The following is a 115,343-nucleotide window of genomic DNA, read 5'->3' on the forward strand; positions in this document are numbered from 1 at the left end:
CCGAGCTCTGACGCTGCATTGCCCACCCGACCTGAGGTGTCGACAGGAGTCGTCGCCCAGTAGCACTCACGGTGGTCGCGGTGAGCCTCTGCAACCGGACTCCTCGGTGACAGCCGGCGCGTCAACCACGACGACGAGCGCGATCCAGACGATCGATTGCAGCGCCGGACCGCACGAGTTGGACCCAGCGTCCCTAGGCCCCGACCTGATCGAATTGCTCGGCGTCGCGATGACAGGAGCCAGCCGCGTCACCACCTGGGTTCTCGCCGTGCGCAGCGCTGAGGGTCAGCTCATGGTGAGCGGCGGATCAATGCGGCGCTGCCCGGAGAATCATCCCGTATGGGGATGGTCTGCCGGACGCGAAGTCAGGGTCAGGGCAGAGGGTCGACGTAGACGCTCGAGCTCCCGGCTCGGCCGGCCTGCGTTCGCTCCACTTTCACAATCTGGGTCTGATCGAGTCCCGCGGGAGTGTCGAGGACGTAGCTCGCAAGCACAAAGGTCTCCGAGCACCCCGCCCCCTCCGTGCCATCCTGCATCTTCGAATCGATTCGTAGATGGTCGGGTGCGACGACCTCGAGAGCGACGGGTTCGTTCAGGCACTGACCGCTTCCGCCCGTGGTCATCGTGAAGGTGGTTCCGTCTCCCAGCCACTGCACCGGCTGGCTCGAGGTCGGATTTTTGAGTCCGCCCCAGTATCCGTATCGATACACCGCGCCAGCGGGGGAGAAGGTTGGTGCCGCGATCGGTGCGCTGGCGGACGGAGCCGGTTCCGGCCATACGTCCACGTAGTCCCCGAGGAGCCACAGGCCCGCTCCGGCTGCCGCCGTCAATGCGGCGGCACGCAGGACCGCCGGGAGGCGGCTCTGGTGAGTGGACACATCTCGATTCTGCCTTCGCGAAGGGCCACGTGCGACAGCGATCTTGCGGGGCAGCCGGTCAACAACATCTCGCAGCGTTACTCGTGGCCCCGCTCGCGCTGCTCCGAAGAGCTGATTGATCAGCGTCCCGTATGCGGATTACTCAGCGGACGGCTCGGACGTCACTCCTGTGCGTGAAACGCGATGGTGAACGTCGTTCCTCCCGGCGTGAAGTCGCCAGCGAGACGGATGAGCTTGCGGTAGTCGGTCCAACCGTGGGCTCTGGTCTCGACGCGGTCTGCGGTTTCCACGAAGAGCTCGAACCGGCGTTCCTCCTTCATCGCATGCACCCACTCGAGCACCTCAGCGACCGACTCCGCACTCCTAGCTCGTCTCACGCTAGCGCTGGCCTCGAGTTGGCTGCCGTCCCGTATGGGGATCGCTCAGCGGACGGATCGGACCTCACTCTTTTGCGTACGACGCAATGGTGAACGTCGTGCCTCCTGGCGTGATGTCGCCGGCGAGACGGATGAGCTTGCGGTGGTCGATCCAACCGTGGGCTCTCGACTCGGCGTGGTCTGTGGTCTCCACGAACAGCTCGAACCGGCGCTCCTCCTTCACCTCGTGCACCCATTCGAGCACCTCCGCGACCGACTCCGCGCCGGTGATCCGCTGCGGGTCGTGGCGCGCCGATTGCTCGATGTCATCTCCGGTCCAGAAGCAGACCCAGTAGATCGACGGGTCCTCGCGCTGTGCGTCGAAGTACGACTCATCCCATTCGGCGTGCATTCGCCCTCCTCGCCGGTCCCACGCTAGCGCTGGCCGGCCGTCCCGTATGGGGATCCTCAACTGGTCGCCTGAAGCGGCGTTCCTCGCACGGCGTCGCGGTCTTCAGCGCGAGTTTTCTCGCGGCACTGTGTGACTGCGTTATTCCGCGTCGTCGCGAGCAGCGTCGCCCTGGCCGCCTGCAGGTGGTTTGTAGCTGGGCAGAGGGGTGGAGCTCGCATCGAACCCTTAAGGGCGATCGCCTCCGTGATCCGCGGTCTCGCGATCGGCTTCGATGCGCTGCCGCCGTGCCTGCTCCTCGGCCACAGCAAAATCGATGAGCCTCTTCGATCCGTACATACGGCCACCTCATTCCTTGTGGTGGCGAGCGTATCGACCGCGACTGGGGAAGGCGTCATCCCGGTTCACACGATCGCTGCCCGCTGCCCGCTGCCACCGGTTTCGCCCATGTCGCCCCGTGCCCCAGGTTGTTCACCGGCATGCATTGCGGCGTGCTCCGTAAGGGGATCGTCCACTGGATCGGCCTGGCGCCCGCTAGGGGATCGTGCACCGGACGGATTCGTTAGTGGTTCTCGCTCGCCGGTCCCTCTGTGTGAGCGAGGAAGGCGGCGGCGAGTCGAGCGACCTTCTGGCGGTATCGCTCGCCGGCTCCGATGCCTCGCGCGTCGAGCTCGTCATCGACCTCGACAAGCGGCTGCGCAGCTGCCGGTCCGTCGTGACCGATCCGGTCGTGCACCCAGGATGAGAAGGAGCGGAGATCCTAGTCGCCGGTGAGGAAAAGACGGCACGCGACGCGCAGCGCGAGAAGCGGGATCTCCTCACCGTCCCGATCCAATGGCCGCGCGCCCGCTTCGATGAGTGCCGCCGAGCTGAGGTCGAAGACATCGGCGGGAGTGGCGCTGGAGTAGAGGCACGCGAGAGCGACAAGGGACTCGCTGTCACTCCCTGCTGCCACGAGATTCGCTGCCAGAGCGATCACGTCTCGGGGCTGGACCAGCCCGAAGAGGAGAGCGGCTGTCGTTTCGCGCAGGGTCGGGATCGAAGGGTCATCGCGGTCTTCTGCATCGTCTCGCATCCGACCTCCTCCGATCAGTCGCTCACTGCCGCCCCGCGCTGCTGTCGCGGCGGCGGCGTCAAGACGTCGATCGGAACCGGTCGGTGACAGGTCGGCCCGTGGCTGAACCCGTGCTCGAGCTCGTAGACGCACTCCGAGCAGACGTGACCGCCGGCCGGTCCGGCATCCGCGAGGTGCTCCACCCAGGGGTGAGAGCACGCGCTACAGGCCTCAGCGAGCAGGGAGCGGAACCGAGCGCGGCGCGAACGGCGAGCGTCAGCTCGCGGGCGCCAACGCGGGAGGCCGAACATCCCGTGAGCGTAGCGAGCGCATCGCCAAGCCGTCGTTCGCTCCGCCTCACCTTCATCGCTTCTGGCGTCCCGTAAGGGGATCGTTCAGTGGGACTCCCGAGCGCACTGCATTCCCGCGTCGTGATGCAGGCCTGGGTTCTCTGACGTCGTGGGGACGGCGTCTCGGCTTAGGGCAAGAGGACGATCTTGCCCGTCGCACGTCCGGAGCGGCCGAGTTCGTGTGCCCGTGCGACCTCGTCGAGGGAGAAGGTGTCCGCGATGATCACGCGGACCGCGCCGACCCCGGCCAGCTCGGCGAGGCGTGCGCGCTGTGAGGAGCGGTACTCGGTGCCGGAGTCCTGTCCGGGTCCGTAGCCGATGAGTGTCACGCCGGTTCCGATGCGGCGGTCGGATCCCGTGATGGAGGCGATGCGCGCGGGGTCGGCGATCAGCTCCAGCGACACGTCGAGCGCCTCGTCGGTGCCCGCGGTGTCGATCGCGGCGTCGACTCCCTGCGGTGCCGCGGCCCGGACCCGGTCGGCCAGTCCGGGCCCGTAGGCGATGGGCGTCGCGCCGAGCTCACGGAGCAGCTCGTGGTTGCGCTCCGCGGCGGTCGCGACGACCGTCGCGCCGAGGTGGCGGGCGAGCTGGACGGCGAGGAGTCCGACGCCGCCGGAGCCGCCGTGGACGAGGACGGTGTCGCCGGCCCGGACACCGGCCGCGTGGACGGTGTGCGCCGCGGTGAGTCCGGCGAGCATGAGCCCGCCCGCCTCCGGCCAGGAGAGGCTCTCGGGTTTCGGGATCAGTGAGCTCGCGTGGACGACGACGCGATCGGCATACGCAGCGGTCACGGGGTAGACGATCACCTCGTCCCCAACGGTCACGCCGTGGACGTCGGGTCCGACCGCTGCGACGACTCCGGCGGCGTCCATGCCGAGGCTCGGCATCGCCTCCGCCAGGCCTGCGGCGTCCTTCTCGTCGTCGTCGACCTCGTGGAAGGCTCCGCTGTAGAGCTTCCAGTCGAGCGGGTTCACTCCGGCGGCCCGCACCTCGACCACCACCTCGCCGGGGCCGGGGGCGGGGGTGTCGATCTCGACGACGTCGAGGACGTCGGGACCGCCGAATGCTCGCGGGCGCACGATGCGTGCCATGGGGACCTCCTGGTCGGGGTGCTCGGCCGGATGCCGAGGAGAGGGGGAGCGGATCGCTCGTTCTCCATGGTGAAGCGCCTCGCGGTTCTCGTCGAGAGCAACATCGGTAAGAAACGGTTGCGTGCGGCACAATGTATGCATGTCGACCGAGCAGCTCGATCTGAACCTCCTGCGGGTCTTCGACGCGCTCCTCACCGCAGGCAGTGTCACCGGCGCGTCCGAGCTCCTCCATCTGTCGGTCCCGGCGACGAGCCGAGCACTCGGGCGACTGCGGCTGTCGATGCGCGATCCGATCCTCGTGCGCGCGGGTCGGAGCATGGTGCCGACGCCTTTCGCCCAGCGCGCGGCCGGCCGGGTGCGGGGCCTTCTCGAGGACGCCGACCGGCTCCACCTCGAGAGCTCCGGAGACCCGGCCACCTGGAGCCGGACGTTCACGATCCGCATCAACGACGCTCTCACCCCCGTCCTTGCTCCTCGACTCACGCGGCTCGTGGCGACGGAGGCGCCGAACATCCGGCTCCGCTTCCTGCCCCAGGACGCGAAGGACCCGGACCTGCTCCGGGCCGGCTCCCTCGACCTCGACGTGGGTGTCGCGGATCCCGGCCCGGCGGACGTCCGGACGTCGCTGTTGTTCACCGACACGTTCGTCGCGGTGGTCGCCGCCGCGTCCCGCCTGGGCGAGCAGGCACTGCTGACGGCCGAGGACCTCTGCTCCGTGCCCCACGTCTCCGCATCCCGCCGCGGGCTCGACCGCGGACCCCTCGACGACGCCCTCGACGGGGCCGGTCTCGCCCGGCGCGTGGTGGCGGTCGTGCCCAGCTACGCGGTCGGCGCACTGATGGCACTCGAGGACGACCTGCTCTGCCTCATCCCCTCCTGCCTGGCGGCTCATCTCGTCGAACGGAGAGTGCCCCTGCGCATCCACCGCGTCCCGTTCGATCTCCCGACCGTGACCGTCGAGCAGCGATGGCACCAGCGCGCGGACGCCGACCCCGCCTCGCGCTGGCTCCGATGCACCCTCACCACGGCAGCGGAAGCCGCACTCCCTGGCCTACGCGCCAGCAGTTCGGGTGGCAGATCGTAGGGTCCCCGTTTCCCGGCTCCGGGGCGTTGCCGCCGCCGAAGTGTTTTCCTCTCCAGCCGTTCCTCATACCGGAATGAAAACGGGTAGGCCGTCCTGTATGGGGATCGTTGAGGCGTTCGATCGGGTCGAACACCGCCCTGTCGGCACCAGGACTGCGGTACGTCTTCGGAGCAACTTGTGGAACGGATGGGTCGTCGCATACAGGCACGACTCGGCGAACCCCCATCATGTGTCGGTGGACCAGCCGTCCGATAGACCGTCGTCATCCGGCCACCTGAGACGGTCGCGTGCGCCACCGAATTTCTGCGGCGCGATTTGTCGCAATAGACCCGCCCGATGAAATGCCCGATGACGGGGCGCCAACTGACACGCTGAGCGCATGGCAGCTCTCGCGGGATACGCCCACGTCTCAATCGACAAGCAGGATGCGACCGCGCAGCGCGACGCACTCCGGGCGGCCGGCGTTCCATCCGATCGGATCTACGTCGATTCCGGTCTGACGGGCAGGAACCGCGAGCGTTCCGCGCTGCGGGAGGCGCTGGCTGCGTGCGACGCCGGATCGACTCTGCTCGTGACGAAGCTCGACCGGCTCGCGCGGTCGATCACAGACGCTCGGGACATCGTGGATGAGCTGACCCGCCGCGGCGTGAAGCTCAGCATCGGGGGATCGGTCCACGATCCGGAGGATCCGATCGGCCGGCTGCTGTTCAGCGTGCTCGCGATGGTCGCGGAGTTCGAGCGGGATCTGATTCGTGCCCGCACTCGTGAGGGGATGAAGATCGCGAAGGCCAAGGGGCGTCTGCGTGGCCGGCAGCCGAAGCTGTCACCGAAGATCGAGGCGCATCTGGTCGCAGAGCATCGTGCCGGGAACTACACCATTGCCGAGCTCGCGGCGGAGTTCAAGGTCGCGCGTTCGACGGTCTATCGGGCGGTGCAGCGGGCTGATGCGCGCGCCGCTGGCGCCGTCGCCCTGGCGCTGCCGACGGAGGGCGGGTGATGTCGGCGGCGGAGAGGGAACCTGCGCTGGTGCCGGGGAGGGTGGAAGTGCTGCCCGGGTGGTCTGCGCGTACACGTATTCTCAACACCGGGTGGGGAACTCTCGCCCAGGCGATCGCCTGGATCTGGATCGTCATCGGGTTCGCGGTCCTTCCTCCGGGATCGCGTCTGCCCCTTTTCGTGCCGCTGGTGCTGTTCTTCGCCGCTCTCGCTTGGTCAATGATCTGTTTAGCGATCGGCACGTCCAGGGTCACCGCTGAGAAGGAAGCCGGTTACACCAGCCTGGGGTTAGGGCGCATCCCGGTTCCCACGGTGGATTCGAGAACCGGTGTCATCCTGCGGGAGGCGGGCGAGCCGCATCTGGACTGGAAGACCGCGGCGATACTCCGGCGGCAAGCGAGGAACCGATGACCAATGCCGTGACCGTTTCTGCGATTCCTGCTCTCCGGGTTCGTTGGTTTCCGCTCGTGCTCGCGGTTGGCGCTGTTGTGGCGCAGCACTTTTTCGCTCTGGGTAGGGATGCGTCCCAGGCGGTGGTCGCTGTCATCGATGGGGCTCTAGTGGTTCTCGCGGTGGGGCTCTTCCTCTGGGCGAGGGCGTCATCCGGGCGATCCGCGCGGAGAGTGGCGGAACTTGATCCCGGGACCTCGGGGGAGGCTTTCGCGTGCGTCTACCATCAGCACCTGCGGTCGCTGGTGAGGGGCTTGGACCCGGAGGTCAGCATGGGGTCCTACCCGGTCGTTCACTTGGACGAGACCGGACTGAGCATTCTGTCGCAGTCGAACGCGCGGCCGGTCACGTTCCCGTGGTCGCGAATCGTGTCCGTCCGGCCTACTCCGCTGGCCGACCGGTTCTTCACCCGGCGGGCGATCGAGGTCGTCCTCGAGGACGGCGGATCGGTCGTGCTCGCCCCCTACGGTGACCGCTCGTTCTTCGGCATGAAGGCCGCAGATAACGCGGAGTTCAGCGCGGTTCTCGAGGCGATCAGCTCGAGGGCTGCGGCGGTTCGTCCCGCTTGACAGTCGGCGTGTGCCGGCATCGCCCCGCTGAATGACGCTTCGCGTGGTGGTTGGTCCGTTCCGGGAGCGCTGCAGAGGTCAACAGTCTCGGACGTCAGCGACGTCGTCCGAGAGTGTGAGCTTGCTGCCGAGAAGGATGACCGTTGTCAGATGCTGCCGCGAGAGTTCGTCCGCGCTTGCAGGAGGAACGCAACTGGTTCGGGTGAGCATCACGGGGGATCCTAGCGACGCGGCTACAGCGGCGCCGCTGAGTGCGTCGGCAAAGCCTTCCCCCGATGCTAGGAAGGCCTGCTGGCTCAGCGCGCTCGCTGGGAATTGGGCGTTGATCATCCTGCTTGTCTCGTATCGGTTGCTGCCGCCGAGCCGGCCGAGTGATGGGCTGATTCCGCTCGCGTCCAGGTCTCTGAGAAAGCCGGAGGAGATGGACGGCTCGAGGCCGAGCACGGTGGTGTATTCCGGGTTCAGGCGCTCGAGAGCTGTGCGGGTCGGCGCGTCGATAGAGTCGGCGCGGCCGTCGACGAGGAGAACCGGCTCTCCGCGCCGTCCGGCGATAGGGCCGGCTGACAGCGCATCGGGGAAGTTCGCGCCCGTCGCGAGAAAGACGTTCGCGTAGCTGCCCGGGGTGAAGGCGTCCGCAATGATCTGCCGTGAGGTGTCATAGCGGTCGACCCCGCCGATCCGCCTCGTATCGGGTACCAGCGCTCGAATTCGGGCGAGCACGGGATCGCTGACAGTCAGGGCGCTGCCGACCACGACCACCCGTTCAGGGTCGAGCCGAAGGATCTCGTCGCGGACGATGTCTGGGAGCGAGTCGGGGTCGGAGAGTAGCAGGGCGCCGTTGCGGGCGGCAGCTGCGGGACCGGCGCTGAGCGCATCGGCCCATTTTGCGCCGCTGGCGACGTAGAGCACGGGAATGCCGGGAGAGTAGCGGCTTCGTGTGGCGGCCACAGCGGTGGCGTAGCGGTCGGTCCCCGCGATCCTTGTGCTCTTGAAGTTCAGCGGCGGTGGTGTGAGGTCGACTCCGACAACGTCTTGCGTACCGACTATGAGCGGTGTGGCCTCGTCGGCCGTCGTTGACGCAGTCCAGAACACGTCGTCGAGGGTCGGCGTCTCGTTCCATTGGGCGCTCTCGTAGGCGCGCAGAAGGTAGCGGCCCTCGGGGAGTCCGTAGATGTCGTACTGACCGGATCTCTTCGTCGATGTCTCTGTTCGTCCCATCAGCCACGCCGACTCCGTCCCGTCCTCAAGCATCCAGGCCTCAATGGTGAATCGGCTCGCTGCCGAGGAAGGGGAAGTGATCGTGCCAGAGACGGTACTCGCCGTGAGTAGGGTGATGTCAGCGTTCGCGGTACTCGTCTTGATGGCCGTCGCTCGTCCGTCGATGGGGGTTCCGCCGTACCACGTCCCGGCATCATCGGCGTAGTAGCCAGTGGCCCGTACAAAGTAGGTGGCCGCGGCGGGCACCGTGAACGAGTACTCGTTGCCCTGATTGGACGCGATCGATTGGCCGCTCCAGCCATAGACGGACACCCAGACCGCAGGACTACCAGCGGGTACGACACCGCCATGCCCATCGGGAACGGTGATCGATCCGGCAATGGTGATCGTCCCGGTCGCTCCGCTTGACGCGGCCGGATCGGCTCCACGGACCGGCCGCAGGGGATCCGCGATAAGCCCCTGATCGCCCAGAGGAGTTGATCGCCCGTCGATGGGCAACGAGACCTGGAGGTCGACCGTGTCGAGAACAGAGGAGGGAGTCGCGTGCGCGGCGGGTGCTGCCGAGATGAGCGCACCGACTACGAGCGCAAGAGAAGCAAGGACCGCCAACGAACGGCGGGGGGTAGAACGTGGGACCATGGTCGGCTTTCCGAAGCGCGGGGAGAGCCGGAGGAACTCGGCTGTCTCAAACGCTAACTCGAGCGGATTCATACGGCCGCCCCCCATTCGACCGACGCTGGGCGGTCGACTCAGCTTGCCTCGATCGAGCGCAGCCGTGTCCGGTTGAGGGTGACGGCTACCTTTCCTGCTTCCTGGAGGAGGAATTTGTCCGGTCGGGCTGCGGCCAGGTCGTCCTCGCTGCGTCGCCGGCGTCGGCGCGTTCCTGGAGCTGAGGGCGGAGTCACTTCGTGAAAGGGACCTGCGTCTGTGCGCCTAGTCGTGGGATCGTGCACGCGACCCGTGGCGATGCTTGTAGCGCTCGTGCAGGGCTCCATTTCATCCGCCGGATTCTCCCTCGGAGCCGCCGCAGGGAAGAACAACTAGCGCCCGTCTCCCGCCCGTTCCCCGAACTCCACGAGCTTCGCGAACAGGTCCTCGATCAGCCAGCGGGTGTCGAACGTCTCGCAGACGCGGATCGTGTGCGGCCCGGAGTCGGGCAGGAGCTCGCCCTCCGCGGAGAACCGCGGCGCTCGGCGCTCCCGCCAGCGCCCGCCGGCCGGGTTCATCACGGCACCGATCGCCGGGCTGTCGCCGAGCGACCGGAAGTCCAGCGGCCCGTAGGGGATCGTCTCGTTGAACGCGATCAGCTGGTCCACGAGGTAGTCGCCGAGCGGGCTCGTCCCGCGCAGCCGCGTGCGCAGCTCCGCGTGCCCGACTCCGACTCCGGAGTACACGGGCATCGGCATCTGCCAGACGGCGATACCCGACTCGAGGACGCGGTTCGCGGCGTCGACGTCGTTGATGAGGTTGAACTCGGGACTGTACGCGGGGATCTCGTCGTAGGGCGGGCCGCCGACCCAGACGACCACGACGTCGCGGGAGGCGATCGACGGTTCGAGCAGCAGGGCGGCGGCCACGTCGGTCAGCGGCCCGAGGACGGCGATCCACACCCGGCCCTCGTCGCGCAGCGCCTCCGCGACGATCAGGCGGGCACCGTCCGATGCCTCGGCGGGCAGTGCCGACTCCGCGCCGTCGACGACGGTCACCGACGCTCCGGCGAGCCCGACGACCCGGTCGATCTCGGCCCGCGACTCCCGCATGCTCCCCGCCCGACCGAAGTGCGCGGCCACGATGCCGCGGATGTCGAGCGTCTCCGTCAGCAGCGCCTGCACGATCGCGAACTGGTCGTCGGCCTCGTTCGCGGCGTCGGTGCTGACGATCAGGCGGTGCGGGGGAGGCGGGGTCACGCCGACTCCCGCTGCACGAGGGTCGTGGCGAGGATCGGCTGGCGGTCGACGGGGCGGCCCTGCACGACGGCGACGACGGTCTCGGCGGCGACGCGGCCCATGTCCTCCAGCGGCTGTCGGATGGTGGTGAGGGTGGGGTCGGAGGTGGTCGCGACGACCACGTCGTCGAAGCCGATCACCGAGACGTCGGAGGGGACGCGGCGGCCGGAGGCGTGCAGCACGCGGATCGCGCCGTTGGCCATCAGGTCGGACGAGGCGAAGACGCCGTCGAGGTCGGGGTGGCGCTGCAGCAGGCGCGCCATGGCGGCCGAGCCGCTCTCGAGGGTGAACTCGCCGTGCACGATCGGGCTGTGGTCGAGGCCGAGCTCGGTCAGCTCGTCGCGCCAGCCGCGGATGCGGTCGCGGGCGGGCTCCATGTCGTGCGGGCCGGCGATGATGCCCAGGCGCCGGCGACCGGCGTCGGCGAGAGCGCGGGCGGCCAGCCTGCCGCCGCCGTAGTTGTCGGAGTCGATGACGATCGCGTCCTCGGCCAGCGCCACCCGCGGGCGGCCGACCCAGGCGATGGGCACGGGGGAGTCGGCCAGCGACTGCGCGAGGTGGGTGATCTCGTGCTGGAGGATCACGATCGCGCCGTCGACGGCCCGCGAGCGGAGGAAGCGGGGGATCCGGTCGCTGTCGTCGTGGTCGGCGGGCAGCAGCACGGGCTGCACCTCGCCGGCGTAGAGGCCCTTCGCGGCGCCCTTGAGCACGGAGGTGAAGAACGTCCCGGTGAGGCTGTCGAGCTCGTTGAAGGCGACGATCAGGGCGATGGCCCCGGCCCGCCCGCCGCGGAGCATCCGGGCGGCGCTGTTCGCCTCGTAGCCGAGGGACTTCGCGGCGCGCTCGACCGCGGCGGTCATCCGGACGTCGACATTGGTGCCGCCTGCGAGCACCCGGGCGGCGGTGGCGCGCGAGACGCCCGCGGCCTGGGCGACGTCCACCAGCGTGGGTCGAGTCATGCTGCTTCCTTCTGCGAGGGGAGGTTCCGGCTTCGGCGCCTCCCCGCGGAGCACGGTGGGGAGAGCGTCGAGGTGAAGACTCGCACGGGGCGGCGCGCGGCCGTCCGGAACTGCTCGATTTGCGAAACTTCCCCTTGATACTAGGCGGAGATCGTTATCTCGCGGAGATCGAATCTCGCTTGCGTCGTGCTCGCGGGCGGGTTAGGTTGGCCGCCAAGAGATCGTTCTCTGAGGCCCGCCCTCACCGAAACCCTGCGAATCCCCAACGAAGAGGAATTGTCGTGAAAAGAAGCCTGACGGCCGTAGCCGCCGCAGCAGCAGTAGTCGCGCTCACCCTGACCGGGTGCTCGTCCGGAGGGGGAGGAGGCGCCTCGGACGACCCGAACGCCGAGGCCACCTTCTGGTCCTTCACCGGCATCAACGCCAAGGACAGCGTCGACGAGTACCTCGCGAAGATGCCCGACGCGAAGATCAAGCTCTCCGAGGTCGGCAGCACGACCGAGACCGCCACCGCCCTCACCGCGGCCCTCGCCGGCGGCAAGGTGCCCGACCTGGTCATGATCCAGAACGACGACCTGCCCCAGTTCGTCGCCAACAGCTCGAACTTCCTCGACCTGCGCACCCTCGGCGGCGACGACGTCGCCTCCACCTACCTCCCGTGGGCCGCCTCCGCCGCGACCGCCGACGACGGCTCCGTCGTGGGCGTCCCGACCGACGTCGGCGGACTGGGCTTCGCCTACCGCGCCGACCTCTTCGAGCAGGCCGGCCTGCCGACCGAGCCCGACCAGGTCGCCGAGCTCTGGAAGGACTGGCCGTCCTTCATCGAGACCGGCAAGAAGTACACCGAGGCGACCGGCAAGCCGTTCGTCGACAACATCGAGACCAGCGTCTTCTTCTCGACCGTCAACCAGGTCTCGGAGAAGTACTACTCGCCCGACGGCGAGCTGGTCTACGACACCAACCCGCAGGTGAAGGACGCGTTCCAGATCGCCGTGGACACCAAGGACGCCGGCATCAGCGCCGGCATCGCCGCCTGGTCCTCGGGCTGGGCCCCGGGCCGCGCGAACGGCGCCTTCGCCGTGACGATCGCCCCCTCGTGGATCCTCGCCGGCATCAAGACCGACGCCCCCGACACCGCCGGCAACTGGCGCGTCACCAGCGTCCCCGGCATCGGCGGCAACTGGGGCGGCAGCGTCATCGCCATCCCCGCCCGCGCCGAGCACCCCGAGGCCGCCTGGCAGTACATCAAGACGATGATGTCGGCCGAGGGCCAGACCGACCACTTCAAGGCCTCGGGCACCCTGCCCGCCGCCACCGAGGCGGTCGCCAGCGAAGAGGTCCAGTCGTACACCGACCCGTTCTTCGGCGACTCGAAGATCGGCGAGGTCATGGCCACCTCCGTCGAGCAGTTCCCGTCCTTCTACAACGGACCGGACACCACTCCGATCAACGGGGCGCTCCTCAACACCCTCGTCGAGCTGGAGGCCGGCAACGTCACCTCCGACAAGGCGTGGTCGACCGCACTCGACACGGCCAAGCAGGCCATCGGCGGCTGATCGCCCCACCCACCCGAGCGGCCCGGCGCCTCGTGCGCCGGGCCCCTCCCCCCTTTCTCGACGGAGGTTCTCCCGTGTCAACGGTGACAGCAGCACCACCCCGCAAGCAGCGCAAGCAGCCCAGCGCGCCGGTCCAGAAGGCCGCGCGGATCCGCAACTCCCTCTCGGAGCGGATCGCCCCCTACGCGTACGTCGCGCCCTTCTTCATCATCTTCATCGTCTTCGGGCTCTTCCCGCTCCTGTTCACGTTCTACGTCTCGCTCTTCGACTGGAACCCGATCGGCGAGCAGACCTTCGTCGGCATCGCGAACTTCCAGCAGCTCTTCGCCGACTCCCGGTTCTGGAACGCGCTGGTCAACACCTTCGGCATCTTCATCATCTCGACGGTGCCCCAGCTGCTGTTCGCCCTCTTCCTCGCGCACCTGCTGAACCACGCCCGCCTCCGCTGGGCGAACTTCTTCCGCATGGCGCTGCTGGTGCCGTACATCACCTCCGTCGCGGCGACCGCGATCGTGTTCGCGCAGATCTTCGACAAGAACTTCGGCCTGATCAACTGGTTCCTCGGCATCTTCGGACTGCCGTCGATCAATTTCCTCGCCACGAACTACGGCTCCTGGATCGTCATCTCGACGATGGTCTTCTGGCGCTGGTTCGGCTACAACACGCTCCTCTACCTGGCGGGCCTGCAGTCGCTGCCCCGTGAGATGTTCGAGGCGGCCTCCGTCGACGGCGCGTCGAGCTGGCAGCAGTTCCGCCACCTGACGATCCCGGCGCTGCGCCCGATCATCGTCTTCACCGTGATCATGTCGACCATCGGCGGTCTGCAGATCTTCACGGAGGCGCTCCTGGTGGCCCCGGAATCGGGCCTCACCTGCGGCGCCGGCCGGCAGTGCCAGACGCTGGCGCTCTTCCTCTACGAGCAGGGCTTCGGCCAGTTCAAGTTCGGCTACGGATCCGCCATCGGCGTCGTGCTGTTCGTGATCGTGGTCCTCGTCTCCCTCCTCAACTTCTACCTCTCCACCCGCACCCGGAAGGAGGCCGTCTGATGTCGGATGTGATCGACCAGGCCGTCCCGCAGACGCTGGCCCCCACGGTCAAGAAGGCCGATCTCCCCAAGCGGCGCGGCAAGGGCGGCGGAGTCGGCTGGCCGACTTACGTCTTCCTCGTGATCGCGGTGCTCGTCTCGATCTTCCCGCTCTACTACATGTTCGTCGTCGCGTCGGTCGGAGCGACCGCTGTCACGTCGATCCCGCCGCGCCTGTACCCGGGCACGAACTTCATGGCGATCGCCGAGAAGGTGTTCGACACCGTCCCGTTCATCGCCTCGATGCTGAACAGCCTCATCGTGTCGCTGAGCATCGCCGTCATCTCGGCGATCCTCTGCGCGATGGCGGGCTTCGCCTTCGCGAAGCTGCAGTTCCCGGGCCGCAACGTGCTGTTCCTGATCGTGCTGCTGACGATGACGGTGCCGGCGCAGCTGAGCATCATCCCGCAGTACCTGATCGTCTCGGCTCTCGACTGGGTCGACACCCTCCAGGCGATCATCGTGCCGGGCCTGGCCAGCGCCTTCGGCATCTTCTGGATGCGGCAGCACATGTCCACGACGGTCAGCGACGAGCTGATCCAGGCGGCCCGCATCGACGGCGCCAACTCGTGGCAGCTGTTCTGGCGCATCGCCTTCCCGGTGGTTCGCCCCGCGGCGTTCGTCCTCGGACTGATCACCTTCACCGCGGTCTGGAACGACTTCATGTGGCCGTTCATCGTCCTCAAGTCGCCGGAGCTGTTCACGGTGCAGATCGCGCTGAAGCAGCTGCAGGCCAACCGCTCGATCGACGTCGCCCTGGCGATGGGCGGATCGTTCATGGCCACCCTCCCGCTGCTGATCGCGTTCTTCTTCGTCGGCCGCCGGATGGTGTCCGGGATCATGGACGGGGCGTTCAAGGGCTGATGCACGACGCTTCCCCAGCACTGCCCGGGACGGACGCCGCGCGTCCTCCCGGGCGGGACTGGCGGGACCGCGCTCTGCCCCCGGCCGAGCGCGCCCGCCTCCTGACCGCAGAACTCACCCTTGAGGAGAAGGCGGCGCAGCTCGGCTCCGTCTGGCTCACCGACTCCGCCGACGACTTCGCCCCGAAGCTCGACGACGGGCCCGCTGCGGGCGACGACCTCTTCACCGGGGGCCTCGGCCAGCTGACCCGCGTGTTCGGCACCGAGCCGGTGACCGTCGTGGAGGGCGTCCGCCGGCTCCGCGAGCTGCAGGAGCGCGTGGTCGCCGGCAGCCGCCTCGGCATCCCGGCCCTCGCGCACGAGGAGTGCCTGACCGGCCTCGCCGCGTACGGCGCGACCGCGTTCCCCACTCCTCTCGCCTGGGCGGCCACCTTCCACGAGGAGCTCGTGGGCGAGATGGCGGAGGCGATCGGCTCGGACATGCGCGCCCTCGGCATCCACCAGGGCCTCGCCCCCGTCGTCGACGTCGTGAAGGACTACCGCTGGGGCCGCGTCGAGGAGACCCTCGGCGAGGACCCGTACCTGGTCTCGCAGCTCGGCGCCGCCTATGTGGCGGGGCTGGAGGGGACCGGCATCGTCGCGACGCTGAAGCACTTCGCGGGGTACGCCGCCTCCCGCGGCGCTCGCAACCACGGACCCGTGAGCATGGGGCCGCGCGAGCTCGCCGACACGGTGCTGCCTCCGTTCGAGGCCGCCCTGCGGCACGGCGGCGCCCGCAGCGTGATGACCTCCTACACCGACATCGACGGCGTGCCCAGCAGTGCCAGCCGGCACCTGCTGACGACGCTGCTCCGCGACCGCTGGGGCTTCGAGGGCACGGTCGTCGCCGACTACTGGGCGGTGCCGTTCCTCCAGGCCATGCACCACGTCGCGGTCGACGCGGCCGACGCGGGGCGCCTGGCCCTGCACGCCGGGGTCGACGTCGAGCTCCCGCAGACGGCGGCGTACGGCGAGCTGCCGCGACTGATCCGCGAGGGCGTCGTCGACGAGGCCGACCTCGACCGCTCCGTCGCGAGGCACCTCCGCCACAAGTTCGAGGCGGGCCTGCTCGACGGCGGTCCGCTGGTCCCAGAGGGGGCCGAGGACGTCGACCTCGACAGCGCCCGCAACCGCGCGATCTCCTCGCGGATCGCGGAGGAGTCGGTCGTGCTGCTGCGCGACGAGGACGTCGCGGGGCTGCTGTCCTCCGGTTCGCTCGCCGTCGTGGGACCGGCCGCGAACCAGTTCCGCAGCCTGGTCGGCTGCTACGCGTTCCCCAACCACGTGCTCTCCAAGCACCCGGGCCACGACCTCGGGCTGTCGATCCCGACGGTGCTGACGGCGCTGCAGGAGGAGTTCGGCTCGTCGCGCGTGCGCTTCGCGGAGGGCGGCTCGATCACCTCCGCGTCGACCGACGGCGTGCAGGAGGCGGTGGATCTCGTCCGCGGCTCCGACGCGGCGGTCGTCGTGGTCGGCGACATCGCCGGGCTCTTCGGCGACGGCACCTCGGGCGAGGGCTGCGACGCGGCCGACCTCCGCCTCCCCGGAGCGCAGGAGCCTCTGGTGACGGCCGTACTCGAGACCGGCGTTCCCACCGTGGTGGTCGTCCTCTCGGGCCGGCCCTACGCGCTCGGGGCCTTCGGGGCTGCGCGCGGACTCGTGCAGGCGTTCTTCCCGGGAGCGGACGGGGCGGCCGCGGTCGCCGGCGTGCTCTCGGGCCGCGTGGCTCCGACCGGGCGCCTGCCCGTGCAGATCCCGCGGCTCCCGTCGGCGTCGACCACGTACCTCCAGCCGTCGCTCGGGCTCTCGAACCCCGGGATCACGGCGCTGGACGCGACTCCGCTCTACCCGTTCGGCTACGGGCTGACCCGCGGCTCCGTGTCGTACACGGAGCTGGCGACCGCTGCTGAGCTGCCGGTCGGCGGATCGCTCGACGTGGCGGTGTCGCTCCGGAACGACGGCGCCGACACGGTCGAGGTGGTGCAGCTCTACGCGGGCTACCCGACCTCGGCGATCGTGCGGCCGGTCGCGCAGCTGATCGGCTTCGCGCGCGTGCCGATGGCGGCGGGCGAGACGCTGACGGTGCACTTCCACGTCGACGCGGCCCGGCTCGCGGTGACGGGGGAGGACGGCCGGCTCGCCGTGGATCCGGGGCCGCTGCGGCTGACGGCCGGCGCCTCGGCGGCGGATGCGGCGGTGACGGCGGAGGTGTCGATCACGGGGGAGCGGCGGCACCTCGCCGAGCGGGCGCTGCGGACCCCCTGGTCGGTGGCGCGGGACTGAGCGGTCGGCGCCTCAGGGGGGAGGCGCCGGCCGCTCGCGGGGGCACGCGGGTCGGCGGTGCCGACGCGCGAGTCCGCAGAAGTCGCGGTGCTCGCGCGCGAGTCCTGCGACTTCTGCGGTGTCGACGGGACCCGCGGGTGCGACGGCCGCGTAGCACCGGAGGCGCAGAGCGCAAGGGGCCCGCGCGAGCCGGGGCCCCGGCCTAGCGTGGAAGGAGCGGCGCCGCCGGTGGCGGGCCGCGGAGAAGACCGATGCAGAGGAGAGTCATGCCCGCCCTGACCGACACGTTCACGCTGTCCAACGGAGTCGCCGTCCCGAAGATCGGGTTCGGCACCTGGCAGATCCCCGACGGCCCCGAGGCCTACGACGCGACGACCGCCGCGCTCGAGGCCGGGTACCGCCACATCGACACCGCCCGCGCCTACGGCAACGAGGCGAGCGTCGCCCGGGCCCTGCGCGACAGCGGCGTTCCGCGCGACGAGGTGTTCATCACCACCAAGCTCCCGGCCGAGGTGAAGGACTACGAGGGCGCGAAGGCGAGCTTCGAGACGACCATGGCGGCGCTCGAGCTCGACCACGTCGACCTGTACCTCATCCACGCGCCGTGGCCCTGGCAGGACATGGGCTCCGACCACCGCGAGGGGAACATCGCGGCGTGGAAGGCGATGGAGGAGATCCTCGAGGCCGGGCGCTCGCGCGCGATCGGCGTCTCGAACTTCCAGGTCGCCGATCTGGAGTCGCTGATCGCGGCCACCGACGCGGTGCCGCACGCGAACCAGATCCGCTGGTTCGTCGGCAACACCCAGGACGAGACGACCGCGTACTGCAAGGAGCACGGCATCCTCGTCGAGGGCTACTCGCCGCTCGCGACGGGCGGCCTGCTCGACAACTCCGACATCGGCGAGATCGCCGCGAAGTACGACAAGTCGGTCGCGCAGCTCTGCATCCGCTACCTGCTCGAGAAGGACGTGCTGCCGCTGCCGAAGTCGACGACGCCGTCGCGCATCGTCGAGAACGCCGACGTCGACTTCGAGATCTCGTCGGAGGACCTCGCGCACCTCGACTCGCTCGTCGACACGGAGTCCTGACCCGCACGCTCGCCCGCTCCTGACAGTCCGGAGGTCGTCGCACTCGCGCACGAGTGCGACGGCTTCCGTCTTCTCGGCGCGTCCGGCGGCTCCGCCCGCTCGCGAGTGTCCAGGAGTTGTCGCAGTCGACGTCGAGTGCGACGACTTCTGGCTTCTCGCCGGGTTCGGCGCGAGCGCGGCCTCCGCGAGTGCGCAGTAGTTGTCGTAGTCGGCCCCGAGTGCGACGACTTCTGGAGTCTCGGCGCCCTCGGCCTGCGCGGGCCCAGCATCTCCGCCGGGCGGCGACTGTGAATGCTCGGCGTGCTCCCCAGGCCGGCCGGCCGCGGTCGCATCCGGAGGCCCACCCGCGAGTACGCAGAAGTTGTCGCAGTCGGCCTCGAGTGCGATAACTTCTGGAGTTTCGGGGCGCTCGGCGCCGGAGCGACGCCCGCCCGGCGTCCGCGCGTCAGGCCAGGCGCAGTAGGCGGCCGCCGTGCGGCTCGAGGGCGAGCTCGACGGCGCCGCCGACGACCGGCAGCTCCGAGCCGCTCCAGACGTCGACGGCCGAGGTCGCGTCGGCGCAGCCCAGGTCGGCCAGGTGCGCCGAGTACGACCGAGCGGTCGACCCCAGCCAGAACACTCCGCGCCACTGCTCGTCGCCGCGCCACGCCGACCAGACCACCAAGTCGCCGTCGCGCACGATCTCGCGGCTCCCGTCGCTCTCGAGCAGTGCGAGGACGTCGCCGTTGGTCAGCAGCGCCAGGGTGTCCGCGGGCGTGTCCGGGAGGTGCCCGCCCATCATCAGCGGCGAGCGGAGCAGGCACCACAGCGTCACGAGCGTCCGCTGCTCCGCGGGAGTGAACCGCGAGAGCCGGTCCTCGCCCACGTGCGCGCGCACGCCGATCCGGCCCAGCGGCAGCATGTCGGCGTCGGCCCAGGCGCCGGGGCGCTGGTGCGGAGCCCAGCGCGCGGCCCGCTGGAACTGCTCGTGCAGGTGCGCCCAGTCGTCCCAGAAGTCGTCGGAGATCCGCCACATCTGCGCGTTCGAGCGCAGCACCTCGAGGTTCTCGAGCGAGAGCTGCTTGCCGGGGGAGAGGCTCAGCACCATCGGGCGGCCCGTCGCGTCGATGGCCTGCGAGATCGCGGCGATCTCCTCGGCCTGGATCGGCGGGTAGAGCACGTCGTCCACCTTGACGAAGTCGACGCCCCACGAGGCGAGCTGCGCCATGACGGAGTCGTAGTACTGCTGCGCTCCCGGCACGCTCATGTCGACTCCGTAGTTGTCGGGGTTCCACGGGCAGAGGTTCCCGCGGTCCGCGATGTCGGCGCAGGTCGCGTCCGAGCCGAGCACCGGGAGCCCGAGGTCGGCCGCCCGGCGGGGCACGCCGCGCATCAAGTGCACGCCGAAGCGCAGCCCGAGGGCGTGGACGCGTGCCGCGAGCGCGGTGAATCCTCCGGAGGCCGCCGACGGGAAGCGGCCGACGGCCGGCTGCGGGCGGCCCCAGTCGTCGAGCACCGGCTCCGACACCTCCTGGTAGTCGCTCGTGCCGGGGTCGGGCTCGTACCACTGGATGTCGACGACGACCGTGTCCCAGCCGTGCGGCAGGAGGTGCTCGGCGAGGTACTCGGCGTTCGCGAGCACCTCCTCCTCCGTCACCGAGGCGCCGAAGCAGTCCCAGCTGTTCCAGCCCATCGGCGGGCGGCGGGCGGCCTCCGTGCGCGCGGCGATCACGAGAGCTCCAGCGTCACGGTCGCGAAGGAGTGCGGGGGCAGCGTGACGCGCAGGCCGGTCGCCGTGGTCTCGATGCCCTCGAGGGCGACGGGGCTCACCTCGTCGGCGGCGCCGGGGCGGTTGTGCGCGTCGGGCCGGTCGGCGGTGAGGAGGCGGCCGGTCGCGCCGGTCACGGTCCCGCCGCGGAAGTCGAGGGAGACCTCGAGCGGCTCCTCCAGGTCGACGTTCGTCAGCGAGACGAGCACGCGGCCGTCCTTCGTGGAGGCGGAGGCGGAGGCGACGGGGATCTCGCGCCCGTCGACCGCGTGCGTCGGGCCGGCGACCGTGGTCGGCAGCACGGTCGCGTCGTGGTGCCCCTTGTTCATCTCGAACACGTGGTACGTCGGTGTGCGGACCATCTCGCCGCCGTCCGGGTCGGTCAGCAGCATCGCCTGCAGCACGTTCACCGTCTGGGCGATGTTCGCCATCGTCAGGCGGTCGGCGAAGCCGTGGAAGACGTCGAAGTGCCACGCCGCGACCATCGCGTCGCGGATGGTGTTCTGCTGGAAGAGGAACCCGGGGTGCGTCCCCGGCTCCACGTCCCACCAGGTGCCCCACTCGTCGAGCACCATCCCGTACTTCTTCTCGGGGTCGTGCACGTCCATCACGGCGGCGTGCGAGCGCAGCAGCTCCTCGATCCCCTGCGCGGCGACGATCGTGCTCCAGTAGGTGTCGGCGTCGAACTCGGTCGCGCTGCCCTTGGCGTGCCAGCTGCCGCCGATCGTGTAGTAGTGCACCGAGACCGACTCCCACGGCACGGAGGAGAAGGGGTGCCCCTCGATCTCGGGGATCACCTCCATCAGCGTCTGCGTCCAGTGCGTGTCGGCGCCGTCGGCTCCGGCCGCCACGCGGTAGAGGGGAGTGTCGTTGCCGCTCTGCACGAACGTCCCGAACTGCCGCGCGAGGTCGGCGTAGGCGCCGGCGCGCATGTTGCCGCCGCAGCCCCAGGTCTCGTTGCCGAGACCCCAGTAGCGGACGGTCCACGGCTCCTCGCGCCCGTGCGAGCGGCGCAGGTCGGCCATCGGCGACTTCCCGGACCCGGTCAGGTACTCGACCCAGTCGGCCATCTCCTGCACCGTGCCCGAGCCGATGTTGCCCGAGATGTAGGCGTCCGCGCCGAGCATTTCGCAGAGCGCCATGAACTCGTGGGTGCCGAAGGAGTTGTCCTCCGCGACTCCGCCCCACTGCGTGTTGATCAGGCCGGGCCGCTCCTCGCGCGGGCCGATGCCCTTGGTCCAGTGGTAGCGGTCGGCGAAGCAGCCGCCGGGCCAGCGGAGGTTGGGGATGTCGAGGGCGCGCAGGGCCTCGACGACGTCCAGGCGGATCCCGCCCTCGTTCGGGACGGGCGAGTCCTCGCCGACCCAGAAGCCGTCGTAGATGCACCGGCCGAGGTGCTCGGCGAAGTGGCCGTAGAGGTGGCGGCTGATGGTGGCGCCGGGGCGGTCGAGGTCGACGGTGACGGTGCTGAGCACGGAGGACTCCAGTGTTCTCGTGGGTGGTCGGGGTGGTCGGGTGCCGGGTGGTCGGATGCCCGGTCGGCTCGGTGCCGGACGGGCCGGCTGCCGGGGCGGTCGGCGGGGGCTGCTGCCCGGTCGCGTCAGGCGACGCGGACGAGGCGCAGCACGACCACCCGGTCGGGGTGGAACGCGAGCAGGTCCAGGCCCGCCTCGAGCAGCAGGCTGCCGGAGTAGGAGGGCGCCTCCTCCGCGCTGTCCAGCGGCTCGGTCGCCTCCAGCCAGCGCGGGCTCAGCCACCAGGGGCCGAGCGACTCGGGGCGCGCCGCCTCGACGCGGTAGCGCGCCTCGGGCAGGAGGCCCGGGAGGCGCATCCGGTGGCGGGTGTCGGCCGAGAGGACGGGCGTCATCAGCGTGTAGAGCGCCTCCGAGCCGTCGGTCGCGACCACTCCGCGGAGGGTCGGCGAGTCGGGGTCGAAGTCCCCGTCGCCGACCACGCGGCCGGTCGCGATCAGCTCCCGGTGCTCGCGGTACGCGGCGATCCAGCCGGCCAGCACCGCGGAGTCGCCCTCGCTCAGCTCGCGCAGGTCCCACTCCACGCCGAAGTGGCCGAGGAACGCGGTGGCGCAGCGGGTGTGCAGGTCGCTGGTGCGGCCGGTGACGGAGGAGACCTCCGAGGCGACGTGCGAGCCCAGCATCTCCGGCGGCACCAGCAGGCCGGTCCAGCGGAGCATCCGGGTGCGGTCCAGCGGGTCGTGGTTGTCGGAGGTGTGCACGCGGTCGGTGCGCTCGAGGATCCCGAGGTCGACCCGTCCGCCGCCCGAGGCGCAGCTCTCGATCTCGAGCGCGGGGTGGCGGGCGCGCAGTTCGTCCATCAGCCGGTAGACCGCGAGGGTCTGCTCGTGCACGGCGGGCGCTCCGGAGGCGGGGTGGCCCGCGTCGATCAGGTCGCGGTTGTGGTCCCACTTCAGGTAGGCCACGTCGAGGTCGCGGATCAGGGTGTCGAGGGCCTCGAGGATGTGCGCGAAGGCGTCGGGGTTCGTGAGGTCGAGCACCTGCTGGAAGCGCCAGCGGGAGGGGAGCTCGGAGGCGCGGGCCCGCAGGATCCAGTCGGGGTGGGCACGCGCGAGCTCGGAGTCCTCGTTGATCATCTCAGGCTCGACCCAGAGGCCGAACTCCATCCCGAGGTCGCGCACGTGGTCGGCGAGCGGGGAGAGCCCGTCGGGCCACTTCCCGGGGTCGGTCGTCCAGTCGCCGAGGCCGGCGCGGTCGTCCGAGCGGCCGAGGAACCAGCCGTCGTCGAGCACGTACCGCTCGACGCCGAGGGCGGCCGCGCGGTCGGCGAGCTCGCTCAGCGTCGCGAGGTCCTGGTCGAAGTAGACCGCCTCCCACACGTTGAGCGTGACGGGGCGCGGGCGGAGGGAGGAGCGCGAGCGGGCGCGGAGGAACGCGTGGTAGCGCGCGGCCGCGTCGTCGAGCCCGGTGCCGACGCTGCCGTAGATCCACGGGGAGCTGTAGCTCTCGCCGGTCGCCAGGCGGACCTCGCCGGGGAGCAGCAGCTCGCCGCCCCGGAACGCGAGGTGGGCGTCGGTCCGCTCGACGGCGTGCTCGTGGTTGCCGCCGATGCCGACGTGGCAGAGCCAGACCCGGCCGGAGCGGGCGTCGAAGCCGGGAGTGCCGACCGCCACGACCGTGGTCGCGTCGAGCCCGGTGCGCCCGCGGCGGGAGGATCGGGAGTGGGTGCCCATGACGACGGGGTGGCGCTGCGGGATCTTCTCGGTGCCCCAGCGGCCGGTGAAGTCCAGGATATCCCGGGCCTCGGTCGGGATCCGCAGCGCGGGGTCGACGCCGATCACCTCGAGGACGCCGGAGGCGGTGTTGCGGACGGTCGCGCGGGTCCGGAGCAGTCCGGCGGGCGAGAGATCGATCTCTAGAACGACCTCGATCCCGGCCTCGTCGTCGCGCGCCTCCACGGAGATCAGCGCGCTGCCGCACTGCACGACGGCCCCCTCCGGGACCTCCCGCCCGTCGACCGAGACGCCGGCGACGACGAGGCGGGGCGACCATCCGGCGCCTCCGCGGTGCACCCGCAGGCCCGGGAGACCCGACCAGCCGAAGGAGTGCTCGGGGAGGACCGAGGGCTCGTAGGGCACGTCGGAATCCCCGTCAATCCCTGTGCGGACAGGGGTTCCGGCGTATTCCATCAGATCGTCGTCGCTCGCCCGGAGCAGCGGGCCCCAGTGGGCGAGCACGGGCAGCGCACCTCCCGTCTGGGTGAGGAGGACGGAGACGTCAGCGGCGACGGCATGGATCACCCGGGGCGGATTCATAACGACATTCCTACCGTCTCCCCCGGGCTGAGTACAGTGAGAGATCGATCTCGATCAACGACGAGGAGCTCCTGAATGCCGACCCTTCCCACCCTGCAGGGCACCCGCCTCGAGCGCGGCCTCCTCGACGCCCGGCGCCGCCTCAACCGCGCCTACCTCGTCTCGCTCGAGGACGACGCCCTGCTGCAGAACTTCCTCCTCGAGGCCGGCATCGGCGACCAGGACTGGCACCTGAAGCCCTCCCTCGGCACCCCGGAGTCGCGCGGGGCGGCACGGCACTGGGGCTGGGAGACGCCGGGCGGCGCGCTGCGCGGGCACTTCCTCGGGCACTGGCTCTCGGCCGCCGCGCGCGAGACCGCGGTCACCGGGGATCCGCTCCTCGGCGTGAAGCTGCAGGCGGTGCTCGACGGGCTGGAGCGCTGCCAGGAGGAGAACGGGGACGGCTGGATCTGGGCGATCCCGCCCCGCTTCCTCCGCCGCCTGGCCGAGGGGAAGCCGATCTGGGCGCCGCAGTACGCGATGCACAAGCTGCTGATGGGCCTCGTCGACGTGCACCGCGACCTCGGCGACGAGCGGGCGCTCCGCCTGGCGCGGAACGCGACCGCGCCCCTCCTGGAGTGGGTGCGCGGCTTCGACGACGACGCCTTCCAGCGGATCATGGAGGTCGAGACGGGCGGGATGCTCGAGGTCTGGGCCGACCTGCTCGCGATCACCGGCGACCCGGTCTACTCCGAGCTGCTGGAGCGCTACTACCGCCGCTCTCTCTTCGACGGGCTGCTCGAGGGGCGCGACGTGCTGACCAACATGCACGCCAACACCACGATCCCGGAGGTGCTGGGCGCCGCGCGTGCCTACGAGGTCACCGGCGACGAGCGCTGGCGGCGGATCGTGGAGGAGTACTGGCGCCAGGCGGTCACCGCCCGCGGCACCTTCTGCACCGGCGGGCAGACCTCGGGCGAGATCTGGACGCCGCCGTTCGAGTTCGCCGCCCGCCGCGGCGAGAAGACGCAGGAGCACTGCACCGTCTACAACATGATCCGGCTGGCCGACGTGCTGCTGCGCTGGACGGGGGAGCTCGCGTACGCCGACTACATCGAGCGCAATCTGGTCAACGGCCTCCTCGCCCAGCAGCACCCGCGCACCGGGATGGTCGCGTACTTCCTGCCGCTCGAGGGCGGCGCGGTGAAGAACTGGGGCACGCCGACCGAGGACTTCTGGTGCTGCCACGGGACGCTCGTGCAGGCGCACACCCGCCACTCCGACCTGGTCTTCTACCCGGACGAGCAGGGGGTGACCATCGCGCAGCACGTCGACGCGAGCACGCGCGTGCTCGGTGACTCCGGCGAGACGGCTGTGCGGGTCGAGGTGCTCGACAACGCGGGGTACGTGGGCCCGGACGCGAACGCAGGGGCGGCGGGCGACACGCGCCGGCCCACCGCGACCCGCGTGCGCGTCGAGGTGTCGGGTGCCGCGCTGCGCGTGCGTGTGCGGATCCCCGCGTGGATCGCGGACGAGCCGCACGTGGCCGGCGACACCGAGCGGGTGAGCCGCGGCGAGGACGTCCTGGTGATCGAGCACTCCGGCGGAGAGACGAGCGTCGACGTCGCGTTCCCGTTCGAGGTGCGCGTCGTGCCGATCCCGGACGAGCCGGGCACGGTGGCCTTCGTCGAGGGCGCGACGGTGCTCGCCGGCCTGGTCGACCACGAGGTCGCCCTCCGCGGCTCCCTCGACGACGCCGCCTCCCTCCTCGCGCCGGACAACGAGCGGCAGTGGACGCAGTGGCTGCGGGGGTACCGCACGGTCGGGCAGTCCGCGTCGATCCGCTTCCGCCCCGTGCACGAGATCGGGGACGAGCGGTTCTCCGTGTACTTCCCGGTCCTTCCGGACCCGACCCCGCCGGTCCGCGAGGGCCGGAGCCGATGAACAGGAGCCCCATGACCCAGCTCGGCCGATCCGCGTGACCCGCGCCGCCGCCGCCCGCACCGTCCCCTCGGCGCGCATCCTCCTCCCGATCTTCGCGATGCTGGTCGGCTTCGGGCCGCTCACCATCGATCTCGTCCTCCCGTTCCTGCCCTCGCTCGGCGCCGACCTCGAGATCTCGGCCGCTTCCGCGCAGCTCGTCGTCACCGGCGCCACCTTCGGCTTCGCGGCCGGCCAGCTCTTCTCCGGACCCCTCAGCGACGCGGTCGGCCGGCGCTGGCCGCTCGGGATCTCGGCGGGCCTGCACATCGCGGCGAGCCTGGTCGCGGCGAGCACCACCGAGACCGCGGTGCTGATGCCCGCGCGGTTCGTGCAGGGAGCGGCCTGCACCGCGGCCGGAGTGGTGGTCGTCGCCATCGTGCGCGACCTCTACAGCGGCAAGCGGCTGGTGACGATGCTCGCGAACCTGGCGGTCATCACGAGCGTGTTCCCGATCCTGGTGCCCTCGCTCGGCGCGCAGCTGACGAAGGTGCTCGACTGGCGCGGCTCCTTCCTGGTCGTCGCGGTCTGGGGAGCCGTCGCGACCGCGATCGCGCTGCTCGTGCTGCCCGAGACGCTCCCGCCCGAGAAGCGGCACCAGGGCGGACTCGTGCCCTCGCTCCGCAACTCCTTCGGACTGCTGCGCCGGCCGCGGATCCTGGCGCTCGCCGCAGCGTCGGCCGCCGGCTGGTCGGTGGGCTTCGGCTACCTGGCGACGGCGCCGTACCTCTACACGAACGTGTTCCGGGTGAACGCGGACGGCTACGGGCTGCTGTTCCTCGCCACGTCGCTCATCACGATCGCCGTCGGCCAGACGACGGGTCGGGTGCTCATCCCGCGCTTCGGCGCCCGCTGGGCGATGACCGCCTCCGCGATCGTGACCGCCCTGGGCTCGGTCGTGCTGATCGTGCTGTCGCTCTCGGGCGACCAGCCGCTCCTCGTCATCGTGGGAGCCCTGACCTTCGCGCTCGCCGGCCGCTCGCTGGGCGCGCCCGCCGTGCAGTTCCTGTCGCTGCAGGGGCCGTCGCGGGAGGCGGCCAGCGTCACGGCGATCCTCGGCACGGTGAGCTTCACCGCGGCCGGGCTGGTGATGCCCGTGATGGGCGGATTCGCGGAGGTGTCGCTGGTGCCGTTCGCGATCCTCATCATGGTGGCGGCGGTGATCGAGGGCGTGGTGGCGCTGCTGTTCCGGTCGCGGCGCTTCGCCGCCGACGGCGAGGCGGACGGGCGCTCGGAGGCGGATGTGCGCTCGGATGCGGACGGGCGCTCGGATGCGGACGGGCGCGGGGAGGCGGGGGCGGACGGGCGCGACGCGGCGGACGGGCGCGACGCGGCGGACGGGCGCGACGCGGCGGACGGGCGCGACGCGGCGGACGGGCGCGGTGAGGCGGTGGCGCCGGGGTCGCGTGTGGTCGCGGGCTCCGTTGCTGCCGAAGAATCGGCTCCGGCTCCGGCTGCGGCTCGGGGTGCTGGTGCTGGTGCGAGCGCGGCCGCGGGCTCGGTTCCGCATCCGCAGACCGAGCCCGACGTGGCCCGGGGGTCCTGAGCCCGCCGCCCGGCACCGAGCGCGCAGCCCCCATCTCCGCGACTGCTCACGAGTTGTCGCACTCGACGCCGAGTGCGACGACTTCTGCGCTCTCGCGGCCGCCCGCTGTGCGCCGGCGGCTCCGGCGGTCGCGACTGTCCAGGAGTTGTCGCAGTGGGCGGCGAGTGCGACAACTCCTGGATAGTCGCAGGGGCGGGGAGGGCGCGGAGAGGGCGCGGACGGCGCGGCTCCGGCGAGCCCGCACGCGCGGGAGCTCAGCCGGCGGCCCACTCCAGCTCGAGGCGCACCGGCTCGAGGCCGAAGCGCACGCGCCCGTCGGGCACCGCGGAGCCGTCGACGCGCAGCACGATCGCGCGACCGGCCGCGACGTGCGTCCCCTCCGCCGGAGCCAGCCACTCCGCCCCGGCGACCCGCCGGACGGTCGCGACGGCGCGCCCCGGCTCCCACGAGAGCTCGTCCACGACCAGCCCGCCCCGGGCGCGCAGCCCGGTCACGGAGCCGCGCGGCCAGGCCGCGGGCAGCGCCGGCAGCACGGTCAGCGAGTCGGCCGTCGATCGGAGCAGCATCGCCGCGACCAGGCCCGGCAGCCCGCCGCTCGCGTCGAGGTTGAAGATGCGGCCCGCGTCGTGGCGGGTCGTCAGAGCCGGCGACCAGTGGTCGACCGCCAGCCACTCCGCGCACACCAGCGCCGACTCCGCATCGCCGAGGGCCGCCGCGGCGACGCCGACCTGCACGAGTCCGAAGGCCATCTCCATCCGGCCGGGCGGGGCGGTGGGGGCCTCGGCCCGCCACGCGATCTTCGCCCGCACGGTCGCCAGCGCCGCGGCGCGCAGGCGCTCGCCGCCCGCGACCGCCGCATCGGGCTCGTACCAGAGCGGGTACAGCTGCGAGGCGTGCCGGTGCGCGATCTCCTCGCCCCAGCGCGGATCGATCCACTCGGCGAGCGTGCCGTCCTCGGCCACGCGGTAGCCGGGCAGGTCGGCCACCACCTGCGACCAGCGGGCGTCGAGAGAGTCATCGCCGCGGGCGCGTCCGAGCAGCGCGGTCGCCCGGGCCGCGTCGCGGAGGACCGCCACGTCCATCGTCGCGTCGACCGCCGTCGGCACCCGCTCCCCGCCGGGGGTGTTCTCGGGGGAGTAGGAGGGGACGATGCGGCGCACCCCGTCGACGACGACGGTCGCGGTCTCGGCGAAGCGCAGCACGCCCTCGGCCAGCTCCCAGAGCCGGTCGTCGACGATCGAGCGGTCGCCGGTCGCGGCGACCACGTCGGCGGCGAGGCGCAGCACCCAGCCGCCGCACCCCGTCCAGAAGAGGTGCGGGTAGTGCTCCGAGAAGTGGTCGGCGCGGCCGTGGGTCGACATCCGCGACGGGAGGAGCATCCCCTCGGCGCCGTAGACGAGGCGCGCGTTGTCGCGGTAGTCGTCGAGGTGCGGGAGGACCAGCTCGAGCAGCGAGAGCGCCAGCTCGGGGGTTCCGGTCGGGATCATCGCCGCCATCGCGCCGTTCTGCACGTTGCCGTTCAGCGTGTAGTCGGCCGACCACGCCGGCCGCCAGGTGCCCTGCCAGACGCCCTGCAGCGTCGGCGGCAGCTCGCCTGTGGACGCGACGATGTTGGCCCGGCCGCTCAGCCAGGCCAGCTCGACCACGCGGCGGCGCGCGCCCGCGTCCCCGGAACGGGCGGCGTCCCACAGGTCCTCGGTGAGCTCGGCGTCGGAGGCGCCGTCGAGGTCGAGCGCGGAGGCGCCGACCAGCCGGCCGTGCCCCTCGCGCTGGGCGTCGCGCAGCTCCTCCCACGAGAGGTCGGCGGAGGCGTCGGGAGCCGCGCCGATCGCGACGTCCAGCCGCAGCACGCGGGCGACTCCGGCGGAGAGCTCCACGTCCGAGACGGCGGCGCCCCCTGCCACGCGCCACGTCGCTCCGCTCGTCACCCGCGTCACGGCGCGGATCGCGGTCGGGCCCTCGCCCGCCTCGGCGGTGAGCACCCCGGAGGCGCCGCCCTCGACGCGCGCCGAGACCACGGCCGACGCGTCGGGCACGCCGGTGTCGAAGGAGGTCACCTCGCCGGCTCCGAGCGCGAGCTCGACGGTGACGACGGTGTCCGCGGAGGACTCCAGGGCCAGTCGAACGCCCGCGCCGCCGTGCGGGGCGAGCAGGCGCACGGCGTGGCGGCCGCCCTCCTCGTCGGTCCACTCCACCGCGGCCTCGCCGCCGAGCGGATCGATCAGGCGGACCGTGGAGGCGACCCCGCCGGGGGTGCGCAGCGAGACGGTCGCGCAGAGGCCGAGCGGGTCGGTCCAGATCAGGCCGCCGTCGTACCCGCTGTCGAGGGCGGCGCGGGCGAGCAGGGCCGTGGCGGTGTCGGAGTCGCCGGCCAGCAGGGCGACTCGCAGCTCGTCGCGGACGCCGGCGAGGTCGGGCGCGTCCGGGCGCGGATTGACCGGGAGGAACCAGCGCTCGTGCGCGAGCGGGACGGTCAGGGAGTCGGCGGGGCCGTGAGCGACGGCGCCGACGCGGCCGCTGCCGACGATCAGGCCGTCCTCCCACGTCGGGGCGGGAGTGGCGGTGGCGAGGGCGGCGCGCGACGATGCGCGGTCGATCGATCGGATGATCGTTCCTTCCGTCAGGTGCTCCTGATATGTTGCGTGGAACTTCAAATTAGCCGCCAGGGCACCCGGAGGGCCAACCCGGGCGGCGACTCGAGTGAGGACACCGCGATGACGCGACCGATCACCCTGTTCACCGGCCAGTGGGCCGACCTCCCGTTCGAGGAGGTGGCGCGCCTCGCGGGGGAATGGGGCTACGACGGCCTCGAGATCGCGTGCTGGGGCGACCACATCGACGTGGCGCGCTGGGATGACGCGGAGTACGTCCAGAGCCGGAAGGACGTGCTCGCCGCGAACGGCCTGCAGGTGTTCGCGATCTCGAACCACCTCACCGGTCAGGCGGTCTGCGACGACCCGATCGACGAGCGCCACCGCGACATCCTCAGCGACCGCGTCTGGGGCGACGGCGACCCCGAGGGCGTCCGGCAGCGCGCCGCCCAGGACCTCAAGGACACCGCCCGCTTCGCCGCCGCGCTCGGCGTGACGCAGGTCAACGGCTTCTCCGGCTCCTCGATCTGGAAGGGCGTGGCCATGTTCCCGCCCGCCTCCGACGAGTGGATCGCCGCCGGCTACCAGGACTTCGCCGACCGCTGGAACCCGATCCTCGACGTCTTCGAGGAGGTCGGCGTCCGCTACGCGCTCGAGGTGCACCCGAGCGAGATCGCCTACGACTACTGGACCGCCAAGCGCACCCTCGAGGCGATCGGGCACCGCGCTTCGTTCGGCTTCAACTTCGACCCGTCGCACTTCGTCTGGCAGCAGCTGGACAGCGTCGCGTTCGTGCTGGACTTCGCCGACCACATCTTCCACGTGCACGTGAAGGAGTCGGTCACCAACCTCGACGGCCGCAACGGCGTCCTCGGCTCGCACCTGCCGTGGGCGAACCCGCGCCGCGGCTGGACCTTCGTCTCGACCGGGCACGGCGCGGTCCCGTGGGAGCCGGTGTTCCGCGCCCTCAACGCGATCGGCTACACCGGCCCGACCAGTGTCGAGTGGGAGGACGCGGGCATGGACCGCCTCGACGGCGCCCCCGAAGCCCTGGCGTTCGTCCGGAAGCTCAACGCGATCACGCCGCCGGCCGACGCCTTCGACGCGGCGTTCTCGACCTCGCGCGACTGACCGGCCGCCGGCATGCCGGCACCACGCCGGCCGGGAGCCCCGACCGCCCGTGAGGGCCGTCCGGCGCTCCCGGCCTTCGTCGTGCAGCGAACGCGTCCGCAACCGAGGCCGGGACGCCGGATCGGGCGCCGAACGGGCGGGAGAGGGCGATTTGCCCTCGGTTGCCGACGCCGTCCGGTTCAGTCTCGGCGGCGGCCCCCCGCGCCGGCCCGGCGGGATGCCCCGGGAACGACGGACGGCCGGCCCCCGCAGGGAGCCGGCCGTCCGTCCTCGCAGGATCTACAGGCCCTGGGAGAGGCGGTAGTACGCCGCGTTCGAGCGGATGTCGGACTCGAAGCCGCGGAGGGTGGTCGACTCGTCGATCACGAGGAGCTCGACGCCGGCGATGCGGGCGAAGTCCTCCCACGCCTCCAGGCCGATCTGCGTGGTCATCACCGTGTGGTGCGCGGCACCGGCGGTGATCCACGCCGCGGCGCTGGTGCCGAAGTCCGGGGCGGGCTGCCAGACGGCGCGGCCGACGGGCAGGTGCGGCAGCGTCTGCGGAGGCTCGACGGTCCGGACCTTGTTGGCGACCAGGCGGAAGCGCTCGCGGACGTCGCTCAGTGCGACGACGACCGCGTCCCCCGCGTCGGCGGTGAAGACCAGGCGCACCGGGTCCTCGCGGCCGCCGATGCCCAGCGGGTGGATCTCGAGCGACGCGCGCTTCGAGGACAGGGACGGCGAGACCTCGAGCATGTGCGCGCCGAGGATGAGCTCCTCGCCGGGCGTCATGTCGTAGGTGTAGTCCTCCATCAGGCTGGTGCCGCCGGGGAGGCCGGCGCCCATGACGGCGGCGATGCGGATGAGGACGGCCGTCTTCCAGTCGCCCTCACCGCCGAAGCCGTAGCCGTCGGCCATGAGGCGCTGCACGGCGAGGCCGGGGAGCTGGCGGAGCCCGCCGAGGTCCTCGAAGCTGTCGGTGAACGCCTCGAAGCCGCCCTCCTCCAGGAACGAGCGCAGGCCGATCTCGACCGCGGCGCCGTAGCGGAGCGACTCGTGGCGCTCGCCGCCGGGGAGCAGCTCGGGGACCACGTCGTAGCTCTCGAGGTACTCGGCGACGAGCGCGTCGATCTGCTCGGAGGTGGCGGCGTCGACGCGCTCGACGAGCTCGTTCACGCCCCAGGTGTTGACGCTGACGCCGAGGCGGATCTCGGCCTCGGTCTTGTCGCCCTCGGTGACGGCGACGTTGCGCATGTTGTCGCCGAAGCGCGCGACCTTCATGCTCTGCGAGGCGGACCAGCCGGCGGCCGCGCGCGACCAGATGCCGATGGCCTCGGTGACGCGGGCGTCGCTCGCGTGGCCGACGACGGTCTTCCGGGGCACGCTCATCCGGCTGAGGATGTAGCCGTGCTCGCGGTCGCCGTGCGCGGCCTGGTTGAGGTTCATGAAGTCGAAGTCGATGTCCTGCCACGGCAGGGCGACGTTCGCCTGGGTGTGGAAGTGCAGCAGCGGCTTGGCGAGTGCGTCGAAGCCGTGGATCCACATCTTCGAGGGGCTGAAGGTGTGCATCCAGGTGATGACGCCCACGACGGAGTCGTCGGAGTTCGCCTCGATCATCGTGCGGCGGATGGCGTCGGAGCTCTTCAGCACCGGCTTCCACTCGACGGTCACCGGGATCGCGCTCGCCTCGTTGAGCTGCGCCACGACGGCCTGCGACTGCTCGGCGACCTGGCGGAGGGTGTCCTCGCCGTAGAGGTCCTGGCTGCCGGTCAGGAACCAGACGGTGCGGGTGGCGAGGTCGGGGATGATGCTCTGGTACACGCTCATGCGATGGCTCCGGTGGGGTTCTGTCCGTAGACGTTCTGGTAGCGGTCGAACAGGGCGTCGATCGACTCCTGCGGGATGGGGACGAGCTCGCCGCCCTGGCGCGCGAGGTGCACGGTGCGGGCGACGTCCTCGGCCATGACGGCCGCCTTGACGGCGTCCTTCGCGTCCTTGCCGATGGTGAAGACGCCGTGGTTCTGCATCAGGACCGCGCGCGAGCGGTGCCCGCTGAGGGTCGCGACGATGCCGCGGCCGATGGAGTCGTCGCCGATGATCGCGAACGGGCCGATGGGGATCTCCCCGCCGAACTCGTCGGCCATCGCGGTGATGACGCAGGGGATCGACTCGGCGCGGGCCGCCCACGCGGTCGCGTAGGTGGAGTGCGTGTGCACGACTCCGCCGACCTCGGGCATCTCGCGGTACACGTAGGCGTGGGCCGCGGTGTCGCTGGAGGGGCTGCGGTCGCTGCCGGGGGTGCCGGGGACGACGTTGCCGTCGAGGTCGCAGAGGATCATGTTCTCGGGCGCGAGGTCGTCGTAGGAGACGCCGCTGGGCTTGATCACGAAGAGGTCGGCGCCGGGCACGCGGCCCGAGATGTTGCCGCCGGTCCAGATCACGAGGCCGTAGCGGACGAGCTCGGAGTGCAGCCGCGCGACGTCCTCGCGGACGCGGGCGATCGCCTCCTCGACGGCGGGGGTCTGAGTGGTCATGCGGTGGCTCCCTGGTTCTGCGGGTCGGTGAGGGTCTCGACGGCGGTCTGCTCGACGGCGAGGCCGGCGCGGTAGCGCTCGAGGTAGGCGGAGAAGCCGGCGACGTCGTCCGCGTCGGGGGCGACGGTCTCGAAGCCGGAGTCGCCGAAGACCTGGCCGGTCAGGTACGCGTCGAGCGCGACTCCGCTCTGCAGGCGGTAGGCGGCGAGCACGGCCATGCCCCACGGGCCGCCCTCGGAGGCGGTCGCGGCGACCGAGACGGGGGCGTCGAGCGCGCCGGCGAGGAAGCGCTGGGCGACTCCGGCGGTGCGGAACATGCCTCCATGCGCGAACATCTCGTCGATCCGGACGCCCTCGCCGGCGAGGACGCGCATGCCCAGCGCCAGGGTCCCGAACACGCCGTAGAGCTGCGCGCGCATGAAGTTGGCGAGGGTGAGGCGCGAGTCGGGGGTGCGCACGACGAGCGGGCGGCCCTCGACCAGGCCCGCGATCGGCTCGCCCGCGAGGTGGTTGTAGGCGAGCAGTCCGCCCGCGTCGGCCTCGCCCTCGAGCGCCTCGGCGAAGAGGGTGCCGTAGACGGCGTCGCTGTCGGAGGGACCGCCGGACGCGGCGGCGAACCGCGAGAACAGGCCGACCCAGCCGGCGAGCTCGCTGGCCCCGTTGTTGCAGTGGACCATCGCGACGAGGTCGCCGGCGGGGGTCGCGACGAGATCGAGCTCGTGGTGCACGCTCTCCAGCGGGCCCTCGAGGACGACCATGGCGAAGATGCTGGTGCCGGCGCTGACGTTGCCGGTGCGCGGGGCGACGGAGTTGGTCGCCACCATGCCCGTGCCGGCGTCGCCCTCGGGCGGGCAGGCGGGGGCGCCGGGCCGGAGGGAGCCGGTGGGGTCGAGCAGGAGCGCGCCCTCGGCGGTGAGCGAGCCGGCGTCGGCGCCCGCGGGGAGCACGGCGGGCAGCAGCTCGCGCAGGGGCTTCACGGCGCCGGCCGCGCGCTCGTCGTAGAGGTCGACGACGCGCTGGTCGTAGTCGCGGGTCGCCGGGTCGGTCGGGACCATGCCGGAGGCGTCGCCGACTCCGAGGACCTTCTCGCCGGTGAGGCGCCAGTGCACGTAGCCGGCGAGGGTGGTGAGGAAGTCGATCCGCTCGACGTGCGGCTCGGAGTCGAGGACCGCCTGGTGCAGGTGCGCGAGCGACCAGCGCAGCGGGATGTTGGCGCCGAACAGCTCGGTGAGCTCGGCCGACGCGGGCCCGGTGCTGGTGTTGCGCCAGGTGCGGAAGGGGACGAGCAGCTCGCCCTCCGCGTCGAAGGGGAGGTAGCCGTGCATCATCGCCGAGACGCCGAGCGCTCCGACGGAGGAGAGCTGCACGCCGTGGCGCGACGAGGCGTCGGCGACGAGGTCCGCGTAGGCGGCCTGGAGGCCCGCGTGGACGGCGTCGAGGGAGTAGGTCCAGCGGCGGTCGACGAACTGGTTCTCCCACTCGTGGCTGCCGACCGCGAGGACCACGGACGGGTCGGCCGCGTCGACCAGGCACGCCTTGATCCGGGTGGAGCCGAGCTCGATGCCGAGGGCGGTGGCGCCGCTCGCGATCACGTCGGCGGGGGTGGGCCTGCGCTGGTCCATCATGCTCCTCGCTCGGGCGATGTGACCGTTCACAAAGCCCCGGGTCAGCGTAGGCGAAACGGCTCGGGGTCGGCAAGCGAGGGGCCTGCCGTCGAGGGGACGCTCGGTCCTGCCCGCAACCCCCTTCCGCTCGACGCCCCGCCGCGGTGCGCTGGGGCATGCGCGAAATGAAGTTCGTCGGACTCGTCACCCGTCTCGAGAACGCCTCCTCCCTCGATCCGCTGGTCGCCCGGGTGCGGACCGCGGTGAACGCGGTCGTCCGCCCCCAGCCGGTGCGAGACGTGCTGCACGGCGTCCCGGTCGGCCACCCCGTCCATCCGCTGCTCGTCCTGGTCCCCGCCGGTGCCTGGCTCTCGGCGGCGGTGCTCGACCTGCTGCCCGGGAACGAGCGCGCCGCGCGGACCCTCGTCGGCGTCGGCGTGATCAGCGTCCTGCCGACCGCCGCCTCCGGCTTCACCGACTGGTCGGAGCTGCACGAGCAGCAGACCCGCGTCGGGCTGGTGCATTCGGCGGCCAACGTGGTCGCGACGGGCCTCTACGCCGCGTCGTGGCTGCAGCGCCGCCGCGGGCGCACCACGAGCGGCAAGGTGCTCGGGATGCTCGGCCTCGCCGTCGTCTCTGGCGGCGGCTACCTCGGCGGCCACCTCAGCTACCGGCAGGCGGCGGGAGCGAACCACGCCGAGGACGTCCCGCACCGCTTCCCGTCGGGCTGGCAGGAGCTCGGCGCCCTGGCGGACCTGCCGGAGCGCACCCCGGTGAGGAAGGAGGTCGCGGGCCTTCCCCTGCTCGCCTTCCGGCGGGGGGCTCGTGTCGACGTCCTCTCCAACACGTGCAGCCACCTGTCCGCGCCCCTCGACGAGGGCGAGCTCGCGGAGGACGCCGCCGGCGAGGCCTGCATCGCCTGCCCGTGGCACGGCAGCGCCTTCTCCCTCGAGACCGGCGACGTGCTGCGCGGACCGGCCACCTCCCCGCAGCCGCGGTTCGAGACGCGGGTGCGCGACGGCCGCGTGGAGGTGCTGCTGCCGAACGCCGGGTGAGGCGGGGGCTGCCGGGCGATCAGGCCCGAGCGGTCGAGGCCCGCTCCACCAGCACCGGCGGCACCGGGCGGTCGACGGCGGGCTTCTCGCCGCGCAGCTCCGCGAGCACGACGCCGATCGTGCGGCGCCCGACCTCCGCGAAGTCCTGGCGGATGGTCGTCAGCGGCGGCTGGTAGTGCGCGGCCTCGGGGACGTCGTCGAAGCCTACGACGCTGAGGTCCTCGGGCACGCGCAGTCCCCGCTCGGTGCAGGCGTGCAGGAGTCCGAGCGCCATCTGGTCGTTGCCGGCGAAGACCGCGGTCGGCAGGGGAGTGGCGTCGAGGAGCCGGAGGCCGGCGCGGTAGCCGGACTCGGCGCTCCAGTCGCCCTCGACGACGGCGATGGGCGCGAGGCCGGCCGCGCCCATCCCGGCGCCGAAGCCCTCGAGCCGGGCCTGCGCCTCCACCCAGTGCTGCGGACCGGCGAGGTGCGCGATGCGGGTGTGGCCGAGGCCGACGAGGTGCTCGGTCGCGAGCCGCGCCCCGGCCGCCTGGTCGACGAGGAGCAGGGAGTCGGCTCCGCGGTCCGTCGCGCCGAGGGTCACCGAGGGGACGCCGATCGCGAGGCTCTCGATCGCCTCCAGCGCGCGCTCCTGCGGGGCGAGGACCACGATCGCCTCCACCGACTCCCGCTGCAGATGGGCGAGGCCGTCGGCCAGCGACTCCGCGTCCGGCGCCGCGTTCACCACCGGGACCCGGTAGCCCGCGTCGCGCGCCGCCTGCTCGATCGCGGCCATCGCGGTGGCGGTGCCGTAGAAGCTGTGGCTCTCGGCGGCGAGGATCCCGATCAGGCCGGAGCGGCTGGTCGCCAGGGCGCGGGCGGCGGCGCTGGGGCGGAAGCCGAGGTCCTCGATCGCGGCGAGCACGCGCTCCCGGGTGCGCGGCCGCAGCTGGGGGCTGTCGTTGAGCACCCGCGAGACCGTCTGGTACGACACCCCGGCCCGCACCGCGACGTCGCGGATGGTCGGCGCGCGGTCGAGGGGCATGGCCACACCGTAGCGGTGCGTGCGCCCCCGTCCCCCTCCCGCGAGATGCCACTTCGGTACGCGTTCGTCGGCGTGTCGCGTACCGAAGTGGCATCTCGCGGGCGGGTGGCCGGGCCGGGTCAGGGGCCGCCGAGCCAGTGGTCGATGCGGTGGTGGTCGGGCGTGAAGCCGTGGTCGACGCCCCAGAGGACGGCCTGCGTGCGGCTGGTCGCGCCGATCTTGCCGTAGACGCTGCGGATGTAGGACTTCACCGTGTTGGGGCTGAGGTAGGTGAGCGCGGCGACGTCGGCGTTGCTCTTGCCCTGCGTGATCAGCGCGAGGATCTCCGACTCCCGGTCGGTGATGCCCTCGTGGCGGCCCGGCCAGTCGAGGCCCGGCGCGCTGCCCGCCCGCCGCGGAGGATCGCTGACGACCACCTCGCCCGCGGCCACCCGCTCGAGCGCGGCCACCAGCTCCCGCGCCGGCAGGGTCTTGGAGAGGTAGCCGTGGACGCCCTGCTCGAGGGCGTCCGCGATGAGCGTCGGGGCGAAGTTCCAGGTGTAGACGACCACGTGCTCGGCCCGCTCGTTGCGCACCAGCTCCGCGATCTCGTGGTGGTCCGACTCCGGCTGGGCGAACGAGTCGTAGAGGACGACGTCGATCCGGTCGGAGAGAGCGGCGTTCGCGTCGATCTCGGCGACGACCACCCGGTCGCGGTAGTGGTCGAACATGTGCGCGAGGCCCGTGAGGACGACGTCGTAGTCGTCGACGAGCGCGACGGTGAGGGGCGCACGGCGGGTCATGGTCGGACGCTACCGCACGGCTCGTCGGGGCGAGCACACCCCCAGGGGTGTACCGGCGCCTCCTCCGGGGTGGTTGCGTAGCCACCGGTCCCGCAACCGCGGAACCGACCAGCGGGCCCCCGCCCGCACAACGGAAGGACGACCGCCATGCTCGGTCTCATCATCAGCCTCATCGTCGTCGGACTCATCGCGGGAGCGCTGGCCCGGCTCATCGTCCCCGGGAAGCAGAGCATCAGCATCGGCATGACCATCGTGCTCGGCATCGTCGGCTCGTTCGTCGGCGGCTTCCTCGGCTTCCTGATCTTCCAGCACGACCCGATGGACGGCTTCTTCCAGCCCGCCGGCATCATCGGCTCGATCATCGGAGCGATCATCGTCCTGCTCGTCTACACGCGCTTCGCCGGCCGCTCCGCCGCGCGCCGCTGACCCGCACCGCACGGCCGACAGCAGTCTCTGCCGTCCCGCGCTCCGCGGGCGTGCAGTCACCACGCTGACCGGCGGCCCCGGCCCGGCTCCCTCCACGGGCCGGGCCGTCGTGCTGTCCGCGGGTGCCGGTCGTCCGGCCGGTCCGGTCCGACGCGCCTCGTCCGCTGACCCCCGCGCCTCGTCCGCGGACCCCGCGCCTCGTCCGCGGACCCCGCGCCTCGACCGCGACCGCGACCGTCGGACCTCGCGCCTCCGGGTGACTCCGGCGCCGCGGCACCCGTCGCCGCCCAGCCGCTGCGCACCGGCGTGCGGGATGCTCGAGCGATGCCGCTCGTCGTCCCCGATGCCCTCGTCCCGCTCGCGCTCCGGCTCGCCCGCGCGAACCGCACCTTCGTCAGCGCGGAGGGAGCCCGCCGCCGCATCCGGGAGCGCGCGCTGCGTCCCGCCTCCTACGGACCGCCGCCCCGCCTCCGGCCCGGCGTGCGCGTCGACGTGGAGCAGGTCGGCTCCTGGCCGGTCTACACGATCCGCCCGCGGGTGATCCGCGGCGGCGTCGTCTACGTCCACGGCGGCGGCTGGGTGAACGAGATCGCGCCCCAGCACTGGTGGCTCGCCGCCCGCATCGCCGACGAGGCCTCGGTCGCGGTCACCCTGCCGATCTACCCGCTCGTGCCGTTCGGCACCGCGCTCGAGGCGCGCGACGGCGTCCGCGCCCTGGCGCTGCGGAGTCTGGAGCGGCACGGCGCGACCTGTCTGGCCGGCGATTCGGCGGGCGGCCAGATCGCCCTCTCGACGGCCCTCGCCCTGCGCGACGACGGGGTGGTCCTGCCTCGCACGACCCTCGTCTCGCCGGCGCTCGACCTCTCCTGGAGCAATCCGCGGATCCCCGAGGTGCAGCCGACCGATCCGTGGCTCGGCACCCCGGGCGCTCGCGTCCTCGCCGAGAGCTGGCGCGGCTCCCTCGACCTGCTCGATCCCGTGGTCAGCCCGCTGTTCGGCGACCTGGCGGGCCTCGGGCCGCTCACCGTCTTCACCGGCACTCGCGACGTCCTCAACCCGGACGCGCATGCTCTGGCCGAGCGGGCGGCGGCGGTCGGCGTCCCGTTCGAGCTGCACGAGGCCGTCGGTCAGGTGCACGTCTACCCGCTCGTGCCCACGCGCGCCGGGCGCGAGGCGCAGCACGACCTGGTCGAGGGGTTCCGCGCGGCGGTCTGACGAGGAGCCCGCCCAGGCGTCCGGCGGGCTCCTCTCAGTCCGTCTTGCGGACGGCCATCGGTGCCTCCGCCCGCTCGTCCACGACGTCGAGGCGCGCCAGCGCGTTCGCCGTCCCCCGGCGGCCCCGGGTCGCGATCAGGCCGATCACGGCGGCCGCCCCGAGGAGGAACGCGAGCAGCCCCCAGAACCCGCCCTCGACGGCGAGCAGCGTCGACCAGCCGCCCGAGCCCGCCGACCAGCGCACGAGCCGCTGCCAGGCGACCGGCCGCGGCTCGGGGCGAAGGCGCACCACCGTCTCGCCGAGGGTCCGCCCCGAGCGCAGCACGATCACCAGCTGGAGCAGCGGGGCCGCGAACGGCAGGACTCCGAGAACCACGTCCGCGGGGCTCGACCGCGTGTCCACCCCCGCGAGCACGAGGCCGACCCCGGTGATCGAGACGAGCGCGCCCGTGATGAGGCTCAGGGCGAGCGCGTCGCAGAGCATGCCGAACGCGCGGCGGCGGATCGTGACCGGGCGCGCCAGCTCCGGCACCGCGCCCTCGGTCCGGCGGGTGAAGACGAGGAGGACGGGGGAGAGGAGCGCGCCGAGCAGGGCGCCGACGGTGTTCGCCAGCAGGTCGTCGACGTCGAAGAGCCGGTAGGCGCACGGGTAGAGGAACCAGTCGCCCGTGAGCTGCGTGACCTCGATGAGGAGCGAGACGGCGAAGCCGACGACGGTGCCGCCGATCAGCCCGGCGACGAGGCGCCCGCGCAGAGCGAGATGGCGGACGAGCATCCCGAGGGGGACGAAGAAGACCACGTTCAGGAGCACCTGCGCGGACGCGGGATTCGTCAGCAACGCGCGGGGCCCGTCGATCCCGCCCTCCTTCGCGATGTCGCCGACGAAGGCGAACAGGCGCAGCTGCGGACCCGATCCGGCACGGCAGGCGGCGGCGACCGTCGCCTCGTCCGGCAGGGGGAGGAGCGTGTAGGTGACGAGGGCGAGCGCGTAGACCACGGCGGCGAAGGCCAGCACCGCGTTGCCGACTCCGAGGACGCCGCGCCGCCGGTACTGCAGGGCGGCCCAGGGCACGAGGCCGACGACGGCGATCGCGGATCCGAACACCAGGGCGAGCACGGCGGAGGTCATGCGTCGACAGTAGGAGAGCGGGCATCGATCCACCTCGGCTGGCGCGTCAGGCACGTCCGCCAGCGCGATTCGTCCCTCCCCAGCAGGGGATCCCGTCACCCGTCCACAGATCCGCGCGACCACCGTCAGCGGGCCCGACGCCCTGCTAGCGTTTCCTGGGTCGCGTCCAAGAAACGCGAACGCCCCCGACCCCTCCACGAAAGACGTCATGCCGCTGCGCCCCCGCCTCCTCGCCCTCCCCGCCGCCGTCGCGGCCGCCGCGTTCCTGCTGAGCGGCTGCACCGCCGAGGCTCCGAGCGCCTCCACCACCCCCGTCGACGGCGGCACGCTCACCTACGCGTCCGGCGACGCCGAGCCCACCTGCCTCGATCCGCACGTCGGCGGCAACTACCCGCAGGCGCTCCTCGCGACGCAGGTGCTCGAGTCGCTCGTCTCGCGCGACGCCGACGGCGCCATCACGCCGTGGCTGGCCGAGTCGTGGACCGTCTCGGACGATGCGCTCAGCTACGACTTCACGCTGCGCGAGGGCGTGACCTTCACCGACGGCACCGCGCTCGACGCGGAGGCGGTCGCCGCGAACATCGCGCACCTGCAGGACCCGGCGACCAAGTCCTCGACCGGCTACCTCGCCGTGGCGAAGGTCGCCTCCGTCACCGCCGTGTCGCCGACCGTCGCTCGCTTCACCCTCACCGCGCCCGACAGCGCGCTGCTCGAGTCGCTCGCGCAGCCGTGGACCGCGATCGAGTCGCCCGCCGGCATCGCCCGCGGCGAGGAGGCCAACTGCGAGGCGCCCGTCGGCACCGGCCCCTTCACCGTCTCGGAGTGGGTCAAGCAGGACCACGTGACCCTCACCCGCAACGAGGCGTACGACGCGTCGACCGGCCCGACGGGCGACGGCCACGAGGGCCCCGCGCACCTGGCGAGCATCACCTGGCGCTTCATCCCCGACTCCGCCACCCGCTACGCGGCGCTGCAGTCGGGCGAGGTCGACGTGCTCGACAACGCCCAGCCCGACACCCTGAAGGCCGCTACCGGAGCCTCCGACCTCGTCGAGCTCGACGCTCCGCGTCCCGGCTCGGTCAACCGCCTCGAGCTCAACTCCGGCCAGGCGCCGTTCGACGACGAGTCCGTCCGCGAGGCGTTCGTCCGCGGCGTCGGCGTGAACGACGCGATCGACTCCCTCTTCTTCGGCACCGCCGAGCGCTCCTACTCCCCGCTGTCGAGCCGCGAGGCGACCGCGTACTCCGACCCGTCGCTCTTCGAGGACGCCGGATCCGACTCCGAGACGGCCGCCGCGGAGGAGCTGCTCGAGAAGGCCGGCTGGGTGGACTCGGACGGCGACGGCGTCCGCGAGAAGGACGGCACGCCGCTCGTGCTGCGCTTCCCCGTCAGCACCAACCAGTCGATCCCGGCCGAGCAGTCGCTGTTCGAGCAGATCCAGGCCTCGGCGAAGACCCTCGGCTTCGACGTGCGGATCAGCCTGCTCGACCTGTCGAGCTGGTACACCGCGCTCGCGTCGAACGAGTACGAGCTGGTGAGCGCCCCGTACACGAAGGTCGGGCCCGACGTGCTGCGGATCCTCTACTCCTCCTCCGGCATCACCCCGGCGCCGAGCGGCTACTTCGCCAACCACGCGCAGATCGCCGACCCCGCGCTCGACTCGCTGCTCGAGCAGGCCAGTGCCACGACCGACGAGGACGCCCGCGCCGACCTGTACGAGCAGGCGCAGCGGATCGTCCTCGAGGGCTACTGGATCCTGCCGCTCTACGACCAGCAGAACCACTACCTGCACCGATCGGCCGTCCAGGGCCTCGTCGCCCTCGACACGGTGTCGACCCCCTGGTTCGCGGACGCCTGGGTCTGACCCGGCCGAGGAGCGCCGCCTGCGCTGCTCGATGAGCAGTCACCTGCTGGTCGAGCAGCCGCCGTCGGCGGCGTGTCGAGACTTCGCACTCCGAAGCGTGCGGACCTCGATGAAGCCCCCGAACCGGCGCACCCCACCGCGCCGACCCGAGAGAGGACGTCCGCCCGCATGATCCGCCGCGTGCTCCTCCGCCTCGGGGGCGCCCTCGTGGTGCTCTGGGCCGTCGCGACCGCCGTCTTCGTCCTCATCCGCCTCGTCCCCGGCGATCCGGCGCAGGCGATCCTCGGCGGCCCGGGCTCGCAGGCGTCGCCCGAGGCGCTCGCCGCGGTGCGGGAGCAGTACGGACTCGACCAGCCCCTCCTCGTGCAGTACCTGGTGCAGCTCGGCAGGCTCGCGCGCGGCGACCTCGGCGCCTCCTACTCCCTCCGCACCCCGGTCGCGCAGATCCTCGGCGAGCAGCTGCCCGGCACCCTCCTGCTCGCCGTGCTCGCGCTGACCGCCGCGTGGATTCTCGCGCTCGCGACGGCCCTCTGGTCGACCCGGGGCGGCCGGCTCGCCGCCGCGATCGGGTCCGGCCTCGAGCTCACGGCGGCCGCGCTCCCGCACTTCTGGCTGGCGACCGTCCTGATCGCCGTCTTCGCGACCGCGCTGCGCTGGCTGCCCCCGGTGAGCACTGGAGCCCCCGCCGGACTCGTCCTGCCGACGCTCACCCTCGCGATCCCGCTGGCGGGCTTCCTCGGCCAGGTGATGCGCCGCTCCCTCCTCGACGCGCTGGAGTCGCCGTTCGTGCTCGCCGCTCGGGCGCGCGGCGAGGGCGAGCTCGGCGTCCGCACCCGCCACGCGCTGCGTCACGCGGTGCTGCCGGGGGTCTCGCTCTCGGGCTGGGCGTTCGGCTACCTGATCGGCGGGGCCGTGGTGGTCGAGACGATCTTCGCGCGACCGGGGCTCGGCCGGACGCTGCTCGCGGCGGTGACCGTCCGCGACGTGCCGGTGGTGACGGGAGTCGTGCTGGTCACGGCGCTGGCGTACATCGTCGTGACCCTCGCCACCGATCTGCTGACGCGCGTGATCGACCCGCGTCTGGCCCGGCGGGAGTCGGTCGCGTGAGCGAGCTCGAGCTGCGCGCCGCCCGCCCGCTCCGCCGGGGTGCGTCCCGCCTCCGCGCCGGCGAGGTGCTGGCCGCGGTCTTCGTGGTGCTGCTCCTGCTCGCCGCCGTCGCGCCCGGGCTGCTCGCCCCCTCCGATCCGCTCGCCGTCGCCCCGCGCGACGCCTTCGCGCCACCGGGCGCCGCGCACCTGCTCGGCACCGACGAGTCCGGCCGCGACGTGCTCAGCCGCCTCATCGCGGGGGCGGGCGCGTCCCTCCTGATCGGCGCCAGCGCCACCGCGATCGGCCTCGTCCTGGGCGCGGTGCTCGGGGTGGTCGCAGCGTTCGGAGGCCGCGTCGTCGACGGCGTGATCGGCCGCGTGCTCGAGGTGCTCTTCGCCTTCCCCGCGCTCCTGCTCGCGCTGCTCGTGATCGTGGTCACGGGCCCCGGAGTCGTCCCCGCCACGATCGCGGTCGGCCTCTCGACCGCACCCGGGTACGCCCGCATCCTGCGCACCCGGCTGCTCGGCATCCGCGACTCCGGCTACGTCGAGGCGGCGCGCGTCCTGGGGCACGGGCCCGTCCGCATCCTCGTGCGGCACGTCCTCCCCAACACCTTCGGGCCGCTCGCTGTGCTGGCGACCCTCGGCGTCGGCCAGGCGATCGTCTGGGCCTCGGCCCTCAGCTACCTGGGTCTGGGCGCCGAGCCGCCCGCGCCGGAGTGGGGCGCGATGCTCTCGGCGGGCCGCACCTACCTCGCGAGCGCGTGGTGGCTGACCGTGTTCCCGGGACTGGCGATCGTGCTGACCACGATCGCGACGACGGTCCTCGGCGGGCGTCTGCGGGGCGCGCGGTGAGCGCGGTCGTCGTCGAGGGTCTCCGGGTCGCCTTCGACGGCGTCGAGGTGGTGCACGGGATCTCGTTCCGCGTGGAGCCGGGGGAGTGCGTCGCGATCGTCGGCGAGTCGGGGTCGGGGAAGAGCGTCACCGCGCGAGCGCTGCTGGGGCTGAGCGGAGGCGCCGTGACCGGGAGCGTCCGCGTCGGCGGGACCGAAGTGGTCGGCGCCGGCGAGCGGGAGCTGCGGCGGCTGCGCGGCGGATCCGTCGGCTTCGTCCCGCAGGACGCGCTGCTGTCGCTCGACCCGCTGCGCCCGATCGGCCGCGAGATCGGCGACGTGCTCCGCCTCCACGGCCGCCTGCCCGCGGCCGAACGCGCGCAGCGGACGGTCGAGGCACTGGCGAGCGTCGGGATGCCGGAGCCGGCCGAGCGGATGCGCGAGCGCTCCGGCGACCTCTCCGGCGGGCTCCGCCAGCGCGCCCTCCTCGCGGCGGCCGTGGCGCTCGATCCGCCGCTGCTCGTCGCCGACGAGCCGACCACCGCGCTCGACGTCACCGTGCAGGCCCGCGTGCTCGAGCTCTTCGCCGAGCAGAAGGCGCGCGGCCGGGCGCTCGTCCTGGTCTCGCACGACCTCGCCGTGGTGGCGGGCCTCGCCGACCGCATCCTCGTGCTCGCCGACGGCCGCGTGGTGGAGGAGGGGACCGCGGCCGAGGTGCTGCGCGCGCCCCGGAGCCCCGAGGCCCGCGCACTCGTGGCCGCTGTCCCCGCCGGGCGCCCGCGCGGCTCCCGGCTGACGGACCCCTCGGCCCCGATCCTCCCGCCGGCGGCCGCAGGGGAGACGGTGCTCGCCGCGCGCGGCCTGTCGGCCCGGTTCCCGCTTGCCGGCGGAGGCGTGCGCACCGCCGTCGACGGCGTCGACCTCGAGCTGCGGCGCGGCGAGACCCTCGGCCTGGTCGGCGAGTCCGGCTCCGGCAAGAGCACGGTCGCCCGCCTCCTGCTCGCGCTGCGCCGCCCCGATGCCGGCACCGTCGAGCTGTCCGGCGAGCCGTGGTCCGCCGCGACGGAGCGCTCCCGCCGACCCCGCCGCCCGCGGATCGGCGCCGTCTACCAGGACAGCCTCTCCTCGTTCGACCCGCGCTGGAGTGTCGGGCGGCTCCTCCGCGACGCCGGCGCCGCCTCCGTGCCCGAGCTGCTCGAGAGCGTGGGGCTCGACCCCGCCCTGGAGCGGCGCTCGCCGCGCACCCTCTCGGGCGGCCAGCGCCAGCGCGTCTCGATCGCCAGAGCCCTCGCCACCCGCCCCGACGTGCTGATCTGCGACGAGCCCGTCTCGGCCCTCGACGTGTCGGTGCAGGCCCAGATCCTCGACCTCCTCGACGACCTGCAGCGCCGTCACGGCCTCGCGCTGCTCCTGATCTCGCACGACCTCGGCGTGATCGCCCACATGAGCGACCGCATCGCGGTGATGCGCGAGGGCCGGATCGTCGAGACGGGCCCCGCCGCGTCGCTCCTGGCCGCGCCGCAGGAGGACTACACCCGCCGACTGCTCGCCGCGGCCCCGCGGCTCGACCGCGGCTGATCGCGGCCACCGACGGCACGACGTCGGCCGCGAGCACTCGGCCTCGCCTGACAGCCGAGGCCACCCCTTCTCAACCGACGTCGTGCGAGCCTCCAGCGCCCCGGACACGGACCTCGTCCAGCATCCCGGCCGGCTGGGCTCCGGTCGAGCCGCTGAGCAGCCCGCCGCCGAGCCCCGCCCGGGGAGGACCCGTCCGTCCGGCCTCCGCTGCGCGACCCGTCAGTCGGCACGCGGGGGCGGCACGCTCAGGATCCGGTCGTCGGCGTTCCCGGGCGACCCGCGTCCGCCCGTGTTGCTGGTCACGAACCACAGGTCTCCGCTCGGAGCCGCCACCGCGTCCCGCAGCCTGCCGTACTCGCCTCGCACGTAGTCGGTGGACGTCGACGGGTCCGCGACGGGCACCGCGCGCAGCACCTCCCCGCGGAGGTTCGCCAGGTAGAGCACCTCGTCCACCACCGCCATCCCGCTCGGACTCGCCTCATCGGGCGTCCACTGCTGCACGGGGTCGGCGAAGCCCTCCTCGCCCGCGGCGCCCTCGACGACCGGCCAGCCGTAGTTCGCACCGGGCTCGATGATGTTGAGCTCGTCCCAGGTGTCCTGCCCGAACTCGCTCGCGAAGAGCGTGCCGTCGGCGGACCAGGCGAGGCCCTGCGGGTTGCGGTGGCCGAGGCTGTAGACGAGGGATCCGGGCGTCGGGTTGTCGGCGGGCGCCTCGCCGTCGAGGGTCATCCGGAGGATCTTGCCGGAGAGCGACTCCGGATCCTGCGCCGCCTCGCGCCGGCCGGCATCGCCCACGGTCGCGTAGAGCAGGCCGTCCGGTCCGATCGCGATTCGGCCGCCGTCATGGGTGCGCGCGGCCGGGATCCGGTCGAGGATCGTCCGCGCGGGCCCGAGGCCGAGCGAGCCCGCGGAGCCGGTGAGGTCGAAGCGCTGGAGCCGGTTGCCGTCCGGCCCGGTCGAGTAGGCGATGAGCACCCCGCCCGCTGCCGCGAGTCCGAGGAGTCCGCTCTCGCCCTCCGCGACCACGTCGTCGACGACGCCGATCACGCGGGTCGTGCCGTCCTCGGCCAGCTCGAGGATCCGGCCGCTGTCGCGCTCGCTGACGAGCGGGACGCCGTCGGCGAAAGCCACCGACCAGGGCGCCTCCAGCCCCTCGGCGACGGCGCGCGGCGCGTCGGCTCCCGAGGGCAGCGGTGCGCTCGGCGGCGCGGCCGAGCAGGAGGCGAGCAGCGCGCCGAGCGCGAGGGCGGCGGCCGCGAGGCCGGTGCGGTTCGTCATCGGCTGAGCTCCTGTCTCGACGGTGGATCGAGCCTCGCACCGGACCCTTCGAGGCCTCTCAGGGAAGGGGGCGGGCGGTCCCACCCGCGAATCCGCCGCACCTCCACCACGTGTCGGACCTCCGGCGTAGCGTTGCCGAGGTGATGCGCCCGACGCCCCAGACCCTCGGCCAGCTCCGTGCCTCCGGGCACGTGCAGAAGAGCCTCCGCACCGAGATCCGCGACAACCTGCTCGACGCCCTGCGCGAGGGCCGCGACCCCTGGCCGGGCCTGCACGGCTTCGCCGAGACCGTGATCCCGCAGGTCGAGCGCGCCGTCCTCGCCGGCCACGACATCGTCCTGCTGGGCGAGCGCGGCCAGGGCAAGACCCGCCTCCTGCGCACCCTCGTCGGCCTGCTCGACGAGTGGACGCCCGTGATCGAGGGATCCGAGCTCGGCGAGCACCCCTACGAGCCGATCACCACGGAGAGCCGCCGCCGCGCGCAGGAGCTGGGCGAGGACCTGCCCGTCGCGTGGAAGCCGCGCGAGGAGCGCTACGTCGAGAAGCTGGCCACCCCCGACACCAGCGTCGCCGACCTCATCGGCGACGTCGACCCGATGAAGGTGGCCGAGGGTCGCAGCCTGGGCGACCCGGAGACGATCCACTTCGGTCTCATCCCGCGCAGCCACCGCGGCATCGTCGCGATCAACGAGCTGCCGGACCTGGCCGAGCGGATCCAGGTCGCCATGCTCAACGTGATGGAGGAGCGCGACATCCAGATCCGCGGCTACGTCCTCCGCCTCCCGCTCGACGTCCTCGTCGTCGCGAGCGCGAACCCGGAGGACTACACGAACCGCGGCCGGATCATCACGCCGCTGAAGGACCGCTTCGGCGCCGAGATCCGCACTCACTACCCGACCGCCCTCGTCGACGAGGTCGCCGTCATCCGGCAGGAGGCGGACCTCGTCGCGACCGTGCCCGACGCGCTCATCGAGATCCTCGCCCGCTTCACGCGCGCCCTGCGCGAGTCGAGCTCCGTCGACCAGCGCAGCGGCGTCAGCGCACGCTTCGCCATCGCCGGCGCCGAGACCATCGCCGCCGCCGCCCTGCACCGCGCCACCCGCCGCGGCGAGGAGGAGGCGGTGGCCCGCCCCATCGACCTCGAGACCGCCGTCGACGTGCTCGGCGGCAAGATCGAGTTCGAGTCGGGCGAGGAGGGCCGCGAGGACGAGATCCTCGACCACCTGCTCCGACAGGCCACCGCCGAGACCGTCCGCGCCCACCTGCGCGGCGTCGACCTCGGGCCGCTCGTCGAGGCGGTCGAGAACGGCGCGATGATCACGACCGGCGAGCAGGTGACCGCCCGCGAGTTCCTGGCCGGCCTGCCGTTGCTGGGCGAGGCCCGCGTCTACGACGAGGTCGCCGAGCGCCTCGACGCCGTGGGGGAGGGGCGCCGCGCCGGAGCCGTCGAGCTCGCTCTCGAGGGCCTCTACCTCTCGCGCAAGCTGAGCAAGGAGACGGGCGGGGGCGAGGCCGTCTATGGCTGATGCTCCGCGCGGCAACCGGCGGCTGAAGCGCGACGCGCGCTACGCGAAGTACGACGGCGGACCCGATCCGCTCGCCCCTCCGGTCGACCTGAAGGAGGCCCTCGACGCGATCGGCGAGGACGTGATGGGCGGCACCTCTCCCGAGCGCGCCCTGCGCGAGTTCCTTCGGCGCGGCACGCGCGACCGCGAGGGCCTGGACGACCTGGCCGCCCGCGTCGCCGAGCGCCGTCGCGAGCTCACGCAGAAGAACAACCTCGACGGCACCCTCCGGGAGATCCGCGAGCTGCTCGACAAGGCCGTCCTCGCCGAGCGCAAGCAGCTCGCCCGCGACACGCAGATGGACGACGGCGACCGGGCGCTCGCCGAGATCCAGCTCGACAGCCTCCCGCCCTCGCCGGCCGCGGCCGTCTCGGAGCTGAGCGACTACCGCTGGCAGAGCCCTGAGGCGCGCGCCGACTTCGAGCGGATCCGCGAGCTCCTGGGCCGCGAGATGCTCGACCAGCGGTTCGAGGGGATGAAGCAGGCGCTCGAGAACGCGAGCGATGAGGACCGGGCCGCGATCGATGCGATGCTCCGCGACCTCACCGAGCTGCTCGAGGCGCACGCGCGCGGCGAGGACACTCCGGAGCAGTTCGACGCGTTCATGGAGCAGCACGGCGAGTACTTCCCCGAGGGCCCGGAGTCGGTGGACGAGCTGATCGATGCGCTCGCCGCCCGCGCGGCCGCGGCTCAGCGGATGCGCAACTCGATGACCGCCGAGCAGCGGGCCGAGCTCGACGCCCTCGCCCAGCAGGCCTTCGGCACTCCCGAGCTGATGCAGTCCCTCGGCCGCCTCGACGAGACCCTGCGCGGGCTCCGTCCCGGCGAGGACTGGGGCGGCTCCGAGCGGATGGACGGCGAGCAGGGGCTCGGCCTCGGCGACGGGACGGGCGTGTTCCAGGAGCTGGCCGACCTCGACGCCCTCGCTGACCAGCTCGCGCAGACGGACCGCTCCTCCCTCGACGACCTCGACCTCGACCTGCTGGCGAAGCGCCTGGGCGAGGACGCCTCCGTCGACGCGCAGACGCTGAAGCGCCTGGAGCGGGCCCTGCGCGACTCCGGCACGCTGCGCCGCAACTCCGACGGCCGCCTCGCGCTCAGCCCCAAGGCCATGCGCCAACTCGGCAAGGCGCTCCTGCGCGACATCGCCGAGACCGTCTCCGGCCGCCAGGGCGCCCGCGACGTCCGCCGCGCGGGCGCGGCGGGCGAGCGCTCCGGAGCGACGCGCGCGTGGGAGTTCGGCGACACCGAGGCCTGGGACATCCCCCGCACGGTCACCAACGCCCTCACCCGCACCGCCGGCGAGGGCCGCCCGGTCGGCTCGGGAGTGCGCATCCGGATCGACGACGTCGAGGTGCAGGAGACGGAGGCGCGCACGCAGGCCTGCGTCGCGCTCCTCGTCGACACGTCGTTCTCGATGGCGATGGACGGCCGCTGGGTGCCGATGAAGCGCACCGCGCTCGCCCTGCACACCCTGATCAGCAGCCGGTTCCGCGGGGACGCGCTGCAGCTCGTCGCCTTCGGCCGGCGTGCCGAGGTGATGGACGTCGAGCAGCTGGTGGGCCTGGACGCGGAGTGGGACAAGGGCACGAACCTGCACCACGCGCTGCTGCTGGCCAACCGGCACTTCCGCAAGCACCCGAACGCGCAGCCGGTGCTGCTCATCGTCACCGACGGCGAGCCGACCGCGCACCTCGAGCCCGACGGCGGCGTCTTCTTCGACTATCCGCCGGACCCGCTGACCGTCGCCGTCTCGGTCCGCGAGCTCGACGCGTCGCTCCGACTGGGCGCGCACACCACGTTCTTCCGGCTGGGCGACGACCCCGGCCTCGCGCGCTTCATCGACTCGCTCGCCCGCCGGGTCGGCGGCTCGGTGGTGAACCCGGAGGCGGAGGACCTGGGCGCGGCCGTCGTCTCGTCGTACCTCGGCGCTCGCGGCGCGGGTCCGGGCGGCGGCGGGTCGCCGGGCGAGGAGCTGTTCGGCCGAGGCTGGAGCTTCTGAGCCGTTCAGGATGCAGGAGGAATCCGCTTCCGCGCCTCAGGATCAGCGGATCTCCGCCGCTCCGGAGGCGTTCGTCCTGAGTTCTGAACGCGCCCGGCTCAGAACAGCGGCCAGGGCACCGCGGGCATCCCGCCCCGCGGGCCCGGGAAGCGGCCGGAGGAGCCGAGCCGCTCGCAGCGCTTCGCGAACGCGGCGACCTCGTCCTCGGTGAGCAGCTCCGAGAGAGCCTCGCCGAGCGGTCCGTCGATCTGCGCGCGCAGGAGCGCCAGCGCCGCCAGCTCCTCCTCGAGCAGCGGTTCGCCGATCCAGCCCCAGAGGACCGTGCGCAGCTTGTGCTCGGAGTGGAAGGTGAGGCCGTGGTCGACGCCGTAGCGGTGGCCGTCGGGCAGCGCGAGCACGTGCCCGCCCTTCCGGTCCGCGTTGTTGGCGACCACGTCGAACACGGCCATCCGGCGCAGCGCCGTCGAGTCCTCGTGCACGAGCGAGATGTCGCGGTCCTCCTCGTCGCTGCCGTCGAGGACGTGCCGCCATCCGTCCGGCACGGTGTCGGCGGGCACCAGGTCGACCGCGTCCTGGTCCGGATCGATGTCCTGCCAGAGCTGCACCATGCCCGGCCCGAGCGGACCGTCGCGGAGCCAGGTGCGCGGCACCACGTTCCAGCCGAGCGCCTCCGAGACCAGGTACGCGGCGACCTCGCGGCCCGCGAGCACGCCGTCCGGGAAGTCCCACAGCGGCTTCTCGCCCGAGATCGGCTTGTAGACGACGGACGTCTCGCCGAGCTGCGCGAGGAACGTCGCGTTCGAGGCGATCGTGATCCGGCCGGCCAGCTCCAGCTCGCCGTCGAGCCCGCCCGGGTCGCTCATGCGAGCGGGCAGTCGTGCCCGTCGGGATCCATCGGCTCGCCGCAGCGGGGGCAGAGCGGGCGCCCGGCGCCGACGACCTCGAGGGTGCGCTTCGCGAAGGCGCGCGCCGTCCCGACCGGGATCTTCACCTGCAGCATCTCGGTCGGCTCGGGCTCCTCCTCGGAGTCGTCCTCCGCCTCGGTCAGCGGGTAGGCCTCGATCACGATCTGCGCGGTGGACGGGTCCCAGCCGAGGCTGAGCCCGCCGACGCGGAACTCGGGCTCCACGGGCTGGTCGAGCGGATCGTTGTCGACGAGCTCCGGGGGAGTGCCGGCGGGGACGCTGACCGGGTTGCCCTGGGCGGTCATCAGCTGGTCGAGGATCTCGTCGATCTTCTCGGCGAGGAGGGCCGACTGCTGCTTCTCGAGGCCGACGCTGACCACGCGGGGCCCGGTCTTGGCCTGGAGGTAGAAGGAGCGCGAGCCGGGTGAGCCGACGGTCCCCACGACGACGCGATCGGGCCAGTCGAATCCGTGCACGATCGGAGGCATGCCCCCAGTCTACGAGCGCCCGCCTCCGCAGTGGCTGCGCGCGGCGGGCTCCCCGTTCGGGGAGCCCGCCCGCTCGTGCTGAGGGGCGCGTCGAGATCCGTCACCACCGGAGAGGAGGGGTCTCGATGCGCCGCTGCGCGGCTGGTCGACCAGCAAGGTCCGATCGTGCTGATCGAGCAGCCCCGGAGGGGCGTATCGAGATCCACCCCCACCGGACTCGAGGGCCTCGACGTGTCGGTGCGCGGACCCCGCCCGCTGATCGAGCAGCCTCCGAAGCCCCCTACTCGTGCCCCGCACCGCCCCCCACGGCGGCGTCCGCCACGGGGGCCGCCTTCCGCAGCCAGCTCAGGTCCCCGGCGTCCGTGTTCATCGCGACGACCTCGGGCCGCCCCGCACCGTAGCGGATGATCGACACCGACGCCGGTCCGACGCTGAGCCTCTGGAACAGGTCGAGGTGCATGCCGAGCGCGTCCGCGAGGATCGCCTTGATCGTGTCGCCGTGGCTGACGGCCGCCCACACTGCGCCGTCCCCGTGCTCCTCCGCCATCGCCGCGTCGTGCCGGCGGATCGCCGACACGGCCCGCGCCTGCATCGCGAGCATCCCCTCGCCGCCGGGGAAGACCACCGCGGAGGGCTGGTTCTGCACCGTCGCCCAGAGCGGCTCCGTCGCGAGGTCCCGCAGCGAGCGACCCGACCAATCGCCGTAGTCGCACTCGGTGATGCCCTTGTCGATCACGGTCGCCGGTGATCCCGTCTGCCGGTCGAGGACGAAGCGCGTGGTCTGCCGGCACCGCTCGAGCGGGCTCGACACCACGGCCGCGAGCTCGACCGCCGCGAGCCGCTCACCGGTGCGCGCCGCCTGCGCCCGTCCGACGTCGTCGAGCCGCACTCCGGCGGTGCGTCCGGCGAGGATCCCCGCGGTGTTCGCGGTGGTGCGTCCGTGCCGGACGAGGAGGAGCGTGGGCATGGGGCCAGCGTAGGCGGCCGTGCTCCCGCCCCGCCCGGCTGCCGAGGCCGCGGTGGCGCGCCGATCCCGCCCGTCCCGCCGCGCCGCCGGGCCAGAAGGCGCTGCAGCGATCCCGCCCCGTTCCAGCGCAGCGCCGGGCCGCCCGGGCCGCGCCGACGGGTTCCGCGCGACTCCACCGCTGGACGGATGCCCCGGCCGCAGCGCCTCCCTAGGCTGGAGGAGCGGCCGCCCACCGCGGCCCGGAAGGGACACACATGGACGGGACGACGCCCCCCGGCATTCCCCAGGACGGCACGGACACCGAGCTCGCCGCTGCTGAGCGCACCGCTGCCGACGGCACGACTGCAGAGCTCGCCGACTCCGCGCGCACCGACTCCGCGACCCCCGCGTGGGCCGCCCCCGAGGCCTCCGGCCGCCACGGCGAGGTCGCCCTGCGGATCCGCGGCCTCCGCAAGCGCTTCGGCGACAAGGAGGCCGTGAAGGACATCGACCTCGACGTCCCCGCCGGCTCCTTCTTCGGGCTCGTCGGTCCCAACGGCGCGGGCAAGACGACGACCCTCTCGATGGCCACGGCCCTGCTCCGCCCCGACAGCGGCGTCGTCACGATCCACGAGGTCGACGTCTGGAAGGACACCCTCGAGGCGAAGCGCCTGATCGGCGTCCTCGCCGACGGGGTCAAGCTGTTCGACCGCCTCACCGGTCTCCAGCTCGTCACCTACTACGGCCTGCTCTGCGGGCTCGAGCGACCCACCGTGGTCGAGCGGACGAACGACCTCCTCGCGCTGCTCGGCCTCGACCCGGCCGACCGCACCCTCGTCGTGGACTACTCCGCGGGCATGACCAAGAAGATCGCGCTCGCCTGCGCTCTCGTGCGCGCCCCGCGCCTCCTGGTGCTCGACGAGCCGTTCGAGTCGGTCGACCCCGTCTCGGCGGCGAACATCCGCGACATCCTGACCGGCTTCGTCGCGTCGGGCGGCACGGTCATCGTCTCGTCGCACTCCATGGACCTCGTCGAGCGGATGTGCGACCGCGTCGCCGTCATCGCCGACGGCCGCGTGCTCGCCTCCGGCACCCTCGAGGAGGTCCGCGCCGGCTCCAGCCTCGAGGAGCGCTTCGTCGAGCTGGTCGGCGGCCGCACCCACCAGGAGGGACCGGCATGGTTGCGCATCTCCTGAGGCTGCGGCTGCTCCTGCTCCGCAACTCCCTGACGCGGAACGTGTGGCAGCTGATCGGCGTGATCCTCGGCGGCCTCTACGCGATCGCGGTGCTCGGCCTGGTCGCGGCCGGGCTGGTCGCGCTCGGAGGCACGGACCCGGCGTTCGCGAACGTCGCGATCGTCCTCGGCGGCTCCGCTCTGATCCTGGGCTGGGTGCTCGGGCCGATCTTCCTGTCCGGCTCCGACCAGAGCCTCGACCTGCCCACCCTCGCGACATTCCCGATCCCGCTGCGGACCCTTCTGCTCGGGCTCGCCGCCGCGGGCCTCGCGGGCATCCCCGGCGTCGTGACCACGCTCGGCGCGCTCGCCTCCGCCGCCGCATGGTGGAGCCGGCCGATCGGCATCCTGCCCGGCCTCGTCGCCGCGGTGATCGGGGTCGCCACCTGCGTGGTCGCGTCCCGCCTGATCGGCGCGCTCACCACGGGCCTGGGCTCGAGCCGCCGCTACCGCGAGGTGATCGGCGGCGTCGTGCTCGTCGTCGTCATCCTGCTCGGACCGCTCTTCTTCGGCCTGACGAACGTGATCCGCGACGGCCTGGACGTCCTGCCCGTGATCGCGGGCGCCCTCGGCTGGTCGCCGCTCGGCGCGATCTGGGCCGTCCCCGGATCCGTCGTCGCCGGCGACTGGGTCGCGGCGATCGCGCGCCTGCTGATCGGGCTCGCGACGCTGGCCGTCCTCGTCTGGGCCTGGGCCCGGGCGCTGCGCCACGCCCTCGCGGAGCCCGCCGCGTCCGGCGCGCACTCCGCCTCCGGCTCCGCGGGCCTGGGCCTGTTCGCGCGCTTCCCCGGCACCCCGACCGGCGCCGTCGCTGCGCGCGCTCTGGGCTACTGGTGGCGCGACCCGCGCTACAGCCGCGGGCTCCTCGTCATCCCGGCGGTCGTCGTCCTCGCGGTCTTCTACTCCGCGATCGGCAGCGGCGGCGACACCTTCGTGCTGCTCTCCGCCGTGCTCGTCGGCCTGATCTTCGGTGTGACCCTCTGCGCCGACGTGTCGTACGACGGCACCGCCTGGGCGGCGCACGTCAGCTCCGGAGTGACGGGGTCGGCCGACCGCGCCGGTCGCGTCATCGCCGCCGCGATCATCGGCATCCCGGCCGTGGTCGTCGTGGCCGTGGGCACCGCGCTGTACGCGGGACGTGCCGACGCGATCCCGGCCGTCCTGGGCATGGCGCTGGCCCTCGTGCTCAGCGGGTTCGGAGTGTCGAGCGTCGCCTCGTCGCTCGTCGTCTACCCCGTGCCCGCGCCGGGGGACAGCCCGCTGAAGACGCCGCCGGGCTCCGGGATGATCTCGAGCGTCGTGATGCTGGGGAGCATGGCGGCGACGGGCCTGCTGGCGCTCCCGTCGATCGTCCTCGGCGCGATCTCGCTCATCGGCGGCGATCCGGCCTTCGGCCTGATCGGACTGGCGGCCGCCCTCGTGCTGGGCACCGTCTTCGCGCTGGTCGGCATCCGCGTCGGCGGCCGGATCGTCGACCGCCGAGCGCCGGAGCTGTTCGCCGCCCTCGTGACGATCGGCTGATGCGGGAGCCGGGCGCGGGCCGGCGGTGCCCGCCTGCTCCCCGCCCCGCCCCCCGAGTGCGCGAAAATCGTCGCACTCGACCGCGAGTGCGACAACTCCTGCACATTCGCGGGAGCGCCCGAGCGCTCGACCAGCGAGTGCGCGAAAGTCGTCGCAGTCGAGCGCCAGTGCGACAACTCCTGCACACTCGCGGGAGTGCTCGTTCGCCCGAGCGGCGGCGAGCATCCAGTAGTCGTCGCAGTCGAGCTCGAAAGTGGTGACTTCTGCGTACTCGCGGAAGCACCCGTGCACCAGTGCGTCGAGTATCCAAGAGTTGTCGCAGTCGAGCACGAGTGCGACAACTCCTGCGTACTCGCGAGGGCGACGAGTCCTGCACACTCACGGCGGTCAGCGAGGACCACGCGTGCACGCCGGTGAGCCCGCGCACACGAAGGACCGAGGCCACCCGACGAGCCGCGGCAGAATGTGGACATGCGCAGCCTCGAAGTCCTCCTCGATCCCGAGTCGGAGGCTCGCGTCCGCAGCCAGTGGGAGGCGCTCGAGGCGGCCGGCATCCCGAGCCTCGCGCTGCACACGTCCGCCAGCAACCGTCCGCACCTCACCCTGGTCGCCGGGCCCGAGCTGACCGCCCCGGAGCCGGGCGCGCTCGGTCCGGTGCCGGCGACGGCCGACCTGGGCGCCGTCCTCCTCTTCCCGCACGCCGGGCGCTTCGTCCTCGCCTGGGGAGTGGTCCGCTCGCCCGCCCTCGACGCACTGCACGCCCGGGCGACCCGTCTCGTGCCGGGCGGCGTCGGCACCTCGCTGCCGGACGCCTGGACGCCGCACATCAGCGTCTCGCGCCGCCTCCGCGCCGAGCAGCTCGGCGACGCCGTCCCCCTCCTCGGCGAGCCGTTCACCGTCGGACTCGCGGGCGTCCGCTTCTGGGACGGCGACTCCCGCACCCTCACCGACCTCTGAGCCGGGCGCCGGAGAAGCCCCCATCGCGCCCCGCAGCCGCCTCCCCCGCCCCCCTTCCTCCAGCCCTTCTCCACAGTTCCGCGGACCCCGGGGGCGGCGTCGGAGGCGGCGGGTAGAGTTCCCCGGGTGACAGAGCCCACCGCGACAGCCCTCCCCGCCCCGCCGCTCGCCGACCCCTCGGCGGATTCCCGCGGCGGCGTCGGGAGCGACGCGGCGAGCGGCACCCCGGGATTTGGATCCTCCGAGGCGCAGGCGATCCTCGAGAAGGTCTTCGGCTACGGCTCCTTCCGCGGCGAGCAGCAGGCCATCGTCGAGCAGGTCATCGGAGGCGGCGACGCCGTCGTCCTGATGCCCACCGGCGGCGGCAAGTCGCTCTGCTACCAGATCCCCGCCATCGTGCGCCCCGGCACCGGCGTGGTCGTGTCCCCGCTCATCGCGCTGATGCAGGACCAGGTCGACGCCCTCCGCGCGAACGGCGTCCGCGCCGAGTTCCTCAACTCCACCCAGGACGCCGGCGAGCGCAGCCGCGTCGAGCGCGCCTACCTCGACGGCGAGCTCGACCTGCTCTACGTCGCCCCGGAGCGGCTGGGCAACGAGGGCACGAAGCAGTTCCTCGCCCGCGGCCGGATCGCCCTCTTCGCGATCGACGAGGCCCACTGCGTCAGCCAGTGGGGCCACGACTTCCGCCCCGACTACCTCGCCCTCGGCGAGCTCGCCGAGCGCTGGCCCGACGTCCCGCGCATCGCCCTCACCGCCACCGCCACCGAGGCGACCCACCGCGAGATCACCTCGCGCCTGCACCTCGGCGCCGCCCGCCACTTCGTCTCGAGCTTCGACCGCCCGAACATCCAGTACCGGATCGTCAACAAGGTCGAGCCGCGCAAGCAGCTGATCGACTTCCTGCGGCGCGAGCACGCGCACGACGCGGGCATCGTCTACGCCCTCTCGCGCAAGAGCGTCGAGGCGACGGCCGAGGCGCTCCGCTCGGCGGGCTTCGACGCCGTCGCGTACCACGCGGGCCTCGACTCGCGGGTGCGCGCCGCCGCCCAGTCCCGGTTCCTCCGCGAGGAGGGCGTCATCGTCTGCGCGACGATCGCCTTCGGCATGGGGATCGACAAGCCGGACGTGCGGTTCGTCGCGCACATCGACCTGCCCAAGTCCGTCGAGGGCTACTACCAGGAGACGGGTCGCGCCGGCCGCGACGGGCTGCCCTCGACCGCTTGGCTCGCCTACGGCCTGCAGGACGTGGTCCAGCAGCGCCGGATGATCGACGAGTCGCCGGGAGACCTGGCGCACCGCCGCCGGATGTCCGCGCACCTCGACGCGATGCTCGCGCTCTCCGAGACGGTCCAGTGCCGCCGGGTGAACCTGCTCGCCTACTTCGGCCAGGAGAGCACCGCCTGCGGCAACTGCGACACCTGCCTCGAGCCGCCCGCCTCCTGGGACGGCACCGTCGCGGCGCAGAAGTTCCTGTCGACGGTCGTCCGCCTCAAGCGCGAGCGCAACCAGCAGTTCGGCGCCGGTCACATCATCGACGTCCTCCGCGGCAAGACCACGCCGCGCACCACCCAGCACCAGCACGACGGGCTGGCCACCTGGGGTATCGGCGCCGACCTCAGCGACACCCAGTGGCGCGGAGTCGCCCGCCAGCTCCTCGCCCAGGGCCTGCTCGGCGTGAACGACGACGGCTTCGGCACGCTCGTGCTCACGCCCGCGTCCGGCTCCGTCCTCAGCGGCGAGCGGAAGGTCGAGCTGCGGCAGGAGCCGGAGAAGCCGGCCCGCTCCAGCGGATCTTCCCGCTCCGGGCGCTCCACCGTCGCCGAGCTGTCGGGCGAGGCTCAGCCGCTGTTCGAGCGGCTCCGGGAGTGGCGCGCCGCGCAGGCCCGCGCGCAGGCGGTCCCGGCCTACATCGTCTTCAACGACGCGACCCTCCGCGAGATCGCGACCGCCGAGCCGGCGACGATGGACGCGCTCAGCATCATCGGCGGCGTCGGCCAGAAGAAGCTGCTCACCTACGGAGAGGCCGTGCTCGCCGTCGTCGCGGGGGAGAGCCCCGAGATCGCCGTCCCGGAGCCGGGTGAGGAGGCTCCCGCTCCCCGCCGCGCGCCGGCCGCCCGCGGCGGGTCCTCCCGCTCGGGAGGGGCGAAGCCCTCGTTCGGCCGCGAGTCGGCCGGTCCGCCGGTGTCCGCCGCGCAGCCGCCGGAGGACGACTGGGTGCCGCCGGACGAGCCCGACTGGGAGCCCGGCTGGGACAGCTACTGATCCCACGCGGGTCGACGGTCTGAGCCCCCGCAGGTGGTCGGCTCGAGCCCCTCGCGGGTGGTCGGCTCGACCCCACGCAGCCCGACCGCCTGAGCCCTCGCGGAGGGGCGTCCCGAGCCGTCGCGGGTCAGCTTCCCGAGCCGACCCCCGCCAGCCAGGCGCCGAGAAGGGTGCAGGAGAAGGACAGCGCGAGCCCGACGACGGGCACCCAGAACGCGAGTCGGCGCCGCACGAGCCGCACGACCGCCACGATCAGCGCGGCGAGGAACGGCAGCCACACTCCGAATCCCGCGAGGAGCACGCCCGCCTCGATCCAGCCGGGACGGCAGACGTTCGAGCCCATGCAGGCATCGCCCGCGAGCCCGAAGAACAGCCCGACGAACGACAGTCCGAGGGTCGCCGCGGCGGCGGCGAGGATCAGCACGATCGTCAGCGCGAGGTCCCAGATCCGCCGCGGCGGTCGGAGAGGTCCCGCCTGCGCGACGGCCTCCTGCGGCACGCTGCCCGCCTGCGCCGCCCTGCCCTCCTGCTGCGGCCGCGGCTCCGGAGGCACGGCGACCTCCTGCGGCAGGGCCTGCGGCGCGCGCAGTGGCGGCCGGGGCGGCGGGGGCGGAGGAAGCGGCGGCTCACTCATGCCCCGAGCCTAGCCACGCTCCAGGCCGCATCCGCGTCCGGGCTCCGCTTCCCCCGGCTCCGCCTTCGCCGCATCCGGAACCGGACGGAGCGCGTCGCGGCCCGGCCCGCCCGCCTGGTCGGTTCCGACAACGCGCTTCCGCCTCCGCCCGGCGCCGTTTGTGCCCGGGCGACGGAACGTTTCCGCCGCGCCGCCGTGCGACCTACCGTGCGAGGACCGCCTCCGCTGCCGCGCCCGTCGGCGCACGACGCACCGGGAGCGGCCCGAACCGCAGACGGTCGAAGGGACACGAACACCATGGTCAGCACCGCTCCCCACCCCCGCTCCGCCGCCGACGCCGCCGACCGGGCGGCCACTGGGCGCACGCGGGCCCGGCGCTCCCGCTCGGGCTCCATCGCGCCCACGCCGCCGGTCGACTCCCTCGGCTCCGAGGTCGACGCGCGCCTGGACGAGGACGGCGCTCCCGCCGTCGACGTCGCCGCCCTCGGCGAGACTCTGCTCGGCGCCTGGCGCGAGCAGCGTCTCGCGAGCCGCGCCCTGACCGCCCGCCCCGAGCTGCACCGCACCGACGGCCTCCCCATGAAGGAGCATCGCCTCCGTGTCTCGGAGCAGATGCACGTGCTCGCGGCCGAGGGCGGCGTGCACCGCGCCTTCCCGGTCGACCTCGGCGGCGAGGCCGACCACGGCGGGAACATCGCCGGCTTCGAGGAGCTGGTCACGGCCGACCCGTCGCTGCAGATCAAGTCCGGCGTGCAGTGGGGGCTCTTCGGCGCCGCGGTCCTGCACCTGGGCACCCGCCCGCACCACGAGAAGTGGCTGCCGGGCATCATGAGCCTCGAGATCCCGGGCGCCTTCGCGATGACCGAGACCGGCCACGGCTCCGACGTCGCGTCGATCGCCACGACCGCCACCTACGAGGACGGCGAGTTCGTGCTGAGGACCCCGTTCCGCGCGGCCTGGAAGGACTACCTCGGCAACGCGGCGGTCGACGGGCGCGCGGCGGTCGTCTTCGCACAGCTGGTCACCCGCGGCGTGAACCACGGGGTCCACGCCTTCTTCGTCCCGATCCGCGACGAGCAGGGCGCGTTCCTGCCCGGGGTCGGCGGGGAGGACGACGGCCTCAAGGGCGGGCTGAACGGGATCGACAACGGCCGCCTCCACTTCGACGGCGTCCGCGTCCCGCGCGAGAACCTGCTGAACCGCTACGGCGACGTCGCCGCCGACGGCACCTACTCCTCGCCGATCGCGAGCCCGGGCCGCCGCTTCTTCACGATGCTCGGCACGCTCGTGCAGGGCCGGGTCTCGCTCGACGGAGCCTCGGTCGCCGCCGCGAAGATCGCGCTGACGGTCGCCGTCACCTACGGCGACCAGCGCCGCCAGTTCACCGGCGGCGGCGAGCGGGAGGAGGTGCTGCTCGACTACCAGCGGCACCAGCGCCGCCTCCTGCCGCGCCTGGCCACCACCTACGCCGCCGCCTTCGCGCACGAGAAGCTGCTGACGGCGTTCGACGAGGTCTTCTCCGGCGCGAACGACACCGAGCAGTCGCGGCAGGACCTCGAGACCCTCGCCGCCGGGCTCAAGGCGCTGTCGACCTGGCACGCTCTCGACACGCTGCAGGAGGCGCGCGAGGCCTGCGGAGGCGCAGGCTTCCTCGCGGAGAACCGGCTCACGCAGCTGCGCGCCGACCTCGACGTCTACGCGACCTTCGAGGGCGACAACACCGTCCTCCTCCAGCTGGTCGCGAAGCGGCTGCTGACCGACGTCGGACGCCGCTTCAAGGGCGCCCAGCCCGCGGAGCTGGCGCGGTACGCCGCCTCGCAGGTCGCGGGGGCGACCGTCGACAACTCCGGTCTGCGCCGTCTGGCCCAGGTCGTCGCCGACCGCGGATCGACGGCCCGCTCGGTCGGCCAGCTGCGGGAGGACCAGCGCGAGCTGCTCACCGGCCGCGTCGAGAGCATGGTCGCGGGGATCGCCTCAGGGCTGCGCCCGGCGTCGAAGCTGCCCTCGGACGAGGCAGCCCGCCTGTTCAACGCGCACCAGAGCGAGCTCATCGAGGCGGCCCGCGCGCACGCCGAGCTGCTGCAGTGGGAGGCGTTCACGGAGGCGCTCGCCGGCGTCGAGGACGCGGGCACGCGCACCGTCCTCACCTGGCTCCGCGACCTGTTCGGCCTGGGCCTGATCGAGAAGCACCTCGACTGGTACCTCATCCACGGGCGCCTGTCGTCGCAGCGCGCGGTCGCGGTGACGTCGTACATCGACCGCCTGCTCGCCCGCATCCGTCCGCACGCCGCCGACCTGGTCGCGGCGTTCGGCTACGGGCCCGAGCACGTACGCGCGGCGATCGCGACCGGCGCCGAGGCGGAGCGCCAGGAGGAGGCTCACGCCTGGTACGAGGCCGCCCGCGCCTCCGGCACCCTCCCCACCCCCGAGAAGCGCCGCTGACCCCTTCCTCCGCGAGATGCCACTTCGGTACGCGACACGCCGCGCGAGGCGTACCGAAGTGGCATCTCGCGGAGAGGGGACGGGCGGAGCGCGTCAGGACGCGAGGAACGCCAGCGCCTGGTCGCGCTCGGCGCGCAGCTCGAGCACGGACTCGTCGATCCGCGCGCGGGAGTGCGCGTCGATCTCGAGCCCCTCGATGATCCGCCACTCGCCGTCGACGGAGCGGACCGGGAACGACGAGATCAGCCCCTCCTCCACCCCGTAGGAGCCGTCCGACTCGACGGCGGCCGAGGTCCACTCGGTGCCGTCGACCCAGTCGCGCACGTGGTCGATCGCGGCGGAGGCGGCGGACGCGGCCGACGAAGCGCCCCGCACCTCGATGATCTCGGCACCGCGCTTCGCGACCCGCGGCTCGAACTCCGTGTGCAGCCATTCGGCGTCGACCAGCTCGGGCACCGGACGTCCGTCGACAGTGGCGTGGGTCGCGTCGGGGTACTGCGAGGCGGAGTGGTTGCCCCAGATCGCGACGCCCTCGATCGCGTCGACGGGGGCGTCGAGCTTCGCGGCGAGCTGCGCGAGCGCCCGGTTGTGGTCGAGGCGCGTCATCGCGGTGAAGCGGCCGGCGGGGATGTCCGGGGCGCTGCGCCGCGCGATCCAGGCGTTGGTGTTGGCCGGGTTGCCGACGACCAGCACGCGGATGTCGGAGGCGGCGTGCGCGTTCAGCGCGGCGCCCTGCGGCCCGAAGATCCCCGCGTTCGCGGCGAGCAGGTCGGCGCGCTCCATGCCCGCGCTGCGCGGCCGGGCGCCCACGAGGAGGGCGACGCTCGCGCCGTCGAACGCGGCGGCCGGATCGTCCGTCGCCTCGATCCCGCGGAGGAGGGGGAAGGCGCCGTCCTGCAGCTCGAGCGCCGTGCCCGCGGCCGCGCGGAGGCCGGAGGGGATCTCGAGGAGGTTCAGGCGGACGGGGACGTCCGGCCCGAGGAGCTGACCCGAGGCGATGCGGAACAGGAGCGCGTAGCCGATGGCGCCCCCCGCTCCCGTGACCGTGACCGTGACCGGAGTGCGCTGCTGGTTCATGCGCCGAGCGTATTCCCGCCGGCTGGGGGCGGGGGAGGAGTCAGCCGGGTCCCGAGCCCTCGGCCGGAGGCGCCGTCGACCCGCGGAGCACGAGCTTGTTGCGCAGCCGCACGTGCGGCTCGGCCACGCTCCCGCCGTCGATGAGCGTCAGGAGAGCCCGGGCGGCCGCGCGCCCGACCCGGTGCAGCGGCTGCCGCACCGTCGTGAGGGCGGGGACCACCCGGGAGGCGTCGGGCACGTCGTCGTAGCCCACGACGGACAGCTGCCCGGGCACCGAGAGGCCCAGCGCCCGGGCCGCCTCGATCACGGCGATGGCGGAGGCGTCGTTCGCGGCGAAGACCGCCGTCGGCCGGTCGGGCAGCAGCAGCAGCTCGTGGGCGGCGACGAGGGAGGGGTCGTGCCGGTAGTAGCCGACCCGCACGAGCGCGGGGTCGTAGCTGAGACCGGCGTCCGCGAGCGCCCGCTGGTACCCCGCGCCGCGCCGGTGCGACGACTCCAGATCGGGGCGGCCCGCGACGAAGCCGATGCGGCGGTGGCCGAGCCCGATCAGGTGGCTCGTCGCCAGCTGCGCCCCGCCGAAGTCGTCGGTCGCCACCGAGTGCAGCTCGGTCTGAGCGGTCAGCGGATCCACGACCACGAGCGGCAGGTCCGACGAGGTGATCACGCCGGAGGGCGTCACCAGGATCGCCCCCTCCACGCGCGCCTCGGCGAGGCGCCGCAGGGACTCGTGCTCCCAGCCCGCCCGGCCCCGGCGGCTCCCCCCGCTGCCGGCGAGGAGGTCGAACCGCGTCCCCCGGAGCGCTGTCGCCACTCCCTGCAGCACCTCCGTGCCGAACGGCTCGAAGTCACCCAGGAGCACGCCGATGACGCCCGGGCGCTCCGCGCACTCCGTCGTCACGACCTCCTGCTCGGCCTCCGCCGTCGTCGCTCCTGCGGACATCCTCGTCCCCTCCCGCCGTCCCCGTCCGGCCGTGGCGGAACGCGGTGATCGCCTCGCTGCGCTGCTCCGGACGGATGGGAACACGTCCTTGCAATCGGGAATGTTCCCGGTAACATTGCCCGCAAGACTAGCTGAGGGAAAGCTCAGCAGTCGAGAGAGACGAGTGTCGGGCAGCCTTTCTCCCCTCAGTGCTGAGGGGGTCGAGAGCTGGAGTTCGCGTGGCCACGCTGTGGAAGCCGCCGCGCACGAGCCGTCCGCCACTCTCCGCGCGTCCTGCGCACCAGGCGCGGCCGAACGCCCCTCGGGCGGCGCCGTGCTCCGTCCTCTCGCGGCCTCGGGCCGCGCCACCACTCCGCGCCGTCCGGCGCTCGACCTGATCGGCGACGCTGCCGATCGAGTGAGGAACACCATGTCCACGCGACGCACCCCCCGACCCCTCTGGCTCGTCCGCTCGGGCGCCGCTCTCGCCGGCTGCCTGCTCCTGTCCGGAGTCGCCGCCGCGGCGGCGGCCGCCGACACCGAGTTCGGCTCCGACGCGGTCGACGTGAAGGTCAGCATCGCCGAGCTGGAGCAGCCCGGCCTCCTCTCGATGTCGGTCGACGGCACCGAGTCGACGCTGACCGAGCAGGGATCGACCCCGACCGTCCGCACCTTCACGGGTCAGCTGCCCGAGGTCACGGTGACCGACACCCGCACCGCCGACGAGATCGCGGACGACGCCGGCTGGTACGTCCTGGGCTCGGCGAGCGCCTTCACCGGCGACGCGGACCAGGAGGACATCACCGCCGACCACCTCGGCTGGACTCCCACGCTGCTCGACGGCGGCGACTCCGGCCTTGTGGCCGAGGGCGACCAGGTCGACACGGTCCTCGACGAGGGCGACGACGCCGTGGGCCTCCTCGACCAGGAGCTCCTCGCGCTGTCGCTCGACTCCCAGGAGACCGCGACCGACGGCTCCTGGACCGTCTCCGCGGACCTCACTCTCAAGACCGAGGCCGACGTCGAGCCCGGCGACTACTCCTCCGTCCTGACCCTCTCGCTGTTCGAATGACCCGGCTGCGCGCAGTCGCCTCGACGGCGATCGGCGCCCTCCTCGCCACCGGCCTGCTCGCCTCCGCCGCTCCGGCGACGGCCGCGGACGCCTGGTCGCCGAAGGCGTCGTACACCTCGACCGACAAGGGCGACGGCACCTACTCCGTGCCCCTGCTCAATGCGGATGTCCCCGACGTCAGCGTCGAGCGCGTTCCCGCGTCCGAGAACGACGAGGGCCGCGACATCTACTACATGATCAGCACCACGATGCACCTGAGCCCGGGCGCCCCGATCATGAAGTCCTACGATCTCGTCAACTGGGAGATCGTCAACTACGTCTTCGACCGGCTCGAGATCGGCGACCGCTTCTCGCTCCGCAACGGGCAGAACTCCTACGGCAACGGCCAGTGGGCCTCGTCGCTGCGGTACCACGACGGCCGCTACTACGCGGTCTTCAACACGAACAACCTCGGCGGCTCCTACCTCTACTCGACGGACGACATCGAGGACGGAGTCTGGACCCGCACGGCCCTCGGCCGCGCCTTCCACGACCCGTCGCTCTTCTTCGACGACGCGGACGGCGGCACGCCCTACATCTTCTACGGCTCCGGCTCGACCAGCGCCGTGAAGCTCAGTGAGGACCTGACGACCGTCGTCGCCGAGTACCCGAACATCCTCCGCACCTCCGACTACCCGGGAGCCGGCTACCTCGGCGGGCTGTTCGAGGGCGCGCAGGTGCAGTACATCGACGGGCAGTACTACATCGTCATCATCACCTGGCCCTCGGGCCAGGGCCGCCAGGTGGCGCTGTTCCGCTCCTCCGAGCTGCTGGGCCGCTACGCGACCGCCGACGGCAGCAACCCCTACGAGGGCAAGGGCGTGCTGAACTCCAGCGGGTTCGCCCAGGGGAGTCTCGTGCCGATCGCGAAGGAGGACGGCTCGACCGCCTGGCACGGGATGTTCTTCCGCGACAGCTTCCCGACCGGCCGCATCCCCGGGCTCATCCCGGCGACGTGGAAGGACGGCTGGCCGACCTTCGGGACGAACGGCTCGGTGCCGGTGGGCGGGAGCTTCCCGAAGCCGATCCGCCTCAGCCCCGAGGAGGAGCTGTTCGAGCGGCAGAAGAGCATCGTCGTCTCGGACGACTTCGACAACGACGCCCCGGCGAAGGCCTACCAGGACGAGTCGTGGACGATCCCGCCCGCGCCCGCCTACGACCCGTCGCTGCTCGGCGTGCAGCTGCTCCAGAACCCGGGAGCGGAGTCGGGGACGGCGCCGTGGGCCGGCCAGTTCGGCGCGACGCTGTCGGCGGACACGACGGACCCGGCGTCCGGGACCTCCGCACTCCGCGTGGGCACCCGCACGCTCAACGGCTCCGGCCCGAGCCAGGTGCTCGCGAACAAGCTGCAGCGCGGCGTGACGTACACCGTGTCCGCGAAGGTGAAGTACACGACCGGCCCCGCGTCGGTCCGCTTCAACCTCTGCGCCGACTTCGGCGCAGGACCCGTGACGATGGCGTCCGCCGCCGTCACGCAGGGGCAGTGGACGACGATCACGGGGACCTACACGGTGCCCGAGACCGCGAACATCGGCAGCGTGAAGTTCGCCGTCGAGACGCCGTGGGGCAACCCGCAGCCGGCGTCCTCGAGCACCGAGTACCTGCTCGACGACGTCTCGCTCGTCGGCGCCGCCCCCACGGTGGAGCGCCCGACGGTCGCCGAGATCGAGCCCAACGGCTCGAACCTCGCCCTCCCGTGGCAGTGGAACCACGCCCCCGACAACCGCTACTGGTCGCTGACCGAGCGCGAGGGCTGGCTCCGCCTCACCAACGGGAAGGTGCTCAGCGGAACGGCCGCGCACACGCGCCTCTCGGGCTCGCCCGAGATGACCTACCTGGAGGAGGCGCGCAACACGCTCTCCCAGCGGATCGTGGCGCCGAAGCAGTCGGCGGAGGCGGCGTTCGACGTCTCCGGGATGAAGGACGGCGACGTCGCCGGGCTCGCGGCCTACAACCGCGGCTTCTCCTACGTCGCGGTCAAGCGAGTGGACGGCGTGAACACCGTCGGCGTCGTGAACCGCAGCCAGCCGTTCGCGACCACGTTCGACCAGGCGGCCGTCGAGTCCTTCCTCCCCGGCACCACCGCCGCTCTCGGCGACGCCTCGCAGGTGCGCCTCAAGGCCGACCTCGAGCTCTCGGCCCCGGCGGGGCAGCTCTGGACGACCTTCTCGTACAGCCTCGACGGGACGAGCTGGACGAAGCTCGGCAGCCGCGTCGGCCCGCAGACCCTCGACGGACAGCTCACGCACTTCATGGGCCACCGCCTCGGGCTGTTCAGCTACGCGACGAAGACCGCCGGCGGCCACGTCGACGTCGACGAGTTCCTCCTGAGCGACACCCTCTCCTCCGAGGGGAAGGCGCTCGACCGCTCGCAGCTCGACGCGGCGATCGCCCACGCGGCGACCCTCCGCTCCGGAGACTACCCGGCCGACGCCTGGTCCGACCTCCAGTCGGTCCTCGCGAAGGCGCAGGCGGTCGGCACCGCGGGATCGCAGAACCAGATCGACGCTCCGGAGCGCGCGCTCAGCTACCAGCTGGCCCGCCTCGGCACGCTGAAGGAGGCGTCGCTCGAGGTGACCGCCGCCGCCGCGACCCGCTGCATCGCCGGGAAGGTCGTCGTGACCGTGCGGGCGACCAACGCCGACGACGTGCCCGTCGCCCTCCGGATGGAGAGCGCCTCCGGCACGAAGACGGTCGCCGCGCTCGCACCCGGCGCCACGACGAGCCACGCCTTCACCACGCGGGCGGCCTCGGTCCCCGCCGCCGAGGTGGTCGTGACCGCGACAGCCACCCTCGACGGCGAGCCGGTGACGACCACGGTGAGAGCGCCCCACCCGGCCGCGTCCTGCGGCTGAGCACTCCGGGGGCGGCCCGCGCGGCCGCCCCCGCCCCCGAACGCGTCAGCGGCACCCGTCGCCGACGATCTCCTGCACGACACGATCAAGGAGGATCCGTGAGATCACCACATCGAGAAGCCGCTCCGAAGGGGCGGTTGCGGCTGAGGCTGCTGGCCACGGCCGCGCTGACCGCGCTCCTGGTGGCACCGTTCGCCGCCCAGACCTCGTCCGCCGCTGAGACGGAGCTCATCGTCAACGGCGGGTTCGAGAGCGGCATCAGCAGCTGGTTCGTGAACAACGGCAACGCCGCCGACGCCGGGACCATCGCGACGACCACCGACGCGCGCACCGGCACCGCCGCCGCGCTCGTCAGCGGCCGGACGACGACCGGCGCCGGCGCCATGCAGGACCTCAGCGGCAAGGTCACCGCCGGTCAGACCTACCAGGTCAAGGCGCAGATCAAGTACGAGAACGCCGCGAGCCCGGCGACCAAGCAGTTCTTCGCCACCATGCACTACGGCGGAGGCACCTACACGAACCTCGCGAGCGTCACCGCCACGAAGGGCCAGTGGGCGACCATCAACGGGTCGTTCACCATCCCCGCCGGGCAGAGCGTCGCCACCGCGCGCCTCTTCTTCGAGACGCCGTGGACCGCGACTCCGTCGGCCGCACCCGAGACGCACCTGATGGACTACAAGCTCGACGACGTCTCGCTGGTCGGAGCGGCACCCGCCGCGCCCGCCTCGCGGACCATCGAGGTCGTGGGCAAGATCCCGGGCGACCACAACCCGCTCATGGGCTGGAAGTTCGGCGCCGACGGCTTCGGCTTCGTCGAGAACGGCCGCGTGTACATGTACATGACGAACGACACCCAGGGCTACGCTCCGAACCCCGCCACGGGCGTCTCGGCGGGCATCGACTACGGCAAGATCAACCAGATCACCGTGATCTCCTCGGACGACCTCGTCAACTGGACCGACCACGGTGAGATCCAGGTCGCCGGCTCCACCGGAGTCGCGCCCTTCACCGGCAACTCGTGGGCTCCCGGCATGGCGAAGAAGACCGTGAACGGCGTCGACAAGTACTTCCTCTACTACGCCAACGGCGGTGGCTCCAGCAACGTGATCACCGGCGACTCGCCGGTGGGCCCGTGGACCAGCCAGCGCACCTCCACGCTCATCAACGCGTCCACCCCGGGCGCCGAGGCGGTCGCGTGGAAGTTCGACCCGGCACCGCTCATCGACGACGACGGCCAGGGCTACCTGTTCTTCGGAGGCGGACCCGCCTCGACCGCGCTCCCCGCGGCCGAGCGCTTCAACAACCCGAAGAACATCCGCGTCATCGAGCTCGGCGACGACATGATCTCGACTGAGGGCACCTCCGCCGTCGTGGACGCGCCCGTCGCGTTCGAGGCGGCCCAGGTGTTCAAGCGCCAGGACAAGTACTACCTCTCGTACTCGTCGCACTTCGGCGGCAACGACTTCGGCGGCAACCAGACCCGCGAGCCCGGCTACCCGGGCGGCGGCGAGATCGGCTACATGATCTCGGACGACCCGATGTCGTGGCCCAAGGAGGCCTACGCCGGCGTGATGTTCCCGAACCAGAGCCGCTTCTTCGGAGCCGGCACCGGCGGCAACAACCACCAGTCGGTCTTCGAGATGGGCGGGAAGTACTACTTCACCTACCACGCGCCGACGCTCAACAAGCGCATCAACGGCGACACCACCCAGGGGTACCGCAGCCCCCACATCCAGGAGCTGCAGTTCAACGCCGACGGGACGGTGAAGCAGGTGGTGGGCGACTACAAGGGCGTCGATCAGGTCAAGGACTTCGACGGCTACCGCACCTTCCCCGCCGAGACCATCGGCTGGAGCAAGGGGATCGCGACCGCTCCGATCGGCACCCCCGCCGCGGGCGCGACGCAGAACCTCGTGCTGAAGGACCTCGACAACGGCGACTGGACCGCGCTGTCCGCCGTCGACTTCGGGGACACCGGAGCTGCGACGTTCACGGCGAAGGCCAAGGCCCTGCAGGCCGGCGGCTCCATCACCGTCCGCCTCGACTCCGAGACCGGGCCCGTCGCGGGCACCGTCGCGGTGAACGGGACGACCGGCGAGTGGACCGACGTCAGCGCCGCGCTGACCGGAGCGACCGGAGTGCACGACGTGTACTTCAGCTACTCCGGACCGACCGGCGACCTGTTCGAGCTCGACACCTTCGCCTTCACCGAGGGCGAGGCCGCTCCGGCTCTCGACATCACGGCGTCCGCCGCGACCCGCTGCATCGCGGGCAAGGCGATCGTCACCGTCCAGGCCACCAACGGCTCCGACGTCCCGGTCGGCGTGACCTTCACGTCGACGTCCGGCACGAAGTCGTTCACCTCGGTGGCGGCCGGCAAGACCGTGTCGCACGCCTTCACCACCCGTCAGGCGAACCTGCCCGCCGGTGCGGTGACCGTCGACGCCACGGCGACGATGAACGGCGCCCCCGTCGAGACGGAGGTGAGCGCTCCGTACGCGGCGCGCCCGTGCTCGTAGCGCACGGCTGAACCACCGGGGAGCGCCCCCGGCCCTGCGGGGCCGGGGGCGCTCCTGCGCGATGGGGGATCTCGATGCGCCCTCTGCGAGGGCTGCTCGATCAGCATGTCCGGCCGCGCAGCGGCGTCTCGAGACCCGCGCTCGATCAGCGGGTGCCGGCCAGGCGCATCGTGCCGCCGGCCTGGGCGGCGAAGGCGCGGGCGGTCGCCGCGATGGTGCGCTGCATGACCCGCGCCGCGGCGGTCGGCGCGAGGTCCGCCGGGCGCGCGAGGCTGATCGTCCGGGTCAGCGTCGGCTTCTCGAGCGTCGGCTCCTCGATGCGGATCGAGCGCAGGCCCGGGCGCCCCTGCAGCACCATCGCCGGGACGACCGCGACGCCCAGGCCCCGCTCGGCGAAGCGCAGCACCGCGTCCATCTCGGCGCCCTCCAGCACCACGTCCGGCTCGAGGCCCGCCGCGGAGAACGCGGCGTCGGTCGTCCGGCGCAGGTCGTAGCTGGAGTTGAACACGATCTGCGGGAGACGGGCGACCGCCGCCAGGTCGAGCGCGCCGGTCGCGGCCAGGGGAGGCTCCGCGGCGGAGGAGACCACCACGAGCTCCTCGACGAGCAGCGGGGTCACCGTGAAGGCGCCGGGAGCGGCCGCGGTCGAGGTCGTCACCAGCGCCAGGTCGAGCTCGCCGCGGGCCAGCCGGTCGAAGAGGCTCCGCGACCCGTCCTCGGCGAGGTGCAGCTCCACGGCGGGATGCGCCGCGTGGAAGGCGTGCAGCACCTCCGCGACGAGGCTGATGCACAGCGTCGGCGTCGCGCCGAACCGGACCCGGCCGCGCTCGAGCCCGGCCAGCTCCGCCAGCTCGCGGCGCACGGATCCGGCGTCGGCGAGCATGCGCCGCGCGAGGGGGAGCAGCAGCTCGCCGGCCGGCGTGAGGGTGCTGCCGGAGCGCGCCCGGTGGAAGAGCTCGGAGCCGAGGTCCTGCTCCAGAGCGGCGATCCGGCGGCTCAGCGAGGGCTGCGCCAGGTGCAGCGCCTCGGCGGCGCGGGTGAAGCTGCCGAGGCGGGCGACCTCGACGAATCCGGTGAGCTGCTCGAGATCCATATCGATACCCTACGTGCATGGGGATGCCCAGGATTATGCATTGGAGTAATCGAAGCGCGGTGCCTAGCGTGGAGGCATGACCACTTCAGAGACCACCGCACCGGAGCGTCGGATCTCCACCTCCGTCCTCGTCATCGGCACCGGCGGATCGGGCCTGCGCGCCGCGATCGAGCTCGCCGAGGCGGGAGTCGACGTCCTCGCACTCGGCAAGCGCTCGAAGTCGGACGCGCACACCTCCCTCGCCGCCGGCGGCATCAACGCCGCCCTCGCCACGATGGACCCCGACGACAGCTGGCAGCAGCACGCGGCCGACACCATCACCGAGTCCTACCAGCTCGCCAACCCTCACACGGTCGAGATCGTCACCTCCAACGCCGCCCGCGGCATCCAGGACCTCGAGCGCTACGGCATGCCGTTCGCCCGCGAGGACGACGGCCGCATCTCGCAGCGCTTCTTCGGCGCGCACACCTACCGCCGGACCGCCTTCGCGGGCGACTACACCGGCCTCGAGATCCAGCGCACGCTCGTCAACCGCGCGGCCCAGCTCGAGATCCCGATCCTGGACACCGTCTACGTCACGCGCATCCTCGTCAACGAGGACGGAGCCGTGTTCGGCGCCTACGGCTTCGACCTCGTCGACGGCACCCGCTACCTGATCCACGCCGACGCGGTGATCCTCGCCGCGGGCGGGCACAACCGCATCTGGCGCCGCACCTCCTCCCGCCGGGACGAGAACACGGGCGACTCGTTCCGCCTGGCCGTCGAGGCCGGCGGCCGCCTGCGCGACCCCGAGCTGGTCCAGTTCCACCCGTCGGGCATCATCGAGCCCGAGAACGCGGCGGGCACGCTGATCTCCGAAGCCGCGCGGGGAGAGGGCGGCATCCTCCGCAACGGCCTCGGCGAGCGCTTCATGGGCAAGTACGACGCTGAGCGCCTCGAGCTCTCGACCCGCGACCGCGTCGCCCTCGCCTGCTACACCGAGATCAAGGAGGGCCGCGGCACGCCCAACGGCGGAGTCTGGCTCGACGTCTCGCACCTCCCGCGCGAGACAATCATGACCCGGCTGCCGCGCGTCTACCAGACGATGCTCGAGCTGCAGATGCTCGACATCACGAAGGACCCGATCGAGATCGCTCCCACCGCGCACTACTCGATGGGCGGGGTCTGGGTGCGCTCGGACGACCACAGCACCGACGTCCCCGGCCTCTACGCGATCGGCGAGGCCTCCAGCGGACTGCACGGCGCGAACCGCCTCGGCGGCAACTCGCTGATCGAGCTGCTGGTGTTCGGCCGGATCGTCGGGCAGGCGGCGGCGGAGTACTCCGCCTCGCTGACGGCTCAGACCCGCTCGGCGGCGTCCGTCCAGGTCGCGCGCGACGAGATCGCCGGCCTGCTCGCGGCCGACGGCACCGAGAACGTCCGCGCCTTGCAGCGCGCGATCCGCAACACGATGACCGAGCACGCCGGAGTCGTCCGCGACGAGGAGGGCCTGCTCGCCGGGCTCGCGGAGCTGGACGCGATCGAGGCGCGCATCGCCGACATCGGCGTGCACCCGGACATCGCCGGCTTCCAGGACCTCGCCCACGCCTTCGACCTCAAGTCGGCCGCGATGGCCGCGCGGGCCACCCTCGAGGCCGCCCTCGAGCGCCGGGAGAGCCGCGGCTGCCACAACCGCAGCGACTACCCGGACATCGACCCGGCCCTCCGGGTGAACCTCGTCTGGTCGCCCTCCACGGGGATCACCCGCGAGGAGATCCCCGCGGTGCCGGAGGAGATCCAGGTGCTCATCAGCGGCGAGGTCGCCACCGCGGGCAAGCTGCTCGAGTAGCCGGACGGAGGACGCCGGCCCGGTGAGCGGGCCGGCGTCCCGTCGATCGCCGGCCGGCGCGCTCGCCTCGCCGAGCGCGCCCCGGTCGAGAGCTCGCGATGCGGCGGTCCTTCCTCGCCGGACGTGCACGCTCCCCTCTCGACTCGCCGACGGCGCGGTCCTACAGTGGCTGCGACGGCCCTCGACTCCCGCCACGGGACCGACGGCGCCGTCGCGAGCGGAGGAAGCCGTGTCCTCGACCGCCCCCGCGCCCGGAGCCGCCACCGACGCGCCGTCGAGGCTCCGCGACTTCCACCAGATCCTCCTCAACACCGCTGTCGCGAACGTGACGACGAGCTTCCTCTGGTTCGCGCTCACGTTCTGGGTGTACCTCGAGACGCGCTCCGTCCTGGCGACCGGCATCATCGGCGGCGCCTACATGCTGCTCGTCGCGGTCTTCGCGATGGCCTTCGGCACGATCGTGGACCGGCACCGCAAGTTCCGCGTGATGGTGTTCGCCGGTGCGGTCACACTGGTGTCGTTCGGCGTCGCGGGCGGCCTCTTCCTGGCGTTGCCCGAGGCGGCCCTCCTGGACTTCCGCGCCCCCTGGTTCTGGGTGTTCTCGGGCACGATCCTCTTCGGCGCCGTCATCGAGAACATGCGCAACATCGCCCTGTCCACGACGGTGACCCTGCTCGTCCCGGTGGAGGGGCACGCCCGCGCGAACGGCCTCGTCGGCACAGTGCAGGGCCTCGCCTTCGTGGTCACGAGCGTCTTCAGCGGCCTCGCGATCGGCCTGCTCGGCATGGGGTGGACGCTGGTGATCGCGATCGGCCTCTCCGCCGCAGCGCTCCTCCACCTCCTCTTCCTCCGCATCCCGGAGGACCGGCCCGCGCCCACGGGCGAGAGGGCGCCGCTGATCGATCTCCGCGGCAGCATCACCGCGGTGCGGGCGGCGACCGGGCTGTTCGCGCTCATCGTCTTCTCGACGTTCAACAACCTGATCGGCGGCGTCTACATGGCGCTGATGGACCCGTACGGCCTCGAGCTGTTCCCGGTCGAGCTGTGGGGCGTGGTGCTCGGAGTGACGGCGACCGGCTTCGTCATCGGCGGTCTGCTCGTGGCGAGATTCGGCCTCGGGAGGAACCCGATCCGGACGATGCTGCTGCTCGTGATGGCGATGGGCCTGATCGGCGCTGTCTTCACTCTCCGCGACTGGTGGTGGCTCTACGCCGGCGGCATCTGGATCTACATGACCCTGATCCCGGCGGTCGAGGCCGCCGAGCAGACGGTGATCCAGAAGGTCGTCCCCTTCGAGACCCAGGGGCGCGTCTTCGGCTTCGCGGCGGCGTTCGAGTCCGCCGCCGCTCCGATCACGTCGTTCCTCATCGCCCCGATCGCCGAGTTCGCGCTCATCCCGTACATGGAGTCGCCTGCCGGGCGCTCGACGTTCGGCGGGCTGCTCGGGGACGGCATCGGCCGGGGGATCGCGCTGGTGTTCCTCGTCGGCGGAGTGATCATGATCATCGCGGCCGGCGCGGCGATGCTCACCCGCTCCTACCGTGTGATGTCGGCGCAGTACCTGCGGGAGGCCGCGGCGGCGGACGGAGAGGCGGAGCCGGGCGCTGCGTCCGCGGCCGGTCCGTCCGTGGGCGGCGCGGTGGACTCCGGAGCCGCCGAGGACGAAGCCGCCGAGGCCCCCGCCCCCGCCGAGAGCGCCGCCGACCGCCGCCTCTGAGCCCGGCGCCCGGTCAGTGCCCGCGCGCGATCCACTCCTCGCGGTGCGGTGCCTCCGCTCCGATCGTCGTCGAGTCGCCGTGGCCGGTCCGGACGACCGTCTCGGCGGGCAGCGTCAGCAGGCGCTCCGTGATCGAGTCGATGATCGTCGGGAAGTCGCTGTAGGAGCGGCCGGTGGCTCCCGGTCCGCCCTGGAAGAGCGTGTCGCCGGTGAAGACGGTGCCCAGAGCCTCGGCCACGAAGCAGACGGCGCCGGGGGTGTGGCCCGGGGTGTGCCGCACTTCGAGCTCGACGCCGGCGACGGGCACGACCTGCCCGTCGACCAGGCCGCCGCTCGGGGCCGTGCCGGGGTGCACGGCGTCCCAGAGCATCCGGTCGCCCTCGTGGAGCAGCACCGGTGCGCCGGTCGCCGCGCGGACGCCCTCGACCGCGTCGAGGTGGTCGTCGTGCCCGTGGGTCAGCAGCACGGCGAGGAGCCGGCGCTCGCCGACGGCCGCGAGGATCGCCTCCGCGTCGTGGGCCGCGTCGATGACGACGCACTCGGAGTCGTCGCCGACGATCCAGACGTTGTTGTCGACGTCCCAGGTGCCGCCGTCGAGGCTGAAGGTGCCGCTCGTGACGAGCTGCTCGATCCGCGCGCCCATCAGAGGACCACCACCGAGCGGAGCACGTCGCCGCCGGCCATCGTGGCGAAGGCCTCCTCGATGTCCTCGATCCCGATCCGCTCGCTCACGAACTCGTCCAGGGGCAGGCGGCCCTGGAGGTAGAGGCCGGTCAGCATCGGGAAGTCGCGCTCGGGCAGGCAGTCGCCGTACCAGCTCGACTTCAGCGAGCCGCCGCGGCCGAAGACGTCGAGCAGGGGGATCTCGAGGGTCATCTCGGGAGTCGGCACTCCGACCAGCACCACGGTCCCGGCGAGGTCGCGGGCGTAGAACGCCTGGCGCCAGGTCTCGGGGCGGCCCACGGCGTCGATGACGACGTCCGCTCCGAAGCCGTTCGTCAGCGCCTGCACCGCCGCGACGACGCCCGCCTCGTCGAGGCCGCTGGAGTCGATGACGTGCGTGGCCCCGAGCTTCTCGGCCGCGACCAGCTTCTTGGGGTCCCGGTCGATCGCGATGACCGTGCCGGCGCCCGCGAGAGCGGCACCCACCACGGCCGCCGTTCCGACTCCTCCGCAGCCGATGACCGCGACGGAGTCGCCGCGCGTCACGTTCCCGGTGTTCATCGCCGCGCCGAGGCCGGCCATGATCCCGCAGCCGAGCAGGCCCACCGCGGCGGGGTCCGCCTCCGGATCGACCTTCGTGCACTGCTTGGCGTGCACCAGGGTCTTCTCGGCGAAGGCTCCGATCCCGAGGGCGGGGCTGAGCTCGGTGCCGTCCTCCAGGGTCATCCGCTGCGTCGCGTTGAACGTGTCGAAGCAGTACCAGGGCTCGGCCCGGGTGCAAGCCCGGCACTCGCCGCAGACCGCGCGCCAGTTGAGGACCACGAAGTCGCCGACCGCGACGTGGGTGACACCCTCGCCGATCGCGCTGACCCGTCCGGCCGCCTCGTGCCCGAGGAGGAAGGGGAAGTCGTCGCTGATCCCGCCCTCGCGGTAGTGGAAGTCGGTGTGGCAGACACCGCAGGTCTCGATGTCGACCACGGCCTCGCCCGGGCCCGGGTCGGGGACGACGATGTCGACGAGCTCCACGGGAGCGCCCTTCGACCGGGCGATGACGCCGCGCACAGTGGTGGGCATGGGGGCTCCTTCGACGGGGGCGTGCAGGTCCGGTCCACAGTAACGACCGGCGGATGCGGGTGCGCCGGGTGGACGCGGGCGCCCCCGCCTTCTCCGGAGCCGGGCCGCCCGCCTCGCGGACCGCGACCCTGACAGTCGGTAGGGTGCGGGCCATGCGCACTCTGTACCCCGAGATCGAGCCCCACGACTCCGGCATGCTCGACGTCGGCGACGGCCACTCGCTCTACTGGGAGGTCTCGGGCAACCCCGAGGGCAAGCCCGTCGTGTTCCTGCACGGCGGCCCCGGAGCCGGCACCTCGCCCGCCCACCGCCGGCTGTTCGACCCCGAGAAGTACCGCATCGTGCTGTTCGACCAGCGGATGTGCGGCCGCTCCACCCCGCACGCCGGCGAGCCGGAGGCCGACCTCTCGACCAACACCACCTGGTACCTCGTCGCCGACATCGAGCGCCTCCGCGAGCACCTCGGCGTCGAGCGCTGGCTCGTGCTCGGCGGCTCCTGGGGCTCGACCCTCGCCCTCGCCTACGCCGAGACCCACCCCGAGCGGGTGAGCGAGATCGTCCTCCGCGGCATCTTCACCCTCCGCCGCGCCGAGCTCGAGTGGTTCTACGAGGGCGGCGCCGCCGCGGTCTACCCGGACCTCTGGGAGGGCTACACCTCCGTCGTCCCGGCCGGCGAGCGCGGCAGCCTCATCGAGGCGTACTACCGCCTCCTCCACGACGCGGACCCCGCCGTGCACGGCCCCGCCGGCGTCGCCTGGACCACCTGGGAGGCGTCGACCATCACCCTCCTGCAGAAGCCGGAGCTGATCGCGGACTGGTCCGATCCCGTCTTCGCGCTCGCCTTCGCCCGCATCGAGAACCACTTCTTCGTGCATAAGGGCTGGCTGGAGGAGGGGCAGCTGATCCGCGACGCCGGCGTCCTCCGCGACATCCCGGCCGTCATCGTGCAGGGCCGCTACGACATGTGCACCCCGGCCTTCACCGCCTGGGACCTGCACCGGGCCTGGCCCGAGGCCGACTTCCGGATGATCGCCGACGCGGGCCACGCCTTCGACGAGCCGGGCATCCTCGACGCGCTGGTCGAGGCGACGGACCGCTTCGCATCCTGACGGGTCGGCCGGTCCGAGCCTCCCGGCAGGGTGCGCGGGCGTCCGCGCCTGAGCGTCCCGCGCCCGGTGCCGTCGTGCCCCGGGCGCGGGTCTACCCTGATCAGATGCGCGCGGACGACGCCTCCGGGATGGAGGACTGGCCCACCGGCCGGCTGCTCTCCACCGCCTCCCGGATGGTCGAGCACGCCTGGCACGGCGCCCTCGCCGAGATCGGCCTCACCCACGCCGGCCTGATCGTGCTGCACCTCCTGCAGGCGGGCCCCGTCGCGCAGAAGGAGCTGGCCGCCGCGGCCCACGTCGAGGTGCAGACCATGTCGCGGACCATCGAGCGCCTCGAGCGCGAGGGCCACGTCTCGCGCACCACGGATCCGTCCGACCGCCGCCGGCAGCTGGTCGCGCTCACCGGTGCGGGCAGCGAGGCCTGGCGCCGCGCGCACCGGCTCGAGGTCGACATGTTCCCGGGCTCCCTCGAGCACGGCCCCCTGCGCGAGGCGCTGCTCGAGATCATCCGCTCGGCCAGCGAGTCCCGCTGGGGCTGACCGCAAGCCCGAGCGGAGCCCTTCCGCGGAGCGCTAGCTTCGTCGGCATGACCTTCAACGACGACTCCCAGCTCAGCGGCGGCAAGGTCCGCCGCCGCGGCCGCACCACCGGCATCGCCGTCGGCGGTGGCGCGGTGGGCGTGGTCGTGCTCGCGCTGCTCTCGCAGCTGCTCGGCGTGAACCTCTCGGGCCTCGGCGACGTGTTCGGCGGAGGCGGCTCCTCGCCGGAGGGCGTCACCTCCACCGCGGTGGCCTGCGACAGCGGCGCCGACGCCAACACGCAGGTCGACTGCCGGCTCGAGGGCGCGGCCGAGTCGCTCGACCGCTACTGGGGCGAGCAGACGGCGACGCTCGGAGTCGCCTACACGACCCCGACCGGCGTCGACCTCTTCGAGGATCAGACCACCACCGGCTGCGGGAGCGCGACCGCCGCGGTCGGCCCGTTCTACTGCCCGCCGGACCGGACGATCTACCTCGACACCGACTTCTTCGACGAGCTGCGCACCCGGTTCGACACCTCGGGCGGATCGCTCGCGCAGATGTACATCCTCGCCCACGAGTGGGGCCACCACATCCAGAACCTGACCGGCGCGATGGAGTCGGCCGACCGCTCCGGCACCGGCCCCGAGTCGGACTCCGTGCGCCTCGAGCTGCAGGCCGACTGCTTCGCCGGCGCCTGGGTGGGCGACGCCTCGACGGTGCCCGACGAGACCGGCACGCCCTACCTCAAGCCGGTGACGGCGCAGGAGTACCAGGACGCGCTCGGCGCCGCGGCCGCCGTCGGGGACGACCGCATCCAGGAGCAGGCCACCGGAACCGTCGATCCGGAGGGATGGACGCACGGCTCGGCGGAGCAGCGCCAGCGCTGGTTCCAGGCCGGCTTCGAGGGCGACGCCACCAGCTGCGATACCTTCGCCGCCGCGCAGCTCTGACCCGGCGCCGCGGCGCACCCGCGCGCTCCGCAGGCCTCTGGCGTGCGATCTGCAGGACTCCGTGCGTTTGCAGACCTCTGGCGTGACATCTGCAGACCTCCGTGCGATCTGCAGGCTTCCGTGCGATCTGCAGGCCTCCCAAGTGCGATCTGCAGGACTCGGTGCGATCTGCAGGCCTTCGGCGTTCGATCTGCAGGTCTCGGTCTGATCTGCAGGCTTCCGGTGTCCGATCTGCAGGATCCCGCGCGATTCGCAGGACCCGGTGCCGTCTGCAGGTTTCCGAGGTGCGGTCTGCAGGACTTCCGAGTGAAAGAGCGCTCTCCTCCATGAGGACCGTCGGCGACAGCTCTGATCCCCTGCAGATCGCACGTCGTCCTGCAGATCGCACGTCGTCCTGCAGATCGCACGTCGTCCTGCAGATCGCACAGCCCCTCCCGGGTCACGTCACGGAGTCGGCCGGCTCCTCCATGTACCACTCGGTGAACGAGCGCGCCCGCCCGTCGGGTGCGAAGCGGATCACCCAGAGGTTCAGGTAGGTGCGGTCGCCCGGGTAGACAGTGCGCGCCTCCACCACCGCGGTCTCCTCCGTCAGCGCTACCAGCCCCCACGCGAACGTCGGGTCGGCGGGCTCCTCCTCCGCCAGCCACCACTCGACGATCGCGTCGCGCGGAGTGATCGCGTCGCGGTGCGGCGCCGTGAAGTACTCGGCGTCCTCGGTGAACAGCGCCGCCACGTCGGCCGCGTCGTCCGTGGCCCAGGCCTTCTCGTAGCCGGTGATCCAGCTCTCGATGTCGATCATCCGCCCATCCTCGTCCTGCCCGACGCGCGCGGGAAGGAGCCGGAGGGAACAAAGCGGCGGCCCGCGCTGTTGAGCCCCGAGCCGGTGGAAAGCAGAGCCGAGCGATACGATCACGCCGACGACGGCCCGCCCGCCGCCGCGGTCCGGGTGCGCGTCCGCCGCCGACACGAAGGACCGCCGTGCCCGACTCCGACAGACGCTCCCTGACCCGCTCGCCGGACCCGCGCCTCATCACCGCCGTCCTCGCCTTCGCGGGGATGAGCGCCTCCTTCATGCAGACGCTGGTCGTCCCGATCCAGTCCGAGCTGCCGACGCTGCTCGGCGCCGACCGCACCGAGACCGCGTGGGTGATCACCGCGACGCTGCTGAGCGCCTGCATCCTCACCCCGGTCTCGGGCCGCCTCGGCGACCTCTACGGCAAGCGGCGGATGGCCGTGGCCGCGCTGGTCGTGCTCGTGATCGGCTCGATCGTGTGCGCCTTCGCGGGCGACGTCTGGACGCTGGTCGTGGGTCGGGCCCTCCAGGGCGCGGTGATGGGCGTCATCCCGCTCGGCATCTCGATCCTCCGCGACACCCTTCACCGCGACCGGCTCCCCGGCGCGATCGCCCTGGTCAGCGCGACCCTCGGCATCGGCGGCGCGCTCGGCCTGCCGCTCAGCGCGCTCATCGCGCAGAACACCGACTGGCACGTCCTGTTCTGGATGTCCGCGGGCCTCGGCGTCCTCGACATCGTCCTCGTCCTGCTGGTCGTCCCCGTGTCGACGCTGCGCTCGCCCGGCACGTTCGACGTGGTCGGCACGATCGGCCTCGCCCTCGGACTGAGCGGCGTGCTGATCGCGGTCTCGCGCGGCAACGACTCCGGCTGGACCAGCCCCGCGATCCTCGGCTCCGGCCTCGGCGGCATCGCCGTTCTGCTCCTCTGGGGCTGGTACGAGCTGCGGCAGGAGAGCCCGCTCGTCGACCTCCGGGTGGCCGCCCGCCCCGCCGTGCTCTTCACCAACCTCGCCTCGGTGGCCGTCGGCTTCGCGTTCTTCGGCGCCCAGATCACCCTCCCGCAGCGCCTCGAGCTGCCGGCCGCGTCGGGCGTCGGCTTCGGCCTGAGCCTGATCGTGGCGAGCCTGGTGCTCGCGCCCTCGGGCCTGGCGATGATGGCGACGTCCCCGCTCGCCGCCCGCCTCTCGGCGCAGTCCGGGCCCCGGCTCGTGCTGATCGCCGGGTCCGCGCTGATCGCGGTCTCGTACCTGCTGATCCTCCCGTTCGGCCGCGAGGTGTGGCAGATCCTGGTGATCAACGCCTTGATCGGCGTCGGCCTGGGCCTCGCCTACGCCGCGATGCCGACGCTCATCATGCACGCCGTCCCCGCCTCCGAGACCGCCGCGGCGAACGGGCTGAACTCGCTGATGCGCACCCTCGGGACCACGCTCTCCTCCGCCGTGACCGCGGGCGTGCTCGCGCAGCTGACCGTGTCGGTCGGCGACGTGCAGCTGCCGAGCTCTCAGGGCTTCGAGACCACGTTCGTGATCGGCGCGATCGGAGCACTGGTCGCCGTCGCCCTCGGCCTGCTCATCCCGCGGGCGCCCCGCCCGGAGGCGCGACCCGCCCTGCCCTGACCGGACCGCACGCCCTCGGCCGCGAGTGCTCCTCGCTGAGGAGCTCCGCTCGAGGCCGGCGCCGTGCCGCCCTCTACTCGTCCTCGAGCAGCATCCGCTCGATCTGCAGCTCGCGCAGCCGCGTCGAGGTCTGCAGGTTCTCGCGTGCGGCGAGCACGAGGCGGCACAGGAGCACCAGCAGCACGATCGCGAGCACCGCGACCGCCGTCACGACGACTCCGTACAGCGCGGTCAGGACTCCCCAGGTCTGGATCATCCCTCGACGCTACGGAGCCGCGCCCGCCACCGCGTCCCCCGCCCGGCGGAGAGCGCGGAGCCGGGCGGGCCGGGCGGTCCGGCCCTTGCACGGGCGGACGCGCAGAGCCCGGCCCGCCGACGCTCAGCCCGCGAACGCCCCCCGGTACGCCCGCGCCGGGTGCGTCGCCGGCAGCTCGTCCGTGCCGAACAGCTTGCGGCGGAGCGTCCCCTCGGCGTACTCGGTCTGAGCGAGGCCCCGCTCCTGGAGCACCGGCATCACCCGGTCGACGAACTCCTCGTAGCTGCCGGGCAGGATCCAGTTGACGACGTTGATCCCGTCGATCCCCGCGTCGCGCCAGCCCGCCAGGTGGTTCGCGATCTGCTCCGGAGTGCCGACGACCCGTCCGCGCAGCTTCGCCGAGAGCCGGGCCAGATCGCGGACGGTCGGCTCGCGGTCGGGGGAGGCGTCGCGGATCCACTGCAGGTGGCTCTGGCCGGCGTAGGTCTCGATCGCCGAGAGCGGCAGGTCGGGGTCGAGCTTCTCGCCCGTCGCCGGGTCGAAGCCGAGGTTCGAGTGCACGAGGAACGCGTCTGAGGAGAGGTACTCGTCGATCTCCCGTTCCGCGCGGCGCGCCTCCTCCTCCGTGTCGCCGGTGATGAAGGAGAGGCCCAGGTAGAAGGAGGGAGCGCCCGCTCCGCGCCCGGCCGCTGCGGCGAGGGCCCGCGTGTCCTCGATCAGCTCGCGGGTCTTCTCCGGCGACCCCGAGAAGACGAACTGCGCCTCCGCGTTCCGCGCGGCGAAGCGCCGTCCCGCGGGGGAGGAGCCGGCCTGGAAGAGCACGGGGGTGCGCTGCGGCGACGGAGCCGAGAGGTGCGGCCCCTGCACGCGGTAGCGCTTCCCGACGTGGTCGATGCGGTGGATGCGCGCCGGGTCGGCGAAGGAGCCGCTCTTGTCGCGCAGGAGCGCGCCGTCGTCCCACGAGCCCTCCCACAGCTTGTAGACCACGTCGAGGTACTCCTGCGCCCAGGCGTAGCGCTCGTCGTGCTCCTCGAGCCGGTCGTACCCGAAGTTGCGGGCCGCGCCGTCGAGTGCGCTGGTGACGATGTTCCAGGCGATCCGCCCCTTCGAGAGGTGGTCGAGGGTCGAGACCTTGCGGGCGAAGTCGAACGGATGCGACTGCAGCACCGAGCTCGTGAACGCGAAGCCGAGGTGCTCGGTGCTCACAGCCAGGGCCGAGAGCAGCACGGACGGGTCGTTGCTGGGCAGCTGCAGGCCCTCGCGGGCGTTGACGTCCCAGTCGCCGTCGGCCGGGCCGTAGAGCCCCGCCACGTCGGCGAAGAACATCGCGTCGAAGCGGCCGCGCTCCAGCGTCCGGGCGAGGCCGATCCAGAGCTGCACGTCGTCGAACTCGTGCTGCCGGGCGTCGGGGTGGCGCCAGAGGCCGTGCTGGATGTGGGAGGCGGTGTTCATGACGAACGCGCAGAAGCGCAGCGGGCGGGGCTCGGTGATCACGCTCCCAGGCTAGGCCGGGCGCCTCCCACCGGTCTCGAACGACTCCGCGCGTAGGGTGTCCGACTGTGGAATCCCGCATCCCCGAACCCGCGCACGCCGTCCCTCCGCTGACGGACGCCGTCGCCGAGGCGCTCGACGCCACCACCGTCGCCGAGATCCGCGCCCTGCGCGACGACTTCGCGCGCTTCATGCTCCAGTACAAGTTCGGGATGGACGAGATCGTCACGAAGGTGTCGATCCTGCAGGAGGAGTTCCGCGAGCTGCAGGAGTACAACCCGATCGAGCACGTCACGAGCCGGCTCAAGTCGGCCGACAGCCTGATCGAGAAGATCGAGCGCAAGGGCTGCGAGACGACCTTCGAGGGCATCGCCGACGCGATCACCGACATCGCCGGCGTCCGGATCACCTGCAGCTTCGTCTCGGACGTCTACCGCGTCTTCGACCTGCTCACCTCGCAGTCCGACGTGACGGTGCTCGAGGTGAAGGACTACATCGCCCAGCCGAAGGAGAACGGCTACAAGAGCCTGCACGCCATCGTCGAAGTGCCGGTGTTCCTCTCCGGCGGATCGGTCGACGTCTGCGTGGAGGTGCAGTTCCGGACCATCGCGATGGACTTCTGGGCGAGCCTCGAGCACAAGATCTACTACAAGTACGACCGCCAGGTCCCGCAGGAGCTCCTCGACGGCCTCGCCGACGCGGCCCGCACCGCCGCCACCCTCGACGCCGACATGGAGCGCCTCCACCGTCAGGTCCGCGGCGAGCTGCCGGGAGCGCGCACCTACGACGTCTGATTCGCCGCCGGGTCTCGATAGGCCGCTGCGCGGCTACTCGACCACCGGAGTCGTCGTCCTCGCTGATCGAGCAGCCCGCGCAGCGGGCGTCTCGAGATCCGCTCTACGGAGTCAGCAGCGGCAGCAGCGCCAGCAGCAGCACCGCGGAGCCGTTCAGCGTCGCGTGCGAGACGATCGCCGCTCCGAGCCGCCCGGTGATCGTCGCGATCCAGCCGTGCGCTAGTCCCGCGGTGACCGTCGTCACGCCGAGCGTCACGATCGTCGCCGGGTTCACCATCTGGTGCCCGTGCAGCAGAGCGAAGACCGCGGTGGACGCCAGGATGCTGAACACCATCGCCCAGATCCGCCGGCCGCGGGTGGGCGGCGCCGACTCCGCGGTGCCCCGCAGCATCCGGTTCCGCACCGCGCGCATCACGACGCCGCGGCAGAGGACCTCCTCGACCAGCGGCGCGACGACGACGGGGATGAGGACCGAGCTCAGCACGAACCACAGCGGGTCGGGGTCGATGTCGAGGTTCCCCTGCGCGTCCTGGAGGAGCGGAGCGAAGGCGGCGAGAACGAACAGGATCACGACGCGCACCGCGATGCCGAGCCCGATCCCGATGGGCACGTCGATCCAGCGGAACCGCAGCCCGAAGTCGGCCGCCATCGTGCCCAGCCCGCGGAGCCGCGACGCGGCGAACGGCACGATCAGCGCGACGAGGTAGCTCGCGAGCGCTCCCGTGAAGGCGAGGCCGGCGGAGTAGGGGAGCACGCCGAATCCGAACAGCAGGATGAGCACGGCCAGCGGCAGGACGATCCCGACGATCGTGAGGACGGCGGTCGGCAGGCCCCAGCGGACCCGCGGATCGGGCAGGTAGAGGAGGGAGGAGTAGGGCGCGTGGACGGAGGGGCGGGGCTCGGCCGGCCACGAGGGCGCCGTAGCGGAGTCGGGCGCGAGCGTCGCGGGATCGGGCGGCGGGAAGGCGTCGGGTCGCATGGCCGGGCCAGCCTACGCAGACCACCTGGACGGGATCCGGGCCGCACGCGCTGCTCGGCGCGGGCCCGGACAGCGGGACGCACGGGGGATCGCAGCGTGCACGGCGGGTCGCAGCGTGCAGGGCGGATCGGAGCGCGCGCGGCCGCGACGGCTCCGGGTACGAAGAAACCCCCGCCATGTAGAAGCTAGGCGAGGGTTTCCGTGGCTCCGACGGGCGTCGATCCCGTGACCTCACGATTTTCAGTCGTGCGCTCTACCAACTGAGCTACAGAGCCGTTGCGACGTGACGTCGCTGGAGAGGTGATCTCCTGAAAAAGGCCCTTCCTCTCGGAAGGGCCCCTTTGCGACCCTGACGGGACTTGAACCCGCGACCTCCGCCGTGACAGGGCGGCACGCTAACCAACTGCGCTACAGGGCCTCGTTGCGAAGACAAGCATACTGCCTTCGAGGCTGTTCTATTTCCACGCCCCGACTCTCTCGAGCCGGTGCACTTGCCGGTGGTGCTGGTACTTCTGGTGGTGCTGGCAGTACGGACCCATCCGTGACCCCAACGGGATTCGAACCCGTGCTGCCGCCGTGAAAGGGCGGTGTCCTAGGCCACTAAACGATGGGGCCGGAGACTCGCGGGGCGACCCTGCGGCCGACCCCCCATGACTACCGACACGCAAGCATAGGGGGCTGCGGCGCAGGATGCAAAATCGACGGTTCCGCGGGCCGCGTGCACCCCGTCCGGGGTTGACCCGGGTCTAGGAGATCGGGCAGGGCCGCGGTTAGGGTGGGGCGGAATCGCTCTTCCCACCCACCTGCGCGCCGGAGCCGCACCGCCGCGGGAGGGAGGGTCCCCCAATCCCCGAGGTCCCATGCCCCACTCCCTGCGCCGTCCGCGTCCCGCCCGCCTCCCCGGCGCGCCGAGACTCGGGCGACTCCGCGGTGCGGCCCTGGCCTCCGCCGTCGTCGCGCTCGTCGCCGGCCTGCTCGTCGCCACTCCCGCCCAGGCGGTCGAGTACCCGAGCTGGGCCGACGTCGAGGCGGCGAAGGGCGACACCGCCGCCGCCGCCGCTCAGGTCGACCGGATCACCTCGCTGATCGGCGATCTGCAGAGCGAGGTCGCCTCCGCCCAGCAGCTCGCGCAGCAGCGCGGCGACGAGCACTTCGCCGCTCAGCAGGCGTTCGACGAGGCCTCGGACCAGTCGAAGAAGCTCGAGGACCGGGCGGACGCCAGCGCCGAGGAGGCCGACAAGGCCTCGCAGCAGGCGGGCCTGCTCGCCGCGCAGCTCTACCGCAGCACCGGCACCGACCTGTCCGTCAACATCTTCCTCGACCAGAAGGCCGGCCAGGCCGACCAGCTGCTCTCGAGGATCGGGAGCATGACCAAGCTCGTCGAGCGCTCCTCCGCGATCTACGAGCAGGCCAGCACCGCCCGCAACACCGCGTCCTCCCTCGCCGACCAGGCCGAGGTCGCGCAGGCCGAGCGCGAGCGCCTCCGCATCGCCGCCGAGCAGAAGCTCGCCGAGGCGACCGCGGCCCAGGAGGCGTCCGAGGCCGCGCTCGCCGAGCAGCAGGAGCAGAGCGTCGTGCTCGAGCAGCAGCTCGCCGCGCTCCGCGACACCGAGTCGAAGACCGTGGCCGACTACGAGGCCGGCGTCGCCGCCCGCGAGGCCGAGCGCCTCCGCAGGCTCGCCGAGGAGGAGGCCGCCCGTCAGGCCGCCGCCCAGGCCGAGGCCGCGCGCCGCGAGGCCGCCCGGGCCGCAGCCGCGTCCAGCGGCGGTGGCGGCGGGTACGTCGCCCCCTCAGGCGGCGGCGGCTCCAGTGCCGTCAGCGACTCCGGCTGGGTCCGCCCCGCCGGGGGCCGCATCACCGGCACCTTCGGTCCGCGCGACAGCATCTCGACCGGCGGAGGATCCTCCGGCTCGTACCACCGCGGCACCGACCTCGCGGGCGGCTGCGGCATCCCGATCTTCGCGGCGCACAGCGGGACCGTCTCCTACGCGGGCCCCAACGGCACCTACGGCAACTGGGTGCTGATCGACCACGGCAGCGGCATCAGCACCGGCTACGCGCACATCATGTCCGGCGGGATCTACGTCCGCGTCGGTCAGCAGGTCCAGGCGGGCGAGCAGATCGCCGCCGTCGGCTCGACCGGCGCCTCCACCGGCTGCCACCTGCACTTCGAGACCCGCGTCAACGGCTCCGCCGTGGACGCCCAACCGTTCATGGCACAACGAGGAGTCACCCTTGGCTGACGCACAGACGACCGCACGCACCTTCACCCCGGCACCCCGGGAGCGCGCCTGGAAGGGCCGCCTCCCGCTCGCCCTCTCCGCCGCCTTCGCGGTCACGGCGGTCACCGCGTCCCTCGGCATCACGCCGGCCCTCGCCGATGACGCGAAGTACCCCTCGTGGGACGACGTGCAGAACGCCAAGAAGGACGAGGCGAGCAAGCAGGCCGAGATCGACTCGATCACCGGCCTCATCGCGAGCCTGCAGACCGCGGTCGACGAGAAGTCGATCACCGCGATGAAGAAGGCCGAGGCCTGGCGCCAGGCCAAGGAGGCGCTCGACGCCGCTGCGGAGGCCGTCGCCGACCTCGAGGAGAAGGCGACCACCGCCTCCGCCAAGGCGCAGACCTCGAAGATGCGCGCCGGTCTGCTCGCCGCGCACCTCTCGCGTGCTGCCGGCGGCGACCTCTCCGCCAGCCTCGTCGCCAAGGGCGAGGACGCGGGCGATCTGCTCTACCAGCTCGGCGCGATGTCGCAGCTCTCGGAGCAGTCGCAGAAGGTCTACGCCGACGCCCTCGCCGACAAGCAGAACGCCGAGTCGCTCGGCGACCAGGCCGACCGCGCCGTCACCGAGCACCAGGCGCTCTCGGACGAGGCCGACGCCGCCCGCAGGGACGCCGACGCCGCCGCCGAGTCCGCCCGCGCGTCGCTCTCGGCGCAGGAGGAGAAGTCGCAGGAGCTGGTCGCCCAGCTCGCGCTGCTGAAGGACTCCTCGGTCGAGGTCGAGACCCAGTACCTCGCGGGCGAGCAGAAGCGCCAGGCCGACGAGGCCGCTGCTCAGGCGCAGGCCGAGGCGGAGGCCGCCGCGCAGGCGCAGTCCACCGCCCGCTCCGCCCAGCAGCAGTCCTCGGCGCAGGCCGGCACCGCCGCCCCGTCGCGCCAGACCGCCTCCCTCCCGCAGCCCGCCGCTCCGCAGCCCGCGCAGCAGCAGCCCGCTCCGGCTCCGGCCCAGCCCGCTGCTCAGCCGGTCGCCCAGCCGGCGGCTCAGCCGCTCCCGCAGCCGGTGACCGCTCCCGTCCTGGTGCCGACCAGCGGCGCCGTCGAGAACGCGATCTCGTACGCGATGGCGCAGCTCGGCGAGGAGTACGTCCTCGGCGGCATGGGCCCGGACCAGTGGGACTGCTCGGGCCTCACCAAGGCCTCCTACGCGTCCTCGGGCATCTACATCGGCACCCACTCGGCGACCAACCAGTACAACACCATGGCCGGCGCCGGCAAGCTCGTCCCCTACAGCCAGCGCCAGCGCGGCGACCTGATCTTCTGGGGCGGCGGCGGGGACTACTACCACGTGGCCATCTACCTCGGGAACAACCAGATCATCGAGGCCGCCGACTACGGCAAGCCCGTGCGCATCTGGAACACCTGGGGCACGCCGGCCGGCATGGTCGGCCGCCCGGCCGCCTGAGCCGCGGCCGCTCCGCGCAACGAGAGAACCCCCTCCTGTCGAGTCGACGGGAGGGGGTTCCTTCGTTGGTGCGAGGGGTCAGTGACCCTCTTCGGCCAGCTTCTTGATGCCGTCCTGGACGATCTGCTCAGCCTCGGCGGCGTCGCCCCACGCGTCGACCTTGACCCACTTGCCGGGCTCGAGGTCCTTGTAGCGCTCGAAGAAGTGCTTGATCTCGTTCTTCGTGTGCTCCGGGACGTCGCCGATGTCCTGGATGTGCTGCCAGCGCGGGTCCTTCGCGGGGACCACGATCACCTTGGCGTCGGAGCCGGCCTCGTCGCTCATGTTGAGCACGCCGACCGGGCGGACGGAGACGCCCACGCCCGGGAAGACGGGGTACTCGAGCAGCACCAGCGCGTCGACGGGGTCGCCGTCGAGGCCGAGGGTGTTCTCGAAGTACCCGTAGTCCGTCGGGTAGACGAAGGAGGTGAAGAGCACACGGTCGAGGTAGACGCGACCGGTCTCGTGGTCGACCTCGTACTTGTTGCGGCTCCCCTTGGGGATCTCGACGACGACGTCGTATGCGGCCATGCTCTCTCCTTGAGTCGGTGGCGCCGTGAGCGGCGCATCGGCGGACGGATCGGCCTCCGGAACGCTCGCGCGGGTGCGCGCGCGGGAGGGGCGGATCGCTGGCATTACGTTACTTGATGTGCCCGATCGCCCCCGCCTGACCCCCGCCGTCGCCGATCTGCGGCGGGCGGTGCGCGAGAGCCTCGACGAGCTCGACTCGGGAGCGCTCGTGCTGGTCGCGCTGAGCGGGGGAGCGGACTCGCTCGCGCTCGCGGCGGCGGTCGCCTTCGAGGCGCCGCGGGGCGGGAGGCGGGCCGGTGCGGTGATCGTCGACCACGGGCTGCAGGAGGCGTCGGCCGAGGTCGCGCGGCGGGCGGCGGAGCAGGCGCACGGGCTGGGGCTCGCGCCGGTGCTGCGCGAGGTGGTGACGGTGTCCGCCGAGGGCGGTCCGGAGGCGGCCGCCCGCACCGCGCGCTACCACGCCTTCGACGACGCGCTGACCGCGACGGGCGCCGCCGCGATCCTCCTGGGCCACACCCTCGACGACCAGGCCGAGACGGTGCTGCTGGGGCTGGCCCGCGGAGCCGGTGCCGCCTCGCTGCACGGGATGGCGCCGGTCAGCGGACCGCTGCGGCGGCCGCTCCTGGGCCTGCGCCGCGAGACGACCCGCCTCGCCTGCGCCGATCAGGGGCTCGTGCCGTGGGACGACCCGCACAACGACGACCCCCGCTACTCGCGGGTCCGGGTGCGGAACCGCGTGCTGCCGGTGCTGGAGGACGAGCTCGGGCCGGGAGTGGCGCAGGCTCTGGCGCGCACGGCCGAGCAGCTGCGGGAGGACGGGGACGCGCTCGACGCGCTCGCCCTCGACTGGGCGCTGGAGCTGGTGGGGCAGGACGAGGCGGGGCACGTCACGGTCGACGCGCGCGGGCTCGCCGCGGACCCGCCGGCGCTGCGGCAGCGGATCATCCGCCTGGTCGTGGCGAACGAGTTCGGAGTGGCGCTCTCGCGGTCGCAGACGCTGGCGGTCGCCGCGCTGGTCACCGACTGGCACGGCCAGAAGGGCGTCGACCTTCCCGGCGTCCTCGCCACCCGCCGCGGCACCACCCTCGTCTTCGCGCCCGCGGCCCCCTGACCCGCCCGTCCCCTCTCCGCGAGATGCCACTTGGGTACGCGACACGCCGACGAACGCGTACCCAAGTGGCATCTCGCGGAGGGGAGACGGGGGCCGGTCACCCGTAGAGTGGCCGGGTGGAAGCAGCCGACATCGCCGACGACATCACCGAGGTCCTCTACACCGAGGCCGAGATCCACGAGCGGATCCGCGACCTGGCCCGCGCGATCGAGCGCGACTACGCGGGCGAGAACCTGCTCATCGTCGGGGTGCTGCGCGGCGCCGTGATGGTGATGGCCGATCTGGCCCGCGAGCTCAAGCTCGACATCGTCATGGACTGGATGGCCGTCTCGTCCTACGGGAGCGGCACCAAGTCCTCGGGCGTGGTGCGGATCCTGAAGGACCTCGACTCCGACATCACGAACCGCAAGGTGCTGATCGTCGAGGACATCATCGACTCCGGCCTCACGCTCTCGTGGCTGCAGGGCAACCTGCGCAGCCGCGGCGCCGAGTCGGTCGAGATCTGCGCGTTGTTCCGCAAGCCCGCGGCCGCCAAGGTCGAGGTCGACGTGGCCTACGTCGGCTTCGACATCCCGAACGAGTTCGTGATCGGCTACGGACTCGACTACGCCGAGCGCTACCGCAACCTCCGCGATGTCGCCGTCCTCGCCCCGCACGTCTACGAGTAGCGCAGCCGACACCGCCCAGGAGAGCCTCGAGCGGCTCTTCGCGGTGCCGCTGCTGGGCTACCACATGAGCTACCCGACCTCGCTGCGGGCCGACCTCGAGTTCAACTACTGGTGGCTCGCGCACGCGATCGACGCGGCCGTCGACGCCTTCGAGCGGACGGGCGACGAGGCGCACCTGGAGCGGGCCCGGCGCCTCCACCGCGCGATCCGCCTCCGCAACGGCGGGCGCCTGGTCAACGGCTACTTCGACGACATGATGTGGCTCGGCGGCGCGCTCGCCCGTCTCGGGGAGGCCTCGGGCGACTCGCGCTTCCTCGACCGGGCCGACCGCCTCTGGCGCTTCGCCGTCGCGAAGGGCTGGAACCTCCGCCACGGGGCGAGCCTCGCCTGGCGCCGTCGGCAGCTGGACTACAAGAACGCGCCCGCCAACGGTCCGTTCGCGATCCTCGGCGCGCGCCTGGAGCGGCTGCGGCCCGACGGTCGGGAGGAGCTCTCGCGCGCAGCCCTCGACTGGATGCACGTGCGCCTCCGCGACGACGACACCGGCTTCGTCGCCGACGGCATCGGCCGCCAGGGCGGCTCCGCCCGCGACGACTGGGCCTTCAGCTACAACCACGCCGTCTACATCGGCGCGGCGCTCGCCCTGCACCGCCTGCGGCCCGACCCCCGTCTGGTCGCCCACGCCTCCCGCACGGCCGAGGACCTGCTCGACCGGCTCGCCCCCGACGGCGTCTTCGTCGACCAGGGATCGGGGGACGGCGCCCTGTTCGGCGGCATCGCCTACCGGCACCTCGTCGACCTCGCCACGACGAGCGGAGTCGCGCCCGCGGTGGCCGCGCGCCTCCGCGGCTTCGTCGCCGGCAGCGTCGCCGCGCTGCAGAGCTCGAGCGTGCGCGGCGGGGTGCTCCTGGCAGGGCCCCGCTGGGACGCGCCCCCGTCGCTGCCCGCCACGCTCTCGGCCGAGATCGGCGCCGTGCTCGCCCTGGAGGCGTCAGCGCGACTGGACCGGTCGCCGGTGCCATCAGACTGACGGGGTGAAGGCACCCGAGAAGCGCACCGTCGCCGTCGTGATCAACCCGAGCAAGTTCGACGACGTCGGCGCCGCGGAGGACCTGGTCGCGACGATCGCGCGCCGCCACGGCTGGAACGAGCCGCTCTGGTTCGAGACCAGCCCGGGCGACTCCGGTGCCGCCGCGGCCCGCGCCGCGCTCGAGGCGGCCCCCGACCTGGTCTGCTCGATGGGCGGCGACGGCACCGTGCGCGCGGTCGCCACGGCGCTGCGCGGGACCGGCGTCCCCTACGGCCTGCTGCCCAGCGGCACCGGTAACCTCCTCGCGCGGAACCTCGGGATCCCCCTCGGCTCCCTGCCCGAGGCGGTCGAGATCGCCCTGCTCGGGCAGGACCGCGCCATCGACGTGGGCACGGTCGCGTTCGACGACGGCGAGGAGCGGGTGTTCATGGTGATGGGCGGGGTGGGCCTGGACGCCGAGATCATGGACAAGACGGACGAGGAGCTGAAGAAGCGGGTGGGCTGGGGCGCCTACTTCGCGGCGGGGGCGCCGGCGATGTTCAAGGCCGGATTCGAGGTGACGCTCACGATCGACGGCGTGGAGGAGTCTCCGCAGCGCTGCTTCATGGTGCTGGCCTGCAACTGCAGCTCCGTGGTGGCCAACATCGAGCTGGCCGCCGGCGCGGTGCTCGACGACGGCGACCTGGAGCTGGTGCTGCTGCGGCGGCGCTTCGGCCTCGCGCTGGACGTCGCGACCGGCAACCGCAACGGGCTCGCCTCGCTCCGGCAGTGGCCCGGCCGCGAGTTCTCGTTCGAGCTCGATCAGCCGGTGCTCGCCGAGCTGGACGGCGACCCGGTCGGCCGCACCCGCTCCGGGCGCTTCGGCGTCGATCCGGGCGCCCTGCTCGTGCGCCTGCCGGTGCCGACGCCCCGGAGCCCGGGGCTGACTCCGCACGACTCCGTGATCGTCGACACGTCGGCCATCGCGACGCTGCTGCCGGAGCCGCCCGCCTCCTGACGCTTGCGCGCTCTTCTTTACGGTTGTAAGTTATCTGACGGACGTAAAGAAGGCGCTTGCCGCGCCGGGAAGAAGGACCCCGTGACCGATCCGCGGCTCACCCGCTCGCGCGAGCTCCTGCTCGCCGCGATCACGACGGCCCTCGACCGCCCGGGCGACGACCAGCCCTCCATCACCGAGCTCTGCGGCGCGGCCGGGGTCAGCCGGCCCACGTTCTACCAGCACTTCGGCGACGTCCCGTCCCTGATCGAGGCCGCCGCGGTGGAGCGGATGCACGCGTTGTTCGGCGACGTCGCTCCCGGCACTGCTCCCGCCGACTGGGAGGGCGCGGTTCCCCGCATCGTCCGCGGGCTCCTCGAGGGCCTGCTCGTGCACGCCGACTTCTACCGCCGCGTGCTGAGCGGAGGGACGGCCCGCGCCGTGCAGGAGTCGGTCGTCGCGTTCCTCGCGCAGCGGCTCCTCGCCTTCTCGCCCCTCGCCGAGCGCGGATCGGGCGGCGGCGACCACGCCCGCGTCGAGCGCTTCGCCGTCCTCCTCGCCGCCGGCACCACCTGGCTGGTCGTCGGCTGGCTCCTCGACGGCGACGCCCGCCGTCCCGTGGCCTCGGCGTCCGCCGACATCGCCGAGCTCCTCGTCACCGGAGTCGCCTCGCCGCGGCTCGCCGCCCTGCACTCCACGAAGTAGAAGGACCATGACCACCTCTCCGCTCCGCCGCGCCCTGCGCGCCGTGAACCCGCGCCTCGTCGTCGTCTTCGCCGCGATCGCGCTCATCCCGCTGATCTACGCGGGACTGCTGACCTCGGCCAACCTCGATCCCACGCACCACCTCGACACGGTGCCCGCAGCGGTCGTCAACGAGGACACCGGCGGGACCGCCTCGGACGGCTCCGCGCTCGCCCTCGGCGACGACCTGACCGAGCAGCTCACCACCGACACGTCCGGCTCGGACTTCGCCTGGACGGCGACCGGTGCCGACGAGGCGTCCCGCGAGCTCGCCTCCGGCGACGTCCTCGCCGTCCTGACGGTGCCGGCCGGCTTCTCGGCCGACGTCGCCTCGGTCGGCGGCGACGATCCCGCCGCGGCCGTGCAGGCGAAGCTGTCCATCCAGACGAACGACGCGGCCAACCTGATCGTCGGCAACATCGCCTCCACCATCGGCACCACCGTGACGAAGACGCTGGAGGAGAAGATCGGGGCGACCTACCTCGAGAACGTCTACCTCGGCTTCACCGACGTGCACTCGAGCCTCGAGCAGGCGGCGGACGGCGCCGCGCAGCTGGCGGACGGCGCCGGCACCGCCGCATCCGGCTCCTCCGAGCTGGTCGTCGGGCTCACGCAGCTGCAGGACGGCACTGCGCAGCTGGCGACCGGCGCCGACTCCCTCCGCTCGGGCGCGGGGAGCGCGGCGTCCGGAGCGTCCGACCTCTCGTCGGGACTCCAGCGGATCGCGAGCGGGACCGGGCAGCTGCCCGACCAGGCGGCGGCGCTCGACACCGGTGCCCGCACGGTCGCCGACGGCGCGCAGCAGCTCGACGGCGGAGCGGCGTCGCTCGCCTCGGGCGCCGCCGACCTCGCGGCGGGGACGTCGACCCTGAAGGGCGGCGCGGCCTCGGCGGCGTCCGGCGCAGAGGCGCTGGCCACCGGGTCCGCCTCGCTCTCCGACGGAGCGGGGAAGGCTCTCGCCGGAGCCCAGCAGCTCGCGACCGGCGCGGGGGCGCTCGCGACCGCGACTCCGGGACTCGCCTCCGGAGCGACCGGTGTCGACTCCGGCCTCGCGTCCCTGCTCTCGCGGTACGACTCGCTCTCGGACGCCCAGCGCGTGGCCGAGCTGACCGCTCTCGAGAAGGGTGCGGCCGCTCTCGCGGGCGGAGCCGCCTCGGCGGACGCGGGCGCGCAGACGCTCGCCTCCGGTGCGACCGCGCTCGTCGGCCACGACGGCAGCGGGCTGACGGCGCTCGCCGCCGGTGCCGCCACGGTCTCGGGTGGAGCCTCCGACCTCGCGACCGGCACCGCCGCCCTGGCCACCGGCGCGTCCTCCGCCGCCGACGGCGCCCAGCAGCTCCAGACCGGTGCGCAGGCCCTCGCCCAGGGAGCGGCGACCCTCGACGGCGGAGCGGCGCAGGTCGCCGGCGGAGTGGACACCCTCGCCGGCGCGGTCGGCCCGCTCACCAGCGGCATCGCCTCCGCAGCCGCCGGCGCCTCCGACCTCGCCTCCGGAACGGCCGCCCTCGCGACGGGCGCCTCGGACCTCGCGGACGGCGCCGAGACCGCCGCGACCGGCTCGGCCGACGCGGCCACCGGTTCGCAGAACCTCGCCGACGGGATCGACTCGCTCGCCTCCGGATCGCGCACCCTCGACACGAAGCTCTCGGACGGCGCAAACGATGTGCCCACCTACACCGGCGAGCAGGCCCAGGAGCTCAGCACCGTCGCGGCCGCACCGGTCGGGATCGACGCCGAGCGGATGAACCGCGTGCCGTCCTACGGCTACGGCCTCGCCCCCTACTTCATGGCGCTCGCGCTCTGGGTCGGCGCGCTGGCCTTCTACCTCATGAGCGCCCCGCTCAGCTCCCGCCTCCTCGCCGCGCGCCGGCCCGCCTGGGTCATCGCGCTGCGCAGCTACCTGCCCGGTGCGCTGATGGCGGTCGCCCAGGGCGTGCTGGCCGCACTCGTCATCCGCTTCGGGGTGGGCGTCGAGGCCTCGAACCTGCCCGGGCTGATCGGGATCGCCGTGCTCACGAGCCTCACCTTCGTGGCGATCAACCAGGCACTGATCGCGCTGCTGGACGCCCCGGGCCGATTCCTGGCGCTGCTGATGATCGTGCTGCAGCTGTCCTCGGCCGGGGGCACCTACCCGGTCGAGACCGCGCCCGCCTTCTTCCAGGCGATCCACGGCGTGCTGCCGCTGACCTGGACGGTGGAGGCGTTCCGCTCGCTGATCGCCGGCGGGAGCATCGGAGTCGCGCACGCGGTCCTGGTGCTCGTGCTCTGGCTGGTCGGGGCGCTCGTCGTGACCGTGCTCGCCGCCGCCCGCCGCCGCCGCGGCCTCGAGCCCGCCCTCCGCGACCCGGAGCCCCTCCTCGAGTCGGCCTGACCCGGACGGGCCGGGGCCGGTCCGTCCGCCCGTCCGCCTCTGATGCCCCTCCTCCTCGCGAGACCGCAGGAGTTGTCGCACTCGCCCTCGACTACGACAACTCCTGCGTTCTCGCGGCGCGCCCCGCCCGCGACGCCTGCTCTCTCCTCCCGAGTACGCAGTAGTCGTCGCTGTCGCCCTCGAGCGCGACAACTCCTTCGTAGTCGCGGCGCATCCCGCCTCGGAAGGGCCGGCCACCCGAGCGCCTCGACGCGTCCGCTCTGCAGAGTGGCCCTCGACGGGACCCGCCCCGCCGGACACACCGCGCCGAGACCTGGCCGCAAGCGACGATGCGTCCCGGTCCCTTCCGCCCCGCCCGAAACCTCAGGAGTTGTCGCACTCGAGCTCGAGTGCGACAACTCCTGCGTTCTCGTGGCGCGCCCCCCGGCCCGCGGTAGTCGCCCTCACCCGCAAGGCAGAGGACGCGGACCGGGAAACGCGTGCCAGCGTTTCCCGGCAGTCCGACAGGACCCGCTCTGCGGAACGCACCACCTCGAAGAGCCGACCGCGCGCGGGGGATGCGGCCCGCCGCATCTCCGCCGGACGGTGCCGACGCGTGCCAGCGTTTCCTGGCAGTCCGACAGGACCCGCTCTGCGGAACGCACCACCTCGAAGAGCCGACCGCGCGCGGGGATGCGGCCCGCCGCATCTCCGCCGGACGTTGCCGACGCGTGCCAGCGTTTCCCGGCAGTCCGACAGGACCCGCTCTGCGGAACGCACCACCTCGAAGAGCCGACCGCGCGCGGGGGATGCGGCCCGCCGCATCCCCCGCCAGACCACACAGCCCGCAGCCGTTCGGCCCACGGCGAACGCGTGGGCGGCGCTCAGAGTGCGGGAGGTAGCCTGGCAGGCACAATCTCCTCGTCAGAAAGGCGCCGGGTGTCGCACCCGCAACAAGCATGAACGTGAAGCGCATCTTCCGGGGTCCCATCCTCTACGTCGTCCTGGCGATCGTCGCGGTGTGGATCGGCTCCTCGCTGATCACCATGTCCGGCTTCCGGCCGGTCACGACGCAGGAGGGCCTCGACCTCCTGAAGGACGGCAAGGTCGACTCGGCGAAGATCGTGGACGGCGAGCAGCGCGTCGACCTCACGCTCAAGCAGGCCGACGGAGACAACGGCACGCAGGTGCAGTTCTACTACGTGGCCCCTCGCGGCGCGGAGGTCGTCGACGCGGTGTCCGCGGCCGACCTCGGCAGCACCGGCTACAACGACGAGGTCCCGCAGACCAACTGGTTCCTCTCGGCCCTCGGCTTCCTGCTCCCCATCCTCCTGATCGGCGCGTTCTTCTGGCTGATGCTCTCGGGCATGCAGGGCGGCGGCAACCGCGTCATGCAGTTCGGCAAGTCGAAGGCGAAGCTCGTCTCGAAGGAGTCGCCCAAGGTCACGTTCGGCGACGTCGCCGGCGCCGACGAGGCGATCGAGGAGCTGCACGAGATCAAGGAGTTCCTCAAGGAGCCCGCGAAGTTCCAGGCCGTCGGCGCCCGCATCCCGAAGGGCGTCCTGCTCTACGGCCCTCCCGGCACCGGCAAGACCCTGCTGGCGCGCGCGGTCGCGGGAGAGGCGGGCGTCCCCTTCTACTCGATCTCCGGATCGGACTTCGTCGAGATGTTCGTCGGCGTCGGCGCGAGCCGCGTCCGCGACCTGTTCCAGCAGGCCAAGGAGAACTCACCGGCGATCATCTTCGTCGACGAGATCGACGCGGTCGGCCGTCACCGCGGCGCCGGCATGGGCGGCGGTCACGACGAGCGCGAGCAGACCCTCAACCAGCTGCTGGTCGAGATGGACGGCTTCGACGTCAAGACCAACGTCATCCTGATCGCGGCGACCAACCGCCCCGACATCCTCGACCCCGCGCTGCTGCGCCCGGGCCGCTTCGACCGCCAGATCGGCGTCGACGCCCCCGACCTGCTCGGCCGCAAGCGGATCCTCGAGGTCCACGGCCGCGGCAAGCCGCTCGCAGGGGGAGTCGACCTCGAGGTCGTCGCCCGCAAGACCCCGGGCTTCACCGGAGCCGACCTGGCCAACGTCCTCAACGAGGCCGCGCTGCTCACTGCCCGCTCGAACGCGCAGCTGATCGACAACCGTGCGCTCGACGAGGCCATCGACCGCGTCATCGCGGGGCCGCAGCGCCGCACGCGGGTCATGCGCGACAAGGAGAAGCTGATCACCGCCTACCACGAGGGCGGACACGCTCTGGCGGCGGCGGCGATGCGCCACACCGACCCGGTGACCAAGGTCACGATCCTGCCGCGCGGCCGCGCCCTCGGCTACACGATGGTGCTCCCGCTCGAGGACAAGTACTCCACCACCCGGAACGAGCTCCTCGACCAGCTCACCTACGCCATGGGCGGCCGCGTCGCGGAGGAGATCGTCTTCCACGACCCCACCACGGGAGCGTCGAACGACATCGAGAAGGCGACCTCCATCGCCCGCAAGATGGTCACCGACTACGGCATGTCCGCCAATGTCGGAGCGGTCAAGCTCGGCCAGTCGTCGGGTGAGATGTTCCTCGGCCGCGACATGGGCCACCAGCGCGACTACTCCGAGCAGATCGCCGAGACGGTCGACGCCGAGACGCGCCAGCTCATCGAGCAGGCGCACGACGAGGCGTGGCAGGTCATCAACGACAACCGCGACATCCTCGACCGCCTCGCGATGGAGCTGCTCGAGAAGGAGACGCTCGACCACGACCAGCTGGCCGAGATCTTCAAGGACGTCCGCCGCATCGACGAGCGCCCGCAGTGGCTCTCGAGCGACAAGCGCCCCCTGTCCGATCTGCCGCCCATCGCGGTTCCGGTCGCCAAGGCGCCGATCGACTCCGGTGTGACCGACGGAGGGGTCTCCTCCGCCGGCGCGGACGAGGTCGCTCCGAAGCGCCCGCCGCTGATCAAGCCGCGCCCCGCGACGGCGTAGCGCGCGCGTGCCCGTCGACAAGGCGCGCATCGAGGCGGCCGTCGCCGAGATCCTCGCGGCCATCGGGGACGACCCGGGCCGCGAGGGACTCCTCGACACGCCGCGGCGGTTCGCCGAGGCGTACGAGGAGTTCTTCGGCGGGTTCGACGACGACGCCGCGTCCCAGCTGACCGAGACGTTCGCGGTGGTCGAGGGCGGCCAGGAGTCGCCGCTCGACCAGACGGTGATCGTGCGCGACCTCGCCTTCCGCTCCGTCTGCGAGCACCACCTCCTGCCGTTCCTCGGCGTCGCGCACATCGCCTACCGGCCGCGCGAGCGGGTCGTCGGCCTCGGCCGGCTGCCGCGCGTGATCGAGACGGTCGCGTCGCGCCCGCAGATCCAGGAGCGGATGACCGAGCAGATCGCCGACGCGCTCGAGCAGGGCCTGGCTCCCGAGGGAGTGCTCGTCGTGGTCGACGCCGAGCACGGCTGCGTGCGGATGCGCGGGCCGCGCCAGACCGCGAGCTCGACCGTCACGGTCGCCGCGCGCGGCTCCCTCGCCGACCCGGCCGCCCGCGCTGAAATCATCGCGCTGATCGGCGCCGCGCGGGGGGAGTGACGTGGCCACCACCGTCGCCGACCTCACGCCGACCGGCCGCGCCGCGCTCCTCGGGATCCTCAACGTCACTCCGGACTCCTTCAGCGACGGCGGGCGCTGGCTGTCCGTCGACGACGCCGTCCGCCACGGTCTCGAGCTGACCCGGCCCGCCGGGGACGGACCCGCCTCGTTCGGCGCGGACCTGGTCGACGTCGGCGGGGAGAGCACCCGCCCCGGTGCGGCGCGCGTCGACTCAGCCGCCGAGCAGGGCCGCGTGCTGCCCGTCGTCCGCGCCCTCGCCGCCGAGGGAGTGCGCGTCAGCATCGACACGATGAGCGCCGCCACAGCCGAGGCCGCTCTGGACGCGGGCGCCGTGGTCGTCAACGACGTCTCCGGCGGCCTCGCCGATCCGCGGATGCTGCCGCTCGTCGCCGAGCGCGGCGCCGTCTACATCGCGATGCACTGGCGCGGGCACAGCGCGGGCATGACCGCTCTCGCCTCCTACGGCGACGTGGTGGCGGACGTCCGCGGCGAGCTCGAGCGCCGCGTCGACGCCGTCCGCGAGGCCGGGATCCGGGACGACCGCCTCCTGCTCGACCCGGGCCTCGGCTTCGCGAAGGTCGGCGCGCACGACTGGGCGCTGCTGGCCGGTCTCGACGCGATCGTCTCGCTGGGCTTCCCGGTCCTCGTCGGCCACTCGCGCAAGCGGTTCCTCGCTCCGTTCGCCCCCGCCGGCGCCGCGGCCGCCGAGCGCGACGAGGTCTCCGCCATGCTGAGCCTCGTCGCCGCCGAGCACGGCGCCTGGGGCGTCCGCGTCCACGACGTCCGCTCGTCCGCCCGTGCCCTGGCCCTCGCCGCCCGACTCCAGGAGGAGACCCCGTGATCGCGATCGACCCCGCCGCCCTCGCCGTGCGCGACTCCATCACCCTCACCGGGCTGCGCGTGCGCGCGCACCACGGCGTCTTCGACTTCGAGCGCGAGAACGGCCAGGACTTCGTGATCGACGCGACGGTCTGGCTCGACACCGCGCGCGCGGCCGAGGGCGACGCGCTGGCCGAGACCGTGCACTACGGCGAGCTCGCGATCGCCCTGGCCGACGCGGTGACCCGCGACCCGGTCGACCTCATCGAGACCCTGGCCGAGCGCCTCGCCCGGGTGGCCCTGGGCTTCGCCGCCGCCGACGTCGTCCGCATCACCGTCCACAAGCCGGACGCGCCGATCCCGCTGCCGTTCGAGGACGTCGCCGTGCAGATCACGAGGACCCGCTCGTGAGGCCGCGGCAGGAGCGCGTCCGCCCGGTGCGCCACGTCGTGCTCGCGCTCGGCAGCAACCTCGGGGACCGCCTCGCGCACCTCGAGGAGGCGCTGCGGGCCCTCGCCATGACGCCGGGCCTGCGCATCGAGGCGGTGTCCAAGGTCGTCGAGTCGCCCGCGTGGAAGCCCGAGGGCGTCGACGAGGACGCGCCCGGGTACCTCAACGCGGTCGTGACCGGCTCGACCGTCCTCGAGCCCGACGACCTGCTCGCGGCGACGGCGGCGATCGAAACGGCCGGCGGCCGGATCCGCGGCGAGGGCGAGGAGCGCTGGGGTGACCGGACCCTCGACATCGATGTGATCGCGGTCGGCGGCGTGCTCCGCGACGACGCGCACCTGACCCTCCCGCATCCGCGCGCGGCCGAGCGGGCCTTCGTGCTCGAGCCGTGGCTCGACGCCGAGCCGGCGGCGGTCCTGCCCGGAGCCGGACCCGTGGCCGAGCTGCGCGCGCGGGCGACCGACCACGTGACCGATCACCCGGCCGGACTGACCTGGCCGGGGCGCGAGTCCGCCCGCGGCAGTGCCGCCGACTCCGAGAGCAGGACCCCGTGAGGCGCACCCGCATCAGCACCCTGCTCGGACTCGGCCTCGCCGGGGCCGTCGCCGGCTTCCTCCTCGACCTCGCCATCGCCGCCGCGGGCCGCCCCGTGCTGATCCCGCCGCTGACGGTGCCGCTCACGCTGATCGTCGTCGCCGCCCTCGTGCTCGGGTTCGCGATCCCGATCCACCGGGCGACGAAGGGCACGCTGCGCCGGCCCATCGATCCGTTCCGGGCGATGCGCGTCGTGGTGCTCGCGAAGGCGTCCAGCCACGTCGGCGCTCTGCTGCTCGGTGCGTCCGGCGGCATCCTGGTGTACCTGCTGAGCCGTGCGATCACTTCGCTAGGCTCCGTGTGGCAGGACGTCGCGACCATCGTGGGAGCGCTCGTGCTGCTGGTGGCCGGCCTGGTCGCCGAGCACCTGTGCACCATCCCGCCGAGCGACGACGACGACAGCGCCGTCGGCGAGGTGAACCACGCCTGACGCCGACGCCCGGACCGCCGCGGGCAGTGAGGACGACGCCATGCCCGCCGAGCCCGAGGACGCGTCGCCGACGACCCGCCGCGACGCGAGGGGACGTCGGCGGGACCGCCTCGACGTCACGGGGGAGTGGCGCCGCGTCTCGCCCAAGTACGTCGCCGTCGAGATCGTGTCGGCCGTCGTGTCGAGCGTGCTCCTGCTCGCCGTGCCCGTGGTGCTGATGCTGATCGGCCTGCCGTGGGGCTGGATCCCGATGGCCGCCGCGGCCGCCCTCGCGGTGACCCTCCTGATCGTCGCCCCGCGCCGTGCGCGCGCCTACGGCTACCTCCTGCGCCAGGACGACCTGCTCTTCCGCCGCGGCATCATGTTCCAGCGCTTCGTGTCGGTGCCCTACGGGCGGATGCAGCTCATCGACGTCAACCGCGGGCCGCTCGCCCGGGCGCTCGGCCTCGCCGACCTCCGCTTCGTCACCGCCGCCGCGGCGACCGGCGTCAGCATTCCGGGCCTGGCCGAGCAGGACGCGGAGGAGCTCCGCGACCGCCTCGTCGAGCTCGCCGAGTCGCGCCGGGCCGGCCTGTGACCGAGCTCCGCGCCGTCGAGACGGACCTCGCCGACGGGGAGTGGCACCGCCTCCATCCCGCGACCCCCGTCCTCAAGGGCGGGATCGGCCTCCTGGTCGTCCTCGGCATCGTGATCACGAACCTCCGCGAGCGCCTGGTCGAGCTGTTCCTGCCCGGGCCCGAGGGCTTCGAGAGCGGTGACCCGGTCGACGAGCTGCTGCGCCGCGGGCTCGTCGGCTGGGCGCTGCTCGCGGTGGCGGTGGGCCTGGCGGTCGCCGTCTTCGCGTTCTGGCTGTCCTGGCGGATGCACACGTTCCGCATCACGGACGAGGTCGTCGAGGTGCGCTCCGGCGTGCTCTTCCGGACGAACCGCCGGGCGCGGCTGGACCGCATCCAGGGCATCGCGGTGCAGCGTCCGCTGTTCGCCCGGCTGTTCGGTGCCGCGAAGCTCGAGGTGAGCGTGGCCGGGCAGGACGCGAACGTCCAGCTGTCCTACCTCGGCTCGCGGCTGGTGGACGCGCTGCGCCGCGACATCCTGCGGCTCGCTTCCGGGGTGCGCGAGCGGGAGGCGACGGCCGACGGCGCGGCGCCGGCGGGCGGGTTCCTGGCGCGTCGGCTGGAGGAGTTCGGCGAGCCGCAGGACGACGCGCCGCCCGAGTCGGTCGTCTCGATCCCGCCCGGCCGGCTCCTCGGCTCGCTCGTCTTCAGCGGTTTCACGCTCTTCCTGGCCGCCTCGGCCGTCGCCGTGGTGTTCGTCGCCGTCTACGGCTCGCCGTATGTGCTCTTCGCGATCCTCCCGGGCCTGATCGGCTCGGGCAGCTACTACGTCCGCCAGTTCGTGCGCTCGCTCCGGTACTCGATCGCGGCGACGCCCGACGGCGTGCGCGTCGGCTACGGCGTGCTCTCGACCAGCAGCGACACGATCCCGCCCGGCCGGATCCACGCCGTCGAGATCACGCAGCCGCTGCTCTGGCGCCCCTTCGGCTGGTGGCAGGTGCGGATCGACCGCGCCGGCCACGCGGCCTCCCGCGGGGCGAACGGCGAGCCGAACACCACGATCCTGCCCGTCGGCGACCTCGCCGCGGTCGAGCGCGTCCTCGGGCTGCTGCTGCCCGGACCGGCCGAGGGAGCGGAGTCGACCCCGGTCGGCGACGCGCTCCGCCACCGCGACGCGGCCGGCTTCACCCGGGCGCCGCGCTCGGCGGTGTGGCTCCGCCCCTTCTCGTTCCGGAGGACCGGGTACCGCCTGACGGACGAGGTCGCGATCCTGCGCAGCGGAGCGGTCTGGCGGCGGGTCGCCGTCGTGCCCCTGGCGCGGATGCAGAGCGTCGGGGTCCAGCAGGGACCGCTCCAGCGCCTGCTCGGCCTGGCCTCGGCGCGCGTGCACACGGTGGCCGGCCCCGTCACTCCGCTTGTGCCGGTGATGAGCGCGGCCGACGGACTCGCCTTCTTCGAGAGCCTCGCGACGGCCGGAGTGCGGGCCGCCGACCGCGACGCGAGCCACCAGTGGGGGCGGCGCGCGGCCGCACCCGCCCTGCCCGACTGGCCCGCTCCGGAGGGAGAACCGCATGCCTGAGAACCGCCGCGACGGACGCCTGGGCGTCGGCGTGATCGGTGCCGGACGGGTGGGCCCGGTGCTCGGCGCAGCGCTCGCCGGGGCGGGCCACGCCGTGATCGGGATCGCCACCACCAGCGAGAGCGGCCGCGAGCGCGCCGACGCTCTTCTCCCGGGCGTCCCGGTGCTCGCGATCCCCGAGCTGGTCGAACGCAGCGAGCTGGTGATCGTCGCCGTGCCCGGGGCCGAGATCGCCGCCCTGGTCGCGGGGCTCGCCGCGACCGGAGCGTGGCAGCCCGGCCAGCTGGTGCTGCACACGGCGCCCGAGCACGGCTACGGGGTGCTCGCTCCGGCGCTCGCCTCCGGGGTCATCCCCCTCGCCGTCCACCCGGCGATGGCCTTCAGCGGCACCAGCCTCGACCTGGCGCGCCTCGCCGAGACCTACTTCGCCGTGTCGGCGCCCGGCCCGGTGCTGCCGATCGCGCAGGCGCTCGTGGTCGAGATGGGCGGGGAGCCGGTGACCGTGGCGGAGGCGGATCGCGCCGCCTACGCGGAGGCCGTCTCGACCGCCACCACGTTCTCGACCGCGATCGTCGACCAGGCGGCGGGCCTGCTGGCGGGCATCGGCGTCGAGAAGCCGGGCTTCTTCCTCTCCAGCCTCGTCCGCTCCTCCGTCGACGACGCCCTGCGCCGCGCGGCGGGCTGACGGGGCGGCGGCGGGGCGCGGCGAGACACCGCTCCGCGGCCGGGACACCGCTCGGGAGGCGGTGCCTCGCGGAGGAGCGCGGCGTCTCGCCGGCGGCGACCCCGGCGGCCGCGGGCCCGCCGGTAGCATCGACGGGTGATCAGCACCGTCCACCGCATCGGCGACCTCCGCGAGCGGCTGCAGGAGGCGCGGCGGGCCGGTCGGCGCATCGCGCTCGTGCCGACGATGGGCGCCCTGCACGCCGGGCACCTCGCCCTCGTCGAGCGGGCGCGCGAGCTGGCCGACGTCGTCGTCGTGTCGGTGTTCGTGAACCCGCTGCAGTTCGGCCCGACCGAGGACCTGGACCGCTACCCGCGCGACCTCGAGGGCGACACCGCCCTGCTCGACGCGGCCGGGGCCGATCTCCTCTTCGCCCCGGGAGTCGCCGAGATGTACCCCGACGGGCCCTCCTCCACGCGGGTCGTCGCGGGCGAGGTCGGCGGCCTCTACGAGGGGCGCGCGCGACCGGGCCACTTCGACGGGATGCTCACCGTCGTCGCCAAGCTCCTGAGCATCGCGCAGCCGGACGTCGCGGTCTTCGGGCAGAAGGACGCGCAGCAGCTGTTCCTCGTGCGCCGCATGGTCCGCGACCTCGACCTGCCCGTCGCGATCGAGGGCGTCGGCATCGTGCGGGAGGAGGACGGGCTCGCCCGCTCCAGCCGCAACCGCTACCTCGACGAGGAGCAGCGCCGCGCGGGCCTCGTGCTGCCGCGCCTCCTCGCGGCCGCCGCGGGAGCCGCCGACCGCGGTGCCGCCGCGGCGATCGAGGCCGCCGAGGCCGTCGCGCACGCCGAGCCGCTCGTTAAGCTGGACTACCTCGTCGTCGTGGACCCCGCGACGCTCCTCCCGGTCGACGCCGACCACCGCGGCCCGGCACTCGTGCTCGTCGCCGCGATCGTCGGCACCACCCGCCTCCTCGACAACGCCCCGATCCTGCTCGCCTGATCGCGGCCGTCCGCCCCGAACCGAAAGCACCGCGACCCGCCATGGCCGACACCCCCGACGCCCCCGAGACCACGACCCTCGCCGCCGAGCAGGCCGACTCCGAGCAGGCCGCCGCCGAGCGCGCCGCCCAGCAGGAGGCCTCCGAGCAGAAGGCCGTCCGCCTGGCCAAGCGCGAGCGCCTGCTCGAGCTCGCGGGCGACGACCTCGGTGCCGGCGCGTACCCGGTCGCGGTCGGAGTCACGGACACCATCGCGGCCGTCCGCGCCCGCCACGAGGGCATCGAGCCGGACGTGAGGACCGGCGAGCGCGTCGGCCTCGCGGGCCGCGTGGTGTTCCAGCGCAACACGGGCAAGCTCTGCTTCGCGACGCTGCAGGCCGGCGACGGCGAGCGGATCCAGGCCATGGTCTCGCTCGGCGACGTGGGCGATGAGTCGCTGGCGGCGTGGAAGGAGCTCGTCGACCTGGGCGACCACCTCTTCGTCGAGGGCGAGGTGATCTCGAGCAAGCGCGGCGAGCTGAGCGTGTGGGTGTCGGAGTGGACGATCGCCGCGAAGGCGATCCTGCCGCTGCCGAACCTGCACAACGAGCTCGGCGACGAGACCCGGATGCGCCAGCGCTACCTCGACCTGATCGTGCGGCCCCAGGCTCGCGAGACGGTCGTCACCCGCGCCCGGGTGAACGCCTCCCTCCGCGACACCTTCGCCTCGCACGAGTTCCTCGAGGTCGAGACCCCGATGCTGCAGGTGATGCACGGCGGCGCGTCCGCCCGCCCCTTCGCCACGCACTCGAACGCCTTCGACACCGAGCTCTACCTGCGCATCGCGCCCGAGCTGTACCTCAAGCGCGCCGTCGTCGGCGGCATCGACCGGGTCTTCGAGATCAACCGGAACTTCCGCAACGAGGGCGCCGACTCCACCCACTCGCCCGAGTTCGCGATGCTCGAGGCGTACCAGGCGTACGGCGACTACACCTCGATCGCCGACCTCACCCAGGAGCTGATCCAGAACGCGGCGCAGGCCGTCGCGGGCTCGCACGTGGTCACCTGGGCCGACGGCACCGAGTTCGACCTCGGCGGCGAGTGGGACCGCATCTCGATGTACGAGAGCCTGTCGCTCGCGGCCGGCATCGCGATCACTCCGGAGACGGAGCTCGCCGAGCTCGAGACCCTCGCCGCGCGCGAGGGCGTGGAGGTCCACGTCCCCACGCACGGCAAGTACGTCGAGGAGCTGTGGGAGCACTTCGTGAAGGGCGGCCTGACCCGTCCGACCTTCGTGATGGACTTCCCCGTCGACACCTCGCCGCTCGTGCGCGCGCACCGCAGCATCCCGGGCGTCGTCGAGAAGTGGGACCTCTACGTCCGCGGCTTCGAGCTGGCCACCGGCTACTCCGAGCTGGTCGACCCGGTCGTGCAGCGCGAGCGCTTCGTCGAGCAGGCCCGCCAGGCCGCCGCGGGCGACGACGAGGCGATGCGCCTGGACGAGGACTTCCTCCGCGCCCTCGAGCACGGCATGCCCCCCACCGGCGGCATGGGCATGGGCATCGACCGCCTCCTGATGGCGATCACCGGCCTCGGGATCCGCGAGACGATCCTGTTCCCGCTCGTCAAGTAGGGTCGCAGGAACCGCACGGCGAGGGGGAGACATGGTCAGGGCATCGAGCATCGTCGCGGCCGTCGCGGCGGGCGTCCTCACGATCGCGCAGTTCGGAGTGGGGACCGCGGTCGCCACGAGCGTCCTCACCTCCTCCGGCGACGTCGGCACCGCGCTGGCCGACCGGCGGGCTGCCGAGGCGTTCACGCCCGACCCCACGATCGCCGGGTTCGCGGAGCGGACCGCCATGTCCGACCGCGGCCGCGCCCTCTACTACGCGTCGGGCCCGTCGGTCGAGCCGACCGCCGGCTTCAACGACCTCTGCGGCTACGGCGCCTCCGACGACATCGTCCTCGGCTGCTACACCGGCACCAGCATCTACATCTCGGACGTCGCCAACCCCGACCTCGACGGGATCCGCGACGTCACGGCGGCCCACGAGATGCTGCACGCCGCGTGGGTCCGGCTCGACGCGGAGGAGCAGGCCGAGCTGGGCGACGAGCTCGAGGCGGCCTACGAGACCCTCCCGCAGGACGGCACGATCGCCGAGCGCCTCGAGCTCTACCGCACCGGCGGCCTCGGCGAGCGTGTCAACGAGCTGCACTCGATCCTCGGGACCGAGGTGGCCGACCTGCCGCCCGCGCTCGAGGCGCACTACGCCGAGTTCTTCGACGACCGCTCCGTCGTCGTGGGGCTGAACGCCCGCTACGAGGCGGTCTTCACCGATCTCGAGAACCGGATCGAGGACCTGGTCTCCCGGATCGAGACGATGTACGCCGACCTCACGGCGCGGGTGGACGCGAACAACGCCGAGTACGACGCACTCAACGTCGAGATCGACGACTTCAACTCCCGCGCCGACAGCGGCGACTTCGGATCGACCGCCGAGTTCGAGGCGGAGCGCGCCGATCTGCTCGCCCGCAGCCAGGCCGTCGACGCCACCCGGGCCGCCATCGACGCGGACATCGCCGTGTACGACGGCCTGCGCTCGGAGCTGGAGGGCCTCAACTCCGACGCCGCGGCGCTGAACAAGTCGGTCGAGAGCCAGTAGCGGCAGCGCCCGGGAAGGCCGCTGGGCGCACGGGCCGCCGGGCTCACGGCTCCCGCGCCGGTGCCGCGGGTAGGATCGCCGCATGGACTGGGAGCTGTGGAACCAGGGGCTGTGGGCCCTCGTGCCGACGATCACGGTCGGAGCCATCTTCTGGTTCGTGATGCGCGCCCTCATCCGCTCGGACCGCAACGAGCGCCGCGCGTACGACCGCATCGAGGCCCGCGAGCGCGAGCGCCGCGGCCTGCCTCCCCGCGACGCCTCCTGACCACCGCCGCCGCGCGGGTGCCTCCCGCGCCCGGTGAGCGGCTCTGCACGACGAACGAGGAGGCGCGGTGCCCGCTCCCGACTGGGGGGTGATCCTCCCGATCGCGGCCGTCGTCGTCGAGCTCGTGGTCCGCGTGATCGCCGTGATCGTCGTGCCGCGGAACCGTCGTCCGACCACCGGCCTCGCCTGGCTGATGGCGATCTTCCTGATCCCGTACGTCGGTATCCTGCTGTTCCTCTTCATCGGGAGCTACCGGCTGCCGCGCAAGCGCCGCCGGAAGCAGCAGGAGATCAACCGGTTCATCCTGGAATCGACTGACGGCATCGACCGGGTCGCCCGGGAGCACCCGTGGCCGCAGTGGCTGGAGTCGGTCGTCACACTCAACCGCAACCTCGGCGCGATGCCGCTGGTCGGCGGGAACGACGCGCGGCTCCAGGGCGACTACGAGCAGACCATCCGCGCGATGGCCGCCGAGATCGACCGCGCCCGCCGGTACGTGCACTGCGAGTTCTACATCCTCGCCGCCGACTCGACCACGGCGCCCTTCTTCGACGCGCTCGACCGCGCGGTGGCCCGCGGGGTGCGGGTGCGGATCCTCCTCGACCACATCGCGTCGATCCGCGTGCCCGGCTACTACAGCGGCACGCACCGCCGGCTGCGCGCCCTCGAGCGGGCGGGTGCGACGTGGTCGTACATGCTCCCCGTGCGGCCCTGGCGCGGGCAGTACCAGCGGCCGGACCTGCGCAACCACCGCAAGCTGCTGATCGTCGACGGCAACGCGGCGTTCATGGGCTCGCAGAACGTCGTCGACTCCAGCTACAACAAGCGCGGCAACATCCGCCGCGGCCTGCACTGGCACGACCTGATGGTGCGCCTCGAGGGGCCGGTGGTGCAGGGCATCAACGCCATCTTCATCACCGACTGGTACAGCGAGACCGACGAGCTGCTGCTGCGGGAGTCGGAGCCGATGGAGGCGCTGCAGCAGCGCGACACGATCGACTGCCAGGTGGTGCCGAGCGGGCCGGGGTTCGAGGGCGAGAACAACCTGCGGCTGTTCCTGACGCTGCTCTACTCGGCGCAGAAGTCGATCATCATCACCAGCCCGTACTTCGTGCCCGACGAGGCGATGCTCTACGCGATCACCACTGCGACCCGCCGGGGCGTGCACGTGGAGCTGTTCGTCTCCGAGATCGGCGACCAGGCCGTGGTCTACCACGCCCAGCGCTCCTACTACGAGACGCTGCTGACGGCGGGCGTGCGCATCTGGATGTACCGCAAGCCCACGATCCTGCACGCGAAGCACTTCACGATCGACGACGACGTCGCGGTGATCGGCTCCAGCAACATGGACATGCGCTCCTTCACGCTCAATCTCGAGGTCTCGCTGATGGTGCGCGGGTCGGAGTTCGTCGAGGATCTGCGCCAGGTGCAGCAGGACTACCGCGAGCACTCCCGCGAGCTGACCCTGCGCGAATGGCGGCAGCAGCCGCTCCGCTCGACTCTGCTCGACAACCTGGCGCGGCTCACCTCGGCGCTCCAGTAGCGCGACTCCCGACCGCTGCCCTCGCGGGACGGCGGAGGATGCGATGCCCCGGCTCGTGACGCAAGGGCCTGTGCGCGGGACCGAGCAGGCGTAGCGTCGGAGCGTCCTCAGCACCATCCGGTTCCGCCTGCCCGGCGCCGGGTTCGAGAAGGGAACGGACATGACGGCATCCCGTACGACGCGCATCCTCATCCTCGGCGGCGGCTACGTCGGCCTGTACACGGCCTGGGGTCTCGAGAAGAGGCGGGGGGAGGCGCCGATCGACGTCACCGTCGTCGAGCCGAACCCCTACATGACCTACCAGCCGCTGCTGCCCGAGGTCGCCGGCGGGCACGTCCAGCCGCGCCACGTCACGGTGCCGCTGGTCTCCGCGCTCAAGCGCACCCGCGTGATCCGCGGCGCGATCACCGGCGTGAGCCTCGCCGAGCGCAGCGCCACGGTCGCCGCGATGGACGGCTCCACCCGGACGATCGAGTTCGACCAGGTCGTCTTCGCGCTCGGAGCCGTCACCCGCACCTTCCCCACGCCGGGCCTCGCCGAGCACGGCATCGGCTTCAAGACGGTGGAGGAGGCGGCGCACCTGCGCGACCGCGTCATCGAGAACATCGCGAAGGCGGCGCTCACCACCGATCCCGCCGAGCGCCGGCGCCTGCTGACCTTCGTCTTCGTCGGCGGCGGCTACACGGGCGTCGAGGCGCTGAGCGAGCTGCTCGACCTCAGCCGCAGGACCCTCGCCGCGCAGCCCTCGCTCTCGATGGGCGACGTCACCTGGCACCTCGTCGAGGCGCTGGACCGGGTCGCCCCCGAGGTCGGTCCCGAGCTCTCGAAGTGGACGCTCGACCACCTCCGCTCGCGCGGCGTGCACGTGCACCTGAAGACGACGATGCCCTCCTGCGAGGACGGCGTCGTGGAGCTCTCCTCGGGCGAGCGCATCCCGACGGCCACGATCGTGTGGACCGCCGGCGTGAAGCCGAACCCGATCCTCGACACGACCGACGCCCCCCGCGGGCCGAAGGGCCACGTCATGGCGGATGCGCGCCTGCGGGTCATCCGCGAGGACGGCGAGCCGGTGGGCGGCGCCTGGGCGGCCGGAGACGGCGCGCAGGTGCCCGACCTCACCAGCGAGAAGCAGCCCGCCTACTACCCGCCGAACGCGCAGAACGCCGTCCGGCAGGCCAAGCTCCTGGCGCGCAACATCATCGCCGATCTCACCGGCGGCATCGTGGAGGAGTACCGCCACGCCTCCGTCGGGACCGTCGCCGAGTACGGGATCGGCAAGGGCGCGGGCCTGATCAAGGGCGTGAAGCTGCGCGGCCTCCCCGCCTGGCTCGCGCACCGCGCCTACCACGGAGCGGCGATGCCGACCCTGGACCGAAAGTGGCGGATCATCACGGGCTGGCTCGTCGACGCCGTCACTCCGCGCGACCTCTCGCCGATGAGCGCGCTGCAGGATCCGCGCCGCGCCTTCCGCGAGACGGCCGAGGCCACTGACCGCGAGGCCGCGGCGAAGGCCGCCGCGAAGAAGGAGTCGGACGCGTCCTGACGCCCTGGTGAGAGGGCGGGAGTCGCGGTGGTCGAACGGGATCACCGCGACGTCCGCGCTCCAAAGGCGGCGGGCTCCGGCTCGGAGTGCTGCCGACCCGACGGCTCCGGCTCAGGCCCTCCGGCGCCGGACCCGGCGGCGCCGGCTCCGGCTCAGGCCCGGCGGCGCGGCTTGAGGCGCACGGTCGGCAGCACGGGCGCGGGGAGCGCGCGCCCGCCGTATCCGTCGACGGTGCCGAACGGGCCCGTCGGATCCGCGCCGGCGATCACGTCGGACTGCCAGCGCTCGCGGGCGGCCGCCACGTCGTCGTGGCTGCGGCCGACGAAGTTCCACCACATCACCAGCTCCTCGGCGAACGGCTCGCCGCCGAGCAGCACCACGCGCCCGCCCGCGTCCCCGGCGGTCAGCACCAGGTGCGAGCGGCCGGGCGCCAGGTAGGCGAGGTCCGAGCGCGGGACGTCCGCGCCCTCGACCGCCACGGGGCCGGCGTCGACGAGCACGCCGTACTCCCACGACTCCTCGACCGGCAGCTCGACCCGGGCACCCGGCTCGAGGTCGATCTGCGCGGCGACCAGCGGAGTGAAGGTGCTCGCGGGCACCGACGCGCCCAGCATCCCTCCGACGAAGACGCGCACCAGCGCGCCGGGCAGCTGCACGGGCACGCCGCGGTGGTGCTCGAAGAACGGATCGACGAGCCGCGCCTCCTCGGGCAGCGCGACCCACAGCTGCACCCCGTGCAGGACGGGTGCGCCTCCGGTCGAGACCTCGGAGTGCGAGATGCCTCGCCCCGCCGTCATCAGGTTGAGCTCGCCCGGGCGCACCACAGCGAGGCTGCCGACGCTGTCGCGGTGCTCGATCTCGCCCTCGAAGAGCCAGCTCACGGTCTGCAGGCCGGTGTGCGGGTGCGGCGGGACGTCCATCCCCGCCTCCTCGCCGAGCCGGACCGGTCCGTAGTGGTCGGCGAAGCACCACGCGCCGATCGTCGAGCGCGAGCGCTGGGGGAGGGTGCGGCGCACCTCGATCGCGCGGGGACCGCCGAGCGGGACGAGCCGCGCCTCCAGGATCTCGACCGCGCCGGGCTCGCGAGGGACCGGCTCCGCGGCGACGGGGAGCTCGTCGGGATGCTCCTCCAGGTTGCTCATGCGGGAAGTGTATGCCTTCGCATGGACCGGTGGACGAGAGCGCCGCCCGCACCCCTCCGGATCGCGTGCACGCCCAGGGCGAACAGGCCTCTGCAGCGGGGGGAGCGCTGGCTACAGTCGATCTATCGGAGCCCACCCCTGCGGGTTCTGTAGGGAGTGACAGCATGTTCGAGAGATTCACCGATCGCGCGCGGCGCGTCGTCGTCCTGGCCCAGGAAGAGGCCAAGATGCTCAATCACAACTACATCGGCACGGAGCACATCCTGCTCGGCCTGATCCACGAGGGCGAGGGAGTGGCCGCGAAGGCGCTCGAGTCCCTCGGGATCTCGCTCGACGCTGTGCGCGAGCAGGTGCAGGACATCATCGGCCAGGGGCAGCAGCAGCCGACCGGCCACATCCCCTTCACGCCTCGGGCGAAGAAGGTCCTCGAGCTGTCCCTGCGCGAGGCGCTGCAGCTCGGCCACAACTACATCGGGACCGAGCACATCCTGCTCGGCCTCATCCGCGAGGGCGAGGGCGTCGCCGCTCAGGTGCTGGTCAAGCTCGGTGCCGACCTGAACCGCGTGCGCCAGCAGGTCATCCAGCTGCTCTCCGGCTACCAGGGCAAGGAGCAGGTCGCCGTGGGCGGTGAGCAGCAGCAGCCTCAGGGGGGATCGCAGATCCTCGACCAGTTCGGACGCAACCTCACCCAGGCGGCGCGCGACAACAAGCTCGACCCGGTGATCGGGCGCGAGAAGGAGATCGAGCGGGTCATGCAGATCCTCTCCCGCCGCTCCAAGAACAACCCCGTCCTTATCGGTGAGCCCGGCGTCGGCAAGACCGCCGTCGTCGAGGGCCTCGCCCAGGCGATCGTGCGCGGCGACGTGCCCGAGACGCTGAAGGACAAGCAGCTCTACACGCTCGACCTCGGCTCGCTCATCGCCGGGTCCCGCTACCGCGGTGACTTCGAGGAGCGGCTGAAGAAGGTCACGAAGGAGATCCGCACCCGCGGCGACATCATCACCTTCATCGACGAGATCCACACCCTCGTCGGCGCAGGGGCCGCTGAGGGCGCGATCGACGCCGCCTCGATCCTCAAGCCGCTGCTCGCCCGCGGCGAGCTGCAGACCATCGGCGCGACCACGCTCGACGAGTACCGCAAGCACTTCGAGAAGGACGCCGCCCTCGAGCGCCGCTTCCAGCCGATCCAGGTCGCGGAACCGTCGCTGCCCCACACCATCAACATCCTCAAGGGCCTGCGCGACCGCTACGAGGCGCACCACAAGGTGTCCATCACCGACGGCGCGATCGTCTCGGCGGCCAACCTGGCCGACCGCTACATCAGCGACCGCTTCCTCCCCGACAAGGCGATCGACCTGATCGACGAGGCCGGCGCCCGCCTGCGCCTCTCGATCCTCTCGGCGCCGCCGGAGCTGCGCGACTTCGACGACCGCATCGCCGTGGTCCGCTCCGCGAAGGAGGCCGCGATCGAGGACCAGGACTTCGAGAAGGCCGCGTCGCTCCGCGACGAGGAGAAGCAGCTGCTCGGCGAGCGCCTGCGCCTCGAGAAGCAGTGGAAGTCGGGCGACGTCAAGGCCACCGGCGTGGTCGACGAGGGCCTGATCGCCGAGGTCCTCGCCCAGGCGACGGGCATCCCGGTCTTCA

Annotated in this window: 96 protein-coding genes and 3 tRNA genes (2 of these 99 only partly in view); 62 read left to right on the top strand and 37 right to left on the bottom strand. The window is 72.6% G+C overall.

Annotated features, from left to right (window positions below):
• Positions 1-11, top strand: the end of a protein-coding gene (locus GSU45_RS02555) for an MFS transporter (RefSeq protein ID WP_159912445.1). It extends 1,462 nt beyond the left edge of the window; the window shows 11 of its 1,473 coding nt (coding positions 1,463-1,473); its start codon lies off the left edge, out of view; its stop codon occupies positions 9-11.
• Positions 12-371: 360 nt separating this feature from the next.
• Here GSU45_RS02555 and GSU45_RS02560 read toward each other — a convergent pair whose 3' ends face one another.
• The 3 genes from GSU45_RS02560 to GSU45_RS02570 form a co-directional block, all read right to left on the bottom strand.
• On the bottom strand, positions 372-878 hold the full coding sequence (locus tag GSU45_RS02560; RefSeq protein WP_159912447.1) for a hypothetical protein: 507 nt from the start codon (positions 876-878) through the stop codon (positions 372-374).
• A 161-nt stretch (positions 879-1,039) separates the two neighbouring features.
• Positions 1,040-1,198: a hypothetical protein gene (locus GSU45_RS02565; protein WP_159912449.1), complete on the bottom strand. Its 159-nt coding sequence runs from the start codon at positions 1,196-1,198 to the stop codon at positions 1,040-1,042.
• 121 nt (positions 1,199-1,319) lie between these two features.
• The gene (locus GSU45_RS02570; protein ID WP_159912451.1) at positions 1,320-1,646 is read right to left on the bottom strand and encodes a hypothetical protein; all 327 of its coding nucleotides are present in this window, start codon (positions 1,644-1,646) and stop codon (positions 1,320-1,322) included.
• A 562-nt stretch (positions 1,647-2,208) separates the two neighbouring features.
• On the opposite strand from GSU45_RS02570, the gene GSU45_RS02575 reads away from it, so the two are divergent.
• Positions 2,209-2,388 (top strand): hypothetical protein, encoded by a 180-nt coding sequence (locus GSU45_RS02575; RefSeq protein ID WP_159912453.1) that lies wholly within the window; start codon positions 2,209-2,211, stop codon positions 2,386-2,388.
• Between the two features lie 15 nt (positions 2,389-2,403).
• Here GSU45_RS02575 and GSU45_RS02580 read toward each other — a convergent pair whose 3' ends face one another.
• Positions 2,404-2,718: a hypothetical protein gene (locus tag GSU45_RS02580; RefSeq protein WP_159912455.1), complete on the bottom strand. Its 315-nt coding sequence runs from the start codon at positions 2,716-2,718 to the stop codon at positions 2,404-2,406.
• Positions 2,719-3,175: 457 nt separating this feature from the next.
• Positions 3,176-4,138 carry an NADP-dependent oxidoreductase gene (locus tag GSU45_RS02585; protein WP_159912457.1) on the bottom strand — a complete coding sequence of 321 codons (963 nt, stop codon included), beginning with the start codon at positions 4,136-4,138 and terminating at the stop codon, positions 3,176-3,178.
• A gap of 139 nt (positions 4,139-4,277) precedes the next feature.
• On the opposite strand from GSU45_RS02585, the gene GSU45_RS02590 reads away from it, so the two are divergent.
• The 4 genes from GSU45_RS02590 to GSU45_RS02605 all read left to right on the top strand — a co-directional run bounded on the left by GSU45_RS02590 (position 4,278) and on the right by GSU45_RS02605 (position 7,237).
• Positions 4,278-5,222: a LysR family transcriptional regulator gene (locus GSU45_RS02590; RefSeq protein ID WP_159912459.1), complete on the top strand. Its 945-nt coding sequence runs from the start codon at positions 4,278-4,280 to the stop codon at positions 5,220-5,222.
• A 379-nt stretch (positions 5,223-5,601) separates the two neighbouring features.
• Positions 5,602-6,219, top strand: a complete 618-nt coding sequence (locus GSU45_RS02595; protein ID WP_159912461.1) for a recombinase family protein — start codon at positions 5,602-5,604, stop codon at positions 6,217-6,219.
• A complete protein-coding gene (locus GSU45_RS02600; RefSeq protein ID WP_159912463.1) occupies positions 6,219-6,629 on the top strand; it encodes a hypothetical protein in 411 nt (136 codons plus the stop codon). Before GSU45_RS02595 ends, GSU45_RS02600 begins: the two co-directional genes overlap by 1 nt.
• Complete coding sequence (locus GSU45_RS02605; protein ID WP_159912465.1) at positions 6,626-7,237, top strand: hypothetical protein; 612 nt, start codon at positions 6,626-6,628, stop codon at positions 7,235-7,237. The genes GSU45_RS02600 and GSU45_RS02605 overlap by 4 nt, the downstream gene beginning before the upstream one ends.
• A gap of 78 nt (positions 7,238-7,315) precedes the next feature.
• Here the strand turns inward: GSU45_RS02605 and GSU45_RS02610 are convergent, their stop codons facing one another.
• The 3 genes from GSU45_RS02610 to GSU45_RS02620 form a co-directional block, all read right to left on the bottom strand.
• On the bottom strand, positions 7,316-9,166 hold the full coding sequence (locus GSU45_RS02610) for a cell wall-binding repeat-containing protein (protein WP_159912467.1): 1,851 nt from the start codon (positions 9,164-9,166) through the stop codon (positions 7,316-7,318).
• A gap of 329 nt (positions 9,167-9,495) precedes the next feature.
• Entirely contained in the window at positions 9,496-10,362 is an 867-nt protein-coding gene (locus tag GSU45_RS02615; protein WP_159912469.1) for a nucleoside hydrolase, read from the bottom strand.
• A complete protein-coding gene (locus GSU45_RS02620) occupies positions 10,359-11,360 on the bottom strand; it encodes a LacI family DNA-binding transcriptional regulator (protein WP_159912471.1) in 1,002 nt (333 codons plus the stop codon). Before GSU45_RS02620 ends, GSU45_RS02615 begins: the two co-directional genes overlap by 4 nt.
• Positions 11,361-11,641: 281 nt before the next feature.
• On the opposite strand from GSU45_RS02620, the gene GSU45_RS02625 reads away from it, so the two are divergent.
• The 5 genes from GSU45_RS02625 (at position 11,642) to GSU45_RS02645 (ending at position 18,273) form a co-directional block, all read left to right on the top strand.
• A complete protein-coding gene (locus GSU45_RS02625) occupies positions 11,642-12,916 on the top strand; it encodes an extracellular solute-binding protein (protein WP_159912473.1) in 1,275 nt (424 codons plus the stop codon).
• An 83-nt stretch (positions 12,917-12,999) separates the two neighbouring features.
• The gene (locus GSU45_RS02630; RefSeq protein ID WP_104224677.1) at positions 13,000-13,962 is read left to right on the top strand and encodes a sugar ABC transporter permease; all 963 of its coding nucleotides are present in this window, start codon (positions 13,000-13,002) and stop codon (positions 13,960-13,962) included.
• Positions 13,962-14,864 (top strand): carbohydrate ABC transporter permease, encoded by a 903-nt coding sequence (locus tag GSU45_RS02635; RefSeq protein ID WP_159912475.1) that lies wholly within the window; start codon positions 13,962-13,964, stop codon positions 14,862-14,864. The genes GSU45_RS02630 and GSU45_RS02635 overlap by 1 nt, the downstream gene beginning before the upstream one ends.
• Entirely contained in the window at positions 14,864-17,185 is a 2,322-nt protein-coding gene (locus GSU45_RS02640) for a glycoside hydrolase family 3 N-terminal domain-containing protein (protein WP_159912477.1), read from the top strand. Before GSU45_RS02635 ends, GSU45_RS02640 begins: the two co-directional genes overlap by 1 nt.
• A 266-nt stretch (positions 17,186-17,451) precedes the next feature.
• A complete protein-coding gene (locus tag GSU45_RS02645; protein ID WP_159912479.1) occupies positions 17,452-18,273 on the top strand; it encodes an aldo/keto reductase in 822 nt (273 codons plus the stop codon).
• 445 nt (positions 18,274-18,718) lie between these two features.
• On the opposite strand, the gene GSU45_RS02650 is transcribed toward GSU45_RS02645, so the two are convergent.
• The 3 genes from GSU45_RS02650 to GSU45_RS02660 all read right to left on the bottom strand — a co-directional run bounded on the left by GSU45_RS02650 (position 18,719) and on the right by GSU45_RS02660 (position 23,807).
• Positions 18,719-19,984: a glycoside hydrolase family 27 protein gene (locus tag GSU45_RS02650; protein WP_244248190.1), complete on the bottom strand. Its 1,266-nt coding sequence runs from the start codon at positions 19,982-19,984 to the stop codon at positions 18,719-18,721.
• A complete protein-coding gene (locus GSU45_RS02655) occupies positions 19,981-21,495 on the bottom strand; it encodes an alpha-L-arabinofuranosidase C-terminal domain-containing protein (protein WP_208543481.1) in 1,515 nt (504 codons plus the stop codon). The genes GSU45_RS02650 and GSU45_RS02655 overlap by 4 nt, the downstream gene beginning before the upstream one ends.
• Before the next feature lie 125 nt (positions 21,496-21,620).
• On the bottom strand, positions 21,621-23,807 hold the full coding sequence (locus GSU45_RS02660; protein ID WP_159912481.1) for an alpha-galactosidase: 2,187 nt from the start codon (positions 23,805-23,807) through the stop codon (positions 21,621-21,623).
• 75 nt (positions 23,808-23,882) lie between these two features.
• Here GSU45_RS02660 and GSU45_RS02665 point away from each other — a divergent pair, with 75 nt between their 5' ends.
• Positions 23,883-25,730: a beta-L-arabinofuranosidase domain-containing protein gene (locus GSU45_RS02665; RefSeq protein WP_159912483.1), complete on the top strand. Its 1,848-nt coding sequence runs from the start codon at positions 23,883-23,885 to the stop codon at positions 25,728-25,730.
• A gap of 34 nt (positions 25,731-25,764) precedes the next feature.
• On the top strand, positions 25,765-27,312 hold the full coding sequence (locus GSU45_RS02670; protein WP_159912485.1) for an MFS transporter: 1,548 nt from the start codon (positions 25,765-25,767) through the stop codon (positions 27,310-27,312).
• Between the two features lie 254 nt (positions 27,313-27,566).
• On the opposite strand, the gene GSU45_RS02675 is transcribed toward GSU45_RS02670, so the two are convergent.
• Positions 27,567-29,966: a glycoside hydrolase family 95-like protein gene (locus GSU45_RS02675; protein WP_159912487.1), complete on the bottom strand. Its 2,400-nt coding sequence runs from the start codon at positions 29,964-29,966 to the stop codon at positions 27,567-27,569.
• 60 nt (positions 29,967-30,026) lie between these two features.
• Between GSU45_RS02675 and GSU45_RS02680 the strand changes: the two genes are divergently transcribed.
• Positions 30,027-31,034 (top strand): sugar phosphate isomerase/epimerase family protein, encoded by a 1,008-nt coding sequence (locus tag GSU45_RS02680; protein ID WP_159912489.1) that lies wholly within the window; start codon positions 30,027-30,029, stop codon positions 31,032-31,034.
• A gap of 279 nt (positions 31,035-31,313) precedes the next feature.
• Here the strand turns inward: GSU45_RS02680 and araA are convergent, their stop codons facing one another.
• Genes araA through GSU45_RS02695 form a run of 3 tightly spaced genes read right to left on the bottom strand, consistent with a single transcriptional unit; the run spans position 31,314 to position 35,169 of the window.
• Positions 31,314-32,840, bottom strand: a complete 1,527-nt coding sequence (gene araA, locus GSU45_RS02685) for an L-arabinose isomerase (protein WP_159912491.1) — start codon at positions 32,838-32,840, stop codon at positions 31,314-31,316.
• Entirely contained in the window at positions 32,837-33,547 is a 711-nt protein-coding gene (locus GSU45_RS02690; RefSeq protein WP_104224687.1) for an L-ribulose-5-phosphate 4-epimerase, read from the bottom strand. The genes araA and GSU45_RS02690 overlap by 4 nt, the downstream gene beginning before the upstream one ends.
• Complete coding sequence (locus GSU45_RS02695) at positions 33,544-35,169, bottom strand: FGGY-family carbohydrate kinase (RefSeq protein ID WP_159912493.1); 1,626 nt, start codon at positions 35,167-35,169, stop codon at positions 33,544-33,546. Before GSU45_RS02695 ends, GSU45_RS02690 begins: the two co-directional genes overlap by 4 nt.
• A 158-nt stretch (positions 35,170-35,327) precedes the next feature.
• Here GSU45_RS02695 and GSU45_RS02700 point away from each other — a divergent pair, with 158 nt between their 5' ends.
• Positions 35,328-36,206 (top strand): Rieske 2Fe-2S domain-containing protein, encoded by an 879-nt coding sequence (locus GSU45_RS02700; RefSeq protein ID WP_159912495.1) that lies wholly within the window; start codon positions 35,328-35,330, stop codon positions 36,204-36,206.
• Positions 36,207-36,225: 19 nt separating this feature from the next.
• On the opposite strand, the gene GSU45_RS02705 is transcribed toward GSU45_RS02700, so the two are convergent.
• Together GSU45_RS02705 and GSU45_RS02710 are read right to left on the bottom strand one after the other, a co-directional pair.
• Positions 36,226-37,230 carry a LacI family DNA-binding transcriptional regulator gene (locus GSU45_RS02705; protein ID WP_159912497.1) on the bottom strand — a complete coding sequence of 335 codons (1,005 nt, stop codon included), beginning with the start codon at positions 37,228-37,230 and terminating at the stop codon, positions 36,226-36,228.
• Positions 37,231-37,349: 119 nt separating this feature from the next.
• Positions 37,350-38,012 (bottom strand): response regulator transcription factor, encoded by a 663-nt coding sequence (locus GSU45_RS02710; protein WP_159912499.1) that lies wholly within the window; start codon positions 38,010-38,012, stop codon positions 37,350-37,352.
• A 147-nt stretch (positions 38,013-38,159) separates the two neighbouring features.
• On the opposite strand from GSU45_RS02710, the gene GSU45_RS02715 reads away from it, so the two are divergent.
• Complete coding sequence (locus GSU45_RS02715) at positions 38,160-38,438, top strand: GlsB/YeaQ/YmgE family stress response membrane protein (RefSeq protein ID WP_104225042.1); 279 nt, start codon at positions 38,160-38,162, stop codon at positions 38,436-38,438.
• A gap of 324 nt (positions 38,439-38,762) precedes the next feature.
• On the top strand, positions 38,763-39,653 hold the full coding sequence (locus GSU45_RS02720) for an alpha/beta hydrolase fold domain-containing protein (RefSeq protein ID WP_159912501.1): 891 nt from the start codon (positions 38,763-38,765) through the stop codon (positions 39,651-39,653).
• A gap of 34 nt (positions 39,654-39,687) precedes the next feature.
• On the opposite strand, the gene GSU45_RS02725 is transcribed toward GSU45_RS02720, so the two are convergent.
• The gene (locus GSU45_RS02725) at positions 39,688-40,782 is read right to left on the bottom strand and encodes a VanZ family protein (protein WP_159912503.1); all 1,095 of its coding nucleotides are present in this window, start codon (positions 40,780-40,782) and stop codon (positions 39,688-39,690) included.
• A 208-nt stretch (positions 40,783-40,990) separates the two neighbouring features.
• Between GSU45_RS02725 and GSU45_RS02730 the strand changes: the two genes are divergently transcribed.
• The 4 genes from GSU45_RS02730 to GSU45_RS02745 all read left to right on the top strand — a co-directional run bounded on the left by GSU45_RS02730 (position 40,991) and on the right by GSU45_RS02745 (position 46,145).
• Entirely contained in the window at positions 40,991-42,646 is a 1,656-nt protein-coding gene (locus GSU45_RS02730) for an ABC transporter substrate-binding protein (protein ID WP_159912505.1), read from the top strand.
• A 168-nt stretch (positions 42,647-42,814) separates the two neighbouring features.
• The gene (locus GSU45_RS02735; RefSeq protein WP_159912507.1) at positions 42,815-43,753 is read left to right on the top strand and encodes an ABC transporter permease; all 939 of its coding nucleotides are present in this window, start codon (positions 42,815-42,817) and stop codon (positions 43,751-43,753) included.
• On the top strand, positions 43,750-44,589 hold the full coding sequence (locus GSU45_RS02740; RefSeq protein WP_159912509.1) for an ABC transporter permease: 840 nt from the start codon (positions 43,750-43,752) through the stop codon (positions 44,587-44,589). The genes GSU45_RS02735 and GSU45_RS02740 overlap by 4 nt, the downstream gene beginning before the upstream one ends.
• Positions 44,586-46,145, top strand: coding sequence for an ABC transporter ATP-binding protein (locus GSU45_RS02745; protein WP_159912511.1), 1,560 nt, complete (start codon positions 44,586-44,588; stop codon positions 46,143-46,145). Before GSU45_RS02740 ends, GSU45_RS02745 begins: the two co-directional genes overlap by 4 nt.
• 219 nt (positions 46,146-46,364) lie before the next feature.
• On the opposite strand, the gene GSU45_RS02750 is transcribed toward GSU45_RS02745, so the two are convergent.
• Entirely contained in the window at positions 46,365-47,423 is a 1,059-nt protein-coding gene (locus GSU45_RS02750) for a PQQ-dependent sugar dehydrogenase (RefSeq protein WP_159912513.1), read from the bottom strand.
• Between the two features lie 143 nt (positions 47,424-47,566).
• Between GSU45_RS02750 and GSU45_RS02755 the strand changes: the two genes are divergently transcribed.
• Together GSU45_RS02755 and GSU45_RS02760 are read left to right on the top strand one after the other, a co-directional pair.
• Positions 47,567-48,949 (top strand): magnesium chelatase, encoded by a 1,383-nt coding sequence (locus GSU45_RS02755; RefSeq protein WP_159912515.1) that lies wholly within the window; start codon positions 47,567-47,569, stop codon positions 48,947-48,949.
• Complete coding sequence (locus GSU45_RS02760; protein WP_159912517.1) at positions 48,942-50,990, top strand: VWA domain-containing protein; 2,049 nt, start codon at positions 48,942-48,944, stop codon at positions 50,988-50,990. Before GSU45_RS02755 ends, GSU45_RS02760 begins: the two co-directional genes overlap by 8 nt.
• Positions 50,991-51,088: 98 nt before the next feature.
• Here the strand turns inward: GSU45_RS02760 and GSU45_RS02765 are convergent, their stop codons facing one another.
• The 3 genes from GSU45_RS02765 to GSU45_RS02775 form a co-directional block, all read right to left on the bottom strand.
• A complete protein-coding gene (locus tag GSU45_RS02765; RefSeq protein ID WP_159912519.1) occupies positions 51,089-51,853 on the bottom strand; it encodes an SCO1664 family protein in 765 nt (254 codons plus the stop codon).
• Positions 51,850-52,383 (bottom strand): DUF3090 domain-containing protein, encoded by a 534-nt coding sequence (locus tag GSU45_RS02770; RefSeq protein WP_104225051.1) that lies wholly within the window; start codon positions 52,381-52,383, stop codon positions 51,850-51,852. The genes GSU45_RS02765 and GSU45_RS02770 overlap by 4 nt, the downstream gene beginning before the upstream one ends.
• A gap of 280 nt (positions 52,384-52,663) precedes the next feature.
• Positions 52,664-53,350, bottom strand: coding sequence for a histidine phosphatase family protein (locus GSU45_RS02775; protein ID WP_159912521.1), 687 nt, complete (start codon positions 53,348-53,350; stop codon positions 52,664-52,666).
• A gap of 254 nt (positions 53,351-53,604) precedes the next feature.
• Here GSU45_RS02775 and GSU45_RS02780 point away from each other — a divergent pair, with 254 nt between their 5' ends.
• From GSU45_RS02780 to recQ, 4 genes are all read left to right on the top strand, one after another.
• A complete protein-coding gene (locus GSU45_RS02780; protein WP_159912523.1) occupies positions 53,605-54,525 on the top strand; it encodes an ABC transporter ATP-binding protein in 921 nt (306 codons plus the stop codon).
• A complete protein-coding gene (locus GSU45_RS02785; RefSeq protein ID WP_159912525.1) occupies positions 54,507-56,084 on the top strand; it encodes a transporter in 1,578 nt (525 codons plus the stop codon). Before GSU45_RS02780 ends, GSU45_RS02785 begins: the two co-directional genes overlap by 19 nt.
• Positions 56,085-56,555: 471 nt before the next feature.
• Positions 56,556-57,041, top strand: a complete 486-nt coding sequence (locus tag GSU45_RS02790; protein WP_159912527.1) for a 2'-5' RNA ligase family protein — start codon at positions 56,556-56,558, stop codon at positions 57,039-57,041.
• 255 nt (positions 57,042-57,296) lie between these two features.
• A complete protein-coding gene (gene recQ / locus GSU45_RS02795) occupies positions 57,297-59,303 on the top strand; it encodes a DNA helicase RecQ (protein WP_244248270.1) in 2,007 nt (668 codons plus the stop codon).
• A gap of 127 nt (positions 59,304-59,430) precedes the next feature.
• On the opposite strand, the gene GSU45_RS02800 is transcribed toward recQ, so the two are convergent.
• Positions 59,431-59,937: a DUF6264 family protein gene (locus GSU45_RS02800; RefSeq protein WP_159912531.1), complete on the bottom strand. Its 507-nt coding sequence runs from the start codon at positions 59,935-59,937 to the stop codon at positions 59,431-59,433.
• Positions 59,938-60,234: 297 nt separating this feature from the next.
• On the opposite strand from GSU45_RS02800, the gene GSU45_RS02805 reads away from it, so the two are divergent.
• On the top strand, positions 60,235-62,379 hold the full coding sequence (locus GSU45_RS02805; protein ID WP_159912533.1) for an acyl-CoA dehydrogenase: 2,145 nt from the start codon (positions 60,235-60,237) through the stop codon (positions 62,377-62,379).
• A gap of 93 nt (positions 62,380-62,472) precedes the next feature.
• On the opposite strand, the gene GSU45_RS02810 is transcribed toward GSU45_RS02805, so the two are convergent.
• On the bottom strand, positions 62,473-63,456 hold the full coding sequence (locus GSU45_RS02810; protein ID WP_159912535.1) for a malate dehydrogenase: 984 nt from the start codon (positions 63,454-63,456) through the stop codon (positions 62,473-62,475).
• 40 nt (positions 63,457-63,496) lie between these two features.
• Positions 63,497-64,396 carry a substrate-binding domain-containing protein gene (locus GSU45_RS02815; protein WP_159912537.1) on the bottom strand — a complete coding sequence of 300 codons (900 nt, stop codon included), beginning with the start codon at positions 64,394-64,396 and terminating at the stop codon, positions 63,497-63,499.
• Between the two features lie 409 nt (positions 64,397-64,805).
• On the opposite strand from GSU45_RS02815, the gene GSU45_RS02820 reads away from it, so the two are divergent.
• From GSU45_RS02820 to GSU45_RS02830, 3 genes are all read left to right on the top strand, one after another.
• Entirely contained in the window at positions 64,806-65,447 is a 642-nt protein-coding gene (locus tag GSU45_RS02820; RefSeq protein ID WP_159912539.1) for a hypothetical protein, read from the top strand.
• Positions 65,444-68,341: a family 43 glycosylhydrolase gene (locus GSU45_RS02825; protein WP_159912541.1), complete on the top strand. Its 2,898-nt coding sequence runs from the start codon at positions 65,444-65,446 to the stop codon at positions 68,339-68,341. The genes GSU45_RS02820 and GSU45_RS02825 overlap by 4 nt, the downstream gene beginning before the upstream one ends.
• Before the next feature lie 98 nt (positions 68,342-68,439).
• Positions 68,440-70,860 (top strand): family 43 glycosylhydrolase, encoded by a 2,421-nt coding sequence (locus GSU45_RS02830; protein ID WP_208543482.1) that lies wholly within the window; start codon positions 68,440-68,442, stop codon positions 70,858-70,860.
• Positions 70,861-71,005: 145 nt separating this feature from the next.
• On the opposite strand, the gene GSU45_RS02835 is transcribed toward GSU45_RS02830, so the two are convergent.
• Positions 71,006-71,953, bottom strand: a complete 948-nt coding sequence (locus GSU45_RS02835) for a LysR family transcriptional regulator (protein ID WP_159912543.1) — start codon at positions 71,951-71,953, stop codon at positions 71,006-71,008.
• Between the two features lie 76 nt (positions 71,954-72,029).
• On the opposite strand from GSU45_RS02835, the gene GSU45_RS02840 reads away from it, so the two are divergent.
• Positions 72,030-73,781, top strand: a complete 1,752-nt coding sequence (locus GSU45_RS02840; RefSeq protein WP_159912545.1) for an FAD-binding protein — start codon at positions 72,030-72,032, stop codon at positions 73,779-73,781.
• 298 nt (positions 73,782-74,079) lie between these two features.
• Positions 74,080-75,498, top strand: coding sequence for an MFS transporter (locus GSU45_RS02845; RefSeq protein ID WP_244248271.1), 1,419 nt, complete (start codon positions 74,080-74,082; stop codon positions 75,496-75,498).
• 13 nt (positions 75,499-75,511) lie between these two features.
• On the opposite strand, the gene GSU45_RS02850 is transcribed toward GSU45_RS02845, so the two are convergent.
• Both GSU45_RS02850 and GSU45_RS02855 read right to left on the bottom strand, forming a co-directional pair.
• Entirely contained in the window at positions 75,512-76,141 is a 630-nt protein-coding gene (locus GSU45_RS02850) for an MBL fold metallo-hydrolase (RefSeq protein ID WP_159912549.1), read from the bottom strand.
• Entirely contained in the window at positions 76,141-77,235 is a 1,095-nt protein-coding gene (locus tag GSU45_RS02855) for an S-(hydroxymethyl)mycothiol dehydrogenase (RefSeq protein WP_104226021.1), read from the bottom strand. The genes GSU45_RS02850 and GSU45_RS02855 overlap by 1 nt, the downstream gene beginning before the upstream one ends.
• 152 nt (positions 77,236-77,387) lie before the next feature.
• Here GSU45_RS02855 and pip point away from each other — a divergent pair, with 152 nt between their 5' ends.
• From pip to GSU45_RS02870, 3 genes are all read left to right on the top strand, one after another.
• Positions 77,388-78,344 (top strand): prolyl aminopeptidase, encoded by a 957-nt coding sequence (gene pip / locus GSU45_RS02860; RefSeq protein WP_159912551.1) that lies wholly within the window; start codon positions 77,388-77,390, stop codon positions 78,342-78,344.
• 104 nt (positions 78,345-78,448) lie between these two features.
• Positions 78,449-78,883 carry a MarR family transcriptional regulator gene (locus GSU45_RS02865; protein WP_159912553.1) on the top strand — a complete coding sequence of 145 codons (435 nt, stop codon included), beginning with the start codon at positions 78,449-78,451 and terminating at the stop codon, positions 78,881-78,883.
• A 47-nt stretch (positions 78,884-78,930) separates the two neighbouring features.
• Positions 78,931-79,815: a neutral zinc metallopeptidase gene (locus tag GSU45_RS02870; protein ID WP_159912555.1), complete on the top strand. Its 885-nt coding sequence runs from the start codon at positions 78,931-78,933 to the stop codon at positions 79,813-79,815.
• Between the two features lie 439 nt (positions 79,816-80,254).
• Here GSU45_RS02870 and GSU45_RS02875 read toward each other — a convergent pair whose 3' ends face one another.
• Positions 80,255-80,614: a nuclear transport factor 2 family protein gene (locus tag GSU45_RS02875; RefSeq protein ID WP_159912557.1), complete on the bottom strand. Its 360-nt coding sequence runs from the start codon at positions 80,612-80,614 to the stop codon at positions 80,255-80,257.
• 179 nt (positions 80,615-80,793) lie between these two features.
• Between GSU45_RS02875 and GSU45_RS02880 the strand changes: the two genes are divergently transcribed.
• The gene (locus GSU45_RS02880) at positions 80,794-82,224 is read left to right on the top strand and encodes an MFS transporter (RefSeq protein WP_244248191.1); all 1,431 of its coding nucleotides are present in this window, start codon (positions 80,794-80,796) and stop codon (positions 82,222-82,224) included.
• A gap of 73 nt (positions 82,225-82,297) precedes the next feature.
• On the opposite strand, the gene GSU45_RS02885 is transcribed toward GSU45_RS02880, so the two are convergent.
• Together GSU45_RS02885 and GSU45_RS02890 are read right to left on the bottom strand one after the other, a co-directional pair.
• Positions 82,298-82,480, bottom strand: a complete 183-nt coding sequence (locus GSU45_RS02885) for a hypothetical protein (RefSeq protein ID WP_104234313.1) — start codon at positions 82,478-82,480, stop codon at positions 82,298-82,300.
• A gap of 123 nt (positions 82,481-82,603) precedes the next feature.
• Positions 82,604-83,971 (bottom strand): NtaA/DmoA family FMN-dependent monooxygenase, encoded by a 1,368-nt coding sequence (locus GSU45_RS02890; RefSeq protein ID WP_159916815.1) that lies wholly within the window; start codon positions 83,969-83,971, stop codon positions 82,604-82,606.
• Between the two features lie 191 nt (positions 83,972-84,162).
• Between GSU45_RS02890 and GSU45_RS02895 the strand changes: the two genes are divergently transcribed.
• Entirely contained in the window at positions 84,163-84,765 is a 603-nt protein-coding gene (locus GSU45_RS02895; protein ID WP_159916817.1) for a GTP pyrophosphokinase family protein, read from the top strand.
• Between the two features lie 103 nt (positions 84,766-84,868).
• On the opposite strand, the gene GSU45_RS02900 is transcribed toward GSU45_RS02895, so the two are convergent.
• From GSU45_RS02900 to GSU45_RS02915, 4 genes are all read right to left on the bottom strand, one after another.
• Entirely contained in the window at positions 84,869-85,744 is an 876-nt protein-coding gene (locus tag GSU45_RS02900; RefSeq protein ID WP_159912559.1) for a type II CAAX endopeptidase family protein, read from the bottom strand.
• Between the two features lie 202 nt (positions 85,745-85,946).
• Positions 85,947-86,019, bottom strand: a tRNA-Phe gene (locus GSU45_RS02905).
• A 69-nt stretch (positions 86,020-86,088) separates the two neighbouring features.
• A tRNA-Asp gene (locus GSU45_RS02910) sits at positions 86,089-86,162 on the bottom strand.
• Between the two features lie 124 nt (positions 86,163-86,286).
• Positions 86,287-86,359 (bottom strand) — tRNA-Glu (locus GSU45_RS02915).
• 245 nt (positions 86,360-86,604) lie between these two features.
• On the opposite strand from GSU45_RS02915, the gene GSU45_RS02920 reads away from it, so the two are divergent.
• Complete coding sequence (locus GSU45_RS02920; protein WP_159912561.1) at positions 86,605-87,987, top strand: M23 family metallopeptidase; 1,383 nt, start codon at positions 86,605-86,607, stop codon at positions 87,985-87,987.
• Entirely contained in the window at positions 87,980-89,428 is a 1,449-nt protein-coding gene (locus tag GSU45_RS02925; RefSeq protein WP_159912563.1) for a C40 family peptidase, read from the top strand. The genes GSU45_RS02920 and GSU45_RS02925 overlap by 8 nt, the downstream gene beginning before the upstream one ends.
• Before the next feature lie 78 nt (positions 89,429-89,506).
• Here GSU45_RS02925 and ppa read toward each other — a convergent pair whose 3' ends face one another.
• On the bottom strand, positions 89,507-89,998 hold the full coding sequence (gene ppa, locus GSU45_RS02930) for an inorganic diphosphatase (protein WP_159912565.1): 492 nt from the start codon (positions 89,996-89,998) through the stop codon (positions 89,507-89,509).
• A gap of 118 nt (positions 89,999-90,116) precedes the next feature.
• Between ppa and tilS the strand changes: the two genes are divergently transcribed.
• The 21 genes from tilS to GSU45_RS03035 all read left to right on the top strand — a co-directional run bounded on the left by tilS (position 90,117) and on the right by GSU45_RS03035 (position 112,557).
• Positions 90,117-91,109 (top strand): tRNA lysidine(34) synthetase TilS, encoded by a 993-nt coding sequence (gene tilS / locus GSU45_RS02935; RefSeq protein ID WP_159912567.1) that lies wholly within the window; start codon positions 90,117-90,119, stop codon positions 91,107-91,109.
• Between the two features lie 116 nt (positions 91,110-91,225).
• The gene (hpt, locus tag GSU45_RS02940) at positions 91,226-91,777 is read left to right on the top strand and encodes a hypoxanthine phosphoribosyltransferase (protein WP_104224109.1); all 552 of its coding nucleotides are present in this window, start codon (positions 91,226-91,228) and stop codon (positions 91,775-91,777) included.
• The gene (locus GSU45_RS02945; RefSeq protein WP_159912569.1) at positions 91,743-92,807 is read left to right on the top strand and encodes a glycoside hydrolase family 76 protein; all 1,065 of its coding nucleotides are present in this window, start codon (positions 91,743-91,745) and stop codon (positions 92,805-92,807) included. Before hpt ends, GSU45_RS02945 begins: the two co-directional genes overlap by 35 nt.
• 4 nt (positions 92,808-92,811) lie before the next feature.
• Positions 92,812-93,804: a diacylglycerol kinase family protein gene (locus tag GSU45_RS02950; protein WP_159912571.1), complete on the top strand. Its 993-nt coding sequence runs from the start codon at positions 92,812-92,814 to the stop codon at positions 93,802-93,804.
• Between the two features lie 81 nt (positions 93,805-93,885).
• The gene (locus GSU45_RS02955) at positions 93,886-94,488 is read left to right on the top strand and encodes a TetR/AcrR family transcriptional regulator (RefSeq protein ID WP_159912573.1); all 603 of its coding nucleotides are present in this window, start codon (positions 93,886-93,888) and stop codon (positions 94,486-94,488) included.
• A 7-nt stretch (positions 94,489-94,495) separates the two neighbouring features.
• A complete protein-coding gene (locus GSU45_RS02960; RefSeq protein ID WP_159912575.1) occupies positions 94,496-96,898 on the top strand; it encodes a YhgE/Pip domain-containing protein in 2,403 nt (800 codons plus the stop codon).
• Between the two features lie 938 nt (positions 96,899-97,836).
• Complete coding sequence (gene ftsH, locus GSU45_RS02965) at positions 97,837-99,852, top strand: ATP-dependent zinc metalloprotease FtsH (RefSeq protein WP_159912577.1); 2,016 nt, start codon at positions 97,837-97,839, stop codon at positions 99,850-99,852.
• 7 nt (positions 99,853-99,859) lie between these two features.
• Positions 99,860-100,450 (top strand): GTP cyclohydrolase I FolE, encoded by a 591-nt coding sequence (folE, locus tag GSU45_RS02970; RefSeq protein ID WP_159912579.1) that lies wholly within the window; start codon positions 99,860-99,862, stop codon positions 100,448-100,450.
• 1 nt (position 100,451) lies between these two features.
• A complete protein-coding gene (gene folP, locus GSU45_RS02975; RefSeq protein WP_159912581.1) occupies positions 100,452-101,312 on the top strand; it encodes a dihydropteroate synthase in 861 nt (286 codons plus the stop codon).
• Positions 101,309-101,701, top strand: a complete 393-nt coding sequence (gene folB, locus GSU45_RS02980) for a dihydroneopterin aldolase (RefSeq protein ID WP_244248192.1) — start codon at positions 101,309-101,311, stop codon at positions 101,699-101,701. Before folP ends, folB begins: the two co-directional genes overlap by 4 nt.
• On the top strand, positions 101,698-102,294 hold the full coding sequence (gene folK / locus GSU45_RS02985) for a 2-amino-4-hydroxy-6-hydroxymethyldihydropteridine diphosphokinase (RefSeq protein WP_159912583.1): 597 nt from the start codon (positions 101,698-101,700) through the stop codon (positions 102,292-102,294). Before folB ends, folK begins: the two co-directional genes overlap by 4 nt.
• Positions 102,291-102,764 (top strand): DUF3180 domain-containing protein, encoded by a 474-nt coding sequence (locus tag GSU45_RS02990; protein ID WP_159912585.1) that lies wholly within the window; start codon positions 102,291-102,293, stop codon positions 102,762-102,764. Before folK ends, GSU45_RS02990 begins: the two co-directional genes overlap by 4 nt.
• 40 nt (positions 102,765-102,804) lie before the next feature.
• Complete coding sequence (locus GSU45_RS02995) at positions 102,805-103,341, top strand: PH domain-containing protein (protein WP_159912587.1); 537 nt, start codon at positions 102,805-102,807, stop codon at positions 103,339-103,341.
• On the top strand, positions 103,338-104,897 hold the full coding sequence (locus GSU45_RS03000; protein WP_159912589.1) for a PH domain-containing protein: 1,560 nt from the start codon (positions 103,338-103,340) through the stop codon (positions 104,895-104,897). The genes GSU45_RS02995 and GSU45_RS03000 overlap by 4 nt, the downstream gene beginning before the upstream one ends.
• Positions 104,890-105,582 (top strand): DUF2520 domain-containing protein, encoded by a 693-nt coding sequence (locus GSU45_RS03005; protein ID WP_159912591.1) that lies wholly within the window; start codon positions 104,890-104,892, stop codon positions 105,580-105,582. Before GSU45_RS03000 ends, GSU45_RS03005 begins: the two co-directional genes overlap by 8 nt.
• A 135-nt stretch (positions 105,583-105,717) precedes the next feature.
• Positions 105,718-106,566, top strand: coding sequence for a pantoate--beta-alanine ligase (gene panC / locus GSU45_RS03010; protein ID WP_159912593.1), 849 nt, complete (start codon positions 105,718-105,720; stop codon positions 106,564-106,566).
• A gap of 41 nt (positions 106,567-106,607) precedes the next feature.
• The gene (gene lysS / locus GSU45_RS03015; protein ID WP_159912595.1) at positions 106,608-108,176 is read left to right on the top strand and encodes a lysine--tRNA ligase; all 1,569 of its coding nucleotides are present in this window, start codon (positions 106,608-106,610) and stop codon (positions 108,174-108,176) included.
• A 31-nt stretch (positions 108,177-108,207) separates the two neighbouring features.
• Positions 108,208-109,206 carry a hypothetical protein gene (locus GSU45_RS03020; RefSeq protein WP_159912597.1) on the top strand — a complete coding sequence of 333 codons (999 nt, stop codon included), beginning with the start codon at positions 108,208-108,210 and terminating at the stop codon, positions 109,204-109,206.
• An 82-nt stretch (positions 109,207-109,288) separates the two neighbouring features.
• Positions 109,289-109,471, top strand: coding sequence for a hypothetical protein (locus GSU45_RS03025; protein ID WP_104224094.1), 183 nt, complete (start codon positions 109,289-109,291; stop codon positions 109,469-109,471).
• A 67-nt stretch (positions 109,472-109,538) separates the two neighbouring features.
• Positions 109,539-111,014 carry a cardiolipin synthase gene (gene cls / locus GSU45_RS03030; RefSeq protein ID WP_159912599.1) on the top strand — a complete coding sequence of 492 codons (1,476 nt, stop codon included), beginning with the start codon at positions 109,539-109,541 and terminating at the stop codon, positions 111,012-111,014.
• A gap of 160 nt (positions 111,015-111,174) precedes the next feature.
• Positions 111,175-112,557, top strand: a complete 1,383-nt coding sequence (locus GSU45_RS03035; protein ID WP_159912601.1) for an FAD-dependent oxidoreductase — start codon at positions 111,175-111,177, stop codon at positions 112,555-112,557.
• A 152-nt stretch (positions 112,558-112,709) separates the two neighbouring features.
• Here the strand turns inward: GSU45_RS03035 and GSU45_RS03040 are convergent, their stop codons facing one another.
• Positions 112,710-113,699, bottom strand: a complete 990-nt coding sequence (locus GSU45_RS03040; protein WP_159912603.1) for a pirin family protein — start codon at positions 113,697-113,699, stop codon at positions 112,710-112,712.
• Between the two features lie 164 nt (positions 113,700-113,863).
• Here GSU45_RS03040 and GSU45_RS03045 point away from each other — a divergent pair, with 164 nt between their 5' ends.
• Positions 113,864-115,343 carry the 5' portion of an ATP-dependent Clp protease ATP-binding subunit gene (locus GSU45_RS03045; RefSeq protein WP_159912605.1) on the top strand. 1,031 nt of this gene lie beyond the right edge of the window, so the window shows 1,480 of its 2,511 coding nt (coding positions 1-1,480); its start codon is at positions 113,864-113,866; its stop codon lies beyond the right edge, outside the window.

This window comes from Rathayibacter sp. VKM Ac-2801 (genome assembly GCF_009834245.1).
Classification (GTDB): Bacteria; Actinomycetota; Actinomycetes; order Actinomycetales; family Microbacteriaceae; genus Rathayibacter.

Excerpts from the sequence above, each read along its gene's own strand:
- GSU45_RS02895 (WP_159916817.1), top strand. The coding sequence starts at position 84,163 with ATGCTCCAGTACAAGTTCGGGATGGACGAGATCGTCACGAAGGTGTCG.
- GSU45_RS02735 (WP_159912507.1), top strand. The coding sequence starts at position 42,815 with ATGATCCGCCGCGTGCTCCTCCGCCTCGGGGGCGCCCTCGTGGTGCTC.
- GSU45_RS02960 (WP_159912575.1), top strand. The coding sequence starts at position 94,496 with ATGACCACCTCTCCGCTCCGCCGCGCCCTGCGCGCCGTGAACCCGCGC.
- GSU45_RS02835 (WP_159912543.1), bottom strand. The coding sequence starts at position 71,953 with ATGGATCTCGAGCAGCTCACCGGATTCGTCGAGGTCGCCCGCCTCGGC.
- GSU45_RS02640 (WP_159912477.1), top strand. The coding sequence starts at position 14,864 with ATGCACGACGCTTCCCCAGCACTGCCCGGGACGGACGCCGCGCGTCCT.
- GSU45_RS03025 (WP_104224094.1), top strand. The coding sequence starts at position 109,289 with ATGGACTGGGAGCTGTGGAACCAGGGGCTGTGGGCCCTCGTGCCGACG.
- GSU45_RS02710 (WP_159912499.1), bottom strand. The coding sequence starts at position 38,012 with ATGACCCGCCGTGCGCCCCTCACCGTCGCGCTCGTCGACGACTACGAC.
- GSU45_RS02690 (WP_104224687.1), bottom strand. The coding sequence starts at position 33,547 with ATGACCACTCAGACCCCCGCCGTCGAGGAGGCGATCGCCCGCGTCCGC.
- GSU45_RS03040 (WP_159912603.1), bottom strand. The coding sequence starts at position 113,699 with ATGAGCAACCTGGAGGAGCATCCCGACGAGCTCCCCGTCGCCGCGGAG.
- GSU45_RS02705 (WP_159912497.1), bottom strand. The coding sequence starts at position 37,230 with ATGCCCCTCGACCGCGCGCCGACCATCCGCGACGTCGCGGTGCGGGCC.
- GSU45_RS02825 (WP_159912541.1), top strand. The coding sequence starts at position 65,444 with ATGACCCGGCTGCGCGCAGTCGCCTCGACGGCGATCGGCGCCCTCCTC.
- GSU45_RS02920 (WP_159912561.1), top strand. The coding sequence starts at position 86,605 with ATGCCCCACTCCCTGCGCCGTCCGCGTCCCGCCCGCCTCCCCGGCGCG.
- GSU45_RS02635 (WP_159912475.1), top strand. The coding sequence starts at position 13,962 with ATGTCGGATGTGATCGACCAGGCCGTCCCGCAGACGCTGGCCCCCACG.
- GSU45_RS02620 (WP_159912471.1), bottom strand. The coding sequence starts at position 11,360 with ATGACTCGACCCACGCTGGTGGACGTCGCCCAGGCCGCGGGCGTCTCG.
- GSU45_RS02595 (WP_159912461.1), top strand. The coding sequence starts at position 5,602 with ATGGCAGCTCTCGCGGGATACGCCCACGTCTCAATCGACAAGCAGGAT.
- GSU45_RS02645 (WP_159912479.1), top strand. The coding sequence starts at position 17,452 with ATGCCCGCCCTGACCGACACGTTCACGCTGTCCAACGGAGTCGCCGTC.
- GSU45_RS02800 (WP_159912531.1), bottom strand. The coding sequence starts at position 59,937 with ATGAGTGAGCCGCCGCTTCCTCCGCCCCCGCCGCCCCGGCCGCCACTG.
- araA (WP_159912491.1), bottom strand. The coding sequence starts at position 32,840 with ATGAGCGTGTACCAGAGCATCATCCCCGACCTCGCCACCCGCACCGTC.
- GSU45_RS03035 (WP_159912601.1), top strand. The coding sequence starts at position 111,175 with ATGACGGCATCCCGTACGACGCGCATCCTCATCCTCGGCGGCGGCTAC.
- GSU45_RS02820 (WP_159912539.1), top strand. The coding sequence starts at position 64,806 with ATGTCCACGCGACGCACCCCCCGACCCCTCTGGCTCGTCCGCTCGGGC.
- GSU45_RS02850 (WP_159912549.1), bottom strand. The coding sequence starts at position 76,141 with ATGGGCGCGCGGATCGAGCAGCTCGTCACGAGCGGCACCTTCAGCCTC.
- GSU45_RS02790 (WP_159912527.1), top strand. The coding sequence starts at position 56,556 with ATGCGCAGCCTCGAAGTCCTCCTCGATCCCGAGTCGGAGGCTCGCGTC.
- GSU45_RS02580 (WP_159912455.1), bottom strand. The coding sequence starts at position 2,718 with ATGCGAGACGATGCAGAAGACCGCGATGACCCTTCGATCCCGACCCTG.
- GSU45_RS02875 (WP_159912557.1), bottom strand. The coding sequence starts at position 80,614 with ATGATCGACATCGAGAGCTGGATCACCGGCTACGAGAAGGCCTGGGCC.
- ftsH (WP_159912577.1), top strand. The coding sequence starts at position 97,837 with ATGAACGTGAAGCGCATCTTCCGGGGTCCCATCCTCTACGTCGTCCTG.
- GSU45_RS02570 (WP_159912451.1), bottom strand. The coding sequence starts at position 1,646 with ATGCACGCCGAATGGGATGAGTCGTACTTCGACGCACAGCGCGAGGAC.
- GSU45_RS02605 (WP_159912465.1), top strand. The coding sequence starts at position 6,626 with ATGACCAATGCCGTGACCGTTTCTGCGATTCCTGCTCTCCGGGTTCGT.
- GSU45_RS02610 (WP_159912467.1), bottom strand. The coding sequence starts at position 9,166 with ATGAATCCGCTCGAGTTAGCGTTTGAGACAGCCGAGTTCCTCCGGCTC.
- GSU45_RS02565 (WP_159912449.1), bottom strand. The coding sequence starts at position 1,198 with ATGAAGGAGGAACGCCGGTTCGAGCTCTTCGTGGAAACCGCAGACCGC.
- GSU45_RS02840 (WP_159912545.1), top strand. The coding sequence starts at position 72,030 with ATGACCACTTCAGAGACCACCGCACCGGAGCGTCGGATCTCCACCTCC.
- GSU45_RS02900 (WP_159912559.1), bottom strand. The coding sequence starts at position 85,744 with ATGCGACCCGACGCCTTCCCGCCGCCCGATCCCGCGACGCTCGCGCCC.
- pip (WP_159912551.1), top strand. The coding sequence starts at position 77,388 with ATGCGCACTCTGTACCCCGAGATCGAGCCCCACGACTCCGGCATGCTC.
- GSU45_RS02805 (WP_159912533.1), top strand. The coding sequence starts at position 60,235 with ATGGTCAGCACCGCTCCCCACCCCCGCTCCGCCGCCGACGCCGCCGAC.
- GSU45_RS03005 (WP_159912591.1), top strand. The coding sequence starts at position 104,890 with ATGCCTGAGAACCGCCGCGACGGACGCCTGGGCGTCGGCGTGATCGGT.
- GSU45_RS02695 (WP_159912493.1), bottom strand. The coding sequence starts at position 35,169 with ATGGACCAGCGCAGGCCCACCCCCGCCGACGTGATCGCGAGCGGCGCC.
- GSU45_RS02780 (WP_159912523.1), top strand. The coding sequence starts at position 53,605 with ATGGACGGGACGACGCCCCCCGGCATTCCCCAGGACGGCACGGACACC.
- GSU45_RS02865 (WP_159912553.1), top strand. The coding sequence starts at position 78,449 with ATGCGCGCGGACGACGCCTCCGGGATGGAGGACTGGCCCACCGGCCGG.
- GSU45_RS02665 (WP_159912483.1), top strand. The coding sequence starts at position 23,883 with ATGCCGACCCTTCCCACCCTGCAGGGCACCCGCCTCGAGCGCGGCCTC.
- GSU45_RS02770 (WP_104225051.1), bottom strand. The coding sequence starts at position 52,383 with ATGCCTCCGATCGTGCACGGATTCGACTGGCCCGATCGCGTCGTCGTG.
- GSU45_RS02700 (WP_159912495.1), top strand. The coding sequence starts at position 35,328 with ATGCGCGAAATGAAGTTCGTCGGACTCGTCACCCGTCTCGAGAACGCC.
- GSU45_RS02810 (WP_159912535.1), bottom strand. The coding sequence starts at position 63,456 with ATGAACCAGCAGCGCACTCCGGTCACGGTCACGGTCACGGGAGCGGGG.
- lysS (WP_159912595.1), top strand. The coding sequence starts at position 106,608 with ATGGCCGACACCCCCGACGCCCCCGAGACCACGACCCTCGCCGCCGAG.
- GSU45_RS02590 (WP_159912459.1), top strand. The coding sequence starts at position 4,278 with ATGTCGACCGAGCAGCTCGATCTGAACCTCCTGCGGGTCTTCGACGCG.
- GSU45_RS02885 (WP_104234313.1), bottom strand. The coding sequence starts at position 82,480 with ATGATCCAGACCTGGGGAGTCCTGACCGCGCTGTACGGAGTCGTCGTG.
- GSU45_RS02585 (WP_159912457.1), bottom strand. The coding sequence starts at position 4,138 with ATGGCACGCATCGTGCGCCCGCGAGCATTCGGCGGTCCCGACGTCCTC.
- GSU45_RS02775 (WP_159912521.1), bottom strand. The coding sequence starts at position 53,350 with ATGCCCACGCTCCTCCTCGTCCGGCACGGACGCACCACCGCGAACACC.
- GSU45_RS03020 (WP_159912597.1), top strand. The coding sequence starts at position 108,208 with ATGGTCAGGGCATCGAGCATCGTCGCGGCCGTCGCGGCGGGCGTCCTC.
- GSU45_RS02765 (WP_159912519.1), bottom strand. The coding sequence starts at position 51,853 with ATGAGCGACCCGGGCGGGCTCGACGGCGAGCTGGAGCTGGCCGGCCGG.
- GSU45_RS02755 (WP_159912515.1), top strand. The coding sequence starts at position 47,567 with ATGCGCCCGACGCCCCAGACCCTCGGCCAGCTCCGTGCCTCCGGGCAC.
- GSU45_RS02750 (WP_159912513.1), bottom strand. The coding sequence starts at position 47,423 with ATGACGAACCGCACCGGCCTCGCGGCCGCCGCCCTCGCGCTCGGCGCG.
- GSU45_RS02760 (WP_159912517.1), top strand. The coding sequence starts at position 48,942 with ATGGCTGATGCTCCGCGCGGCAACCGGCGGCTGAAGCGCGACGCGCGC.
- GSU45_RS02785 (WP_159912525.1), top strand. The coding sequence starts at position 54,507 with ATGGTTGCGCATCTCCTGAGGCTGCGGCTGCTCCTGCTCCGCAACTCC.
- GSU45_RS02995 (WP_159912587.1), top strand. The coding sequence starts at position 102,805 with ATGCCCGCCGAGCCCGAGGACGCGTCGCCGACGACCCGCCGCGACGCG.
- GSU45_RS02720 (WP_159912501.1), top strand. The coding sequence starts at position 38,763 with ATGCCGCTCGTCGTCCCCGATGCCCTCGTCCCGCTCGCGCTCCGGCTC.
- GSU45_RS02855 (WP_104226021.1), bottom strand. The coding sequence starts at position 77,235 with ATGCCCACCACTGTGCGCGGCGTCATCGCCCGGTCGAAGGGCGCTCCC.
- GSU45_RS02680 (WP_159912489.1), top strand. The coding sequence starts at position 30,027 with ATGACGCGACCGATCACCCTGTTCACCGGCCAGTGGGCCGACCTCCCG.
- ppa (WP_159912565.1), bottom strand. The coding sequence starts at position 89,998 with ATGGCCGCATACGACGTCGTCGTCGAGATCCCCAAGGGGAGCCGCAAC.
- GSU45_RS02600 (WP_159912463.1), top strand. The coding sequence starts at position 6,219 with ATGTCGGCGGCGGAGAGGGAACCTGCGCTGGTGCCGGGGAGGGTGGAA.
- GSU45_RS02945 (WP_159912569.1), top strand. The coding sequence starts at position 91,743 with ATGTCGCCGTCCTCGCCCCGCACGTCTACGAGTAGCGCAGCCGACACC.
- GSU45_RS02815 (WP_159912537.1), bottom strand. The coding sequence starts at position 64,396 with ATGTCCGCAGGAGCGACGACGGCGGAGGCCGAGCAGGAGGTCGTGACG.
- GSU45_RS02730 (WP_159912505.1), top strand. The coding sequence starts at position 40,991 with ATGCCGCTGCGCCCCCGCCTCCTCGCCCTCCCCGCCGCCGTCGCGGCC.
- GSU45_RS02715 (WP_104225042.1), top strand. The coding sequence starts at position 38,160 with ATGCTCGGTCTCATCATCAGCCTCATCGTCGTCGGACTCATCGCGGGA.
- GSU45_RS02870 (WP_159912555.1), top strand. The coding sequence starts at position 78,931 with ATGACCTTCAACGACGACTCCCAGCTCAGCGGCGGCAAGGTCCGCCGC.
- GSU45_RS02660 (WP_159912481.1), bottom strand. The coding sequence starts at position 23,807 with ATGAATCCGCCCCGGGTGATCCATGCCGTCGCCGCTGACGTCTCCGTC.
- GSU45_RS02725 (WP_159912503.1), bottom strand. The coding sequence starts at position 40,782 with ATGACCTCCGCCGTGCTCGCCCTGGTGTTCGGATCCGCGATCGCCGTC.